This is a genomic window from Streptomyces sp. NBC_00986 (assembly GCF_045162565.1).
Lineage (GTDB): Bacteria > Actinomycetota > Actinomycetes > Streptomycetales > Streptomycetaceae > Streptomyces.
This window is the reverse complement of the sequence record NZ_CP108733.1, coordinates 6,824,946-6,940,288: the sequence shown is the minus strand read 5'-3', so window position 1 is coordinate 6,940,288 and position 115,343 is coordinate 6,824,946. Positions and strand designations below refer to the sequence as shown.

Genomic DNA, 115,343 nt, shown 5'->3' with positions numbered 1-115,343 from the left:
CTTCATGCCGACGGTCCGCGAGGACGTGGCGTTCGGCCCGGCGGCGGCCGGGATGAAGGGCGCCGAGCTGGAGCAACGGGTGCGTACGGCACTGGAGTCGGTGGGGATGGCGGAGTTCGCGGACCGTCCCCCGCACCACCTGTCGTTCGGGCAGAGGCGGCGAGTCGCGGTCGCAACAGTCCTGGCGATGGAACCGGAGATCCTCGTCCTCGACGAGCCCTCCTCCAACCTCGACCCCGCCTCCCGCCGCGAACTGGCCGACATCCTGCGGTCGTTGGACGTCACGGTCCTCATGGTCACGCACGACCTGCCGTACGCACTGGAGTTGTGCCCGCGCGCGCTGATCCTCAGCGAGGGCGTGATCGCGGCGGACGGGAAGACCGGCGAACTCCTCGGCGACGACGCGTTGATGCGGGCGCATCGCCTGGAGTTGCCCTTCGGGTTCGACCCGCGGTCCGTGACAATGGGCGCGTGACGAACGAGGGTCCCGAGGACCACACTGCGGCCGGGTCGCTGCTCCTCGACGAGCAGTTGTGCTTCGCGCTGTACGCGGCCCAGCGGGCGCTGACGGCCGCGTACCGCCCCCTCCTGGAAGAGCTGGAGCTGACCTACCCGCAGTACCTCGTCCTCCTCGTCCTGTGGGAGCGCGGCGAGACCCCGATCAAGGACCTCGCGACCGCCCTCCACCTCGACTACGGCACGCTGTCCCCGCTCCTGAAGCGCCTGGAGTCGGCGGGTCTCGTCCACCGGGAGCGCGCGGCACACGACGAGCGCTCGGTGCTGGTCGCGTGCACGGAGCGCGGTACGGCGCTCAGGGAACGTGCGACCCGCGTGCCCGGCGCGCTGCTCGCGGCGACGGAGCTGGAGATGCCCGAGGTCGTACGCATGCGGACGGAGCTGTGGCGGCTGGCGGAGCGCGCCGAGGCGGCGGCGGACCGGGCCCGCTGACCCGCTGACCTCGGGTTACCGGCGGTCCTCACCCCCTGCCGACCGGAGCCGGCCTACTCGCGAGTATCTTGTGCACGATGTAATTGCGCGCTCTCGTGTTTCCGTCCCCGGGGGAGGTCCCGCCATGACCGACGACACCGCTGGCACCGCCGACACCGCTGTCGACACCCGCCCGACGAAGATCATGTACGTCGCCGAGGCCACCGCCCACGGCGGCCGGGACGGCTTCGTCAGCAGCCTGGACGGCCACCTCGCCCTCCAGGTCGCGATGCCCCCGGCGCTGGGCGGCGACGGCGACGGCACCAACCCCGAGCAGCTCTTCGCGGCCGGCTACAGCTCCTGCTTCCACAACGCGCTGGTCCTGGTCGGCCGTAGGGCGGGCTTCGACCTGACCGGTTCCACGGTCGCCGCGAAGGTCGGCATCGGCCCCAACAAGCAGCGCGGCTACGGCCTCGCGGTCGCCCTGAGCGTGTCCCTCCCGATCCTCGACCAGGACATCGCGGCGAAGCTGGTGGACGCGGCGCACGAGGTCTGCCCGTACTCGAACGCGACCCGCGGGAACATCGACGTCACGATCCTGCTTGGTTGAAAGAGGAGAGCGGTACGGCGGAACGCCGGAACATCGGGACGAGGAGCACGGGCGTGAACGTGAACGGCGTGGTGGCCGAGGGCTTCGAGCCGGTCAGGGATGCGTTCGTGGGGAACTTCGAGGCGCGCGGCGACCGGGGCGCGGCCGTGACGGTGTACCGGCACGGGCACCGGGTCGTGGACCTCTGGGCGGGCACGAAGGACGTGGACGGCACCGCTCCCTGGGAGCACGGCACGGCCCAGATCGTCCGCTCGGCGACGAAGGGCGTTGCAGCCGCCGCGCTGCTCCTGCTGGCGCAGCGCGGGGAGCTGGACCTGGACGCTCCGGTGGGCGAGTACTGGCCGGAGTACAAGGCGGCAGGCAAGGAACGCACCCTCGTCCGGCACCTGCTCGCGCACCGCGCGGGCGTGCCGGTACTGGACCGCCCGCTGACCCCGGAGCAGGCCGCCGACCCGGTGCTCAGTGCTACGGCGGTGGCGGCGCAGGCGCCGGTGTGGGAGCCGGGCACGGACCACGGGTACCACGCGCAGACGTACAGCTGGCTGACCGGCGAACTCGTCCGCCGGGTGACGGGCCGGACGATCGGCGAGTGGATCGCGGACGAGATCGCGGGTCCGGTCGGGGCGGACCTGTGGGTGGGCCTGCCGGCGGCCGAGACGGCCCGGGTGGGCCGGGTGGCACAGGTGGAGACCCCGGCAGCGGCGGACCCGGGCGTCCTCCGCACCCGCCCCAAGCGCTCGGTCTCCGAGGCGTACGCGAACCCCGACTCCCTCACCCGACGCGCGTTCGGGGCGATCACGCCGATGCCGGACGAGAACGACCCGGCGTACCGGGCGGCCGAACTCCCCGCGTCGAACGGCATCGCGACGGCGGACGGACTGGCCCGTGTCTACGCGTCGCTGATCGGCGAACTGGACGGCGGGGTACGGCTGTTCACCCCCGAGACGGCCGAGCTGGCCCGCACGGAACACTCCTCGGGCCCCGACCGCGTCCTCGTGATCAACACCCGTTTCGGCCTGGGCTACATGCTGCACAGCGGCGCGTCCCCGCTCCTGTCGGACGGCTCCTTCGGCCACCCGGGCCGAGGTGGCGCGCTGGGCTTCGCCGACCCGGAGTCGGGCATCGCGTTCGGGTATGTGACGAATTCGTTCCGCAAGAGCGTGACGGCTGATCCACGGGCGCAGGCGCTGGTCAGGGCGGTGCGCACCGCCCTGTCGTAGCGCACTGGTACGGCTACGGCTGTCGGCGCCACGGCCGGTGTTCACAGCCATGGGGCAACAATGGGATATGCGCTGCTGTCTCTCCGCTCCCCTCGCGGCTCTCGCCGCGCTCCCCACTCCCTACGACGTCCTGCGCTCCGGCACGCTCCTCGCCCCGGCGCTGCTGCGTGCCGCCCGCGTTCGTCCCGCGCGCGGCGGATACCGCCAACTGGCCGCCGTCCACCTGGAGTTGGTCACCCTCACCGAGGACAGCGCCATCATCACCTGGCACACCCGAACCCCGGGCACCGACGACGGCCTCGGCCACCTGCTCCCCGCGGTCACGGAGGGCGAGGTCGTCTACGGCACCCACCCGGCCCACCTCAACCGCATCGCCGCCGAGGACCGGCCCACCGCGCACCACCACGTGGAGCTGACCGGCCTCGAACCCGGGCAGACGTACTACTACCGGGCTCGCTCACGGGGCGTGACCGCCGTGCCGACGCCGTTGCAGCACGTGCGCGGGAACGCCGTCGGCACCTCGCGGCACGGCCTCGGCTCCCTGACCGGCACGTACTCCTTCACCACGCCCCAGCCCCCGCCCGGCAGGCACCTGTTGTCCATCGCCCTCTGCAACGACCTGCACCTCGGTGAGACCACCGCGGGCCGCATGGCGGGCTTCCCCCTGCTGCGCGGGGTGTCGCAGGCGGTGGGCCTCGCCGCCTATCCGGAGATCATGACCCGGGCGCTGGTCGAGGAGGCCAAGCGGCGGGGGGCGGACGTCCTGCTCGCCGCCGGGGACATCTCGGCGGGCGGGTCGCCGCGGGACCTGGCCGAGGCCAGACGCATCCTGGACGGCTTCGGCACGCTCGGCCGGGACTACCTCGTCGTACGCGGCAACCACGACCGTGCGGGGAGCTCCGCCGACACGTTCCGGGAGGGGTTCCGTGAAGGCTTCGGCGGCGACGGGCCCGGTTACTTCGCCCACGATCTCGGCGGGCTGCGGATCATCGGGCTCGACACGTATGCCAAGGCCGGCAACGGGGGTGACGCGGGTGGGCTCGGCGAGGAGCAGTTGTCCTGGTTCCGGGGCCGGCTCAGGGACGAACCGGACCGGCCGACCGTCGTCTTCGGCCACCATCCGCTGACGGTACGGGACTCTGTGTTCCCGGTGACGCGGGGCCAGCAACTGGACCGCCGGCAGGCTCGGGCGATCGTTGACGCGTACGCCTCGGCGCCGGGGGTTTTTCTGCACCACGCGGGCCATACCCACCGGAACAAACGGACCCTCCTGGTCCGCGCCCCGCACGTGGTCCAGCAGGAGGTGACCGCCGCGAAGGACTATCCCGGCGGTTTCCTGCTCCTGCGCGTGCACTCCGGGGGTTACGCCCTCAATCACTACAAGGCCGGCGGTATCGAGGCGCGTGAGTGGGGGGAGCGGTCGCGGCGGGTGGCTGGGGGGTTGTGGCCGCACCATGCGCTTGGGCGGGCGGCCACGGACCGGAACAGCGTTCGGGCCCACGACCTGTCCGGTGTCGGGTCGCTGGGGGTGTCTGTTGCCTGAGTGATGGGTCGTCGGTTGGGTGCTACGCCGTTCGGGCTGGGCGCGCCCACGTGGCGGAGCCGCATATCGATACGGCCCCGCGCCCCTAAAGAAGGCCCTGCGGGCCCTCCTTCAGGGGCGGGTGTCAGCCGTCGTTCTCGGGGGACGGGAGGTATGCGCCGGGGACGTCGTTCGGGGTGTAGATCTTGCTGTCGCCGGGGTACGGCTTGGTCCAGTTGTGGGTCTGGTACCAGGTGTAGCGGTTCATTTGGGTGGGGTTGGCGTAGTCCGGTACGGCGTTCGGGCCGGTCAGGCGTTGGTGGGACGCCCAGGTCTTCCACTGGGCCGCGAGTGTCTTCTCGGCCGCCGGGACCGAGACCGTCGTCGGTGCCGCGGCCGCCTTGGTGTCCTGGGCCGCCGGGGTGTCCGAGCCGCAGGACGGCTGTGGGCTCACGCCGAGGGTCAGCGAGGTGCGGTTGGGGACCGCCGTGAACGGGGTGTTGTCGGCCTTCTTCGTGAACGCCCCGTACATCGGGGTGGCCGCGCTGTCGAGCTGGTTCATCGGGTGGATCCCGAGGATCTGCTCGACGGTGCGCACCATGGTGATCTGTGAGTAGTAGTGGTTGTCGACCGTGCCGTGGTTGGCGTAGGGACTGATGACCTGGACCGGGGCGCGGTGGCCGTCGACGTGGTCGAGGCCGGCCTGGGAGTCGTCCTCGACGACGAAGATCGCCGAGTCCTTCCAGTACTTGCTGTGGGTGATCCGGTCGACCATCCGGCCGACGGCGAGGTCGTTGTCGGCGACCTCGGCGGCGGCGTTGGCGGGGCCGCCGGTGTGGTCGTTGGAGAACCAGAACATGTTCAGGTTCGCCGGGCCGTTCTTCTCGAAGTCCTGTTGCCAGATCTGCTCTTTGTAGATGTCCGGGACGTCGAGGTCGAACAGCGGGAAGCCCTGTACCGACACGTCGTTGAGGGAGGGGATCGCCGACCCCGTCTTGATCGGGTAGGCGGTTCCGGCCCCCGTCGCGGCCATGTTCTTGCTGTCGCAGTACAGGTTCTGCCAGTTCGCGCCGGCCGGCTTGGTCTCCAGGGACTGGAACTCGCCGAAGTCCTTGACGGTCTTCCCGGCCGCCTGCGCGCCGGTCCAGATGAAGCCGGACTTCTGGTGGCCCAGCACGTCGTTCTCGGTGTCGTAGCTGCGCGTGTACTCGCCGGCCGAGGACTCGGTGTACTCCGGGTTGTCCGACTGCATCAGCCAGTTGTGGCCCTCAGCGGAGTTGGTGCCGATGTCGTAGAAGTTGTCGTACAGCCCGAACTGCTCTGCCAGCGCGTGCTGGTTGGGCGTCACGTTCTCGCCGAACTGGGTGAGCGAGGCGTCGCCGTTGCCCTGCGGGAGGTCGCCGTAGACCTGGTCGTAGGTGCGGTTCTCCTTGACGAGCAGGAAGACGTGCTTGATCGTCGAGGGGTCGCCGATGCGCGCCGGGACCGGGACGGCCTTCGCGTGGCTCCTGCCCTTGGCCGTGGTGACGGAGCCGGGCGTCCAGCCGTTCTGCTTGAAGACCTTGGCGGTCTGGGACCTGATGGTGAGGTCGCTCGGCAGGGTGAACTGGGTGAGGCTCGACGTCGTGTCGTGGGTGTTGTGGCCGGCGGCGTCGGGGCGGAGCGCGTCGACGCCACGGGTGTTGGCGACGACCACCTGCTTGCCGATGGCCGTGATTCCCGAGGGGAAGTAGTCGGTGGGGAGCAGGCCGACGTAGCGGGCGGGCTGCTGCGGAGCGGTGTAGCGGTAGACGGCGACCGCGTTGGCGCGGCCGAGCGTGACCAGCAGCCGGCCGTCGTCGGTGAGCGTCACCGCGTTCGGCTCGTAGCCGACGGACGCCTCGGGCCACGGCTGGGTGGCGATCGTCTGGACGGCCCTGTCCTTGCGGGTGTCGATGACCGACACGCTGTTGTCGGCGGTGTTGGTGACGAACACCGCGCCGTTCTTCGCGTACACGGCGGTCGGGTGCAGTCCTACGTCGATGGTTCCTACGGCGGCGGAGGGGTCGGCCGTGTTGATGACGCTGACCGTGCCGGTGGTGCTGGCGCCGGTCTTCGGGTTGGCGACCACGTCCGTGCCGTAGGAGTTGATGGTGGTGTCGCCGGTCTTCGCCGGGCGGCCGCCCTCGTTGCTGACGTAGAGCTTGCCGCCGACCAGGGCGATGCCGCGCGGGGCGTTGCCAACTGCCCAGCTCTGCTTGACGGTTCCGGTCGCCGCGTCGATGGCGACCACCTTGTTCTGGCCGTTGACCGCGGAGTACACGGTGGAGCCGTCGGCCGAGAACACGGCCGCGCCGACGAGGGCCTGCTTGGTGCCGTCGGCCGCGATCGGGACGGCCGTGGGGGCGGAGAGGGTGCCGTCCGCGGCGACGGTGAACCTGGTGTAGCCGTTCGCCTGCCCCAGCCACAGCTGTTTGCCGTCGGGCGAGTAGGTCGGGCCTTCCTGGCCGACGGCGGCGGTGCTGATCCGCAGGTCGTCCGCCGCGTTGGTACCGATCTTCTGCTTCACCTGACCGGTAGTCAGGTCCATGACCACCAGGGAGGCGTCGCCGTCTGTGACCGAGGCCGCGAGACGGGTGCCGTCCGGGCTGACCGTCGACGACATGATCTTGCCGTCGTTGATGACGGTGCGGCTGCCGTACGGCTTGATGTACTGGTCGCTGGAGATGACCTGACCGTTGGCGGTGGTCTGACCTACCTGCTGGGTGCCGAACTGATAGGTGGAGGCGACCGCGGTGCCCGTGACGCCGAGGGCGACCGCGATGCCGGCCGTCACGAGCAGTGCCCGGCGGCCGACATGTCTGCCGAAGAGGTTGACCTGGTTTTTCTCGTTGATCCGACGCCGGCGGGTTACCTGCACGGAACTGTTCCCTTCAGTGGGTGTCGAGCAGGTCGACGTTGCCGTCGAACTGCCAGAGCGGGTTCGGGGTGTCCCCGGTCGAAGTCCGCACCAGGAAGTAGCCGTTGACTTCCTTCGGCCCGTCACCGTCGGCCACGTACCGCCCGTCCGGACCGATGTCGAGCTGGTAGATCGCCGTCCCCGTGACCGCGACCCCGGGGAGATGCCAGCTCACGACGCAGCGCCAGTCGTTGCCCGCGCCTTCCTGGGCGGCCTGGCCGTCGCTCTTGGTGCAGGCCGCCGAGGTCCGCAACTGCGCCTCGGTGACGGCGGGCCGGTGCAGCTGCTCGGTCTGCATGCGGTACAGGTGGGCGAAGGCCGTGGCGAGCGACCGCTGGACCTTGTCCTGCTCGATCCCGGACCCCGTCGAGGGAGTGGCCACGGCGACCACTCCGACGGTGAGGGCGGTCAGCGCGGCCAACGGCAGCACGGCGCCGGTGAGGGCACGGCGCCCGGACCCGTCGTAGGCCGGATTGGTGAAGTCCCGCCGTACGAACAGCAGAAGGGCCAGTACGGTCGCCAGCGCGGCCCACACCAGACTGACCGCGACGCCGATGAACAGCGGGGCGAGCTGCGCCGGGCCGGTGAACAGACCGTTCCACGAGATGAAGGCATAGCCGGGCAGCGCGAGGCGTACGGCCACCGGCAGCGGCAGCATCTGGGCGACCTGCATCGCGAGCGCGACCAGCGGAGGCAGCAGCAGCCCCATCGGGGACCGCCCCAGCGCGACCGATCCGAGGAGTCCGATCGCGGCGAGGGCCAGGGTCGGGGCGAGCGCGCAGAGCCACGCGAGCAGCACCCGGCCGGCGGCGTCCCCCGGCGCCAGCAGGTGTCCGTCGAGACCGACCAACGGCCGGTCGCCGACCGCCAGCAGCCCGCCGACCACGCTGGAACAGACCAGCCCCGCCACCAGCAGCAGGATCACGGTGAGGCTGGCCAGCGACTTCGCCAGGAAGATCCGCCGGGGCGAGCGGACCGCCACCAGCAGATGACGCCAGGTGCCGAGCCGGTCCTCGGAGGCGAACACGTCACCGGCGACCACCGAGGTCAGCAGCGGCAGCGCCCAGATTCCCGCGAAACCCAGCACCACCAGCGGTCCGGCCCACCCCGTGGCGAGCATCCAGCGGCCGAAGAGCGTGTCGGAGGGCAGCGTGCTCTGCTGGCTCACCCCCGCGACGAAGAGCGCCGGCGCGATCCAGCAGGCCAGGACCACCAGCCGGATCCGCCACTGCGAGACGAGCTTGACCAGTTCGAAACGGTAGGCGCGCGAGACCGGGACACGGCGGGCGACGACGGGTCCGGTGACGGTGACGGGGGTGGTGGTCGCGGTCATCCGCCGTTCTCCCGTTGCTCGGTGAGGGCGAGGAACGCGGCCTCAAGTGGTGAGACGACAGGGGCGAGTTCGCGCACCGCGACACCCGACCGCACGAGCCCGGCGACCAGTTCGTCGAGGGCGGGCACCAGGCCGCGTACGACGACCACCTCGCTGTCCTGCGGTGCCCCGGCGCCGTCGACGATCCGTATCCCGGCCGTGCCGTCGGCCTGCCGCCGTGCTGCGTCCGGATCGGAGGTCCGCAGCCGGTAGTCGAGTTCACGGTTCTCGGCGGCCAGCTTGTTCAGCGGCCCGGAGAAGACCACCCGCCCGGTGTCGAGAATGGTGACCTCGGCGCACAACGCCTCCAGGTCGTCCATGTGATGACTGGAGAGCACGACACTCGTGCCGTCCGCGGCGAGCCGGGTGAGGACCCGGTGGACGTGTCTCTTGCCCGCCGGATCAAGGCCGTTGGCGGGTTCGTCGAGCACGAGCAGCCGGGGTCTGGTGAGCAGGGCGGCGGCGAGCCCGAGCCGCTGGCGCATACCGAGGGAGAAGCCGCGGGTCCTGTCGTCGGCGACATCGGTGAGCCCGACCTGGTCGAGCACGTCGTCGATGCCCGCCGTCCGCACGTCCTCGCCCCGGAGCCCGGCCAGCGCGGCGAGGTTCTGCCGAGCGGTGAGCGACGGATACAGACCGGGCGCGTCCACGAATCCGGCGACACCGTCCGGCACGGCGAGCGCACGCTCCACCGGCGTGCCCAGGATGTCCAGCCGACCGCCGTCGGGGACGGCCAGCCCCAGCAGAAGGCCGAGCAGTGTCGTCTTCCCGGCGCCGTTCGGTCCGACCAGGCCGTGGATCTGACCCTGTGTCACATCCAGGTCGACGCTGTCGAGTGCGACGACCTCGCCGAAGCACCTGGTGATCCCGCTGGCCCGGACCGCGTGGAGTGCGTCCATGAGGCCCCTTCTCTTCCTGAATCCTCAGGGACCTTAGGGACAACACACATCCCGGACACAGGTGGTTGACTGAACACCCAGGGAACGGATCGTCAAACCGACGGCAAGCCAGGTAAACGAACAGTCTGCACAGGCCCGGTCAACCCGCCCGCAGCATCAGCCCGATACCGGCGACGAGGAGAGCGGCGGCGGCGATACGCGGGGCCCCGAAGCGTTCCTTGAAGAAGACCGCTCCGATGGCCGCGCCGACGATGATCGACGACTCGCGCAAGGCTGCGATGGGGGCGAGGTCCGCACGGGTCTGGGCCCACAGGACGAGGCCGTACGCCAACACGGACAGGGCTGCGCCGAGGAAGCCGACGGAGACGAACGGCCGCAGAGCGGGGACGAGTTGACGGCCTCGCAGATACAGCGCGTACGCGGGGATCATCCACCCCTGGACGGCCATCAACAAGGCGATGTACCCGAGCGAGGAGCCCGAGGCGCGTACGCCGAGCCCGTCGACCACGGTGTACGCGGCGATGGACAGACCCGTCGCCAACGCGGCGCCGATCGCCGCCCAGTTGGGCCGGTGCCCGCGCATGCCCCACAGGGCGACACCGGTCAGCCCCGCGCAGGACAGCGCGATACCGGCGGTGGCCCACCCGTTGGGCACCTCGTGCGCGAAGACGGCGGCGAGGACGGTGACGACGAGGGGTGCGGTACCTCGGGCGATGGGATAGGCCTGCCCGAAGTCACCGAGCCGGAACGACTTCATCAGCAGCAGGTAGTACGCGAGATGGATGAGCGCGGAGGCACCGAGATACGGCCACGCCCCGGCCGCGGGAAACGCCGTGAACGGCACGAGCGCCAGGCCGATGACCATCCCACCGCCCGCGATGAGCGTGAACCCGACCAGCTTGTCCGTGATGCGGTGTGCGAGGGCGTTCCAGCAGGCGTGGGTGACTGCGGCGAGCAGGACAGCGGCGGCGACCTCCGGGGTCACGAGGACTGCTCGCGCACATCCACCAGGGTGGCACCGGCGTACGCGACAAGCTCCTTGGGCTCCATGGGGAACACGGCATGCGGATTGCCTGCGGCGGCCCAGACGACGTCATGCGCGAGCAGCGACCGATCGGCGAGCACACGAGTCTTCGTACGGTGCCCAAAGGGCGGCACGCCCCCGATGGCATACCCGGTCGTCTCCCGTACGACGTCCACCTTGGCCCGGGTGACCTTCTCGACGCCGAGTTCCTGCCGGACGAGTTCCAGGTCCACTCTCGATGCCCCGTCCATCAGCACCAGTACCGGAACCCCGTCCGCCGCGAAGATCAACGACTTGCAGATCTCACTCAACTCGCACCCGATCGCGGCGGCGGCCTCGGCTGCGGTACGGGTGGCGTCCGGGAAGCGCCGAGTACGAGCGACCAGCTCCCCGAGCCCCAACTCCCTTAGCGCTTCGGCGAATCGGGGGTTGGCGCCGGAGTTGTCGTCTTCGGTGTTGTTCGTGGTCATGGGGGCACGGTAGCGGCGGGTGTACTGGGCCTGCGACTGAGTTCTGAACGTTGGGCCACTCGCTTCTTGGCCAGTGTCGGGCTTCCACGGCCCGCGTAAAGGGCGCTCCCTGCGGTCGCGTCGGCTGCGCCGATTCCGCTGCGCTCCACCCTTGACTCGGTCCGCTCCAGCCCGTTTCAGAAGCGAGCGAGCGGCCCTGAGGAACGGGTGGCCAGGTGGGAATCCCCTTGCCTGAACCGTGTCGCCGGCCGGTGTTGAGGGGCGCGCTCGCGCCTCGCCAGCACGCCACCTCGGCTCAGCGGCCAACCCCCGGCGGGGGGTTACTGAAAGCCGGGGGCAAATCTAACCACCATCACAGGCTTCGACCGGTTAGAAAATACCCCAGCCTGCGGAGAAGGCAGGGTCGGCAGCAAGCTGGCAACGGAGCCTGGGAGGTGGGTGGGTGGGTGGGTAGGTGGGTCGGGAAAGTGTGACACTTCCGCCGAAACTGTCACACTTCTGCGGACCGGGTACCCCCGGGGGGGGAAGCCACCCACTCACCGTTGGCCGCTGAGCCGACCCGGCGTGCTGGCGAGACGCGAGCGCGCCCCCTCGCACCGGCCCAGTACGCAGTACAGGCAAGGGGATCCCTACCTGGCCACCCATCCCTCGGGGCCGCCCGCTCGCTTCTCAAACGGGCTGGAGTGCACCGAGTCAAGGGTGGAGCGAAGCGGAATCGCCGCAGGCGACGCGTAGCGCCCTTTACTCGGGGCGCGGAAGCCCGACACTGGCCAAGAAGCGGGCGGCCCGACGTTCACTTCGAAACGTACGTGACGAACTCGCCCCAAACGGGAGCGGAGAGAGCGAGCTGCGCACCCGGCTCGTTCTTCGAGTCACGGATGCGGATCACCGTGGGGGTAGTAGCCACCTCAACGCAGTCGCCGGATTCATTGCTGCTGCTGTAGCTGCTCTTGAACCAGTGGAGTTGCGAGGTGCTCATAGTGCTCCCAGCGCTTGCTCGATGAAGGCCAGCGACTCTCTCGGCGTGAGAGCCTGGGCCCGCATCATCCCATAGCGCAGTTCAAGGACCCGAAGATCCCTGGGGTTTGAGACCGGGCGACCGCTGAACGCTCCGTCGGACCGTCCGATCGCTGTGCCGTCGCCGAACTTCAGCACCTCGATCAGGCCGTTCATGCCGGCGTGCTCCTCACAATCGGTAGGCATGACTTGAAGGGCGACGTTCCGCAACCTCCCTACCTCCAGCAGGTGTTCGAGCTGTCGACGCAGCACCGCCCTGCCACCGATCGGGCGCTCCAGTGTCACCTGTTCCTGAATGAAGCAGAGTGCGGGTTCGGGCAACCGGTCGAAGACGGACTTCCGGGCAATACGGGCGGCCACGTCCCGATCCACCACATCCTGGGGGTAGGGAGGCTGCCGAATGTCGAACAACGCCTGCATGTACTCGGGCGTTTGCAGCAGCCCATGGATGTTGTGGTTGCTGTAGAGGAGCATCTCGACCGCCCGGTCTTCCATCTCCTTCAGCTCCCGCACCTTCTTCGGGTACCGGGCTTTCCGCATCTCCTCCATGAACGCCCTCAAGTGCCCTTGGGCGTTCAGTAGTTGATCCACCCTGTCCAGAAACTCCGGCCTCGGAATCCGCACCCCGCGCTCGATCTTCCGGATCATGTCCTCGCCGTAGCCCATCGCCTCGGCGAGTTCGGCCACCCGCATTCCCGCTGCCTCCCGGAAAACCCTGAGCATCCGACCGACCGCCTGCACCAACGGCTCGATCTCGTCCCCCGGTTCGACATCCCAACCGGCCTCGTCCTCAACCTCGTTCATGCCCCACCTCCATCGCGCTTCCGTACCCGTACAACCTCCGAGACTGTCGAGACAACGCGGGACAAAGCCGAGACAGTAACGCTACGCACCGATGCCATCACTCACCCAGGGAAGCAAAACCCGCCACGCTGAGTGACATGAATCAAGAAATCGCCGCCCCTCCCCATTTCACCGTCCTGCTGTCCGCCACCCCCAGAGGCACACGTCTCGCCCGGCTCCTCGCCACAGAGCAACTCCGCGCCTGGGGGCTCCCGTTGGACCGAGCCGCTCAGATCGTCGCCGAGTTGGCGGCCAACGCCGCGACCCATGGACGGGTCACGGGACGCGACTTCCGGCTGACCCTGTACGTCGTCGCCGGAACCCTCCGTATCGAGGTGTCGGACACGCGCGGCGACCGGCTGCCCCGGCTTCAACAGGCGGACCCGTATGGCGAATCGGGACGGGGGCTGCTTCTCGTGGACGCCCTGGCCGACCGTTGGGGTGTCACCCCGGGCCCGCGCCCGCGCAAGACGGTCTGGGCCGAGGTGAAGACGTGAGTGAGGTTCAGCCCCCGAGTACGACGTCCTTCGTCTCTTCGACTCCCGCCGTACGGCCCGGCGCCGTGTGGTACTTCCAGTACAGGTTCGTGTGGGCGATGACCTGTTCCGGCGGCGGTGCACCCCACTTGCTCAGGTCCGACGTGGTGTGGGCGTCGCCGACGAGTGTCACGTCGTAGCCGCGTACGAACGCGCCGTGGAGCGTGGAGCGGATGCACGCGTCGGTGGACGCGCCCGCCATCACCAGGCGGCCGACCTGGGCGGCTGCCAACACCTCTTCCAGGGAGGTGTCCTCGAAGGAGTCGGGGTAGTGCTTGGGCACCAGGGGCTCCCCGTCCCAGAGATGCAGCTCGGGGACGTACTCCCAGTCCTTGCTGCCTACCGTCACGTTCTCGTCGGAGTGCTGGACCCAGACGACCTGGACGCCTTCCTCACGAGCCCTGTCGACGAGCGTGGCGATGTTGGCGACGACCGCGTCACGCTCGTACGCGTCGGCCACTACTCCGACCTGGACGTCGATCACGAGGAGTGCGGTGTTGGGGCGTTCTGCGAGTGTGGTCATGCTCAACACGCTAGTCCCGCCCCCTGACATCGGCTCGGTTCAGAGCGGTTCAGAGCGGTTCAGAGCGGTTCACAGGGGGCTGAAACTCGGCTTCACCGGTCCTGTCTCTCCCAGCTCCACCAGTTCCGCCAGGTCCTCCGGCTCCAGGAACTCCAGTTCCTCTGGGCCGAGTTCGTCGTGCGGGTCCAGGTTCCGCAGGTGTTCGACGAAGCCGAGGACGAACGCCGTGAATGTGCCCTCGAAGACCTCTGGTTCCGTTCCGTGGCTGTGGGTGACGATCTTCCAGTGGTCCGGGTCCGGGGCGCAGGGCCAGAAGAAGTGCTCATTGCCGGAGTGGTCGTAGCCCCAGGAGAGCAGGCCGCCGGGTTCGGGGTGGAAGGGGAACGGGTGGAAGTCCGGGCTGCGGCGTCGGCTCTCGGCGAATCTTTCGTGGATCTGCCGCATTCTGTCCAGGAGCGGGCCGGCGCCCCGGGGGTGGAAGACCACGAGTTCGTCGCAGATCACACCCGTGCCGTAGATGTCGAGGAACGTCTTGAAGTCGGTGGGCAGTGTCGAGGCGACGTACGCCTCGGTCTCGGTCCAGTCGTCGGCCGACGGCCGCCGTGTCACCGTCGACGGGCCGAGCAGCCGCACCAGGTCATCCAGTGCTGTCACGGCCGTAACCCTGTCACTGACGCGATCTGCCGCGCCACCCGAACTCGGTGACGCGGCAGATCAGTTGCCCGGTGCCTCAGTGCCTCGCGGCAGCCGCCTCAGGCCCGGACCAACTCCCGGTCCTCGTCGGGGTCCGAGTCCTTGGCGTCCAGCTCGCGCAGGCCCTCGCCCTCGACGTCCACGTTCGGCAGGATCCGGTCCAGCCACTTCGGCAGCCACCACGCCCGCTTGCCGAGCAGTGCCAGTACCGCCGGGACGATCGCCATGCGGACCACGAACGCGTCGAAGAAGACGGCGACCGCCAGGCCGAAGCCGATCATCTTGACCATGGACTCGCTGGAGGTGATGAAGCCGGCGAAGACGGCCATCATGATGACCGCCGCAGCCGTGACGACCCGGGCACCGTGCTTGAACCCGGTGACGACGGCCTGGCTGGGCTTCTCTCCATGGACGTACGCCTCGCGCATCCGGGTCACGAGGAACACCTCGTAGTCCATCGCCAGGCCGAAGACCACGCCCACCAGGAAGATCGGCATCATCGACATGATCGGACCGGTCTCCTCCACGCCGATCAGGCCCGACAGCCAGCCCCACTGGAAGACGGCGACGACCGCGCCGAGCGAGGCGAGCACGCTGAGCAGGAAGCCGAGGGCCGCCTTCAGCGGGACCAGGATCGAGCGGAAGACCACGATCAGGAGCAGGAAGGCGAGGCCGACCACCAGGGCCAGGTAGGGGATCAGGGCGTCGTTGAGCTTCTGCGAGAAGTCGATGTTCATCGCCGTGGTTCCGGTGACGAGCACCTGCGCGTCCGTGTCCGCCTTGATGCCGGCGCCCTCGTCACGGATGGAGTGCACCAGGTCCTCGGTGGTGACCGACGACGGTTTGGAGTCGGGCACGACGGTGATCGTCGCGGTGTCGCCGGCCTTGTTGAACATGGCCGGACTGACCGAGACCACGTCGTCGAGGGTCTTGATCTTGTCGGTCACCGTGGTGGCGGCGGCCTTGGGCGCGTCGCTGTTCTTGGCGTCCACGACGATCATCAGCGGGCCGTTGAAGCCGGGGCCGAAGCCCTCCGCGAGGAGGTCGTAGGCCCGTCGCTGGGTGGTGGACGTCGGCTGTGAGCTGTCGTCGGGCAGACCCAGCTGGAGCTGGCTGGCCGGCAGCGCGATCGCGCCGAGGCCGAGCACGCTGAGGATCAGGACGGCGGCGGGACGCCGTACGACGAAGCTCGCCCAGCGGGTGCCCATGTTCGGCCTGGCCGCCTTGGCCGCTTCCTTGGCGCTGCCGCCACCCAGCCACTTGGCCTTCTCGCCGGTGGGCTTGATCCTGCGGCCCGCGTAGCCGAGCAGCGCCGGGATCATGGTCAGTGCGATGAACACCGCCACCACGACCGTGCCCGCCGCCGCGACACCCATCTTGGTCAGCATCGGCACGTTGACGACCGCGAGACCGGCCAGCGCGATGACGACCGTGAGACCGGCGAAGACCACCGCCGAACCCGCGGTGCCGACGGCCCGGCCGGCCGCGTCCTCGCGTTCGCGGCCCTCGGCCAGCTCGGCCCGGTAGCGGGACACGATGAACAGCGCGTAGTCGATGCCGACGGCGAGCCCGATCATCATCGCCAGCGTCGAGGTCGTCGATCCCAGGTCCAGCGTCTTCGCCAGGACCGTGATCGTCGAGACGCCGATCCCCACCCCGATGATCGCCGTCAGCAGCGGCAGGCCGGCCGAGACCAGCGAGCCCAGGGTGATGAGGAGGACGACGGCGGCCAGGGCGACACCGATGATCTCGCCGACGCCCATCTCGGCCGCGGCCTGGAGCGCGTCACCGCCGACGTCGACGGTCAGCCCGGTGGCCCGGGCCTCGGACGCGGTGTCCTCCAGGGCGTCCTTGCTGGAGTCCTTGAGTTCCATGCCGGCGACGTCGTACTTCACCGAGGTGTAGGCGACCGTCCCGTCCTTGCTCACGGCGTTCGTGGTGAACGGGTCGGAGACGGAGACGACTTCGGAGCCGTCGGCCAGCTCCTTCACCGTCTTCTCGACGGTCGCCTTGTTGCCGGCGTCGGTCATCTTCTCGCCGCTCGGCGCCTTGAAGACGACCCGCGCGGTGGCCCCGTCCGAACTGGAGCCGGGGAAGCGCTGGTCCAGCAGGTCGAAGGCCTTCTGGGCCTCGGTCCCGGGTATGGAGAAGGAGGTGGAGCCCGCTGCGGGCGCGTTGGCCGCGCCGACTCCCGCGAGGGTCAGCAGCGCGATCCATAGAAGGGCGACGTAGTGCCGTCGCCTGAAGGCGAGCCGGCCGACTTTGTAGAGGAACGTGGCCACGAGGGCGTACTCCCGGTCAGGTCGTGGGGTTCTTCGGGGCAGGGGTGATCGACCGGTTGGGGACACGGTTGATCTGCCCGACGACGTGAGCGGTTACGTCAGGTGGGCGTGCTGTGGGTTGTGTGCGGGGTTTCTCAGGTGGTGGGTACTGGTGCGCCCAGTGCGGGGAGCACCACGGCGTCGATGTACGACAGCAGGAAGGCCTGGGTGGGCGGCTGCTCGTCGATCATGGTGCGGGCGGCGAACCCGCCGATCATCATGTGCACGATGTACTCGATCGCCGGGTTGTCGGCACGGACCTCACCCCGGTCGATCGCCCGCTGGAGCATCGTCTTGAACTCCGCCATCTCGGGTTCGACGAGGTGTTCCCGGAATGCCTGGAGGAGGTCCGGGCTGCCGTGCATCGCCATGGCCAGGCCCCGCATGAGCGCGGAGTTCTGCTCCATCTCGCAGTCGTCCGACCGCATCGTGAGGGCGTGGAAGTCGCCCCTGAGCGAACCGGTGTCGACGGCGGCGGCCGATGCGCCCGGCTTGTTGTGCCGCACCGCTTTGGCCACCAGCTCGGCCTTGCCGCCCCACTGGCGGTAGAGCGTCGCCTTGCTGGACCGGGTGCGGGCCGCCACGGCGTCCATGGTGAGGGCGTCGTAGCCGACCTCCCGGAGCAGGTCGAGCACGGCCGCGTACAACTCGGCCTCACGCTCGGGCGTGATGCGACTGCGACGCGCCGTTGCGACTTCAGTCATGCCACTCACCTCTCCGGATCCGAACGACACGGTTTCGTACCTGCTTCGTACGTCATGAATGTAGCGCACTCACCAAAGAAACGAAACCGTTTCGTACGTGTGCTGGGTCACGGCGCCGACCGCTTCACCGCCACGCCGGTGTTTTTTCATAAGTTGCTCCGGTCCGTCCCGCGGAAAAGCATAGGGAGGTGAGCTATCTGCGCCTGCCGCACCTCAGTGGCGACCTCCTGAGCTTCGTGGCCGAGGACGACCTCTGGCTGGCCCCTCTCGACGGCAGGGGCCGCGCCTGGCGGCTCACCGTCGACCGTACGAAGGTCGGTCACCCCCGTTTCTCACCCGACGGCCGCCACATCGCGTACACGAGCTGGCGCAGCCTGGTGCCGGAGATCCATCTCGCGCCGGTCGAGGGCGGCCCGGGCCGCAGACTCACCTACTGGGGCAGCGCCGACACCCAGGTCTGCGGCTGGACCCCGGACGGCGACATCCTCGCGGTGGCCTCGCACGGGGAGCCGTTCTCCTACTTCACCTGGGCCCACAAGGTCCCCACCGACGGCGACCCCGGCGGCCGGCTCCCCTGGGGCCCGGTCTCCGACATCCAGCTCGCCGACGTCGACGGCGAACGCCGGACCCTGCTCCTGACCGGCACCCCGCCGCACGAACCCGCCGCCTGGAAGCGCTACCGCGGCGGCGCGATGGGCCGCCTCTGGCTGCACGGCCGCCGCCTGCTCGCCGACCTCGAGGGCCATCTGCACTCCCCCATGTTCGTCGACGGCCGCATCGCCTTCCTCTCCGACCACGAGGGCATCGGCAACCTCTACTCCTGTTCCTACGACGGCTCCGACCTGCGCCGCCACACCGATCACGACGCCTTCTACGCCCGGCACGCGGCCGGCGACGGCACCCGGGTCGTGTACCAGTGCGCCGGCGACCTGTGGATCGTCGACGACCTGTCGGCGGCCTCGGTCCCGCGCAAGCTGGACGTGCAGTTGAGCGGGCCGCGCGCGGGCCGCCGTACGTACCAGGTCCCCGCCGCCCAGCACGTGGACGGCATCTCGGTCGACGACACGGGCCGCGCGAGCGCCGTCGTCGTACGCGGCAGCCTGTACTGGCTCACCCACCGCGACGGCCCCGCCCGCACCATCACCGACACCCCGGGCGTACGGGTCCGCCTCCCCGAGATGCTCGGCTCGGGCGGGCAGGTCGCCTACGTCACGGACGCGGACGGCGAGGACGCGATCGAGATCGCCTACCTCCCCCGCGCCTCCGGCGAACGCGAGCCACGCCGACTCGCCTCCGGCGAGGTGGGCCGTGTACTGGAGCTGGTGTCGGACACGGCGGGCGAGCGTCTCGCGATCGCGGCCCACGACGGACGACTGCTCCTGCTGGACGCCACGGAGGACTCCAACGGCGAGGTGACGGAGCTCATTTGCTCGATCAACGGGCCGGTACGGGACCTGGCCTTCTCCCCCGACGGCAGCTGGCTGACCTGGTCCCACCCGGGCATCGGCCGCTCGCTCCGCCAGATCAAGATGGCGCGCATAAAGGACCGTTTGATCGTCGACGTCACCAACGGCCGCTTCGAGGACGAGAATCCGGTCTTCACACGGGACGGCCGCTACCTCGCCTTCCTCTCCTGGCGCGGCTTCGACCCGGTCTACGACGTCCACACCGGCGACCTGTCCTTCCCGCTCGGCTGCCGCCCCTACCTCGTCCCCCTCTCCTCGGCCACGCCCTCCCCCTTCGCGCTGACCCCGGAGGGCCGCCCGGCCGCCGGTGGTCTGGACGCGGCGGAGGACGACGAGGGCGCGGACGGCGCGGTGACGGTTGAGGTGGAAGGACTGGAGAGCAGGGTCACCCCCTTCCCGGTCTCGGCCTCCAAGTACTCGGCGCTGTACCCGGTTTCGGGCGGCGGCCTGGTCTGGCTGCGCTGGCCGATCTCGGGCGCGCTCGGCGAGACCTTCGCCAACCCGGACGACACCAGCGGCCGCCCGACCCTCGAGTACTTCAACATCAGCAAGGCGAAGAAGTCCGAACTCGTGGAGCACCTGGACTGGTTCGCGGTGAGCGGCGACGGCACCCGGCTGGTCGTGGTCGACGAGGACGAACTACGAGCGGTCCCCTCCACCGAGTCCGGCGACAGCGACTCCACGGTCTGGATCGACCTCCGCCGCATCCTCCACGAGGTGGACCCGCCCGCCGAGTGGCGCCAGTCGTACGAGGAGGCGGGCCGCCTGATCCGCGCGTACTACTGGGATCCACAGATGTGCGGCATCGACTGGACCGGGGTCCTTGACCAGTACCGCCCGCTGGTCGAACGAGTCGCATCCCCGGACGACTTCGCGGACCTACTCCGTGAAGTCCTGGGCGAGTTGGGCACGTCCCACGCCTACGTCACCGCGTCCCGCCGCAACGAGGGCCCGCCCCACTACCAGCGCCGCCAGGGCCTGCTGGGTGCCAACTTCGTACGCAGGGAGGGTGGTTGGACGGTGGCCCGCATCCTCCCCGGCGAGTCCTCGGACTCCAAGGCCCGCTCCCCCCTGGCCGGCACCGGCATCCGAGAGGGCGCGATCCTGACCCACGTGGACGGCCGCCCGGTGGACGAACTCACGGGCCCGTACCCCCTGTTGGCAGGCGCGGGCGGCACAACGGTCGAGCTGACCTTCACCCCGGCGGAGGGCGAGGGCAGGGCCCGCCGAGTAGCCGTGGTCCCCCTCATCGACGAACGCCCCCTCCGCTACCAGGACTGGGTGGCCAAACGCCGGGCCGTCGTACGGGAGTTGAGCGGCGGCCACTGCGGCTACCTGCACATCCCCGACATGGGCGGCTCCGGCTGGGCCCAGTTCAACCGCGACCTGCGCCTGGAGGTGTCCCGCCCGGCCCTCATCGTCGACGTACGCGGCAACGCGGGCGGCCACATCAGCGAGCTGGTGGTCGAGAAACTCACGCGCACGATCCTCGGCTGGGACCTGACCCGCAACGCCCAACCGGTGTCGTACGCGTCAAATGCCCCCAGGGGCCCGGTGGTCGCCCTGGCCGACGAGGCGACATCCTCGGACGGCGACATGATCACGGCGGCCTTCAAACTCCTCAAACTCGGCCCGGTGGTGGGCCAACGAACCTGGGGCGGAGTCGTCGGCATGACCGGCCGCCACCAACTCGGCGACGGCACGGTGATCACGGTCCCGATGAACGCCGCCTGGTTCGACGCGTACGGCTGGTCCGTGGAAAACAGGGGCGTAACCCCGGACTTGGAGATCCTCCGCACCCCACTGGACTGGGCAGAGGGGCGCCACGCCCAACTGGACGACGCGATCAAGCTGGCCCTGGACCTCCTGGCCATCCACCCGGCGGCAACCCCGCCGGACTACAGCGCGGTACCGGACCGCTCAAGGCCGAAACTCCCCCCACGTTCTTGAGAGGGGAAGGGGGCCGACTCCCGTTCTTTCAGGGCCGCGAGGCTGTGCCTAAGTGCAACTCCGCCACGCTCTCGAGACAGGCAAGGCCAACTCCCCAAGGGGCGCGGGGAACTGCGCGACCAGCCCCCACCGACCCGCACCCAACAACGAAACGTGGGGCGCCCCCAAAACACAGGGCGCCCCACGCAACCAGACCTCAACTACACGTCGTAGTCCTGGTCCATCTCCCGGTCCATACGCTCCCGCGCACCCTGCCCCGTACGCTCAACGTCCTCGTCCCGCTGCTGACCCCGGTCCCGCGCCTGGTCCTTGCCCTGGTCCATACGGTCCTTGGCCTTGTCCGCGAGGTCCTTGGCCTTGTCCTGGAACTGGTCCTTCATACCCATGTGGGTTCACTCCCGTACTGATGGGGGGATTCGTGGGCCCCTCGGTGGGGCCTCGACCAGATTCACACGCCAGGACAAACCCCGCATTTCGATCAGTCACCCTCCGTGACACGCGCCGTAGCCCGAGCCGCTTCGTCCGCCGCCCCACCCGCACCCACAAGCCCCGACCGCATCCCGTCCAGCCGAGACCCGAACCGCCGCATCTCCCGCTGCCCCACAGACCCGATGACCCCCGGCAGATACCCCCGCACCCCCTGCATCCCCCGCAACCACCACTGCCCGTACACATGACTGGACCGCCGCTCGATCCCTGCGACGATCCGATCAACCGCCGGCCCGAGCGGATACGTCTTGTTCGACGGCCAGGGCAACCGCTGCCTCAACTCCCGCATGACCGCGTCCTGATCGGCGCCCCGCACCATGTCCGTATCGGTCCACGACAGATACCCGACCCCGACCCGCACCCCCTTGTAACCGACCTCGGCCCGCAAGCTGTGCGCGTACGCCTCGACACCCGACTTGGACGCGCAGTACGCGGACATCATCGGTGCGGGCGTCATCGCGGCCAGCGAGGCGATCTGCAGCAGATACCCCCGGCTCTCCATCAGCACGGGCAGAAACGCCCGCGCGGTCACCGCGGACCCGATCAGGTTCACCTCGATCACCCGCCGCCAGGCGACCGGATCGGAGTCGAGAAACGGCCCACCGCTGGCGACACCCGCGTTGGCGACGACGATGTCGACCTTCCCGAACCGCTCCTTGACCTCGGCCGCGACCCGGGCCATCGCCTCGTGGTCCGTCACGTCGGCGTACCAGTGATCACTGTCGGTGTGCAGCCGTTCGGAGACCTGCTTCAGCGCGTCCGGTTCCAGCCCGACGAGCGCCAACTTGGCACCGCGCGCGGAGAGTTTGCGGGCGAGCAACTCACCGACCCCTCGCGCGGCCCCGGTCACGACCGCGACCTGCCCTTCCAGGCTGACCCTGCTGCTCATGCGCCCTCCTCAACCTGATCGAACTCCACGTACACAGCGACCAGTTCACGAATCTTCGCGCCGACCAGCTCCGGCGCCTCGACGGGCGTCATATGACCGAGCCCGGGAAGTTCAGTGATCCCGACACAGTTGGGCAGCGCGGCGACCAGCGCCCGCGCATGCACCGGCGGCGTCATCCGGTCCGCCGTCCCGACGACGACGGCCGTCGGCACCGCCAACTCCCGTACTCCGTCGTCGAGATCGAGCGAATCGAGCACCCGGGACCACGCGTACCGCACGGCCCGCGGGCACGCGTGCACGATCCGCGCACACGCCTCGACCATGTGCGGGGCCGAACCGGGGCCCATCGTCCCGTACTTGAGGATCCGCCGCGCGGTCGGCGTGACCGGCCCGAGCGGCGCCCGCGTCCCCAGTATCTTCCGGGTCAGCCGGGTCCGCATCCGCCCGGCCCGCAACGGCACCACGAGCGACTCGTCGACCAGCCGCGAACTCCCCGTACTGCACAGCAGTACGGCCACCGCGTGCTCCCGGAACCGCGCCCGCCCGGCCGCCGCCAGCACGGCCATCCCGCCCATGGAGTGCCCGGCGATCACGACCTTCTCCTCGGGCGCGAGCGTCTCCTCCAGTACGGCTTCCAGATCGTCGGCGAGCGCGTCGGTACTGTGCGCGACGGCCACCGGACTGCGCCCGTGCCCCCGCTGGTCGTAGGCGATGACGCGGTGATCGGCGGACAGGTCCCGTATCTGCGCGGCCCAGAAGGCCGTGGAGCAGGTCCAGCCGTGTGCGAGGACAACGGCGGGCGCGTCCTCGCGGCCGTGCACCTCGACGTGCAGCCGGGAGCCGTCGGCCGAGGTGACGGTGAGTTCACGGGCGGGGACGGGCGGGGCGTACGGCCCGGACGAGACGTGCATAAGACGGCTCACGCGCTCGCCACCTCCGACTGCTCGGTCTTTTTGTTGACCCGCGCTCGCACGACCTCGTACTCCGTGAGGTCGACTCGCCTGGTGGCCTTGCGGAATTCGGCCGTGGTCCCGGGCCAGATGGTGGTGTTGCGGCCGGAGGCGTCCATGTACCAGCTGGTACAGCCGCCCGTGTTCCACACCGTGCGCTTCATACGGTCCTGCACGCGCCGGTTCCACGCGCTCACCGCGCCCGGCCGCGCGTCGAGGGCGACGCGGCCGCCCAGGACGTCCAACTGCCGTATGTAGTCGGCGAGATAGTTCAGCTGGGACTCGATGATGAAGATCATGGAGGAGGTCCCGAGGCCGGTGTTGGGCCCGATGATGGTGATCCAGTTCGGGAAGCCGGCCGCGGAGGTCCCCCGCAGCGCCTGCATTCCGCCCTGCCACGCCTCGGCCAGCGTGCGCCCGTCCGCGCCGACGACCCGTTGGGCGATCGGCATGTCCGTGACGTGGAAGCCCGTACCGAAGACGATCGCGTCGACCTCGGCCGTGGTGCCGTCGGCCGCGACGACCGTCGAACCGCGGACCTCGCTCAACCCGCTTGCCACGACGTCCACGTTGGGCTGGGCGAGGGCGGGATAGTAGGTGCGGGAGAGCAGGATCCGCTTGCAGCCGATGCGGTAGTCGGGGGTGAGTTTGGCCCGCAGCGCCGGGTCCTTGATGGCGCGGGCCATGTTCTTCTTGGCCAACTGCTCAACTAGGACAAGCTCGTTGGGGCGCTTGGTGAACGCCGTGGTCTGCAACTCCCTTATGCCCCAAAGGAGTCCGCGCCGGGCCTGGGTGGTGAACGGCAGCGCGCGATGCAGGGCGCGTTCGGCGCCGCTGATGGGGCGGTCGACGCGGGGCATCACCCAGGGCGGGGTGCGCTGGAAGAGGGTGAGGCGCCGCACGTCGGGCTGGATCGCCGGCACGATCTGGATCGCGGAGGCACCGGTGCCGACCATGGCGACGCGCTTGCCGCGCAGGTCGTAGTCGTGGTCCCAGCGGGCCGAGTGGAAGACCTTGCCGGGGAAGGAGTCGAGCCCCGGGATGTCCGGGATCTTGGGGTCGGACAGCGGCCCGGTGGCGGAGACGACAAGGTCGGCGGAGTAGGAACCGCCGGTGGTCTCGATGTCCCACCGCAGCCGCTCCGCGTCCCAAGTCATCATCTTGACCTCGGAGTTGAAGCGGATGTGCGGCCGGATCCCGAAGACGTCCGCGACGTTCTCCAAGTACGCGCGGATGTGCTCCTGCCCGGAGAAGGTGCGCGGCCAGTCGGCGTTCGGCGCGAAGGAGAACGAGTACAGATGGGACGGTACGTCGCAGGCGCAGCCGGGATAGCTGTTGTCCCGCCAGGTCCCGCCCACGCTGTCGGCGCGCTCCAGGACGACGAAGTCGGTGACACCCTCGCGCCGCAGCCGCACCGCGGCCCCCAGCCCGCCGAACCCGGACCCGATCACCGCCACCCGCACATGCTCGTGTTCGGTCATCCCGTGCCCTTCTCTACGACCCACTCGACCGCGCCAGTGAACACTGGCGCAATCGGAGCGTAGGGCAGCTTCTTACTCATGGGTAGGGGTCGGGGCAAGGAAAGTTACCGGGGGTACGACGTAGGGTGCGGGCGTGGCGGAGAAGGCAGAACAGGCGGAACAGGCGGAGAAGCGCGAGTACCGCATGGAGGAACTGGCCGACGAGGCCGGCATCACGATGCGCACCCTGCGCTTCTACCGCGAGCGCAAACTCATCCACCCGCCACGCCGGGAAGGCCGTATCGCCTGGTACGACGAGACGCACCTGGCCCGTCTGCGCACGATCTCGGCGCTGCTGGAACGCGGCCACACCCTCAACGGCATCGCGGAACTGGCCGAGGCCTTCGACCACGGCCGCAACGTGGGCGAGTTGCTCGGCCTCGGCGCCCCCACCGAGGAGACGCCGGTACGGCTCACCCCGGAGGCCCTCGCCGACTACTTCGGCGACCAGGCGACCCCGGAGAACTTCGCCGCCTCACTCGAACTCGGCTACCTCGGCACCGACGGCGGCGAGATCGTCCACATCAGCCGCCGCCTCCTCGACGTCACGGCCGCGCTGGTCCGCGAGGGCATCCCCCTCGCCGACGTCCTCGCCGCGGGCCGCCGCGTCCGCGAACACACGGACGCCCTCGCCGAACTCTTCACCGGCCTGGTCATCACGGAGGGCCGCACGGCAGAGGACCTGCAACGGCTGCGCCCGCTGGCGAAGAGCGTCGTAGAGGCGGAGTTGTCGATGGCGATGGACCGCCGACTGCAGGCGGGCGGCGACCGGGGACCTCAGGGGTCGTAGACCACCGCCGGGGACCCCAGGGGTCATAGACCACCGCCAGGGACCCCAGGGGTCGTAGACGAACGTCACCGACCACAAAGGTCGCAGAGCAACGCCACGACCTCAGAGGTCGTAGGCCAACGTCAGCGACCTCTGAGGTTGTAGACCAACGTGTCAGTGACCTCGGAGGTCGTAGACCAACGTCAGTGACCTCAGAGGTCGTAGACCAACGTCAGTGACCTCAGAGGTCGTAGACCAACGTCAGTGACCTCAGAGGTCGTAGACCAACATCAGTGACCTCAGAGGTCGTAGACCACCGTCACGGGCGCGTGGTCCGACCAGCGCTCGTCGTGCGTGGCCGCGCGCTCGACGTATCCCTTGACCGCCTTCGCGGCGAGGCCCGGCGTCGAGACGTGGTAGTCGATGCGCCATCCGCTGTCGTTGTCGAACGCCCGCCCGCGGTAGGACCACCAGGAGTACGGTCCCTCGACGTCCGGATGCAGGCCGCGCACGACATCGACATACGCCCCGTCCTCCGCGTCGAAGACCTGGCTGAGCCATGCCCTCTCCTCGGGCAGGAAGCCGGAGTTCTTCTGGTTGGCGCGCCAGTTCTTGAGGTCGGCGGGCTGGTGGGCGATGTTCCAGTCACCGCAGACGACGACCTCGCGCCCGTCGGCGGCGGCCCGCTCACGCAACCCCTTCAGATAGGCCAGGAACTCGCCCATGAAGCGCGCCTTCTCGTCCTGCCGCTCGGTGCCGACCTCACCGGAGGGCAGATAGAGGCTGGCGACGGTGACACCGGGCAGGTCGGCCTCGACGTAGCGGCCGCTCCCGTCGAACTCGGCCGATCCGAAGCCCACTTGGACCCGGTCCGGCTCGCGGCGGGTGTAGAGGGAGACGCCCGCGCGGCCCTTGGCGGCGGCCGGGGCGTGCACGACGTGCCAGCCCTCGGGGGCGCGGACGTGCTCCGGCAACTGCTCCGGCTCGGCCCGCACCTCCTGCAGACAGAGCACATCGGCGGAGGTCTCCGCGAGCCATTCCACGAAGCCCTTCTTCGCGGCGGCCCGCAGTCCGTTCACATTGGCAGAGGTCACAGTGAGCACTCGCGCACAATACCGGCACACTGGACGGAGTCCGGATCCGCCCTGCGCGGACCCTCACGGACCGGCACAGAGCCCCGCATACCCTCCCTACGCACAGAAGTACGATATTTGGCATGAACATACGCCCCGTCCCGTTCGACCACCCCGACGCCGTCAAGCTGAACGACCAGGTCCAGGAGGAGTACCACGTCCGCTACGGCGACGGCGGGGACGCCACGGTCCTGGACCCGTCGGACTTCACCCCGCCGAACGGCGTGTACCTCATCGCGTACGACGAGCACGACGACCCCGTCGCCACCGGCGGCTGGCGGTCCCAGGACGCCAACGGCGAGGGCAACGAGGACGGCGACGCCGAACTCAAGCGCATGTACGTGATCGAACAGGCCCGCGGCCTGGGCCTCGCCCGCCGCATGCTGGCCGCCCTGGAGGAGAACGCCCGCACGGCCGGCCGCACCCGCATGGTCCTGGAAACCGGCACCAAGCAGCCGGAGGCCATCGCCCTCTACACGTCCAGCGGCTACGAGCCCTGCGTGAAGTTCGGCTATTACCGCTCCTACGATGAGAGCCGGTGCTTCGCGAAGGGGCTGTGAAACCTCGCGACCCCCTCGTCGGTGTCGCTCAGGGCCGGTGGTCCGCGGAGTGACTCACCGGGATATCTCGGCCGTGGAACCGTAGGAGCGGAAGGACACCCGAGCATCCAGATCGAGGCTGTTCGCGCCGGCCGGGGACGGTATCCGGAGCACCCTGTCGAGCACCGGCCCCAGTCGGCCGCAGCCGGAGGTCCTCGGCGCCGCAAACCGATCGTCCGCCACCCCGAAGGCAACGACCAGCGGATCCTGTGACACGACGGTCGACGCCTCGGTCTCCTTGAGCACCAGCCGTATCGGATCCGCATCGGTACCGATGGAGCACCCGGACGGCACCGCGGGCCCCGAGAGCCGGAACGTCAGGTCCAGCTCTCCGCGCCGCTCGTCGTTCGACTGGAAGTCGAAATAGCCCGCGTACCGGGGCGTGATCGTCAGCGACGCGCCCCGGACCCGCACAGGAACAGCCGTCATCCCGCCGAAGACCTGGTGGAATTCGCCGTTCACAGTGCCCTCGGCGAAGGTGATCGCCATGGCCGCCTTGCCGAGCGACTGATCTATACGGCCGAGGGTCAGATGCCCGACGGCAGTCATCGCCTCGCACCGCCAGGCCGCGGGATCGGCACCTTCAGGAAGCGCGGAGAGGGCCGGACAGGCACCGAAGTCGGCGCCCCGTGCAGTGGCCGTAGCACCAGCCGCATGGGCCGGCCCCGCCGCGACGCCCGCCCCCAGAGTCAGAGCGGCCAGCGACACGACAAGACGTCGAACCAGGCGGGCTGTGCGAGCGACACGAAGCATGGCGACCTCCGAATGAAGCGTCGAGTGGATCAAGTTGAAGGGGATCGAAGGGGGCTTGAAGGAGCGGCTGCCTCCCACCATCAGGATTGCAGATTTTTCTCTGCATAGAAAGGCCTGCAGAGAAAAATCTGCAGAGGATCGGCTGTAGGCTACAGCCGTGAGCAAATCGCAGGAGCCCCCCGAGCCGAGCCCCGAGCCGGAACCGGCCCCCGAACCAGGCGACGCCCGCCGCACGGTCAGCGATCCGGCAGCCCTCAAGGCACTCGCCCATCCCCTGCGCCTGCGGATCCTGCGTCACCTCGGCATCCACGGACCGGCGACCTCGACGACCCTCGCCGCCGCCCTCGGCGAGAACACCGGCACCCTGAGCTACCACCTGCGCCGACTGGAGCAGGGCGGGTTCATCGAGGACACCCCGGACCGTCCCGGCGGACGCGAGCGCTGGTGGCAAGCGGTGCGCGGGCTGGACGTGCGCAGGCCCGCGCAGGACGAGATGACGGACGGCGAGCGTGCCGTCGCGAGCACGCTCGACCGGATGAGGATGGAAGAGGACGTCGAACTCGCCCGCCGGTTCATGGAGGAGCAGGCGAACTCGAAGGGGTGGATGCGCGGCTCACGGAGCCTCAGCCATCTCACCGAGGAAGAACTCGGCGCCTTCCACGACGCCTACCTGGACCTCCTGGCCCGCTTCTCCCACGGCCCGGAGGACGCATCGCCCGGGGCCCGCGCCGTCCATCTACGGTGGTTCGCCCTCCCCGCGGACTGAACCCGGGTCGGCCCGAGCCGACCGCCGGAGAGCCGGCCAGAGCAGACCCCAGAAACGACAAAAGTCCCACCAATCATGAAGATTGGTGGGACTTCGTCAACTACCCCTGAGCCAGCTCAAGAACAGTCATTGCGGTGGACCTGTGGGGATTTGAACCCCAGACCCCCTCGATGCGAACGAGGTGCGCTACCAGACTGCGCCACAGGCCCTTGCAACGAGTGAAACTCTAGCATCCCCGTCAGGGTGCTTGGAAATCCGTTCCCTGCCTGGTCACTCGTTGGCCGCGCGGGGCCGTTCGCCGTCCTCGTACTGGTCGAACAGGGGCGTGCGGCCCCGCTCGCGGGCGCGCCGGGCGGAGGCGGCGCGGCGCGCGTCGGTGCGGCCGTCCGGCGTCGACCTGTCGTCCGACGGGTCCTCCGCGTCCTCGTCCCGGGCGTCCTGGTTGTCCCTGGCATCGCGGTCGTCCCGCGCCACGGACTGCGCCTCCTGCTCCGGTGCCACGGAGCTGGAGCGGGCCGAACTCCACGCGTCCGGCGCCCCGAGGTCCACGTCGGACGTGGCACGCGGGGCGACCGGCGCGGTGACGTACGTCGGAAGCGGTACCGGTACCGGGTCCCAGCTGTCGCCCTGGCCCGGCCGGCGCTGCCGCTCGCGCTGCTGGTCGACCCACTCGGCGTGGTCGGTCTGCTCGACGAGGGCGCGACGGTCGGCGGCGAGTGCGGACAGCCCGGGGTCCGTCTCCGGTGCCGGGCCCTCCTCGGCGTCGTCGATCCCGGCGTCCACGGACGCGCGCCTGCGCGGCTGACGCTCCCTCAGTCGCTGCGCGGCGACCTCGGCCCGGCGCCGGTCCATCTGGTAGGCGAAGCGGCGGCGTTCCTGGGTGCGGAGATAGGCGATGTACCCGCTGAGCAGTACCGCCGGTACGCCGGGCGCCCAGAGCAGGGCGAGCCCGCCGACCGCCGCGACGATCGCGCCGAGCGTGAAGGCGAGGAAGAGCATCACGGTGGTCCGTCTGCGGCGCGCGAGCACCTTCACCCGCCGGGCGCGCGCTGCCGCGGCCTCCTCGGCGGGGCTGCGCCGCGCGACCGGGACCCGCTTGCGCGCAGGCGCGGAGGCGGGTGCGGGCTTGGGTGACTGGGCCGGCACCGAGGCCTGCTGGGGTACCGGCTTGGACGCCTGCTCACGCGCCGGTTCGCGGACCGGCTCACGCTCGGGTTCACGCGCCGCCCCACGCTCCGGTTCTCGCGCCGCTTCCGGCCGTTCCTGGCTCTGCTGCCGGACGGGCGCGTGCACCTGGGGACGGGCCGGGGGCATGGCGAAGGCCCGGACGTCCACCGAGTCGGTGACGGCGTCCGGCACGACGGCGCTGGGCTCCTCCTCCTCGGTGGAGCGCGCCCGCAGGTCCTTGGCGTACCGGCGCTCCATTCCCGCCCGTCCGGACAGCAGCCGGATGGCGGTGCTGAAGCGTTCCGTCGGACGGGCCTCGTTCAGCTCGTCCTGCCTACGGAGCCACATCGGCACCAAGTAGGCGGCCCAGGCCCCGACAATGACTGCGTAGATGAGGCCGCTGCTGCTCACGCCTCACACGGTAGAGGGGTTTGCGTGAGGCCATCTGCCAATTGAGCCGGTGTGTCGCACGATCTGGCTGATATTTCGAGCTTTTTTTGTGACCGATGCGATCAACAGGCCGCCGAGTTGGCGAATTCATTGCCCCAAGACGGTCATCCGTCGATCACTTTCGAACACGTATTCCATTTCCGGGCTCCCGGGACTTCCCGCCTCTACGCCTGACTCCACGCCTCCGGGGTTATGCGGGATTGTCGTGCGGGGTGCTCCGGGAGCGTGCCCGCTGCCAGCGGGCCAGCAACCCCTCGGGCACCTCTTCCGCGGTGAGCGCGAAGACGAGGTGGTCGCGCCAGGCGCCGTCGATGTGGAGATAACGGGGTCTGAGCCCCTCCTCACGGAATCCGAGTTTCTCGACGACCCGGCGGCTGGGGCCGTTCTCCGGGCGAATACAGACCTCGATGCGGTGCAGTCCCACGGCACGGAAACAGTGGTCGACGACGAGTGCCACCGATGTCGGCATCACTCCGCGGCCGGCCACCGACTCGTCCACCCAGTAGCCGACGTGGCCCGAGCACATCGAGCCCCAGGTGATCCCGGCGACCGTCAACTGCCCGACCAGGCGCCCCTGGTATTCGATGACGAACGGCAGCATCCGGCCCGAGTTCGCCTCGGAGCGGAGATGCCGGACCATCTGCCGGTACGTCGGCCGGTGCGCGATCGGCCCGCTGGGGGTGGGCGGCGGAATCGTCGCCTCCCAGGGGCGCAGCCAGTCCCGGTTGCGCCGGTTGACATCGCGCCAGGCCCGCTGGTCGCGCAGCTTTATCGGCCTCAGGACGATGTCGCCGTCCACCAGCACGGCAGGCCAGGATGGGCTGTTCAGCTCGCACCCCCACTGGTGTCGGCGGGTCTGGTGTGATCGCCGCCTCGGATCTGGTCGACGGCGTGCGCCAGCAGGGGCTCGAGGACGGCGAGGCCGTCCCTCACCCCGCCGGTGGACCCCGGCAGGTTGACGATCAGTGTGTACCCGGCGACTCCGGCCAGGCCCCGGGAGAGCGCCGAAGTCGGCACCTTCTCCCGTCCGAACGCCCGGATGGCCTCGGCGATGCCCGGCACCTCGTAGTCGATGACCGCGCGGGTCGCCTCGGGCGTGCGGTCGGTGGGCGAGACGCCGGTGCCGCCGGTGGTGACGACGGCGTCGTAACCGGCTTCTACGGCGGCCCGCAGCGCGGCCTCCACCGGGTCGCCGTCGGGGACCACCTGCGGCCCTTCGACCGTGAAGCCGAAGCCCTTCAGGCCGTCGGCGATCAACGGGCCGCCCTTGTCTTCGTAGACGCCGGAGGCGGCACGGTTGGAGGCCGTGACCACCAGGGCGCGGTAGGACGCGGGCAGGGTGCTGTCGGGCGTCATGTCCGGCTCCAGTCGCCCGACTTGCCGCCCGTCTTCTCCTCCACGCGCACGTCCGTGATGACCGCTCCCTTGTCGACCGCCTTGACCATGTCGATCACGGTGAGCGCCGCGACGGAGACCGCGGTGAGGGCCTCCATCTCGACGCCCGTGCGGTCCGTCGTCTTCACGGTGGCCCGGATCCGTACGGCGTCGTCCGCGACCGACAGATCCAGTTTCACACCCGACACCGACAGCGGGTGGCAGAGCGGGATGAGGTCCGGGGTGCGTTTGGCGCCCATGATCCCGGCGATGCGCGCGGTGGCCAGGGCGTCGCCCTTGGGGACGCCCTCGCCGCGGAGCAGTTCGACCACGCGGGGCGAGACGAGGACGCGTCCGCTGGCGGTGGCGGTGCGCGCGGTCACGTCCTTACCGGACACGTCGACCATCCGGGCGGCGCCCGCGTCGTCGATGTGCGTCAGTCGGTCGTGCGCAGGGGGTCCGGGGGTGCTCCCTCGGAAAGGCTCAGTCATGCTGTGTGGCGCTCCCGGTCCGGGCGTGTTGTGCGCGACACGGTACCGCCAACCAGCACTGCTCAGCCGAGCAGGACCACTTCGACCTCGGTGCCGGGCTCCACGGACTCGACGTCCTCGGGGACGACGATCAGCGCGTCGGCGAGCGCGAGGGCCGCGACCAGGTGTGATCCGGCGCCCCCTACGGGGGTCACCTCGCCGTCGGCGTACCTCCCGCGCAGGAACTGTCTGCGCCCCTTCGGGGAGGTCAGCGCCTTGTCCGTGGTGAGAGTGGCCCGGGTCCTCGGGCGGTGGACGTCGTCCAGGCCCATCAGGGCGCGGATCGCGGGCCGGACGAACAGCTCGAAGGAGACGTACGACGACACCGGGTTGCCGGGAAGGGCCAGCAGCGGGATGTGGTCGGGGCCGATGGAGCCGAAGCCCTGGGGTTTGCCGGGCTGCATGGCGAGCTTGCGGAAGTCGATCCCGGCGCCCTCCTCATCCTCGTCGCCCACGGAGGACAGGGCTTCCTTGACGACGTCGTACGCCCCGACGCTGACGCCGCCGGTGGTGACCAGGAGGTCGGCGCGGACGAGTTGGTCCTCGATGGTGTCGCGGAGGGTCTCGGCGTCGTCGGCGACGGCGCCGACCCGGTAGGCGATGGCTCCGGCGTCGCGGGCGGCGGCGGTGAGGGCGAAGCTGTTGGAGTCGTAGATCTGGCCGTCGCCCAACTGCTCGTCGGGCTGGACGAGTTCGCTGCCGGTGGACATGACGACCACGCGCGGGCGTGGGCGCACGCGGACCGTGCCGCGGCCGATCGCGGCGAGCAGGGCGATCTGCGGCGGGCCGAGGACGGTGCCGGCGTCCAGGGCGCGGTCGCCCGCCTTCACGTCGCTGCCCTTCGCGCGTACGTGCGCGCGTGCCTCGGCCGAGCGGTACACGTGCACGTGCCCGGTGGCCGCCTCGGGGGCCTGGCTGCGGGCCCGCATGCCGGTGACCGGGCCGTCGCCGAGCCCTCCGTCGGTCCACTCCACGGGGACGACGGCCTCGGCGCCGGGCGGGAGCGGGGCGCCGGTCATGATGCGGGCGGTCTCCCCCGGGCCCACGTGGAGCGGCTCGGCCTGGCCCGCCGCGACGTCGCCGACGACCGTCAGGACAGCCGGGAACTCCTCGCTAGCGCCCGCGACATCCGTGACCCGCACCGCGTACCCGTCCATCGAGCTGTTGTCGAAGGGCGGGAGCGAGACCGGCACCGTGATGTCCTCGACCAGGACGCAGCCCTGGGCGTCGAGCAGTTGCAGCTCGATGGGTTCCAGGGGGCGGACGGTCGCGAGGATGTCCTCCAGGTGCTCGTCCACCGTCCAGAGGTGGTCGGGCCCTGCGGTGCGGGTCGCGGCGGTGCTCAACGTTGCTACATCTCCTCGGCTACATAACTGCGAAGCCAGGCCCGGAAGTCCGGTCCCAGGTCTTCACGTTCGCACGCGAGTCTGACAATGGCACGCAGATAGTCGCCCCGGTCGCCGGTGTCATAGCGGCGTCCCTTGAAGACGACGCCGTGCACGGGGCCGCCGACCTTCTCGTCGGTGGCCAACTGCTGGAGGGCGTCGGTGAGTTGGATCTCGCCGCCGCGGCCGGGCTCGGTCTTGCGCAGTATGTCGAAGATGTGGGGGTCGAGGACGTAGCGGCCGATGATCGCGTAGTTCGACGGGGCGTCGGCCGCGTCCGGCTTCTCGACCAGGCCGGTCACCTTGACGACGTCGTCGTCCGCGGTGGCCTCCACGGCCGCGCAACCGTAGAGGTGGATCTGCTCCGGGGCGACCTCCATGAGGGCGACGACGCTGCCTCCGTGCTGCTCCTGGACCTCGACCATGCGCGCGAGGAGGGGGTCACGGGGGTCGATGAGGTCATCCCCGAGGAGGACGGCGAAGGGCTCGTGGCCGACGTGCGGGGCGGCGCACAGGACGGCGTGGCCGAGGCCCTTGGGGTCGCCCTGGCGGACGTAGTGCATGGTCGCGAGGTCGCTGGACTCCTGGACCTTGGCGAGCCGGCTCGCGTCACCCTTCTTCTGGAGGGCGGATTCGAGCTCGTAGTTGCGGTCGAAGTGGTCCTCGAGGGGGCGCTTGTTGCGTCCGGTGATCATGAGGACGTCGTCGAGCCCAGCCGACGCGGCCTCTTCGACCACGTACTGGATCGCGGGCTTGTCCACGACCGGCAGCATCTCCTTGGGAGTTGCCTTCGTGGCCGGCAGGAACCTGGTGCCGAGACCGGCTGCGGGGATGACAGCCTTGCTGATCCTGGGGTGCGACTGAGTCATGCCCGAACCTTATCCGGTGCCTTTGTGCAGAATCTGTGGCTCCGGTTAAAACGCTCTCATATGAGCACATTAGGAAGGGTACGGGTGGGACCTGTGCGGGACCCAGGACATGAAGCCGAGCCTGACAAGCGAATGTTGCGACGAGAGTTCCTCACGGTGAGGAACAGGTTGACGGCCGATGACGTGCGGGCGACCGGCGTCGCGCTTGCCCATCGCGCCCTGGAACTGCCCGAGTTGACGCACGCGCGCACAGTGGCGGCGTACGTCTCCGTCGGGAGCGAACCCGGAACACTCGCGCTCCTGGACGCACTCCGCGCGCGGGACATCGACGTCCTGCTCCCGGCACTCCTCCCGGACAACGACCTGGACTGGGGTGCCTACGACGGCGAGGACTCGCTCTCGCGGGTCCGACACGGCGGAAAGATGGCCCTGTTGGAGCCGTCCGGCGAGCGGCTCGGCCCGGACGCCGTGACCGCCGCCGACGTCGTCCTGCTGCCCGGTCTGGCGGTCGACGGGCGCGGGATGCGCCTGGGGCGCGGCGGGGGGTCGTACGACCGTGTGCTGGCGCGACTGGAGCGGGCGGGTGTCCATCCCGCGCTGGTGGTGCTGCTGTACGACTCCGAGGTCGTCGAGCACGTGCCTACGGAGGCGCACGACCGGCCGGTGTGGGCGGTGGTGACGCCGTCGGGTGTGCGGCGGTTCGCGGGGAACTGAACGGGAACCGAAATGGCCCTCCACGCGTGCGTGGAGGGCCATTTCAGGTTGTTCGGTTGTTCAACGAGTCACGGCTTCAGCACCAGGGTGTCGCTCGTGCTGCCGTCGACCGCCTTGGACGAGAACGACCAGGGCAGCAGTTCACCGTTGACCCACTTGCTGGTCTGGTCGGTGTAGTGCGCGCTGTAGGCATGTCCGGAGGCTCCGGTGAGGTTGATCCACTTGGACTTGTCGAAGTCGTCCAGGTTGACCACCATGCGCATCGACGGCACCCAGACGACTCCGTAGCCGCCGGCCGCGTTCCAGCCCGTCGCGTTGACCGTGGCCTCGCCGCCGCTGAGCTTCCAGGGACCGCGGTTGAGGGCGTACTGGACGATGGCGGGGCCTTCGATGCCCAGGGTCTGGTTCTTCAGGAACAGGCGGTGCAGCCGGCCCCAGCTCCAGGTGTCGATGTCCTTGCCGAGCTTCGCGGTCAGCTCCCAGCGGGCGTCGATCATGGCGCGCTTGAACAGCTGGTTCATGTTGCTCGCCCCCGGGCGGTTGCCCGACTCGGGGGTCTTCCACCAGGCGTTGGTGGGGTCGTCCATGAGCTTGCGGACGACCTCGAACCACCGGTCGCCGCCGTCCGGTTGGGCCTCGTCGGCGTCACGCTCGCCGCACTCGCGCACCTTCTTGTTGTCCTCGTCGGCGGGACCGGTGGTGTCGACCGGCGAGACGTACAGGCACTGGCCCTCGACCCGCAGCTCCTTGGGCAGCTTGTTGCCGAAGGCCAGCTTGAGGATGTTGCGCCAGACCGAGTTGAAGTAGGCGGCGGCCGCCGAGTCGGCGTCCTGGGTGTAGTCCCAGCCCTCCAGGAGCTTCTGCGCCTCGCGCACGTCGGCGTCGGGCTCGTCGATCTTCAGCAGCTTGGGCACGAGCAGCTTGGCGATCTCACTGCTGTCGTCGAGCTGCATCTGCCGCATGTCGTCGGTGGAGATCTTGCCGCCGCCGTCGATCTTCGACTGGATCAGATCGGTGATGCGCTGGCTGCGGGTGCCGTAGCCCCAGTCCGTGGTGAGGGTGTACGGGTACTTGTCCTTGTCGATCACGGCCTGGTTGGCGGTGACGATGTAGCCGCGTTTCGGGTTGTACTCGTACGGCAGGGCGGCCTGCGGGATGTAGCCGGTCCAGTCGTACTTGGAGTCCCAGCCGGGCACGGGCAGCGAGCCGTCGCCCTTCCCGCGCGTGGGGATCCTGCCGGGCAGCGTGTAGCCGATGTTGTTCTTGGTGTCGGCGTAGACGAGGTTCTGCGAGGGCACGTCGAACTTCGCGGACGCGGAGCGGAACTCGCTCCAGTCGGACGCCTTGTCGATGGCGAAGACGGCGTCCATGGTGGTGCCCGGGTCCTCTGCGGTCCAGCGCAGGGCGATGCCGTAGCCGTCCCCTCTGTCGGGGGCCGCGGTGTCGACGGTGGCCTTCTTGCCGACCTTCACGAGTTCGTCGTTGCGGTCGGACAGCAGCGGGCCGTTGTTGGTCTCCCGGACGACGATCTTCTTGGAGGCGCCGCCGGCGACCTTGATGGTCTCCGTGCGGGTCGTGAAGGGCTTCGTCGTGCCGTCGTACAGGTAGCCGTCGCCGGAGAGCTTCTCCAGGTAGAGGTCGGTGACGTCGACCCCGGAGTTGGTCATGCCCCAGGCGATGTCCTGGTTGTGACCGATGACGACGCCGGGCATTCCCGCGAAGGTGTAGCCGCTGACGTCGTACTGGCACGTGCTGGAGATCGCGCGGCAGTGCAGGCCCATCTGGTACCAGACGGACGGCAGCGAGGCTTCCAGGTGAGGGTCGTTGGCCAGGAGAGGCTTGCCGGTGATGGTGTTCTTCCCGGCGACGACCCAGGAGTTGGAGCCGATGCCCTGGCCGTTCACGCCGACGGCCGTCGGGAGGTCGTCCAGGACGTCCGAGAGGCCCGCCAGCTGGCTCGTGAGGGCCGAACCGGACGAGGACGACGACGAGCCCGTCGTGCCGGTCGTGGACGTGCTGGAGGAGCTGTCGCCGCCGTCGAAGGTCTTGGTGTACTCGTCGTACTCGCCCTCGGTGACGATCGGCTGGTTGCGGCTGTACGGATACTCCGGGTACAGGTCCGCGATCTGCTGGGGGCCGAGGCGGCTGGTCATCAGGGCGCGGTCGATCTCGTCCTTCATGTTGCCGCGCAGGTCCCAGGCCATCGCCTTGAGCCACGCGACCGAGTCGACCGGGGTCCACTTCTGGGGCTTGTAGTCGTTCTTGAAGCCGAGGGCCGCGTACTCCAGGGAGATGTCCTTGCCGTCCTTGCCCTGGAGATAGGCGTTGACTCCCTTGGCGTACGCCTGGAGGTACTTCTTCGTGGAGGCCGACAGCTTGGTGTCGTACTCCTTCTGAGCCACCCGGTCCCAGCCCAGGGTGCGCAGGAACTCGTCGTTCTTGACCTGGCTCTTGCCGAACATCTCGGACAGCCGCCCGGCGGTCATGTGCCGGCGCACGTCCATCTCGTAGAACCGGTCCTGCGCCTGGACGTAGCCCTGCGCCATGAACAGGTCCGCGTCGGAGGACGCGTAGATCTGCGGGATGCCGTAGCTGTCGCGCTTGACGTCGACGGGCCCGGAGAGGCCGTCGAGCGTGATCGAGCCCGTGGTCTGCGGGAGGGAGGCCCGGACCGTGCTGATCGACCAGTACGCGCCGTAGGCGATGCCCCCGATGATGGCCATTACCAGAACAAGCACCAGTAGACGGGCTTTGCGCCCCTTTTTCCTGCCGGACTTGCCGGGCTTATGACCCGATGAGGCGGTGGTGTTGGGGGGCATCGCTGTCCTTGCTGTCCTAACGCGAGCGGCAGGGCGGGCTGTGCTTTTGACTGAGCGCTGGAGCAACCATAGGCGCAGGGTCCCGAGCGACTTGACGCGGAGTCGGGTACCGGCGCGGACGGGCGTTCGATCTTGCCTCGCGAAGTGTCAAGAAAGCGTCAAGAGTTAGGTAAGGTAACGAAGTACTTGGATGCATGGCGCCGCAGCCTCGCGTCCCCTGTACATGTGCTGCCGCTCTGTAAGCGCGTCAGCCGAGGAAGGGAAGGCCACTGACTGTCCACCACCTCGACCAGCTGCTGCTCGTCTGCTCGCTCGTCCTGCTCGTCGCCGTCGCGGCGGTCCGGATCTCCTCGCGCAGCGGGCTCCCCAGCCTGCTCGTGTACCTGGGGATCGGCGTCGCCATGGGCCAGGACGGCGTCGGCGACATCCACTTCGACAACGCCGAGCTGACCCAGGTCATCGGGTACGCGGCCCTGGTCGTGATCCTGGCCGAGGGCGGCCTCGGCACGAAGTGGAAAGAGGTCAGGCCGGTCCTGTCGTCCGCCGCCACACTGGCGCTGGCGGGGGTCGCGGTGAGCGTCGGTGTCACGGCTGCGGGCGCGCACTATCTGGTCGGTCTGGACTGGCGGCAGGCGTTCATCATCGGGGCGGTGGTGTCCTCGACGGACGCGGCGGCGGTCTTCTCCGTGCTGCGCCGCATCCCCCTCCCCGCGCGCGTGACGGGCACACTGGAGGCCGAGTCGGGCTTCAACGACGCCCCGGTGGTCATCCTGGTCGTCGCCTTCTCCACGGCCGGCCCGGTCGAGCACTGGTACATGCTGGTGGGCGAGATAGCCCTGGAGCTGGCCATCGGCGCGGCCATGGGCATCGCGGTGGGCTGGCTCGGCTCCTGGGGGATGCGGCATGTGGCGCTGCCCGCCTCCGGTCTCTACCCGATCGCCGTCATGGCGATCGCCGTCACCGCGTACGCGGCGGGCGCCCTGGCGCACGGCAGCGGCTTCCTGGCGGTCTACCTCGCCTCGATGGTGCTCGGCAACGCCAAGCTGCCCCACTGGCCCGCCACCCGCGGTTTCGCCGAGGGGCTCGGCTGGATCGCGCAGATCGGCATGTTCGTCCTGCTCGGCCTGCTGGTCACCCCGCACGAGCTGGGGGACGACGTCTGGCCCGCGCTCCTCATCGGCCTGGTGCTGACGATGGTGGCCCGGCCGCTCAGCGTGGTGGTGAGCCTCACACCGTTCCGGGTGCCCTGGCAGGAGCAGACCCTCATGTCCTGGGCCGGGCTGCGCGGCGCCGTGCCCATCATCCTGGCGACGATCCCCATGGTGAACGGCGTCGAAGGCAGCCGCCGCATCTTCAACATCGTCTTCGTCCTGGTCGTCGTCTACACCCTGGTCCAGGGGCCGACGCTGCCCTGGCTGGCCCGCAAGCTGCGGCTCGGCGAGGGCCCGGAGGCCGCCGACCTCGGCATCGAATCGGCGCCCCTGGAGCGGCTGCGCGGACATCTGCTGTCCGTCGCGATCCCCGAGGAGTCGAAGATGCACGGCGTCGAGGTCAACGAACTGAGGCTGCCGGCCGGGGCCGCGGTCACCCTCGTCGTACGCGACGGAAAATCGTTTGTCCCGCTGCCCTCGACGGTCCTGCGGCGCGGCGACGAACTCCTCGTGGTCGCCACGGACCCCGTCCGGGACGCGGCCGAACATCGGCTGCGCGCGGTGGGCCACGGCGGCAAGCTGGCGGGGTGGCTGGGCACGGACACCACCGGCGCCGGTCGTTAAGGGCATGTTTCGTAGGTTCACACGTTCACCAATCACAGGTGAACGCGCGCGTGGTGCCCGTTTTCACAGGCCCAGCAGGCCTGATCACCTGTACGATGAAGGCACATTCTGATCGAACCAACTCTGCCTGAAGCAGTGCTGGCGCGACCGTATGGCGGCCGAATCCCTCTCCGCGTGGGCACCGGTATCTACCGCAGTTCCGCGCAAGAGGACAGTGCTCGGCGACCTCCGCACGGGGCGCGCCACCAGGTGGCAGAAAGGCACGGGCCGTGGCATCCACGGTCACCTCCGGGACGGGATCCCGTCCCGGATACGGGCAGCTGCTGCGCACGCGCGGCGCCTGGACGTTCCTGCTCCCCGGCTTCGCGGCACGCCAGCCGTTCGCGATGCTCACCATCTCCATCGTGCTGCTCGTGCAGCACACCACCGGCTCCTACGGCGCGGCGGGCGCCGCCGCGGCCGTCACCGGCGTCTCCATGGCCCTGTTCGCGCCCTACAGCGGGCGCCTGGCCGACCGCCACGGACAGCGGGCCGTCCTGCTCCCCGGCGTCCTGGTGCACACCCTGTCGGGCCTCACGTTCACGGCCCTCGCACTCGGCCACGCGCCCCTGTGGGCGCTGTTCGTGGCGGCCGTGCCGACCGGCGCCTCGGTGCCGCAGATCGGGCCCATGGTGCGTGCCCGCTGGGGTGTGAAGCTCCAGGACTCCCCGCTGCTGAGCACAGCGGCCGCCTTCGAGTCCGTCACGGACGAACTGACCTTCGTCTTCGGCCCGTTGCTGGCGACCGCCCTGTGCACCGCCGTGACCCCGGCCGCCGGCCTGATCACCGAGGCGGGCCTCACCGTGATCGGCGGTCTGCTGTTCGCCGCCCAGAAGAGCACCCAGCCCAAGGTGGCGCTCATCGGGCACGCACGCGTGGAGCACGTTTCCGCACTGGGCATCCCCGGGGTGCGCGTGCTGATCGTGACCTTCCTGGGCATCGGTTCCGTCTTCGGCGGCATGCAGGTATCCCTGGCCGCCTTCACCGAGTCGATCGGCGAACCCGGCCTGAACGGCGTCCTGTACGGCACGTTCGCCGCCGGCAACATGCTCTCCGGGCTCGTCTGCGGTGCCGTCGCCTGGAAGGTCGCCCCGCAGCGCCGTCTCCTGGTCGGCTACGCGGCGCTCGCACTGACCGCGTCCGCCCTGTGGACCGCGCACTCGGTGCTGCTCCTGGCCGCCCTCGGTCTCCTGGTCGGCATGTGCATCGCGCCCGCCCTGATCACCGGCTACACGCTGGTCGAGGGGCTCGTCCCGGCCGGCGCCCGCACCGAGGCCTTCACCTGGCTGACCGGCGCGGTCGCCCTCGGCCAGGCCGCCGCCGTCACGGTCGCCGGACAGCTGGAGGACCGCCTGTGGGGCGGCGCCGGTTTCCTGGTGCCGATGGTCGGCACCCTGCTCGCCCTGGGGACCCTGCTGGCCCTGCGCTCACGCCTCGCGACCCGGCCCCACAGCCGCACCGTGGCACGTGGCGTCGGTCACCGCGTACCGGTGGCAGTGGACTGATCCCCGGGAATACGTCACTATGGACGCTCGTTAGCACTCATTGAGTGAGAGTGCCAGGAGGAAGACAACAGTGCCGACCTACCAGTATCAGTGCACCGAGTGCGGCGAGGGCCTCGAGGCGGTGCAGAAGTTCACCGACGACGCCCTGACCGAGTGCCCCAATTGCGGCGGCCGCCTGAAGAAGGTGTACTCCGCGGTCGGCATTGTCTTCAAGGGCTCCGGTTTCTACCGGAACGACAGCCGCGGCTCGTCGTCGAGCAGCTCGCCGGCCACCCCGAAGCCGTCGACGTCCTCGGACTCGAAGCCGTCCACCCCTTCGACCTCGTCCTCGGACTCGAAGTCGAAGTCGTCGAGTTCGGGCTCCTCGTCCAGCAACAGCTCAGCCGCGTAGGACTCTTCACCGCGGGACCCTGTCGTCCACGACGACGGGGTCCTCGGCGTTTCCGGAGCACCCCCCTGTGCCCTCCCGGCGGCGGCTAGGGTGCTGGCCATGGCGAACGCAGAGATCGGCGTGATCGGTGGCTCCGGGTTCTACTCGTTCCTCGACGACGTGACCGAGATCCAGGTGGACACCCCCTACGGACCGCCCAGCGACTCCCTCTTCCTCGGCGAGATCGCCGGCCGACGGGTCGCGTTCCTGCCGCGGCACGGGCGCGGCCACCATCTTCCGCCGCACCGCATCAACTACCGGGCCAACCTCTGGGCGCTGCGCTCCGTCGGCGTGCGCCAGGTCCTCGGCCCGTGCGCGGTGGGCGGCCTGCGCCCAGAGTACGGGCCGGGCACGCTGCTGGTGCCGGACCAGCTGGTGGACCGTACGAAGTCCCGGACGGGCACGTACTTCGACGGGCTCCCGCTGCCCGGCGGCGCGGTGCCGAACGTGGTGCACGTGTCCCTGGCCGACCCCTACTGCCCGACCGGCCGGGCGGCCTCGCTGAAGGCGGCGCGCGGTCGGGACTGGGAACCGGTGGACGGCGGCACGCTCGTGGTGATCGAAGGCCCGCGCTTCTCGACCCGCGCCGAGTCGTTGTGGCACCAGGCGCAGGGCTGGTCGGTGGTCGGCATGACCGGTCACCCCGAGGCGGCGCTCGCGCGTGAACTGGAGCTCTGCTACTCCTCGTTGACCCTCGTCACCGACCTCGACGCGGGCGCCGAGACCGGCGAGGGCGTCTCCCACGACGAGGTGCTGCGGGTGTTCGCGGCCAACGTGGACCGGCTGCGGGGCGTGCTGTTCGACACGGTGGCCGCGCTGCCGGGGACCGGGGCGCGGGACTGCCTGTGCGCGAACGCGCTGGGCGGGATGGACCCGGGCTTCGTGCTGCCGTAGCGGCCTCGGCTGGGGATACGGAGAGGGGCCGGGATACGGAACTTCCCGTTCGGGTGAGGGAGTTGTCCACAACCGGCGGGTAGCACACGGGCTCCGGCAGGCATCGGCGCGAGGCCTCATCGTGGGGACCGCAAGCCGATCCCTCGTCGCAGGTGGTGGTCCCCCATGTCCCTCTCCCCTCCCTCCTTCCCCTCCTTCACGGGCCCGTCGGGTACGGATTCCTTCCCGCGCCCGTTGGGCACCGACGCTCCGCCCACGTGCGAGGTGCCGCACTTCGCACCGGTGCGGGTGCGCGGCGGTCGCTGTCAACTGCGCCGGTTGCTACGGCACCGGCGGCGGGCCGTGGCCGCGGGGCTCGCGCTGACCGCCGCCGCGCTCGTGGCGGCGGGGCCGCGTGACGCGACGGAGGCACGGCACAGCGAGCGGCCTCGCGGGCATCCGGTGGTCGATCCGGTACGGCAGCGCCGGGCGGTCGAGTGGGTGTCGGCGCCGGTGCGGATCGCCGACGCCGGTACGGTCCGGCTGCTGCGGGCCGGTGACCGGATCGATGTGATCGCCGCAGAGGAGTCGGCGACGGGCGGTGACGCTCACGTGGTCGCGCGCGGGGCGCGGGTGACGAAGGTGCCTGAGCCGCTCGAAGTCGCGGACGGCGGCGGGGCGTTGGTGGTGCTGTCGGTGCCACGCTCCACGGCGGCGCGGCTGGCCGGCGCGAGCGCCACGACGCGGCTGGCGGTGACGATGTGCTGATCGGCCGATGGGTCTCGGGGCTGGTCCGTGGGGTGAACCGTGCCTTTCGACTTCTCGGCGACTTGCTGTCAAGTCCCTCGTTCGAGTTACTGAATTGGACAGGGCGGCCGGGCCTTGACGTAGGTTGCGGAGCTGTCGGTTCCACCCCCTGCGCGTGCGAGAAGAGGCTCCGAGTTGAGCGAGAAGAAGAAGGACCCGGGCGTCTGGCAGGGCTTCAAGGCCTTCCTGATGCGCGGGAACGTCGTCGATCTGGCAGTCGCGGTCGTCATCGGCGCCGCCTTCACGAACATCGTCAACTCGGTGGTGAAGGGGATCATCAACCCGCTCGTCGGGGCGATCGGCACACAGAACCTGGACACCTACAGCTCGTGCCTGAGCAGCAGTTGCTCGGGCGACAAGGGCATCCAGCTGATGTGGGGTTCCGTCCTGGGAGCCGCCCTCAGCTTCGTGATCACCGCGGCGGTCGTCTACTTCCTGATGGTCCTGCCGATGTCGAAGTACCTGGCCCGGGCGGAGGCCCAGCGCAAGGCCAAGGAGGGCACGCAGGAGGTCATGGAGATCACCGAGCTGGAGGTCCTCAAGGAGATCCGCGACGCGCTGGTCGCGCAGCGCGGCGAGGGGCACCGGGAGCCGTAGCCGACGACGCTGAGGCGACCGGCGGTTCAGACCTGGCCGACGGCTCAGATGTGGTGGGGCGGCTTCTCGTCGAGGAAGCGCTTCAGATCGGCAGCGCTGTCGCCCTCGGGCCGCTCGCCCCACCCGCGGTCCGTGTCGTCCGAGGACGGCCGGCTCAGCGGGTCGTCGAAGACCAGCGCGGGCTTCGGATCGCGCGGCTCGGGGGCGGGAGCGGTACTCATGCCTCCAGGGTACGGCCCCCGGCGGACGTTATCTGCTGTGCTTGGCCCCATGACGTCCGAGACTCACAGTCCCCAGCGCCCCCTACGACCCCTGCGCCCGCTCACCGCCCGGGGCCGGGACGAGTCGCACCGGGTCGCCTCGCCGCTGGAGCTGTTCTTCGACCTGTGTTTCGTGGTGGCCATCGCACAGGCGGGCGTCCAGCTGGCGCACGCCGTAGCGGAGGGGCATGCGGGCGAGGGCGTCCTGAACTACGCGATGCAGTTCTTCTCGATCTGGTGGGCCTGGATGAACTTCTCCTGGTTCGCCTCGGCCTACGACAACGACGACGTGCTGTACCGGGTCGTCACCCTGGTGCAGATCGCCGGCGTCCTGGTCCTCGCGGCCGGGGTCTCGCGGGCCTTCGACCAGCACGACTACGTGGTCGTCTGGCTCGGCTACCTGATCATGCGGCTGGCGATGGCCGCGCAGTGGCTGCGAGCGGCGCGGTCGGCCCGGGGCCCGGAGCGCACGATGGCCCTGCGGTATGCGGGTGGCGTACTCCTGTGCCTGGTCGGCTGGCTGGGGCTGGTGGTCCTGCCGGAGCACGCTCGGGTGTGGGTGTTCCTGGTGATGGTGATCGCGGAACTGTGCGTGCCGCTCTACGCGGAGAAGGACTTCACGACGCCCTGGCATCCGCACCACATCTCCGAGCGGTACGGGCTGTTCACGATCATCGTGCTGGGCGAGACGATCGCGGCGGCGACGGTCGCCGTGAAGTCGGGGGTGGACGAGCACGACGCGCTGGGCGAGCTGATGCCCATCGCGGCCGGCGGATTGCTGATCGTGTTCGCCGCCTGGTGGATCTACTTCGTGGTACCGATCCACGGGCACCTTCGCTCCAACCAGCAGGCGTTCCTGTGGGGTTACGGCCACTACCTGATCTTCGCCTCGGCGGCCACGATCGGCGCGGGCCTCGAGGTGGCGGTCACACAGGCGGTCGGCAAGGCCCACATCTCCACACTGGCGGCCTCCGCGGCGGTGACCCTGCCGACTGCCCTGTACCTGCTCAGCGTCTGGGCGCTCCACGCCCGCCACTACAAGGTGGGCATCACCCAGCAACTGGTGCTCCCCGTGGCCGCGTTGCTGGTGATCTGCTGCACGTTCCTGGGACAGTGGGCGGTGCTGGCGGCCGGGCTGGTGTCGGCGCTGACAGTAGCGGTCGGGGTGACACTGACGGCGCGGACGGCTGCCGCCGAGGAGAGCGGGACCGAGACAACGGCGACGGCGGGCTGACGGCCACTGGATCGGCTGGGCACGCCGGGCGGACGGGCACGGCAACGGCCACGCGCGCCGGGTCGGCCGCCCCCGCACCGCCCACACGCGCTCGGGCCCCCGCCGTCGGCTCAGCCAAGCACGCCGGCCCAACTGCCCCGGACCAGCGGCGTGTACTGAGTCGGGCCGCCCCCGGATCAACCAAGCCTGTTGGGCCGACCGGCACGGCAACGCCCATACATGCTGGGCGGCCGACCGTGCTCCGAACCACCGCGTCCGCCACCCCCACCGGGCCGACCGGGCCGGCCGCCACCGAAACAGTCGACGAAGCTCAGTCGACGGCTACCGGAACAGGGGCCCAAGGCGGGCTGACTATCCCCGGATCACCGGTGCGCAGCGCGGCGACGGTCCCCGAATCGGTACGGAGCTGGGCGAGACTGATCCCCATGACAGTTGACGCGTTGACTGATGTGGCCGGGGTGCGGGTGGGGCATGCGACGCGGTCGGGGGACGGTTGGCTGACCGGGACCACCGTCGTGCTCGCGCCGGAGGGCGGGGCGGTGGCCGCCGTGGATGTGCGGGGCGGCGGACCCGGCACCAAGGAGACCGACGCGCTCGATCCGCGGAACCTGGTGCAACGGGTGGACGCGATCGTGCTGACCGGTGGCAGTGCGTACGGGCTCGACGCCGCGTCCGGGGTGATGGCGTGGCTGGAGGAGCAGGGGCGCGGGGTCCGGGTCGGCGTCGATCCGTCGCACGTCGTACCCGTAGTACCTGCGGCCTGTGTCTTCGACCTGGGGCGGGGCGGTGCCTTCCGGGCCAGGCCGGACGCGGCCACCGGACGAACGGCGGTCGAGGCCGCCGCGATCAGCGGGCCCGGGGTGCGGGTGCGCGAGGGGTGTGTGGGCGCCGGTACGGGGGCTGCGGTCGGGCCGTTGAAGGGCGGGATCGGGACCGCGAGCCTTCTGCTGGAGTCGGGGATCACGGTGGCGGCGCTGGTGGTGGCCAACGCGGCGGGTTCGGCGACGGACCCCGAAACGGGCGTGCTGTACGGGGAGTTGTTCCGGGGGCGGGTGGAGTATCCCGAGCCGCACGTCCACGAGGCCGCGCGGCAACGCCTCGCCGAGGCCGCCGCGAAGAACGCGCCTCCCCCACTGAACACCACGCTCGCGGTGGTAGCCACGGACGCCGAACTCACCAAAGCCCAGGCGCAGAAGCTGGCCGGCACGGCGCACGACGGCATCGCGCGCGCCGTACGCCCGGTGCATCTCCTGAACGACGGCGACACGGTCTTCACACTCGCCACCGGGACCCGCCCACTCGACGCAGAGAACCCCCTCGCCCTCAACGCCGTCCTCGCGGCCGGCGCGGAGGTCGTGACCCGCGCGATCGTGCGCGCGGTACGCGCCGCCGAGCCGGTGGACGGACCGGGCGGGACATGGCCGTCGTACGAGGAGCTGTACGGAAGACGGTAGGCACCCACGTTCACACCTGCGGCGACAGGCACGCGGGTCCGCCGCCCCGGTCACCTCTGGAGGCGTGGGCCATTTCTAACCAGTGAAAGCCGCCGAGCCAGTTAGTTTTACCCACAGCCTCCAGCAACCCCCACCCACAGTTGGCCGCTGAGCCGACCCGGCGTGCAGGCGAGACGCGACCGCAGGGAGCGCCCTTCACTCGGGCCGTGGAAGCTCGACACCGACCAAGAAGCGAGTGGCCCACCCCAGCCCCCTCCCCTCCCCCCCCCGCCCCGCCCCGCATATGTCCCGGTTCTGTCACCGGACGGAGTCCATGAGGAACGCAGGGAACCCGTACAGCCACGCGCCCCCTCTTTGTCCACGCATCGCAGCGGATCACGCATCACGCATCACGTACACCACACGAACCTGGAGCAGCCAGTGACAACGCCGGACATAGCAGCGCGGCGCGTACTGGGGGCCATCGCCGCCCTGGTGGTCGGCACCCTCACCCTCAGCGCGTGTGGTGGCAACGCCAGCGCGGACGCCAACACCGACAACAAGGGCGGCAGCAACACGACCGCCAAGACGTCCACCGCGAAGATCACCATCTCCGCCAAGGACGGCGCGACGAACGCGTCCATCAACTCCACCGGCGTACAGGTCAGCGACGGCACGTTGACCGACGTGAAGATGACGGTCTCCGGGTCGGGGGAGTCCGTGGACGGCGCGATCTCCGCGAACGGCGCGAGCTGGAAGCCCAAGGAGCAGTTGGAGCGCGGGACCAAGTACCAGATATCGGCGACCGCGAAGGACTCCAGCGGTAAGACCGCCGCCGCCAACTCCATCTTCACCACCGTCACTTCGAGCAACAGCTTCATCGGGACGTACACCCCGGACAACGGGACGACGGTCGGTGTCGGGATGCCGGTGTCGTTCAACTTCGACAAGGTGATCAGCGACAAGAAGGCCGTGCAGTCGCACATCACGGTCACGTCGAGCAGCGGACAGCAGGTCGTGGGTCACTGGTTCGGCACGCAGCGGCTCGACTTCCGGCCGCAGGACTACTGGAAGGCCGGCTCCAAGGTCACGATGAAGATCGACCTGGACGGCGTGCAGGGCGCGAACGGCGTCTACGGCGTACAGAAGAAGACCGTGAGCTTCACCATCGGCCGCTCGCAGGTCTCCACGGTCGACGTCAACACGCAGACCATGACGGTCGTACGGGACGGCCAGACCCTCAAGTCGCTGCCGATCTCGTCCGGCAGCCCCGAACACACCACGTACAACGGGCAGATGGTGATCTCCGAGAAGTTCACCCAGACCCGGATGAACAGCCAGACGGTCGGTCTGGGCGGGGAGTACGACATCCCGGACGTGCCGCACGCGATGCGTCTGACCTCGTCGGGGACGTTCATCCACGGCAACTACTGGTACAACAAGTCCAATCCGCCCTTCGGCCAGACGGGCACCAGCCACGGCTGTGTCGGGCTCGCGGACGTACAGGGCGCGCAGGGCGCGACGAACGCCGCCTGGTTCTACGACAACTCGCTCATCGGGGACGTCGTGATCGTGAAGAACTCCCCCGACAAGACGGTCGCCCCGGACAACGGGCTCAACGGCTGGAACATGGCGTGGAGCGAGTGGACCGCCGGAAGTGCCGCCTGACCGGCGGGTTTTGACGGAACTTCGGGCCGCGCGGGAACATCTCGCGCGGCCCGCGCGTTTTCCGGGCAGACGTTTTCTCGGTTCACAGACATGATGTCCGACCGAGGGGCTACGGTATGCACCCACAAGGTGACATGCAGCAACGCCGGGAGAAGCCTTGAGCGTTCCGTACGACACGGCAGCGTACGAACAACCCGAGTCGCCCGAGTCTCCGCAAGAGCATCTCGCGCGACTCCTCGGCCGTGCCCTGAACTCCTTCGAGCTGCCGGACGAGACGATAGGGCGTCTCGACTGCGCGCTGGCGCACGACAGTTCGCTGCACTCCGCGCACCACAGCGCCGGCCTGCACCGGGAGACGTACCGGCACACGTGGCTGCTCGCCGACGGTTCGGCGCTCACCCTGTGGGAGCTCGTCCACAACACCGTGCTGGGCCGCGAGACCCAGCACGAGGTGTATGTCGACGAGGAGGAGCTGCGCACCGCGACCGTGCGGCTGCCGCTGCCGCCGGACACCCCGGACTTCGAACTGCCGGTGCTGGTGCAGCTGTCGCCGATCCCGGAGCCCCGGCACACGTATCTGGCGGACGACTCCGCGGACCACGCGCGCCGTTTATTGCGCCGGGCGGAGAACGTGGACCGGCCGGACGACGAGACGGCCGCGCTGCTGGAGACGGCGTTCGCGCACCAGATCACGCAGGCCTTCGGCCGCCCGTTCCGAGCGGGCCGTGCCGCGCTGTGCTTCTCGCTCTACGAGCACGCGTTCCTGCTGCAGGACGGCGCGGAGATCTCCCTGTGGGAGGTCGAGCACACGGCGACACCGGACGGCCGTCACATGTGCGAGGTGTACGTCAGCGAGGACGCGGCGCGGGACGCGATGGAGCGGCGGGCGGCGCAGGTCTCCTGACCGGGGTGAACGGGGAAGGCTTCAACGCCCGTCGCTGAGCTGTCGTACGAGACCCGCGAAGGCGTCCCGCTCCGCCGGGGTCAGTTCGACGGACTCCACGTGGGGAGCGGTGTGGCGTTGGTTCGGGAGGCCGTGGAGCGGGTGGGCCGCGTGCCACGTGGTGGGCTCGACGAGCGAGCGGCGCAGGACGCGCGTCAGGCCGAACACCCAGGCGACGGTCGCCAGGGCGAGAACGGCCACACCGGTCAGCTGGAGGATCGAGACGTGCTCAGGCATGCGTTCCAGTAGACACCACGGTCCGGGACCGTGGTCCCGGACCGTGACGTATCTCGCAGTTGCCGTGAACACCTCACAGCTGCCCAAAAGAGGCCGGACGGAGGCCGGAAAGACCCTAGGCGGCGACCGGCTGCTTCGTGTCCGCCGCAGGGGCGGCCATGTCCTCCGGTGCTCCGGGGACCGTGCTGCCGGCGGCCGGCTTGCGCATGCCCTTCAGTACGACGACCAGGGCCGCCGTGACGCACATGCCGACCGCGATGGCGATCAGGTAGAGGAACGCGTGGCCGATCAGCGGGACCACGAAGATGCCGCCGTGCGGGGCCCGCAGGGTCGCGCCGAACGCCATCGACAGGGAACCGGTGATCGCGCCGCCCACCATCGCGGACGGGATGACCCGCAGCGGGTCGGCCGCCGCGAACGGGATCGCGCCCTCGGAGATGAAGGAGGCGCCCAGGACCCAGGCGGCCTTGCCGTTCTCGCGCTCGGTCTCGGTGAAGAGCTTGCCGCGCACGGTCGTCGCCAGGGCCATCGCCAGCGGCGGGACCATGCCGGCCGCCATCACCGCGGCCATGATCTTCATCGCCGAGTCACTCGGGTTGGAGACCGCGATGCCCGCCGTGGCGAAGGTGTACGCGACCTTGTTGACCGGGCCGCCGAGGTCGAAGCACATCATCAGGCCGAGCAGGGCACCCAGCAGGATCGCGTTCGAGCCGCTGAGGCCGTTCAGCCAGTCGGTCATGCCCTTCTGCGCCGAGGCGATCGGCTTCCCGATGACCACGAACATCAGGAACCCGACGATCGCCGTGGAGATCAGCGGGATCACCACCACCGGCATGATCCCGCGCACCGCCTTGGGGATCTTCACCTTCTGGATCGCCAGCACCACACCACCGGCGATCAGACCGGCGGCCAGACCGCCGAGGAAGCCCGCGTTGATGGTGGAGGCGATCATGCCGCCGACGAAGCCGGGCACCAGACCGGGCCGGTCCGCCATGCCGTAGGCGATGTAACCCGCCAGGACCGGGACCAGGAAGCCGAAGGCGACGCCGCCGATCTGGAACATCAGCGCGGCCCAGCTGTCGGTCTGCGTCCACACGAAGTGCTGCATGACCGAGGGCGCGGACTTGATCTCGTAGCCGCCGATCGCGAAGCCGAGGGCGATCAGCAGACCGCCCGCCGCGACGAACGGGACCATGTAACTGACGCCGGACATCAGCCACTTGCGGAGCATGGAGCCGTAGCCCTCGCCCGCCTCGCCGCCGCGCTCGACCGGGGTCGGCGCGGATCCGCCGGTGACCTCGCCGCGCTCCGCCTTGCCGCGGACCTCGCTGATCAGCTCGGCGGGACGGTTGATGCCCGCCTTCACGCCGACGTCGACGGTCGGCTTCCCGGCGAAGCGCTCCTTCTCCCGTACGGGCACGTCGTGGGCGAAGATCACGGCGTCCGCCGCCGCGATCACCGCCGGGTCGAGCCGGGTGAAACCGGCCGAACCCTGCGGCTCCACGACGAGTTCGACACCGGCGTCACGGCCCGCGTTCTCCAGCGCCTCGGCCGCCATGTAGGTGTGCGCGATACCGGTGGGGCAGGAGGTGACGGCGACGATACGGAACGGCTGCGCGCCGGCGCCGGTGTCCGCGGCCGCCGCAGCAGCCGTAGCAGCCGTAGCAGCCGTAGCAGCCGGGGAACCGTCGGCCGGGGAACTGCCCGCCGCGGCGCCGGCGGAGGCCGCCACCGGCGTCGCGGCGGAGCTTTCGGGAGTGCTCGGCGCGGGAGTGCTCGGCGCCGGGGTCTCGTCGCCGCGGATCAGGGCCGCCGCGCTCTCCGCGTCGCCGACCGCGCGCAGGGCGGAGGTGAACTCGGCGTTCATGAGCTGGCGGGCCAGGGCGGAGAGGATCGTCAGGTGGGCGTCGTCGGCCCCGGCGGGCGCGGCGATCAGGAAGATCAGGTCGGCGGGGCCGTCCGGGGCGCCGAAGTCGACGCCGTCGGCGCTGCGGCCGAAGGCGAGCGACGGCTCGGTGACGTACTCGCTGCGGCAGTGCGGAATGCCGATGCCGCCGTCCAGGCCGGTCGGCATCTGCGCCTCGCGGGCGGCCACGTCGGCGAGGAAGCCCTCCAGGTCGGTGACCCGGCCCTGGGCGACCATGCGCTCGGCGAGGGCACGTGCCGCCGCCTCTTTGGTATCGGCGGACAGGTCGAGGTCGACCAGGTCCGCGGTGATCATCTCGCTCATCGCGGGCTCCTTCGCACGCGTATCGCCCGGGGACTGCCGTGGGCGGGGGTGGGGACGGGGACGGGGGTACTGCGGGACTGCCGGAAGGGGGCGGCGGTTAACGGGGAGCGGGGACGGACGGTCGTAGCGACCATGAGCGCGTTCATGTCACCGGCTCCGTCAGGACGCGGTCCACCGGGACGTCCGCCGTGACCGTGACCGCGGCCGGGTCGAGGTCGGCCGGGGTGGGCATCACGCTGCCGGGGAGCTGGACGGCGGCGGCGCCGTGGGCGACGGCCGAGGCAAGGGCTTCGGGGCCGTGGCCGCCGGCGATCAGGAAGCCGGCCAGCGAGGAGTCCCCCGCACCGACATTGCTGCGTACGACGTCGACGCGCGCGCTGCCGTACCAGGCACCGGAGCCGTCCACGAGCAGTTGCCCGTCCGCGCCGAGGCTGGCGAGGACGGCACCCGCGCCCAACTCCCGTAGTTCTTCAGCCGCTTTGACCGCGTCGCCGACGGTGGCGAGGGGGCGGGAGACGGCCTCCGCGAGCTCCTCGGCGTTGGGCTTGACGACGTCGGGGCGTTCGCGCAGGGCCTCGATGAGCGCGGGGCCGGAGGTGTCGAGGGCGATACGGACGCCGACGGCGTGCGCGCGGGCGACCAACTCGGCGTACCAGGACGGCGCGAGGCCGCGCGGAAGGCTTCCGCAGCAGGCGATCCAGTCGGCGTCACGGGACTGCTGCCTGACCGTCTCCAGGAGCAACTCCTGTTCGGCGGCGGTCAGTTCGGGGCCGGGGGCGTTGATCTTCGTCAGGACGCCGTCCGCCTCGGCGAGGGCGATGTTCGAGCGGGTGGCCCCGGCGACCGGGACCGGCGCGACCTCGATGCCCTGCGCGTCGAGCAGGTCCGCGACCAGCGCGCCCGGCGCTCCGCCCAGCGGCAGGACGGCGACCGTACGGCGGCCCGCGGCGGCGACCGCGCGGGAGACGTTGACGCCCTTGCCGCCCGGGTCCATGCGCTCGCCGGTGGCCCGTATGACCTCACCGCGGTCCAGCGAGGGGACCTCGTAGGTGCGGTCGAGGGACGGGTTCGGGGTGACGGTGAGGATCATGCGCGCACTACTTCCATGCCGCCGCGCTCCATGGCGGTGGCGTCTTCTGGGCTCAGCCCGCTGTCGGTGATCAGCAGGTCCACGTCGCTCAGGGCGCCGAAGCGGGCGAAGTGCTCCTGGCCGTGCTTGGCGGAGTCGGCGAGCAGCACCACGCGGCGGGCGGCGGTCATCGCCGCGCGCTTGACCGCGGCCTCGGCGAGGTCGGGCGTGGTCAGCCCGTGCCCGGCGGAGAAACCGTTGGCCGCGACGAACACGACGTCGGCGCGGATCTCGCCGTACGCCCGCAGCGCCCAGGCGTCGACGGCGGCGCGGGTACGGTGCCGCACGCGCCCCCCGACGAGGTGGAGCTGCATGCCCGGGTGGTCCGCGAGGCGGGCCGCGATGGGCAGGGAGTGCGTGACGACGGTGAGCTCGGCCTCCAGCGGGATGATGCCCGCGAGGCGGGCGATCGTCGTACCGGCGTCGAGGATCACCGTGCCCTGCATCGGCAGCTCGGCGAGGGCCGCCTTGGCGATCCGGTCCTTCTCGTCGGCCGCCGTCGACTCGCGCTCGGCGAGGTCCGGCTCGAAGTCCAGCCGCCCGGCGGGTATGGCACCGCCGTGCACCCGGCGGACGAGTCCCGCGCGGTCGAGGGCCTTCAGGTCCCGGCGGATCGTCTCCGCCGTGACCTGGAACTCCTCGGCCAGCGATACGACGTCCACCCGGCCGCCGTCACGGGCCAGCCGGAGGATCTCCTGCTGCCGCTCCGGTGCGTACATGTCCGTTCGCCTCCGACCTTTGCCCGAACTTGTGGTTTCGCTCGGAGGCTACGCCCGGATTTCCGGAAAGTAAACAGGTTCGGGCATGAGGTGGACATGAACGGGCAGAGGGATCATTTTGGGAGGGCTGCTTGCGGTGTGCAGTCCGCGGTCAGCTGTGGCGCAGGTCCTTGATCCTCTTCTGGGCGGCGAGGATGGCGCGCACCAGTTCACCCCGGGCGGCCTCCTGGCGCATGGCGAGGGTGAGTTGGGCACGGTGGTACGGGACGGTGATGCGCGTGACGGGACCGGGCTCGGGCAGGGCGGTGGCGACATAGCCCCGCACGCACTCGACCACCTTCGTCAGTTCGAGGCGGACGGCCTCGGTGTGGTCGGTGATGCCCTCGATCATGTTCCCGATCGAGGAGATCTCCGCGAAGTCGTCGGCGGCGCAGGGCTTCCGGGTGAGGCCGCACTGGGCCTTGTAGAGGTCGCCGAGCCATTCGGCCGGCTTGTCGAAGTCGGTGTTCGTCTCGTCCTTGCGGCGGATCTTCCGCGTCCAGGCGAAGAACTGCCTCTGGTGCCGGTGGGACAACCCGGCGAAGAGACCCATGACGAGGGCAGAGGTGGCGGTCAGGAGGAGGGTGCCGGCACTGGTGCCGATCGCCAGCGTGGTGGTGCTGGTCATCATGCGGTGATCCGTTCGGGGGCGGAGCGTGAGCGGCAGAGGGACCGGGGTGCCGGAGTGGGGGGTCCGGTACGCCGGGCGGTGTCAGTTCCCGGCGGCGAGGTGGCGCAGCGCGTCGACGTCGTGCACGACGAACCGGCGGTACCGGGCTTCGATGATCCCGTGGTAGCGCAGGGTCCGGATCGCGTTCTCGGTGGTGGAGACGGCGAGTTGGAGGGCCGCGGCCAGGTCCTTCTGCCCCGGACCGATGATGTTGGTGGAGCTCGCCCTCGGGCCGGGGGAACCCACGGTGTCGGCCAGGTGCGCCAGCAGCCTGCTGACGCGCTCCAGGGGTGGCCGGGTGGCCATGGTGTAGACGAGTTCGTCGCTGCGGTTGCGGTCTTCGAGGCTGCGCAGGAGGGCGAGTCGGATATCGGGCCACTTGCTCAGCAGGGCGTTGAAGTAGCGGGCACGGCAGGGGATGGCCACGGTCTCGGCCAGACACTTGGTGAGGACGGCGGAGCCGGAGGTCACGAGCTTGGCCTCGCCGACCAGCTGTCCGCGACCCCGGAACCGCGTGACGGCGGGGACATGCTCCCCCTCGCCGAGCGGGAAGCGGTCCTGGCGTACGACACCGTCCCAGATGATGTAGACGTTCCCGTCGTCCGGCCCGATCGGCAGGTGCTCGTCCCGCGCGAAGCTGCGGCTGCGCAGGCCGGCCTCCACCAGAGCGCGCCAGTCCTCCGTGTCCAGGCACCGCAGGAAGCTTCCCCGGGGCTTGCTCTCGTGCCCCCGGAGAAGGTCGACCGGCCGGGCGGTGTCGTCGGTCGCGAGCATCCTCACTCGCCGGCTCCAAATGCCGCGGCGGCGCGTGTCCCGGCGCACGCGCCATGAAGCGCGCGGTGGTGACGATGTGTCACGGTACGCATTGGGGTCCGAGTCCCTTTCTCTGTTCTGTTGAAGCTCTGCGACCCCGCCGGTCAGCGGGGTCACGGGTGACGGGTCCGGCCTCCCTCTCCGGGAGGTGCGGCAACGCCCGGGTGGTGAGGCCGGGGGAAACAGTTGAGCGAGACAGAACGGTACCGCTCGTTGCAAGAGAAGAGCCAGTCGCGATCCCAAAGGTACCGCGACGAATAGTGATCATGACTCGAAACCCCTCACAGCGGGGCTTCATCACAGAAGATCACACGTAATCCGGACGGAAAAGTGACCACCAATTTCACAATTACCAAACCGGTTATCCCCGCAGTCCGCACCCTCTCAGAGGCATGTCGGGACGCTTCTCCGGTGAGCGACATATGACGCCCACACGAACCGGCGGCAAAGACGAGAGGCCCTGGGGCACCACCCCCAGGACCTCCCGGAAAGGCCCGGACCCGTCAGGGATCAGACCGCTGCCCAGTAAACACCACGACCCGCCCCAGGGTCACTCCCCATCGGGCGACAAGGCCGCTCTGCCGCCGGATGGCCAGCCCGAACCGCCGCCCCGGGGCTGTCACCGACAGCACACTCTCCCGCACACGCCGTCGGGACACCTCGCCCGGCCGCGCGCTTTATCCCTTTTGCAGACATGAGGGCGGGACCGCCCCCATGCCCACCGAGGTATGACAGCACCTTCAAATGACAGCCATCGATCAAGACCAAACATATTCCGCCAACACGCCCCCACCTGACCGGCGATCCGATCGACCGGCGACGCACCCAAAGAATTAACCGACCGACGCCTCGGCAATTCATTTCCGAGAGGCAGTTCGATCCGAAAAGAAATACAGCGAATCCGCACAGGAAACATATCTCCGTAGGGAAATCCGGGGTTCACTGCAGCACATGAAAAAATATCGACTAATGGACAAGGACATCATTACCCGGTCCCGCTCCACCCCGCCCTTCCCATCACCATCTCCCACTCCGTCAATTTTCCTGCAGGACAGGCGAGTTGGCTGCACGTACCGCCACGAGGGTGGAGCGTTCACTCCGTAAGCGACCCTTGCACTACGCGGCGTTACGTTCGACGCCGTCCACGCCGTCAGACCTGCCCGGCGTACGCCTCCCCCCGCGCACCGGCGTACGCCATCGTCCGACGGTTTGCGTCGAGCGCCCCGCCCCCGTACTGCCTCGGGGCGGGGCGCTGTCGTACGACATCTCGCGCTTCGGTGGGCGGGGTCAACTCCCGCTCGGCTCAACCTCCTTGGCCGCCTGACCGGTGACCTGCCCCGCCGCCCGCCCCGGCAGCGCGAACATCAGCAGGAAGATCACGCCCATCACGGCAGCCACCCAACCCAGCGCGTTCTGGAAGGCGTTGACGAACGCGGGACCCACCTGGGCCGGGGTCAGCCGGTCGCCGATCGAGCCGAAGAAGACCACCGACACCAAGCCCAGCCCCAGCGCATTGCCCATCTGCTGAACGGTGTTGATGAGTCCGGACGCCGAACCCGCGTGCTCGCGCGGCACTTCGGAGAGGATCGTGTCGGTCAGCGGGGCGAAGATCAGGCCCATGCCGGCGCCCATCACGACGAGCGGGAGCGCCATCTGCCAGGAGGCGATGGCCAGTTGGTACCGGTCCGCCTCCCAGAGGTAGAGCAGCACGCCCGCGACCATCACCAGCGCGCCGGTCTGCAGCACATTGCGTCCACCGAGCCGCGGCACCAGCTTCTGCACGGACATCCCGGCCGCCACCGAGACCGCGATCGAGAACGGTACGCCGGTCAGCCCCGCCCGCAGCGGGCTCCAGCCCAGCCCGATCTGCATGTACAGCGTCCAGACCAGGAAGAAGATGCCGAGTCCGATCCCGAAGACCGTCTGTACGGCGATGCCCGCCGCGAAGCTCTTCACCTCGAACAGCGACAGCTCGACGAGCGGCGAACCGTCCCGCGCGGCCTTCCGCTTCTCGTACGCCACCAGCCCGGCGAAGACCCCGATCGAGCCGGACATCGACACGAACCCCCAGGCGGGCCAGCCCAGTTCGTCGCCCCGGGTGAGCGGATAGAGCAGCATCAGCAGGCCGAGGGTGACCAGGGTGACGCCGACGAGGTCCAGCTTCAGGGCGCGCGGCGCCTTGGACTCCGTGATGAAGCGGGTGCCGAGAATCAGGCCCGCGATACCGACCGGCAGGTTGATCAGGAAGATCGGGCGCCACTCAAGACCGAAGAGGTTCCACTCGGTGAGCAGCGCGCCGAGCAACGGACCCGAGACCGCGCCCAGGCCGACGATCGCGCCGAACAGCCCGAACACCTTGCCCCGCTCGTGCGCCGGGAAGGTCGCGTGCACGATCGACAGCACCTGCGGCACCATCATCGCCGCCATCCCGCCCTGGAGGATGCGCGAGGCGACCAGCATCTCCGGGTTCGCGGCGAAGCCGCACAGCGCGGAGGCGAGCGTGAAGCCGCCGATGCCGACGAGGAACAGCCGCTTGCGGCCGTGGATGTCACCCAGCCGCCCGCCGGTGATCAGCCCGGCGGCGAAGGCGAGCGCGTAACCGGCCGTTATCCACTGGATCTGGCTGAAGGAGGCGCCCGCGTCCCGCTGGATCGACGGGATCGCGACATTGACGATCGTGACGTCGACGAGGTCCATGAAGGCCGCGGTCATCACGATCGCGAGGGCGAACCAGCGCCGCCGGTCACCCGCGCCGGCCACGGGGGCCTCGGGGGCTGGGCTGTCCACAAGGGTTTCGGTGGAGGTCATGGCTCGAAGCTATGACCTCATTAGGTCAGATCGTGTCCTAGTTCTACGGCATCCTCGAATCCATGACGACGACGGAGAGCTCATGACTACGACGGAGGGCTCATGACGACGGACACCCCGGCCCGGCTCCTCCAGCTCCTCTCGCTCCTCCAGACGCCCCGTGAGTGGCCCGGCGGCGAGCTGGCCGACCGGCTCGGGGTGTCCCGGCGCACGGTCCGGCGGGACATCGACCGGCTCCGCGAACTCGGCTATCCCGTGCAGGCGACGCTCGGCTCCGACGGCGGCTACCGGCTCGTCGCGGGCAAGGCGATGCCCCCGCTGGTGCTGGACGACGAGGAGGCGGTGGCGATCGCGGTCGGCCTGCGCGCGGGCGCCGGGCACGCGCTGGAGGGCGTGGACGAGGCCTCCGTACGGGCACTGGCGAAGCTGGAACAGGTACTGCCTTCGCGACTGCGGCACCGGGTCGCCACCCTCCAGGCCGCCACGACCCCGCTGACCAGTGGCGACGGCGCGAGCATCGCCCCCGAGACGCTGACCGTGATCGCCTCGACGATCGCCGGCCAGGAACGGCTGCGCTTCGCCTACCGCGCCAAGGACGGCACCGAGTCCCGCCGCCGGACGGAGCCGTACCGCCTCGTCTCGACCGGCCGACGCTGGTATCTCGTCGCCTACGACCTCGACCGCGAGGACTGGCGGACGTTCCGGGTCGACCGGGTGAGCCAACCCTTCGCCACCGGGGCCCGGTTCACCCCGCGCGAGCTGCCGACCGGAAGCGCCGCGGAGTATCTACGGCAGTCCATGCAGCGGCGTCAGGAGACCTACGAGTACGCCGTCACCTTCGCCGCCCCCGCCGAGGTCGTCGCGGCCCGCATCCCGGCCTGGCTCGGCACCCCGGAGCCGCTCGACGAGCACAGTTGCCGCCTGCGAGCCACGACCGGCGACGCGGTGGACTGGCTGGCCGTACGGCTGGCCATGCTGGGGTACGGGTTCACGGTGCACGAGCCGGAGGAACTGGTGCGGCAGGTAAGGGAGTTGGGGGAACGGCTGAGCCGGGCGGGGAGTGCGGCCGAGCCGCAGGCCTGAGCCTCGGAGGGTGTGTGAGCGGAGCTCACCCCGTGCCCGGCCCTGCGCCCCGTCCCGTCCCCAGCTCCCCCCAGGGAAAGTCCCGCAACGCCCGCAGATTCCGCAGCGCCAGCTCCACCGGCCCCGCCACCGCACTCGCACCGGCACTCGCACCCCCTTGCCCCTCCCCGCACGCCCACCCCTCAACAGCCGTACGCACGGCGGCACTTGCCACGGCGGCGGCGAAGCGCACCTCGGGGGACAGCACGGACGGAGCCGGATCGACGTCGGTGTCTTCGCCCTTGGCGAGGCGTTCCGCGAGGATCTCGCCCAGGGTGCGTTCCGAGGCCTGGTAGACCTCCGCCCAGACCCGGCGCAGGGCAGGGCTGGATTCGGCCATGCCGATCAACGTGCGCACCCAGGTCCAGGAGTTGACGGAGACGCCCACCCCGGGAGTCAGCGTGTGGCGGATCCCGTGTTCCAGGGCCTCCGGTACCGACAGTGCGGCCGGGGCCGCGCGGACCGCCTCCACCCAGCGCTGGGCGCCGGCCGCGTAGAGCGGGGCGACGGCCTCTTCCTTGGTGGCGAAGTAGCGGTAGAAGGTGCGGGGGGCGATGCCCGCGCTCTGGGCGATGTCCTCGGCGCGGGTGGCCCGCAGCCCGTGTCTCACGAAGAGTCCGGCAGCGGCCCGGGCGATCTCCATCCGGGTCTCGGCCTTGCGCCGCTCGGTCAGCGAGAGCGGTGCGGAGGGGGCAGAGGGGCCGGAGGGGGAACCAGGGCCGGAATCCGGTGCTGGGGTGGGGCTGCTCACACCGGCAGGCTATGCCGCTGTGGCACAATCTGCCATTCGGCGGGCCACCCCGGAGTTCAGGTACGGGGTGCCCCGCCGTCCCGGTGTGCCGACGCCCCGACCGCCCCGCAGACGAGAAGAACCGGGCCCCGACGCCTGGGGGGACAGGCGCCGAAGCCCGGTTCGGGAGAGTCCCGGCGCCGGGGGGGGGTGGTGCGTCGGGACTTGGCTCAGAGGATCTCGGGGCACCGCCCCGGACCCCAACTCATGGGCCCTGAAGTGTTGTTCCCCGGGCCCAGCAGCTTGAAGCGGCGTTACACAGCCATGTTCGCGCGGCCTCCCGCCACCCCGCGTACGCGGTCCGGCGCGCACCTCGTTCGTACGCGCCCCCGCGTCCACCGGGCCGGGCCGGAGGCCGGAGACTCACGCCCCCGGCACGGCTCCCGCCGCGCTCACGACCGCTCAGGCCGCCGCGTCGAAGCCGGTCTGGCTGGCCAGCTTCTTCAGTTCCAGCAGTGCGTGCTTCTCGATCTGGCGGATGCGCTCGCGCGTCAGGCCGTGCTCCTTGCCGACCTCGGTGAGCGTGCGCTCCCGGCCGTCCTCCATGCCGTACCGCATCTTGATGATGGAGGCCGTGCGCTGGTCGAGGCGGCCGATCAGGTCGTCCAGTTCCTCGCTGCGCAGCAGGGTCATGACGGACTGCTCGGGCGAGACCGCGGAGGTGTCCTCCAGGAGGTCACCGAACTGGGTGTCTCCGTCGTCGTCCACCGACATGTTCAGCGAGACCGGGTCACGGGCCCAGTCCAGGACGTTCGTCACGCGCTCCGGGGTGGTGTCCAACTCGGCCGCGATCTCCGCGTGTTCGGGCTCCCGCCCGTTCTTGCGGTTGAACTCGCGCTGCACCCGGCGGATCCGGCCCAGCTCCTCCACGAGGTGGACGGGCAGGCGGATGGTCCGGGACTGGTCGGCGATGGAGCGGGTGATGGCCTGGCGGATCCACCAGGTCGCGTACGTCGAGAACTTGAAGCCCTTGCGGTAGTCGAACTTCTCGACCGCGCGCACCAGGCCCGCGTTGCCCTCCTGGATCAGGTCGAGGAGGGGCAGGCCGCTACGGGGGTAACGGCGGGCCACGGCCACGACCAGGCGGAGGTTGGAACGGATGAAGACGTCCTTGGCACGCTCCCCCTCGGCGACCAGGGCCTCCAGCTCGGCGTGGGAGGCGTCCGCCTGGGACTTCTCCTCGCCCTCGAGGACCTGGCGCGCGAACACGCCCGCTTCGATGGTCTGTGAAAGCTCGACTTCCTTGGCGGCGTCGAGCAGCGGTGTGCGCGCGATTTCGTCGAGATACATGCCGACCAGGTCGCGGTCGGCGATCTCGCCGCCATGGGCGCGAACACTGCGCGCCACGCCGGAGGTCTCGCCGGAGGCGGACTTACGACGGGCGACGGCACGGGTTGCCATGCGTGCTCCCTTGCGAATGGGGGTCCCCCCAGGCCCTTTGGCACTGGGGGAGGGTCAGCAGGTGTTCGTCCGATGCTGTGGCACTTGTCCGGTGACTCTTCTCGTGTGCCCTGCATCTGATGGAAACAACGACTGGAATCCGGACAGAATTCCCAACCCGCTCCCCTATTTTTCTGATCTTGCAGTACCCTGTCCGGCCACAAGGGGGTAACGATGCTGTCGGAACATACAGAGGTGCAGGTCAGGCCGGGAGTCGAGAGCGACCTCGACGCCCTCACGGACATCTACAACCACTACGTACGCGAGACCCCGATCACCTTCGACACGGTCCCCTTCACGCCGGAGGAGCGTCGCTCTTGGCTGCTCTCCCACCCTGAAGACGGGCCATACCGCCTGAAGGTTGCCGTGGACGGGACCTTCCAAGGAAACTCACAGCGAATCCTCGGCTACGCCACATCCAGCCCCTACCGGGCGAAGCCCGCCTATTCGACCTCGGTCGAGGTCACGATCTACCTCGCGCCCGACGCGGGCGGCCGGGGCATCGGCACGCTGCTCTACAAAGCCCTGTTCGAGGCCCTGGCGGACGAGGACGTGCACCGGGCGTACGCGGGCATCGCACAACCCAACGAAGCGTCCACGCGGCTGCATGAACGCTTCGGGTTCCGGTACGTCGGCACCTACCGGGAGGTGGGCCGCAAGTTCGGCCGCTACTGGGACGTCGCCTGGCACGAGAAGGACCTGTAAAGCCTCAGCCGAACTGCACCGACCGCTTCGCCATCCCCATCCAGAACCCGTCGATCACGGACGGGTTGAAGGACTCCCGCGCGTCCAGGTCACCGCCCGCCTCCGCCGCGCCCAGGGTGACGAACAGCGGGGCGAAGTGCTCGGTGCGCGGATGGGCGTAGCGCCCGGCCGGGGCCTTGTGGAGGAAGTCCAGCAGGCCGTCCCAGTCGCGGGACTCCAGCGCGCGCTTCCCCCAGTCGTCGAACTCGGAGGACCAGGTGGGCACTCCCCCGCCGGTGTGGCGCAGTGCGGCGAGGTTGTGGGTGAAGAAGCCGGAGCCGACGATCAGGACGCCCTCGTCGCGCAGCGGGGCGAGCTTGCGGCCGATGTCCATCAGCTTCGCCGGGTCGAGGGTCGGCATCGAGACCTGGAGGACCGGGATGTCGGCGGCCGGGAACATCTCGACGAGCGGGACGTACGCCCCGTGGTCGAGGCCACGGCCCGGGACGTCCTGCACCGGGATGCCCGGGGCACGCAGCAACTTCCGTACGGACTCGGCGAGTTCGGGGGCGCCCGGGGCGTCGTAGCGGACCTGGTAGTAGTGCTCGGGGAAGCCCCAGAAGTCGTAGACCAGGGGGACCGGGTCGACCGCGCCGAGGGCGAGGGGGGCCTCCTCCCAGTGGGCGGAGACCATGAGGATCGCCTTGGGGCGCGGGAGGTCGGCGGACCAGGCGGCGAGTTCGCCGGGCCAGATCGGGTCGTCCGCGAGGGGCGGGGCGCCGTGGCTGAGATAGAGGGCGGGCATGCGCTCCGGTGCGGCGGTGGACATGACGGTCACTCCCCAGGTTCGGACTGTGTGCTCGACTGGATGCTTGAACTCTCAAACTTCCTCCAGCAGAGCTTACGCCCCGTTTGTTTAACCTTCAAGGAGAGCTCTCGTACAGTGGAGTGCATGAACACGGCACCCGCACCCGCTGACGAGACGGCACCCTCCGACGAACCCCGCTGGCTCACCGCCGAGGAGCAGCGCGTCTGGCGTTTCTACATGCACGCCAGCACCCTGCTGGAGGACCATCTGGACCGCCAGCTCCAGCGCGACGCGGGCATGCCGCACATCTACTACGGCCTGCTCGTGCAGCTCGCCGAGGCCCCGCGCCGCCGGCTGCGGATGACCGAGCTGGCCATGAACGCGAAGATCACCCGCTCCCGCCTCTCGCACGCGATCGCGCGCCTGGAGAAGAACGGCTGGGTGCGCCGCGAGGACTGTCCCTCCGACAAGCGCGGCCAGTTCGCGGTGCTGACCGACGAGGGCTACGGCGTGCTCAGCCGGACCGCGCCGGGCCATGTGACCGCCGTACGGCAGGCGTTGTTCGAGCGGCTGACGCCGGAACAGCAGAAGTCCCTCGGCGAGATCATGGAGATCGTCGCCGAGGGACTTCAGCCGAACGAAGCGGGTGCGGATCTGCCCTGGCTCCGCTGAGCCGCTCAACTCAACGGAGAACCAGGGCAGTTCCTGGGAGTCGTACCTACGGGGCGTCCCCTTCCCCGTAGGCACGGATGGTGCGAAGGGGGTACGACCGGCCGGGCGTCGTCAGTGGGCGACGACCGGGATCTTGAACTCGTCCTCGATGTCGTCACCGGAGGCGACCGGGTCGGAACCCTGCTTGCCGGCGTTGACGAGGACCGAGACGATGACCGCGGCCGTCACCAGCATGCCGACGGCGAACCAGATGGCGTTGGTGTAGCCGTGCACCTGGCCCTGCAGCGCGACGAGCTGCTGCTGGGTCTTGGAGGTGCCCGCGCCGGCGATGTGGTCCTTGATGTACGCGGTCGTCGCGGACGCGGCGATCGTGTTCAGCAGGGCCGTACCGATGGCGCCGCCCACCTGCTGCGAGGTGTTGACCATCGCGGAGGCGACACCCGCGTCCCGGGGCTCGACGCCCAGGGTGGCCAGGGACATGGCCGGCATGAACGCCGTACCCATGCCGAGACCGAGCAGCAGCATCGCGGGCAGGATGATCGAGGCGTACGACGAGCCGATCTCCAGCTGGGTCATCAGGAGCATGCCGACCGCGGCGACCAGGAAGCCGGGGCCCATCAGCAGACGGGCCGGCAGGCGGGTCATCAGCCGGGTGCCGATCTGGGTCGAGCCGACCATCATGCCGACGATCATCGGCATGAAGGCGAAGCCGGTCTTGATGGGCGAGAAGCCCTTCACGACCTGCAGGTAGTAGGTGAGGAAGAGGAACGTGCCGAACATCGCGATGATGGCGATGCCGAGCGAGAGGTAGATACCGCCGCGGTTGCGGTCGGTGATCACGCGCAGCGGCAGCAGCGGGGCCTTGACCTTGGACTCGACGATCACGAACGAGACCAGCAGGACGGCCGACGCGATGAAGAGCGCGATGGTGGAGGAGTCGCCCCAGCCGTTGGACTCGGCGCGGGTGAAGCCGTAGACGAGCGAGACCAGACCGAGGGTCGACAGGAGCACGCCCGGGATGTCGAGCGGGTTGCGGTTGCGGCCGCCCGCCGGCTCGCGGATGACGAAGTACGCGCCGAGCGCGGCGACGATCGCGAACGGGATGTTCACGAAGAACGTCCAGCGCCAGTCCAGGTACTCGGTCAGCACACCGCCGAGGATGAAGCCGACGGCGCCGCCGCCACCGGCGATCGCGCCGTAGATGCCGAACGCCTTGGCGCGTTCCTTGGCGTCCGTGAACATCACGGCGAGCAGGGAGAGCGCGGCGGGCGCGAGCAGGGCACCGAACGCGCCCTGGAGGGCACGGGCGCCGAACATCATGGCGCCGGTGGTGGCGACACCGCCGAGCGCGGACGCGGCGGCGAAGCCGGTCAGACCGACGACGAAGGCGCGCTTGCGGCCCCACAGGTCGGCTATACGGCCGCCGAAGAGCAGCAGACCACCGAAGGCGAGGGCATAGGCCGTGACGACCCACTGCCGGTTGCCGTCGGAGATGCCCAGGTCGGTCTGGGCGGACGGGAGGGCGATGTTCACGATGGTCGCGTCGAGCACGACCATCAGCTGGGCGAGCGCGATGAACGCGAGCGCCTTCCAGCGGTTGGAATGGGCTTCGTGCTCGGCCTCGGAGGCCTTGTCGAGAGCGCCTGGGGCGCTTCGAGCAGTTTCAGACATGGTGGTACCCACTTCGGGACTTCGTGACGGAAAAATACGGAAGAAGGACGTGGTCGGGGACGGCTCGTCTACGTCGACGAGAGCCGGAAAGCTTGTTGTTGAGACTGGCGTGACGCTCTGAACTGATCGGTCAGGGCTGCCGGAGATCCTCCATCGTCGCGGCCGTGCCGGGCAGGACCGAGCGGGCCGGGGCCCGGAGTCCGTCCAGGAACAGCTGCAGGTGTCGGTGTACGAAGCGGTCGGCGCTGAGGCAACCGGTGCCGGCCGGGGGCCGGCTGAGCTGGGCCACGGCGACCATCAGGTCACCGACTCCCACGTCGGACCGGAGCTGCCCGGCCCTCCTGGCCCGTTCCATGACCTCGTCGATGAGCTCCTCGACCCGCTCGCGGGCGGCTTCCAGGTCCGGGTGGAACTGGTCGAAGGTGCTGGAGATCATCGGGCACAGCGCGCTGATCCGCTCGTCCGCGGAGACGTGCACGAAGCGCTCCAGAGCGGCGAAGGCGTCGCCGGTCTCGTTGAGCGCCTGCTCGGCGGCCTCCGCCGTACGGTCCATGACCGAGACCACGACCTCGCGAACGAGGGCGTCACGGTCCGGGAAGTTGCGGTAAAGCGTGGCGTTGCCGACGCCGGCCCGGCGGGCGATCTCGTCGAGCGGCACATCGGGGCCGAACTCGACGAACATCTCGCGGGCGGCGGTGACGATCCGCTCCCGGTTGCGCAAAGCGTCGGCGCGCGGCCGGGTCACCTTTCGCTGTACGGGGGTCGCGGTCGTCACGGCTTGCTCCTGAAGGTCTTGGACTGCTGAGGCGATCCGGGGACCGAATCCCCGTTTCGCTCGGACACATGGCTAAACGGGGAGACGCTCCCCGGTTATTTCCACCTCCGCGATTGTTCTGATGTGACCTGAGTCACATTCGCCGGGATCCCGGTTTGGATCTCCGCCCGGCACTCCCGCGGACCTGCCCATTCGGCCCCCTACCAGCGAGAAACACACGGTCGGTCTCCTCCAGCGCGCGCCCTCGCGGCACACGACACAGGGTGATCGAAAGGGTGCAGCCGGAGACCGGCGGCTGCCGTTGGCGCGAAGGGTCCCTGCATGCAGCCCAGCCGTCGGATACGCCCGCGCCGCGTGGCCGCCCTCGCGTCCGTGACCGTCCTGACCCTCGCGGTCAGCACCTCGGCCGGTACCGGACACCTCACCCCGGGCGCCATGACGGCGGCGGGCCCGGTCGCGCTCGCCCGCACCTCCGCACTCGGCTCCTGCATGATCAACGGCCCCCTCGACGTCCAGATGTCCGAGGGCATCCCCACCCCGGGCGGCTACTCCCGCTCCACCGGCACGGTCCACGCCCTGACCCTGATGGTCGACTTCTCCGACGCCCCCGGCGAGGGCACCGCCATGGACCGGTACCGCGAGTTCTTCCCCAAGACCCAGGAGTGGTTCGCCACCAGCTCCTACGGCCGCCTCGACTACCGCCCCGAGACCCCGGTCACCCACTGGCTCCGCATGCCCAAGCCCTTCAGGTCCTACGGCATAGAGCGCGGCGCGCCCTTCGACCCCGGGTACCGGCAACTCGTCCAGGACATCGTGGCCGCGGCGGACCCGACGGTGGACTTCCGGCAGTACGACCTCCTGAACGTCCTGGTCACCCCGAACGCGGGCCCCTCCGCCCTGGACACGGTCCTGTCGGTGACGTTCGCCGGCAACACGGAGGCCCCGGTCGCGGACGGCGTCCCGGTCTCCAACGCGTCCTTCGTCTACTCCCGCCAGGACGACGGCTCCGGCTCGTACTCCCAGACCGGCTACCGCGTCCTCCCCCACGAGAACGGCCATGTCTTCGGCCTGCCCGACCTCTACACCCAGGAGGGCGGGGGCGCGGTCGGCCACTGGGACATCATGAGCGAGGACTGGGGCGCCGACAACGACTTCCTCGGCTGGCACAAGTGGAAACTCGGCTGGCTGGACCCCTCCCAGGTCAACTGCGCGATGCGCAGGGGCACTTCGGAGTACACCCTGGCCCCGCTGGAACGCCCGGGCACGGACGGCACCCGCCTGGTCTTCGTCCCGCTCACCCGCCGCACGGGCTACGCCCTGGAGCTGCGCACCCGCGAGGGCAACGACGAGGCGGTGTGCCGCCCCGGCATCCTCATCTACAAGGTCGAAGCGGACGTGGACACGGGGATGGGCCCGGTGAAGGTCTACGACGCCCACCGGGACAGCGGCGGCTGCACCCGGAGCCCGAACGTGCAGGCCGAGCTGTCGGACGCGCCGTTCACCGCGGGCGAGAGCTTCAACGACCCGACGCGGGGGATCCGGATCGCGGTGACGGGGGCGGACACGGCGGGGAACTACCGGGTGACGGTGACACGGCGGCGGTAGAGCGGTAGGGGGTGGAGGTGCGGGGTGCGGGCAGGTGGGCGGGCGCGGTTCAGTGGATGGAGCACGGCTCTCCTAAAGCCGGTGTCGCTGGTTCGGCAACGGTGAGCGCACGGGACTGCCCTGGGGCGTCGGCGCAGGCCCGCCGGAGATGGCGTGCACCGGGCGCCCGGCGCCGTTGAGCCCCCGCCGGTGAAGGTGTCGGGCACGGGCCTGCCGTAGGACAGGACTGTCGCGGCGGTGCAGGCGCGGCGACCGGACCCGCCTCGGAGCCGTCGGTGACCAGGGCGTCGGGCGCGGGCTTACCGTAGGGCTGCCGAGATCGCCGTACCGGAGAATCGATGCCCACTGACGCCGCTGACCTCACGCTGGTCGACCCTGCCGTTGCCGTGCCCGCCGAGGCGGTCGCGCCGTTGATCCGGGGGGTCGCGGTGGTGCGTCAACTGACCGAGGCGGGTGGGGTGTTGAGCCTCAGCGGGCTCGAACGGGCCACCGGGCTCGCGCGTTCCACGGTCGACCGGATCACCGCGACGCTCGCGCGCATGGGCTACGTCCGTCTCGACGGCCGGGACGCGGTTCTCACCCCTCGGGTGATGGAACTGGGCAACGCCTATCTCGCCGCCCTGCGCCTGCCCTCCGTCCTGGACGCCCGCGCGGACGCCCTCGCCGACGAGCTGGACGAGTCGGTGTCGCTGGCGGTGGGCGACCGGGACGGCATCCGCTTCATCCACCAGGCCACCCGCCGCCGTGCGATGTCCCTCAGCTTCCGCATCGGCGACCTGCTCCCGGCCGAACGCACCGCGCCAGGACCGCTGTTCGCGACGGAGTGGACCGACCTGGAGTGGCGGCGCTGGCGGGAGCGGCGGGCGGCGGACCCAAGGGACGAGGGCTTCCCGGCCGTTCCCGAACGGGCGTCGCCGGGGCCCGACTTCGAGCGGTGGACCGTACAAGTGCGGCAGGACGGCTGGGCGTTGGACGACCAGTTGATCGAACCGGGGCTGGTGGCGGTGTCCGTGCCCGTGCGGGACCCGCGTACCGGCGGGATCGCGTGCGTGGCGAGCGTGGTGAGCCACACGAGCCGGCACACGGCGGACGACCTGCGCGACTCCCTTCTGCCCAGGCTGCGTTCGGCGGTGCGGACGATGGAGGAGGACCTGGCGGAGGACCTGCGCGAGGCTCCGCGGGGCGAGTCCGTCGCCGCCCCCTCCGGGCTCGCGACCTGGACGGGAGCGTCCAAGCAGGAGCTCGGCCGGGAGTTCGTCGAGTCCCTGGCCCGCGGTCTGACGGTCCTGACGGCGTTCGGCGAAGGCCGTGCCGAACTGACCCTCACGGAGGTCGCCCAGGCGACGGGCCTGGCGCGGGCGACGGCCCGCAGGGCCCTGATCACGTACGAACACCTGGGCCTGGTGGCTCCGTCCGGCGACCGCCGTTTCGCCCTCACACCCCGGGTCCTGTCCCTCGGCTTCCCGCCCCTCTCCCGTACGACCCTCCCCGACCTGGCGCTCCCCCACCTCACCGCCCTCGCCTCCCGCATCCACGAGTCGGCGTCCCTCGCGATCCTCGTCGGCGACGAGATCCAGTACACGGCCCGGGTCGCCACGAGCCGGGTGATGAGCGTGAACATCGCGGTGGGTACGCGGTTCCCGGCGTACGCGACGGCACTGGGCCGGGTGCTGCTGGCCGACGCCCCGCCGAGGGAACTCGAGCTGCGCCCCCTGACCCCCCGCACGCTGACCGACCCGGCGGCGCTGGCCGCGGCGCTGGAGACGGTCCGTACGCAGGGATACGCCCTGGTCGACGAGGAGTTGGAGGCGGGGCTGCGCTCGATCGCCGTACCGGTCCGCGACCGTACGGGCCGGGTGGTGGCCGCGCTGAACACGGCCACCCATGTGACCGGCCGCACGGTCGCGGAGTACGTCCGGGACGTCCTGCCCGAGCTGACGGCGACGGCGGGCGCCATCGAGGCGGACCTACGGGTGGCGGGCCGCTTCACCAGGGTGTCGGCGACCTGACCCCGGGCGGTTCACTCAGGACGAGCTGACCGGCGCCTCACCCGTCTTGTCCGTGACGCCAACTCCCAGGAGAGCGGCGTCGGTTGTACCGAGGTAGACGAGACTGGACGAGTCGAAGACCCAGGCGTAGCCCTTCGGGGCGCCCTTGAAGGTGAGGCCGACGCCCTCGCGCCCCGAGGCGTCCTTGACGTGGTCGACGACACTCACCCCCGGCAGCTCGGCGGTGGCACGGTAGATCGCGGCGCTGAGGTCGGGGAGCAGGGTGGCCTCGTCGATGACGGCGCCTAGGTTCTCGACCACAACTTCCGTGCGGCGGACCGCCGTTACGTTCCCGGCGTCGGCGGAGAACTTCTTCAGCAGCGCGTCGGGGTCGGTGGGCAGGGCCTGGAGCTGCCGGAAGGTCAGGTATCCGGTTCCCTTCATGTCCATGGCCATCTTCTGGGAGGGGTCGGCGAGCGCCACGCCCTTCCGCAGACCGTCCCGCCTACCGTCCACGGAATTCCACTGCTCCTGCTGGACGGCCCCGTTGTAGGCCTTCGGCGTGAAGGTCCCCTTGTGCCGGGCGAGTTCCTCGGCGCTGCTGAAGTCGACGCCCAACTCGGCCGCCGATCCCTGGGACTTGGTGTAGATGAACTGGTCGTCGCGGGCCGTGACCGCCGGCCGGTCGGCCGCCGCCAGGGCGATCCGGCCCAGCAGTTGGGTGGCCTTCCGATGGTCGGCGGCGGTGACGCCCGCGGCGGTCGTACCGCGCTTGCCGTCCTGCGCACTGCCGACTGCCACCACGCCCAGGCCCACGACGGCGGCCAGGGCCAGCGGCGCGGCGACGAGAACGAGGCGCCGGCGGGCGGGGGACGGACGTGAGGTGGTCGTCGTGGCGGACTGCTCGTGGGTGGACTGCTCACGGGTGGACTCGTGCTCGCGGGTGATGTGCTGCATCAGGTGTTCCCTCAGTACGCGGTGGCGGTCCTGAGCGAGCACCGGACGGCCCGGCGCGGGCAGCAACTCGGCCAACTCGTGGTGGTCGAGCGGCTGATCGCGTCGTAGCGGGTTGGTGTTCATCGCTTCGTCTCCTGCGTGGACCGAGCCGCCCGGTGGCGGCTATCCGGTGACTGTCCGGCCGCGGCCGGGCGTTGCACTCCGCTGTTCAACGTGGCGCTCTCGCGCCGGAGTTCGAGTTCGGTGAGCTTGCGCAGGCGTTTTCTCGCGCGCGAGAGCCGGGCCCGTACGGTGCCGACGGCCACGCCTAGGGCCTCGGCGGCGGTGGCGGCGTCCAGGCCCTCCCACACGCAGAGCGTGAACACCTCGCGCTCGCCGCGCCGCATCGTGCTCAACGCCCGCTGCGCGGCGGCCAGTTCCTCGCTGTCGGCCAGGCGCCGGGTGACCTCGTCGGCGAAGTCCGGCACGGGGTCGGGCGGCGGAATCCTGGAGAGCGCGGCCTGATGCCTGCGCGCCGCCCGGGCGGTGTTGCGCGTGACGTTCGTCGCGATCCCCAGCAGCCACGGGCGCAGACTGTCGTCACCGGGAAGCACGCGCTCGCGCAGCCGCCACGCCTCCAGGAAGGTCAGCGACACGATGTCGTCGGCCGTGCCCCAGTTGCCGGTCATCCGGACGGCGTGCCGGTGGACCACTCCGGCGTGCTCGTCGAAGAGGTGCCTGAACGCGTCCGGATCCCCGGCTCGCACACGGGCACGCAGTGAGTTCTCCACACCCTTCCCTGTCCGCCGCCGGGACCGCGCTGCGGTGACCCGCGTCACATCTTGACCCGCATCGGCCCTGCACAGCCTCTGGGATGCCGGGAGAGGTGCGGCGCGGGTCGCTCGAACTCCCGCTGCCCTGCGGACAGTTCCAGGCATGAGGCACGCTCCCACGGCTGCCGGGGCTGGGGTTCGCCGGAGGGCGTGCGGGCGCGGGCCGGGGTGCGGGCGCGGATCGGCTCCAGGGGCAACAGGGCCCATCCCGGCAACCCGCGTCCGCCCACATCGGCTACCCTGTCCTTGGCCAGTAGTCGGTACGCCACGTCGTCCGCTCCCGCAGCGGCGCAGGGGATGTGACACCGGCACTGACCAGCGGGTTTGTCTCGCCTTCGTAGCTCAGGGGATAGAGCACGGCTCTCCTAAAGCCGGTGTCGCAGGTTCGAATCCTGCCGAGGGCACAGCGCGGTGCTTGTTCACGCGATGCTTGTTCAGAGGCCCTTCCGTCCAGTGGACGGGAGGGCCTCTGGTGTCTCCGCGGCGTCCCGGCAGATGTCCGGCGGACATGTCTGCGTCTCGCCGACCGGCGATGACCTGGAGTCGACTTTCCGCCGTCCGATCCCGGCGCGACCGGCCGGGCCGATTACCCGGCGACACACGGCGGCTGCAGGGGCCGTAGCGGGAACCGGTCGTTCACGGACGCCAGGTCCAGCGGATTCAGGCCGCCGCGACCAGGGTGCCGAGCCAGACCGCCTGTTCGTCCCGGGAGAGCGTGACGCCGAACGCCGCTCGGTTCGGTGAGCCGCACTCCTTCCCGGTGGCTTTGTCCAGTACGAACATGCCACCCGGACCGGCATCAACCGGCGGCTCGGTTTCAGGCGGCGTGCGGGATGAAGGCGACGCGGGAGTCACCCTCGTCGATGGCAAGGTTCAGCGTTCCGTCCAGAGCCTTGGCCAGGCGTCGCAGCAGCGGGAGAGCGGGCGCAGTGTCGCCGCCCTCCATTCGGGACACCTGGGGCTGCGTCATCCCGGCCCGCTCGGCCAGTTCGGCCTGGGAGAGTCCGAGCTCGATCCGACGGTCGTAGACCGCCTGCCCGAGATCCCCAGCCAGCCGCGCGTCGACGTACTCCTGGTCGTACTCCACCGTCCCACCCGCGAGCTGCCGGGTCCGGCGTGTCCTCCACGTGCTGTGATTCATCAGTTCTCCTTGCCCCGGTCGTAGGTGTGCTCGGCGCGGCCGTGCTCCGTCTCGCAGACCTTCTGTGCCTGATGCGCGCGCTCGCCTTCCGCAGCCTGACGCATCCTCGTTTTACGGAACACCGTCAACAGAACAATCCGCTGCCCGGAAGCGAGCCGGTACGGGATGCGCACGGCCCCACCGTCCAGCTCGAAGCGCAGCTCACGCAGCTTGCCACCCAGGTGACGCGAGTACGGCTCCCCACCGTCGTTGGCTCGTCCAAGAGACGGTCCGTCTTGTCCTCCACCCGCCGGTAGAGGCGGAACGGGAGCAACTCAAGCCAGTCCCGAACCTCGGGCCTCCTCGGCCTGTACCACTCGAAGCGCTGATCCAGCACCTGGCCTGCGGCTAGGGAACCCTCGCCGTATCCACGTCCTCCGTCGCCCCCTCGCCCTCCGCCAGCGCCCGGTTCCGCCGCACCGACGACCAGAACGACCAGCCGATCAGCACGACGCCCACCAGCCCCGTGATGACCTCGTTGATCTGGTACTGGATGGTGACCATCAGGATCACGGCCAGGGCGCCGATCGCGTAGTGGGCGCCGTGCTCCAGGTAGACGTAGTCGTCGAGCGTGCCCTGGCGGACCAGGTAGACCGTCAGCGAGCGGACGTACATCGCGCCGATGCCCAGGCCGAGGGCCATGAGGACGATGTCGTTGGTGATGGCGAACGCGCCGATCACGCCGTCGAAGGAGAAGGACGCGTCCAGGACTTCCAGGTACAGGAACATGAAGAAGGCTGCCTGGCCGGCCAGGACGACCGCCGAGCGGTCGCTCTCGCGCTCCCGTTCCTCCTCCGCCTCCAGGCGGTCCTCGAAGAAGCCCGAGAGGCCGCCGACGATCATGTAGGTGATCAGGCCGGCGATGCCGGAGATCAGGACCGTCTGGGCCTTGTCCGCGTGGGCCCCGCCGTGCTGGTGGGCGTGGGCCGCGAAGGTCATCGAGGTGATCAGGAGGACGATCAGGGCGATGCAGACCGACAGCATGTCGACCTTGCCGAGCTTGGCGAGCGGGCGTTCCAGCCAGCCCAGCCACTTGATGTCGCGGTCCTCGAAGATGAAGTCGAGGAAGATCATCAGCAGGAACATGCCGCCGAAGGCCGCGATCGCCGGGTGGGCGTCGGTGACCAGCTGTTCGTAGCGGTCCTTGTCGGTCAAGGCCAGGTTGACCGCCTCAAAAGGATTCTTCTTCGCCGTGACCGCGACGATCACCACCGGGAACGCCAGCCGCATGCCGAAGACCGCGATCAGGACGCCGACCGTGAGGAAGATCCTCTGCCAGAAGGCCGACATCTTCTTCAGGATCCCGGCGTTGACCACCGCGTTGTCGAAGGACAGCGAGATCTCCAGCACGGCGAGGATCGCGATGACGCCGAACGCCGTCCAGCCGCCGTACCAGACTCCCAGGGCCAGGCCGAGCGCGGTGACCGCGAACGACCAGCGGAAGGTCTTCAGAAGCACGGGTTGCCCCTTCCTGTTGTCGCGCGGTCGCCCGCGGGCCGGGCATCAACAGCCCCGACCATCATCGGCGTTGTCTACCACGACCGCCTGTCGTACAGGTGACGGGGCCGGCCCGGAGAGCGCGGAAGGGACCCCGACCTCACCGGTCCAGGGCCCCGAGCCGACGTGTTGCCGCATCGTCACTTCCTCGGCGACACCTTGCCCGTCGTACGCAGCGTGCCCACCGTCTTGAGGAGGCGGTCCGCCGGGTCGCGCAGGGACTGGTGGGCCAGGACCGTGTTGCGCAGGCCGCGGACCGGGCGGCGCCACAGGCGGTGGGCCGCCGCGACCGGGTGGGGTCGGGTGGCGAAGCCCTCGCCGACGCGCAGCTCGCGGGTCTTGAGCCAGTCCTTCCACTCCTTGTCGCCGCGCCCCAGGTCCATCAGGCGTACGCCGTGCCGGCCCGCCTCCTCGGCCATCCGCAGATGCATGATCAACCCCGGTGAGTAGTACCGGAGTTCGGGGTCGTACGCCGTGAACCAGGCGGCGAACAGCGTGCGGGACGTCGGGCCGAAGTGGGCCGCCACGGGGCGGTCACCGGCGTAGAGGACCGACAGGATGCCGGTGAAGTGTTCCTCGCGGACGCGGAACAGGTGGTCCACCAGGTCCACGATCCACGGGCGCGCGAAGCGGTCCATGCGGCCGGTCCTGCGGTACTGGGCCGACTTCCAGCGCATCAGCGTGTGCAGCACCTCGGGGTCGCGCTCGTCGTAGACGAACCGCATCTCGCCGAGGTCGCGGCCGAGGCGGCGTTCCTTCTTCAGGGTCGTCTTGGCGATGCCCGGGTACGCGCCGCGCAGCCACTCGGGGTAGGGGATCTCGCCGTCGCCGTCCTTGAGATCGATCACCGGGGACGCGAAGGTGCCGGTGACGTAGCGGCCGAACGGCTGTTGCTCCTCGACGAGATGGTCGAACTCGAAGACCGACAGGCCGCAGGCCCGCAGGAGTTGCTGGACGTCCCAGGTGACACCGGGCCGGTGCACCAGGGCCTGGCAGTCGGAGAGGCCGAGGCCGATGGCCCGGCCGACGCCGACGGGGTTGCGCTCGTACGGGAAGAAGCCGACCGGCTCGCCGCCCTCGTGCAGAACCGCCACCTGCGCGCCGCCGCGGTGGCGGCCGACGCCGTCCGCGAACTCCGGTGCCAGGAAAGGGTTCGCGTAGTCCGGCGACTCGTCCATCGCCTTGTGCCAGGCCTGCCGGAGCGTGGTACCGAGCTCCTCCGGTCTGTGGATCGTGATGTCCGCCTTGCCGGCGGATCGCATGGATCGCATGGGCGACCGTCCCCCCACATTTCCCCCACGACGCGTCGTCCGCGCCCTGCCTACGTATCCCAAGGTACGACGAGACACGAACAGTTCGGCAGGGCCCAAACGTCGCGAAACAGTACGGACGCTGTCAAGAATGCCCGTGCTCACGGAAAAGCACGGATCACCCTCCCCCGGTACAGCCGCCCCGGAACGTCGGTGAACCGCAGGTCCAGGCCGACCCCGTCACGCTCCGCGTGCAGGTGGAGGTGCGGCTCGGTGGTGTTGCCGGAATTGCCCGTCTCTCCCAGGAGTTGACCCACGCGCACCACGTCTCCCTGGCTCACCGTCAGTGAACCGGCCCGCAGATGGGCCAGTTTGACGATCTCCCGCCCGGTGTCGATGAACACGTGGTTCCCGTAAGCGGGTTGGTAACGGGCACGCCCGCCCGGCCGCGTGTCCTGGTCCTCGAACCCGTCCGTCGCGGAGACCACCCGCCCGTCGCACGGGGCCCGTACGGCCCGCCCGTAGGCGGCGAACGCGGTCGGTTCACGGTCACGGCGCGTACGGGTGCCATACCGCCCCAGCCCCACCAGGTCGACCGCACCCCGCTGTTCGGGCACCCGGGCGTGATGATTGAGCGGCCGCCCGCCGCCCTGCACGACGTACCACTCCCCCTCCAGCGGAAACCGCAGCGGCCGGGACAGGGGCGCGCGCCAAGTATGCGTCCGCGCGACGGCGACCAGCACGACGAGCGCCACCAGCACTACGACCCCGCCCACGAGCCCCGACACCCCGTCCCCCGAAGGCAGTCCGGGCAGCCGGGCCGCGGAGCCGAGGGCGGCTACGGCGACTCCCGCCTCGACCGTACGACGCGGGAGGCGCGGTTGCTGGGCGGGGGCGCCGATGCCTTCGGCGAGGACGTAGCAGGCCGCGAGGATCGCCAGGTCGGCGAACCAGGCGGTGCGGTCGCGGGCCGTCCAGAGGGTGATGACGTTCCAGAGGGCGAGGGCGATGATCAACAGGCCTTGGGGCAGGCGGAGTCGGCGGGGTGAGGATGACTCGGGCTGGACTGTCTCCACGGAAACCTCACGGTGGGACGCGCGTTGACAAGGGCCGAGGAGGGGATGGGGGGCTGAGGTCGTGTGCGGGGAGCCGGTGGGTGGGGGCTGGTCGCGCAGTTCCCCGCGCCCCTGGGGGTTTGGGGTGGGCGGGGTGGGAGCCTGTGCCGGGGCTGCCGTGAGGAACTCCAACAGGGCGGCGGCCTCGGGGCGTTGGGGCGGGGACGGCTCAAGGGTCAACGGGGTCCCTCCGCGTACCTGACGATGCGATCACCGGCGTAGAGAAGACGACAGGACGCCCGGCACGGTTCTCACCCGCCCCGCCGGACGCCCCAACACCCCGCCCTCTCAGGCCGTTTGCACCTCCGGTACCTCCCCCTGAACCTGTCGGCCCAGCACCGCCAGCACCACCGTCACCCCGACCGATGCAACGGCCATCAGGGTCATCGCCGTTGCCGGGGAGGTGAGTTGGGCGACCGTGCCCGCGAGGGCCGCGCCGATGCCCTGCATGGAGAGCATGCCTGCGGAGCGCAACCCCAGGGCATGGCCCGCGAGTTCACCGGGGGTGAGTTCCATCAGGCGTTCCTGGAGGACGAGGCTCGCGCCGTAGCCGATGGAGGCTGCGCAGACCGCGATCGCCGACCAGGGCATGCCCGGGCGGAGGACGAAGAACAGGTACGGGGTGGCCAGGAGGAGGCGGAGGGGGATGTCCAGCCGGGCGCGCAGGGTGCGCGGGACGAAGCGGCCCAGGGTCAGGTCGCCCACGAACATGCCCAGGGCCGCGCTCGCGAACAGGACACCGGCGGAACCGGAGTCGTAGGAGACGTAGAGGGATTCGCAGCCGACGATCAGGCCGTTGGGGACCCACATGCCCAGGTAGGTGAGGCGGCGGGGGCGGGAGGACCACAGGAGGGCGTTCGTGCGCCAGGTCGCGGCGATGGACGGGCGGCCCGCCGCGCGGGGTGGGCGGGCCGTCAGGCCGAGGCGGAGGACCAGGGCCGTCGTCGCGTACAGCGCCGCCGCGAGCAGGAGACAGACCCTTGGGGAGAGCAGGGCCAGCAATGCTCCGCCTGTCGCGAAGCCTGTCACCTGCATCAGGCCCGAGGCCATGTTGAAGACCGAACGGCCCAGCAGGTAGCCGTTCTTGGGCAGGATCTCGTTCAGCAGGCCGCCGCTCACCCCGCCGCCCAGCGAGGCGATCAGGCCCTGGAGGAACACGATGCCGAAGATCGCGCCGACCGGCAGACCGGGGAGTGCCAGCAGGGCCGTACAGACGGCGAAGGCGGTGTTGATGCCGGTCAGGGTGACCCTCGGGGGCAGGCGATCCGCGCCCGAGAGGAAGAAGGTCGCGCCGAGCATCTGGGCGAGCTGTGGGCCGAACATGCTCACGGCCGACAGTAAGGGGGACTCCGTCGCCTTGTAGACGAGGGTGGCGAGCGCCAGGCCGCTGATCGTGAGGGCCGCGTTCTGGGCGGCGAAGGAGAAGAAGAACGGGGTGTACTCGGGGGTGCGGAAGAGCTCGCGGTAGCTGCGCATCCGGGGAGTCTGCGGGGGCGGGCGCGGGGGTCCTATTCTTTCGCGCGGACGCGAAACACGGGGGTGGGCGAATGGGGTTGTGGCAGCTCAACGCGGACACCCTCGCGCGGAGCCGGTTCGTGCTGTCGTCGTTCGCGGAGACCTTCGCCGCGCTGAAACTGCTGCACGCGGGGGTGGGCGCGCACCCCGGTGAGCAGGTGTGGCTGCGGGACCATCTGCCGGAGTACCAGGGGCTGTCGGCGGCCGACCCCGTCACCGGAGCGCTGGTACGGGCCGCGCTCGGGCGGTCCTGGATCGCCGACTTCTTCTGCCCGACCCAGACGGACCGGGAGTCGTTCGCCGAGACCGTCGCCCGGGTGCGGGAGACCCGGCCCGAGGCCGCGCGGGACAACCTCCGCGTCTCGCTCGCCGGGCCGCTCCCCGCCGCCCTGGAACGCGACGATCTGCCCGAGCGGGCCGCCGGCCTCCTGGAGTACGTCTGGGAGGAGACCGTGCGGCCGTACTGGGCGCGGCGACGGCGGGTCCTGGAGGCCGATGTGGTCGCCCGGACCGCACAGGTGAGCCAGGGCGGCTGGGCGGCCGTGCTGGACGCTCTGCAGCCGGGGCGGACGCGCTGGCTCGGGGAGAGCCGGCTGCAGATCAACCTGCACGCGAATCCGCCGCGGGAGATCTCCGGCGCGGAGCTGCTCCTCATGCCCGTCACGCCGAAGAGCGGGTGGGTGTCGTGGGAGGCGCCGGACCGGTACGCCATCGTGTACCCGTGCGCGGGCGTCCTCGCCGACCATGGCGGGCGGCCGGTGCCCGCGAGCCTGGGGGCGCTGCTGGGTCCCTCACGGGCGGCTGTGCTGATGCTGCTCGGGTCACCGATGAGTACCAGCCAGCTGACCGCCGTGACCGGGCAGGCGCTGGGCTCGGTGGGGCGGCATCTGCGGGTGCTGCTGGACGCGGGTCTCGTGGAGCGGCGGCGGGCGGGGCGGTCGGTGCTGTACTCGCGGACGGCGGCGGGGGAGGTCGTGGTGAAGGCGGCGGGGCATTAGGCGGCCGGGGCTGGGCTGTGGGCGGCCGCTGGCCTGTAAGTACTGGGGTCCCTGGGCCCGTGGGGAGAACGACATTTACCGGAGTTAGCATCCGGTTATGACGACTACAGAGAACACGGGTCCCCTCGGTGTCGAGATCGGGTCGCTCAAGGGCGGCTCGGCGGACCTCTCGCAGTACGCGGGCAAGGCCGTCCTCGTGGTGAACGTGGCCTCCAAGTGCGGGCTGACCCCCCAGTACACGGGCCTCGAGCGGCTCCAGGAGCGGTACGCGGCGCAGGGCTTCACCGTGCTGGGCGTGCCCTGCAACCAGTTCCTCGGGCAGGAGCCCGGCAGCGCCGAGGAGATCGCCGAGTTCTGCTCGGCGACGTACGGCGTGACCTTCCCACTGACCGAGAAGGTCGAGGTCAACGGGGACGACCGGCACGAGCTGTACGACCGCCTCGTCGGCTTCGCGGACGGCGAGGGCCACACCGGTGACATCCGCTGGAACTTCGAGAAGTTCCTGATCGGCCGCGACGGCACGGTCGTCGCCCGCTTCTCCCCGCAGACCGAGCCGGAGTCGGCGGAGGTCGTGGCGGCGGTGGAGACGGCCGTCGCCTAGGACAGTCGTAGCCAGATGTTGACCTTGCCCCTGGGGCAGGGCTGAGCGTCCTTGTCGCCGGGCGGACAGAAACCGCCCGGTGACGGAGGATGGCTGAGGTGGACGACGAACTGCTGACCATCGGCGCGTTCGCGGCGCGGGCGCGGCTTTCGGCCAAGGCGCTGCGGCTGTACGACCGGCTCGGGCTGCTGGCGCCGTCGCGCGTCGACGAGGTCAGCGGCTACCGCTACTACCGCGCCGACCAGGTCGAGCGGGCCCGACTCGTGGCGCTGCTACGGCAGTTGGACATGCCGCTGGCCCGGATCGCGTCGGTGGTGGAGGCCGACGGGCCGGACGCGGCCGAACTCCTCGCCGCGTACTGGACGGACGTCGAGACCCGGATCGCCGGGCAGCGCACGCTCGCCGAGTACCTCCGTGCACGACTGTCGGGGAGGAGCTCCGAGATGTACGGAACGTTCGTGGTCGAGACGGTCGAGGTACCGGAACAGGTACTGATCACCGAGACCCGGCACACCCTCGCGGACGAGTTGCCGGCCTGGATCGGCGCGTCCCTGGGGCGACTTGAGGCCGCGGCGGAGGAGTGCGGGGGCGTGAGCGCCGCGCCGTTCGTCGTCTACCACGCCGAGGTGTCCATGGAGAGCGACGGCCCGGCCGAGGCCTGTGTACCGGTCGCGGACGAGGCGGCCGCGCGGGCGTGGGCGGCACGGCAGGGGCGGGCCCGGCAGACGGCGGTCCGGGTGGAGCCGGCGCGGACGCTGGCGTACGCCCGGATCACCAAGGCGCAGGTGGCGCATCCGCAGATCCTGGCCGCGTTCGAGGCGGTGGAGCAGTGGGTCGCCGGGCGGGGGCTGCGGTACGCCGGGCCGTGCCGCGAGGTGTACTTCGCGGACTGGGAGGCGGCGGGGCCGGGGGATCCGGTGTGCGATGTGGCGTTTCCGGTGGAGTGACGCGGCGCCGGCAGACGTGTCGCGGGCACAAGCCGAGCCCTCTCGGCCAGGACGGCGGGCCAGTCGAGAGGGCTCTTCTGAAGTGCTTGTACTGCGTGAACTGCGTTTACCGCTTGCACTGCCTGTACTGCATGTCGTGCATGAACTGCACTGTGCTGCTTATGGAGTTGTGAAAGGTGAACCAGCCGCATCAGTGAAGGTCGTGCGCCCCCCGCGCGACATCTGCCACGAAGGCGTTCCACGAGTCCGCGGGGAAGGCCAGCGCCGGACCCCCGTCGACCTTGGAGTCCCGTACGGCCATGGCCGCGAGAACCGGTGACTTGACCTCGACGCACGCACCGTTCCCGGTGGAGTACGAGGACTTGGTCCACATGTCCGTGGCGCCCTGACGAATTGCCATTTTTGCTCCGGTTATGCCAGTTGATGAGTTGCTGTCACCGCGCGTCACGTCCGACCACGAACGCATCGGACGTACAACACGGTTTGCGCCAAAGCCTGTTGCTCGATGGCGTGATCGACGCTACTCGCCAACATCGGCGGGCGAAGCGGCCATTCACTCGACCGGGTGGCATATACCCCTGGTGCTTCCATCCCGACCGGCGGAAGGTGTAGTCTGCGGCACCTTCCGCCAACGGGGCCCCTCAGCGCGCGTATTCCTTCGCGATGTCCGCGATGAACTGACGGGACTGGTCCACGTTCAGGGCCTGCGCCCTCAAGTGCTCATACATCACGCTGTACTTCTGGACGTCGTTCGCCTTCTCCAGGTACAGGTCGCTGGTGACGCCCTCGATGTAGACGACGCTGGAGTCCGCCGCGTCGGGGAACTCCAGGATCGCGTACTGCCCGTTGAGCCCCGGATGGGCGCCCATGTCGAACGGGATCACCTGCACGGTCACGTGCGGCAGCTGGGACTGCTCGACGAGATGCTCCAACTGGTCCCGCATCAAAGAGCGGTTGCCGACCACCCGGCGCACCGCGGACTCGTCCATCACGGTCCACAGCCGCAGCGGGTTCTCCGGCGCGGAGATCCGTTCCTGCCGGCGCAGCCGCACCTGGACCCGCTTCTCGACATCGGCCAGCGCGGTCTCGGGCAACGCCCCGGTGATGAGCGCCTCGGCGTACTGCCGGGTCTGCAACAGCCCCGGGACGACCTGGGGATCGTAGACGCGCAGGCTCGCCGCGTCCGTCTCCAGCCCGATGTAGACGCTGTACGGGATGTCGCCGAAGGAGTGCCACCAGCCTTGCTGGCGGGAGTCCTTGGCCATCTGCATGAGTGAGTCGACGATGCGGACGTCCTCGACCTCGTAGACCCCGCACAGGTCGCGGACGTCGCGCTGGCTGATGCTGCGGCGTCCGTTCTCCAGTCGGCTGATCTTCGACTGCGACACCAGCAACCGCTCGGCGACTTCTTCTGCCGTCATGCCCTTGAGCTCCCGGAGTCGACGCAACTCCTGGCCCAACCGGCGTCTCCTGACGGTGGGATTGACACTTGACGCCACGGGAACGTGCACCTCCGGCTGCATGCCTCTACTTGCCACTGCTTACTGCTGTGCTCACTGCTGCGTACTGCTCACTGCTTGCCACGTACAGACCACTTTGCGTATCTGCTGTTGAGCAGACTGCCACCAAGGTGGTTTCTACCGCTGGGAAACGGTGGATATGCGGCAGGTACGAGCCAGGTTCGGGTTGCCCGAGGCGTCCGCGAAGGCGTCCGTAGATGCGGCCGAGCGGGGTGGAGAGACGTTACGTCTACTCCACCCCGCTCGGACCAGCGGCTCCCGAACCGGGTCTTGGGGACTGCGGTGCGGCGTGTACTGCGGTCGTGCGGTGGTGCGTCGGTACCGGTCGTGCGGTGTACCTCCGCGGTGCCGGCGTGTGCCGTGGGACTGCGGCTCAGTGAGCCACGGCGCGCGCCATGCTGCCGCGGTGCGGCTGCATCGGAACACCACGAGCCGGTTCCGGTGGCCTTGATCCGGGCGCGGCCTGACGGCCGGCCGGGGCCGGGCTACGGCGTGGCTGTGCCGCCACTCCGTTCTGGACGTCCATCACGGCGTGCGCCACGAGTCCGCCCATGGGGTCGTGCCTGATCAGGTCCCGCAGCCGGGAGCGGGACGAACGTCCCTCGTTACCCGGATACAGGTGTTTGCCCAGACCGACCGCGTGCGCCAGTGCGGCGAGCGCGGCTGTCCGCGGGTCCGGTGGCACACCGGTGCGGATCGCGGAATCGAGTCGGCCCCTGATCTCGCGGCTGATCTCGTTGTCCGTCGCTTGATAGCGAGTCGTCGGCAGCACCCCGCACATCTGTCCCGCCACGGCATGCACCATGCCGCACCGCTCCAGATGCGAGAGGTAGGTCTGGCGAAGTCCCAGTCGGGGCCCGCCAATCCAGTTCACTGCACGTACAGGAGCGCCACGCCTTCGCAGCAACTCCAACGCGCAGTCCAAAGTCGGATCTCCGGTCGGCCGTGGTACCACCACGGCGATACGATCCCCGTCTGGGGCTATCCGTCCGGCCAGCGCCAGCTCCACTAGCTGTGCTCCGGCCAGACCGAGGTCGAGCGACTGCGGCTGTGCAGTGGTACCCGTGGCCGGGTCCAATGCCAGCAGCAGAAGCTCTTCCGGAAGTGTTCTGCGGCTCCTGCCCATCCATGCCTCCCCGCGTGGATGAATGACAGGGTGACCCCTCTCACATTGGTCTGTCGAGGGTGCGTGACCGCTTCGTAGTGGAACCGGTAGGTATGTCGTTCTCGTCTACCGGTGGGGTTAAGCCCGCACACAGGACACTGGTACATGGTTCGGACAACGGTGTTGATGCGCTGTCCGGACTGCGGGTAAGAGAATTTCCAGCTGACATCCAGCTGGCTTCCAGCTGATTTTGTGGCTGTTTTTGTAGCTAACTCGGTTATCTCGGTCGGTTCGGTTGACGCACGCGGCGCGTGCGGCGCATGGAGGAGGCATCGGTGGCGGGCGAGTCCCCCGACAGGTCGAAGAAGCGCGAGTCGTCGGCAGAACCGACGCCGGGGAGCGCGAGTCCGGTTCCTGAGGCCAGGGGCGAACGCGATCCCCGGTTGGCGGTGGCCCGCGAGGACGCGGCACCGTCGTCGTCCACGGGGCAGCGCGGCGGCGTGGACACGGCGACGAAGATCTTCTCGATCCGGGAGCTGCGGGAGGAGACGGAGACCGGCGGGTCCGCTGACGCGGCCGACCCCTCCGGGGACACCGATACGCAGAACCCTTCCGCCAAGGGCGGGTCGAGCGGGTCGGGTGGATCGGGCGGCTCCGAGGGCGATGCGCGGTTGCGTGCGGCCGTGGCGGCCTGGGTGTCGTCGGGCTCGGAGGGCGAGAGGCCGACCGGCACCGAGGACGCGGAGGACGCGGAGAAGTCGGCCGGGGGCGAGACGGCTGACGTGTCTGACGCGTCGGAGGACGACGCCGCCGCTACGGTCGAGGGTCCCGAGGACGCGGAGGACGCGGAGGACGCGGAGGACGCGGAGAAGTCGGCCGGGGGCGAGACGGCTGACGTGTCTGACGCGTCGGAGGACGACGCCGCCGCTACGGTCGAGGGTCCCGAGGACGCGGAGGACGCCGCTACGGTCGAGGGTCCCGAGGACGCGGAGACGCCCGCTGGAGCCCCGGAGACGGAGGACGCCGAGGACGCGGGGGAAGCTTCCGTCGCGGACGCCTCCAAGGGCGCTGAGACCGCCCAGGAGACCGACGCGGGCGAGCGGGCCGAGGGTGCGGGTGCCGGGGTGACTGGTGACCCCGGGGACGCTGAACCCGCCGAGGACGCCGAGGCACGCGATGCGGCTGACGCCGGGGGCGAGTCCGCCGGCGACGACGACGTGACCGAGGGTGAGCGGGGCGCTGACGCTGAGGACGACGCCGACACCGACCCCGAGGACGCTTCCGAGGCGGACGGGACTCCCACGTCCACGGAAGCCGACGCGGCCGACGAGGCCGACGCGGATGCTGACGCGCGCCCGGATGCCAGCGCCGACGAGCCCGCCTCCGAGGCGGACAAGGCTCCCGCGTACTCGCCGGCCAGCGAAGCCGGTGCGGATGCTGACGCTCGCCCGGAGAACCCCGACCCCGCCACGGGCGATGCCCCCAAGGTGAGCGAGACCGCTGAAGCCGGGTCCGCGGAAGCCGAGGTGGACGAGGCGTCCGCCGGCACCACCCCGGAGCCCGCCGACGGCAAGACGTCCCCCCGAGCGACCGGAGCGAAGCCGGACGGCCGCCCGGAGTCCACCGAAGGCGGCGCGTTCACCGACGCAACCGGACCGGAGACCGACACCCGTCCGGAGTCCGCCGAAGGCAAGACGCCCACCGACGCGACGCCCCCGAAGACCGACAGCCACTCGGAAGCCGCCGAAGGCGACAAGGCCCCGGACCCCCGGACCACCGCCATGGGCACCGGCACCGGCACCGGCACCGGCACCGGCACGGACACGGGCACCGACACCGCCCCCAAGGACGCCTCCCCCGCCGCTCCCCCCTCCGACGCACAACCGAAAGCCGCCGACGACGAGCCCGCCCCCAAGGGGCCACCCGCACCCGACGACGAGACCCGCACGGGCGGTGCGGGTGGGAACACCAAGACGGCCGAAGGCGAAGCCGAGGCCGTCGATCACCCCACCGCCGTCTTCAAGGCCCCACGACCGCCCAAGCCCGCGGTGGACCAGCCGACCACCATGCTCAAGGCCCCCAAGGCCCCAACCGCCCCGAAAACCCCCGAGACCCCCGCCGAGCGCACCAGCAAGTTCGTCGCCCTCAAGCCCCTCGACGAACCCCGCACGCCCCGCAGGGACACCCCCCGCCCGGACGCCACCCGCCCCGTCCCCCAGGTCGGCCCGGAACACACCACCCAGCAACCGCTCCCCCCGAAGCCCCCGCTGGACCTCCTCGCCGAACTGACCAACACCCCGCCGCCCCCGGAAACCCCGGTCCGCACAGCGATCCGCAGGGTCAAGATCTGGACCCCGCTGGTCATCCTCCTGGCGATCATCTTTGCAGTAGTACAGGCCGTACGCCCGCTACCGACCCCCTCTCTCGCCCTCACCGCCGACGACTCGTACACCTTCGCCGGCAGCAAGGCGAATCTCCCGTGGCCCAGCGAGGGCCAGGGCTGGATGGACGTCAACGGCATCGGCACGATGGGCAACTTCGGCAAGCAGACCCCGGTGGCCATCGGCTCGGTCGCGAAGGCGATGACCGCGTACATCGTCCTCAAGGACCACCCGCTGAAGGCGGGCACCGAGGGCGAGAAGATCACCGTCGACGCGACCGCCGAGAAGGAGGGCGGCTACGACAAGGACGGCGAGTCCACGCTCAACACCGTGAAGGCCGGCGACGTCCTCACCGAGAAGCAGGCCCTCTCGGCGATCATGATCCCGTCGGCGAACAACATCGCGCGCCTGCTGGCCCGTTGGGACGCGGGCTCCGAGGCGGCGTTCATCAAGAAGATGAACGACACCGCGAAGTCACTGGGGATGACGAACACGACCTACACCGACGCGTCCGGTCTCAAGGAGACGACCGTCTCCTCCGCCGAGGACCAGGTGAAGCTGGGCAACCAACTGGTCAAGATCCAGGCGCTGATGGACATCACCAAGCTGCCGAGCTGGGTCGACCCGTCCGGTCACAAGTGGACCAACTACAACCGCCTGGTGCCGTACAACAACTCCCTCGGCATCAAGACCGGCACCACCACCGCGGCCGGCGGCAACCTGCTCTTCGCCGCCACCAAGGAGGTCGGCGGTGAGACGGCCGTCGTCGTCGGCGCGATCCTCGGCCAGCACACCGCGCCGATCATCGACACCGTGAACGCGGTCAGCAAGACGGCGATGCTCGCGGCGCAGGACGCGATGACCTCGGCGAAGATCCTGAAGAAGGGGACCGTGGTCGGGTACGTCGACGACCAGCTCGGCGGTCACACCCCGGTCGTCGTCACCAAGGACGTCGCGGCGGTCGGCTGGGCGGGCCTGAAGGTGAAGCTGTCCTTCGCCCCCGACGCCGTACCGCACACCGCGAAGGCCGGCACCAAGGTGGGCACGCTCACCGTGGGCGACGGTTCGAGCGGTGCCGTCAAGGTGCCGGTCGCCCTCCAGAAGGACCTCGCGGAACCGGCCTTGACGTCCAAGCTGACCCGCCTCGGCTGACCCACGAGGCGCCGCACGTCACCGCGCACGTCACCGCGTCCCGTCGGCGGGCCCCCACCCGGGAGCCCGTCGGCGGGGTGCGTGCTAGCGTCGCGAATCGGGGCACGTCGCCGGTCGAGCGGGACGCGGCGTCGAACAGGCCGGGAACGGGACGGAACGCGGCCGGGAACAGAAGACGGGACACGGGGAGTGCCTTCAGGTGGCCACAGCGGAGCCGACACGTGCCGACGATGCCGATCCGGGCCCGGTGACCGGCCCGCGAATACGCGTGCCCGCGCACACCGCGACAGATGACGCGGCAACCGGCGCCCCTCACACGGACGACGGCGGAACCCGTGCGGGCGGCACACGCCTGACGCGGTTCGTCGACCGTCTCCGCGCCCCCTTCCTCCGCCACCCGGTGATCGGCTTCACGCTTCTCTCCGGTGTCCTCCACGTCGTCTGGTTCTTCACGTTCGCGAACAGTGGCGGCGACCTCGCGGCGCAGGACGCCTGGGCGGAGTTCGTCGGCCGCCACCCGGACTCGGCGTACAACCTCGCCTGGTACGGCGGCATGCACCCGGTGTCGTACAGCGTGGTCTCGCCGTATCTGATGTCGGTCCTCGGTGTCCGTACGACGATGATGATCGCCGGGACGATCTCGGCGGGCCTGCTCACCATGATCCTGATCCGCAGCCGCTCGGTGAGGAACCCGCTGTGGGCCTCGCTCGCGGGCGTCTTCGCGCTGCTGTGCAACGCGGCGTCGGGCCGCGTGACGTACGGCCTCGGCCTGGTCTTCGGGCTCGGCGCGGTGGCCGTGGTCTTCTGCTGGCCCTACCGCTGGCGCTACAAACGCTGGGCGAAGGCCCTGTGCGCGGCCCCGCTGGCCGCGCTCGCGACGATGTCGTCGCCGGTGGCCGGGCTGTTCGTGGGCCTGGTCGCCGTAGCCCTCTTCCTGCAGAAGCGACGCCCGGGTGCATGGGCCCTCGGCCTCGCGCCCGCCGCCGTGGTGGCCGTATCCGCTTGGCTGTTCCCGTTCTCCGGCACGCAGCCGATGCTGTTCGGCTCGATGATCCTGCCGCTGGCGTCCGGGGTGATCGTCTACTTCCTGGTGCCGCGCGAGTGGACGACCGTACGGATCACGGCGGCCGTGTACAGCATCGGCGTCATCCTCGTCTGGCTGGTCAGTTCGCAGATCGGCTCGAACATAAGCCGACTGGCGATGCTGTTCGCGGGCGTGGCACTGATCGCCGCACTGCCCTTCGCGGTGCCGCGTTCCCGCAAGTGGTACGCGATCGCGCTGGCCTTCGTCGGCTTCAACGGCTGGATCGGCTTCAAGTCGATAGACGACGTCGTCAACACCGCCCCGGCCGCGTCCTGGTCGCACGAACTCGCGCCACTCGTCAACGAACTCCAGACGGTCGGCGCCGAGCGCGGCCGCGTCGAGGTCGTCCCGGCCGCGTCCCACATCGAGGCCTCCGCGCTCGCGCCCTACGTCAACCTGGCCCGCGGCTGGAACCGCCAGGCCGACATGGAGCGCAACCCCCTCTTCTACGACGACACCCTCAACTCGGCGAACTACCACGAGTGGCTCCAGCGCTGGGCCGTCCACTACGTCGTGCTGCCGAAGGACAAGCTGGACGGCGACGGCGGCGAGCGCGAACGGGCCCTGGTCCAGCGCGGGATGCCGTATCTGAAGCAGGTCTGGGGAGACACGAACTGGCAGCTGTTCCAGGTCACCGACCCGACACCGCTCGCCGAGCCGAACTCGGTCGTGGACCGGGCGGAGCAGGGCGAGTTGACCATCGAGGTGAAGAAGAAGGGGCGGATCCTCATCCGCATCCCGTACTCGCCGTGGCTGAGCATCGTCGACGCGAAGGGCAAGAGCCTCAAGCCCCCGCAGGAGACCGACGCGTCCAAGCACCGCGCCGAGGGCACGCCGAAGACGTACGACAACCTCAACGGCTGCCTGATGGAGACGGAGGAGGACTCGAAGGGCGACAAGTGGACGATGTTGCTGGCACCGAAGACGGGAACGTATCGGCTGGCGGCGCCGTACCAGTTGCCTCGGGGTACTCCGTGTCCGGATGAACTGAAGTAGTGGTCAGCGGAGTTGGTCCACGTACCTGTCCGTACCCGGCACCGTCGGGATGAAGGGTGCCACCAACTCCACGCGCCCCAGGCCGGATTCGGCCACCGGCGTTTCGAGATCCCCGAAGTGCTCCTCCCAGCACTCCCGGGGATCCGCCTCCAGGAACCACAGCAACGTGAGCCGGGTGTCGACCCCCTCGACCTGCTTGACGTAGGTCATGCGGTCGCCCGGCAGCGGGGTGGGCCGGAAGACGGTCACCATGGCGGCCGGTGATCCGGCGAGGCGCTTGGGGAGATGCCGGGAGCGGAGCCACTCCAGCAACTCGGCGCGCTGGTCCGCCGATTCACTGTCGACGACCTCCAACACCAGCCCGGCGTAAGGGTGGTCGAGGGCGTGGAAGTCCCTCGGTCCTGCCGCGCCGTCCCGGTACACGGTCGCCTCGTGGTCCTGGAACGCGGTGAAGACGTGCGTACGGTCCTGGTACACCCGCCCATCCCGGTTGAGCCGTTTGTTGATGCCGACGGTCCACTTCATGTGGTCGTCGTAGCGGCCCTCGGTGACCCAGTACGTGGAGAGGTAGCAGCCGGCGGTGACGGGCTCGGCGATGGCCGACTTCTCGGGCCTGCGCAGGAGTTGGAGGTCGCGGGTGGCGACCCAGCGGCGGCCCGAGTACATCCAGGGCATGGCCATCGCGCCCGCGTAGTAGTGGTCGTCCTCGTACCAGCGGTTGTAGGCGTACTCGTGGCCGGGACGCGGTTCGACCATGGTGATCAGCGCATGCCCCGGCCGGACTCCGTACGGTCCTACGGCGGCCAGTTCGGCGTACACGTCGCTCCGGGTTTCCTCGCTCACGTCGCTCCCCTTCCGTCCTCCGCCGGTCGCCCATACTCTGACGCCCCGTCAGATAAACCGCCAGACCCCGGGAGGGATCGGATGTCGCTGCTCGCGGGCAAGACCGTCGTCGTCTCGGGGGTCGGGGCCGGACTCGGCCACCAGGTCGCCGCAGCCGTCGTACGGGACGGAGGCAACGCCGTGCTCGGCGCGCGCACGGAGGCGAATCTCGCCAAGTCGGCCGCCGAGATCGATCCGGACGGCACGCACACGGCGTACCGGGCGACGGACATCACGGACGAGGCGCAGTGCGAAGCGCTGGTGGCGGTGGCGCGGGAGCGGTTCGGGCGGGTCGACGCGGTGGTCCAAGTGGCCGCATGGGACAGCTACTTCGGCGGGGTCGAGGACGCGGACTTCGCGACCTGGCAGTCGGTGATCGACGTGAATCTGCTGGGGACGCTGAAGATGACGCGGGCCTGCCTGCCGGCACTGAAGGAGGTGGGCGGCGGCTCGGTCGTGTTCATCGGGACACAGTCGGCCGTAGCCGCGCCCTCGCAGGTGCGGCAGGCGGCGTACGCGGCGTCGAAGGGGGCGCTGACGAGCGCGATGTACTCGCTGGCACGGGAGTTGGGGCCGTACCGGATCCGGGTGAACACCGTGCTGCCGGGGTGGATGTGGGGGCCGCCGGTGGAGGCGTACGTGCAGTTCACCGCGCACACGGAGAAGGTGCCGGAGGCGGAGGTGCTGAAGCGGCTGTCCGACCGGATGGCGTTGCCCGAGCTGGCGACGGACGGGGATGTGGCGGACGCGGCGGTGTTCCTGGCGTCGGACCGGGCGCGGGCGATCACGGGACAGTCGTTGCTGGTCAACGCCGGTGAGCTGATGCGATGAGTTCACATAGCTGAACTCGGAACATCAATCCGAACGATTTTACTCCCCCTTGACCGCACGCTTACTTGTCGTGCTCACGCGCGACCGCCCACGATGAGCCCCGGGCTGAACCGGCTCAATCGTGGGAGGGCGCATATGAACGGGCTCGACTGGGCCGTGCTCATCGGCTATTTCGGCGTGATGGTGGCGATCGGCGTGTGGTCGCACAAGCGCGTCGACAACGTGAGCGACTTCTTCACGGCCGGCGGGAAGATGCCGTGGTGGCTGTCCGGCATCTCGCACCACATGTCGGGCTACAGCGCGGTGATGTTCACCGGCTACGCGGGCATCGCCTATACGTACGGCGTCACGTCGTTCATCACGTGGTCGTTCCCGATCGCGCTGGGCATCGCCATCGGCTCCAAGCTGTTCGCGCCGCGCATCAACCGGCTGCGCTCACGGCTCCATGTGGCGTCCCCGCTCGAGTACTTGAAGAACCGCTACAACCTCAAGACCCAACAGGCGCTCGCCTGGTCCGGCATGCTCCTGAAGATCGTGGACGTGGCGGCCAAGTGGGCGGCGATCGCGACCCTGTTGTCGGTGTTCACAGGTGTGTCCCTGAACCAGGGCATCCTCATCACCGGCGCGATCACGGCGGTCTACTGCACGATCGGCGGCCTCTGGGCGGACGCGCTGACCGAACTCGGCCAGTTCATCATCCAGTTGCTGGCCGGCGTGTCCATGTTCGTGGCCGTCGTCCTGAAGTTGCACGACAAGGGCATCGGCTTCCTCGGCGCCTGGGACGAACCAGCCCTCCAGGGCCACGGCAAACCGCTGGTCGGCCCCTACGGCACGGTCTTCCTCCTCGCGTTCCTCTTCATCAAGCTCTTCGAGTACAACGGCGGCATGCTCAACCAGGCCCAGCGCTACATGGCCACCAAGAGCCCCTACGAGGCCGAGCGTTCGGCCCGGCTGTCGGCGGCACTGTGGCTCATCTGGCCGACGGTCCTCTTCTTCCCCATGTGGATGTCCCCGCTCCTGGTCCACGCGCAGAAGCCGGACGGCTCCGACTCCTACGGCCTGATGACCGAACAGCTGCTGCCACACGGCCTGTTGGGCCTGGTGGTCGTCGGCTTCTTCTCCCACACGATGGCGATGTGCTCCTCCGACGCCAACGCGATCGCGGCCGTCTTCACCCGGGACGTGGCGCCGGTCGTATCGGCCAAGGCCCGTGCGTGGGACGACCGTTCGGGGCTCATCGCGGCCCGCGTGACGACGGTCGTCTTCCTCGGCCTGTCGATGTCGGTGGCGACCCAGATCAACTCGCCCACGTTCAAGGACATCATCACGGTCGTCATCAAGTGGGTCGCCGGCCTGATGGGCCCGATCGCGATCCCGATGATGCTGGGTCTGCTCCGCCCGTTCCGCAAGTCCGGCCCTACGGCGGCGCTGACGAGCTGGGCGGCGGGCCTGTTCGCCTTCTGGCTGGTCAACTACCCGATCAACTGGGAGGTGGACGGCGGAGTCCCGCTCCAGTACCAGGTGTCGATACCGCTGGCGGTCTCCCTCGTCCTCTACATCCTCATCGGCTATGTGAAGCCCGAGGACACCCCGGAGCGGGACGCGCTGATCGAGAAGATCAACGGGGGCGGGGACGACGACGGAGAGGCGGCGGCGGTGGCGGTACCGGCGCAGGCGGGTGCGGGCGACGACGTGGTGGGCAGCCAGTCGTAGCTACGGCTACGCGCCTCTGGGATATCTGGCGATCCACCCCGGGGCGGACCCGGCGGGCCCGTGCAACGCGGGCCCCTGGGTCATCTCCACCGCGAAGTCATCGGCCAGCACAAGCAAGGTGGGACGGCCCTCCAGCTCGGCCAGCCAGGCCGGCGGGAGGGCCGTCTCGCCGTGCAACGCACCGAGCAGGCCACCGGTGAGCGCGCCCGCAGTCCCGGAGGGCCCACCCTGGTTCACGGCCAGACACAGCCCGTGCCGTACGTCCTCGCCGACGAGCGCGCAGTAGACAGCCCCCGCGAGCGCCCCGTCAGCGTTCCCCTCCCCCACGAGTTCCTCGACCCGCGCGGGGGTGGGCATGCCCTGCCGTACGGCGCCGAGGGCGCGCTGAAGTGCGACGGAGACGGGTTGATGCCCGGGTCTAGCTGCCAGCAGGCCAAGCGCCCGTTGCACGGCGGCATCGAGACTCTCACCGCGGGCAAGCCCATGCACGATGACGGCGTAAGCACCGGCAGACAGATACCCGACTGGATGCCCATGGGTCTGAGCGGCACACTCCACGGCGAGCTGCATCACAAGCTGCGGCTCCCACCCCACAAGCAACCCAAAAGGCGCGGACCGAGCGGCGGCTTCCCCTCCCACCTCACCGGGATTCTTGGGAGCGTCAAGCGTGCCCATCCGCTCATCGCCAAACCCCAACAAACAGGCCCGAGTTGGGTCGCGCCGAGCATAAAGCCACTCTTCCCGCGCGAGCCACCCGTCATCCTTACGACGCTCATCGGGCCCCCAATCATGCTGGGTCGCGGCCCACCGCAAATAGGCCCGATGCAGATCGGTAGGCGGATGCCAGGCCCCGGTATCGCGCCGCACCTGAGCACGGATCAGCCCATCGACGGTAAACAGACTGAGCTGCGTGAGATGAGTGACGGCCCCCCGCCGCCCGTACCCGAAGACGAGATCTACGACGCCCTCCGCACCGTAGGCCTCCCGGATCTCATCACCCGCCAACAGATCCACAGGCGCACCGAGCGCGTCCCCCACGGCGGCCCCGAGCAGTGTCCCCCGCACCCGACTACGGAAATCCTGCTGCTCGACCCGACCCCAGACGGCCGCGGTTGCCGTACTCACCAAGGCCTCCTCGGGCTCCGTCCATACGTACGAGTCAGTTCAGCACTGTAATCGAACGGGGACGGTGGGTTGAGGGGGTGGATCGGTATACGCGGAGTTGAACCCGCCTGTGTTGGAGACATGACCGTCGGGCCACTCGCTTCTTGGCCAGTGTCGGCCTTCCACGGCCCGAGTAAAGGGCGCTCCCTGCGGTCGCGTCGGCTACGCCGATTCCGCTCCGCTCCACCCTTGACTAGGGCCGCTCCAGCCCGTTTCAGAAGCGAGCGAGCGGCCCGAAAAGACGGGTGGCCAGGTAGGAACACCCTTGCCTGAACTGCCTTGCCGGGCGGTATGGAGGGGCGCGCCAGCGTCTCGCCAGCACGCCCCCTCGGCTCAGCGGCCAACCCTGGTCGGGTGGTCCCCAGCCTCCAGAGGGTGCAGGGCCGAGGGCCGGGGTGGGGTGGGGTGGGGTGGGGCTGGAAAGTGTGACACTTCCGCTTCAACTGTCACACTTCTACGGACCAGGTGCCCCGGGAGGGGCGGTTGGCAAGCGGAAGTCACCACCCGCGCCATCACCCAGGCCATCGCCCGGGCCGTCGCCCAGAACCGGCAGCCGGGAAGCCCCCACCGGCCGACAGCCGCCGAGCCGAACCGGCATGCAGCCGAGACGCCAGCGCGCCACCCCGACCCCGACCCCGACCCCTCCGGAAGCCGGGGCCCTTTCTAACCAGCCAAAGGGCATGACAGTGGTTAGATTTACCTACAGCCTCCAGCAACCACCCACCCACCCACCCCCGATCCACCCACCCCCGCCCACTCCCCCATCCACCGTTGGCCGCTGAGCCGAGGGGGCGTGCTGGCGAGGCGGCAGCGCGCACCCTCGCACCCTCGCACCCCACCGGCCGGTAGCCGCTAAGCCCGCCCGGCGTGCCGGCGAGACGCGAACGCGTCCCCTCCGCACCGGCCCGCAACGCAGTACAGGCAAGGGGATTCCTACCTGGGCCACCCATCCCTCCGGGATGACGTCCCGCGTGATGGTGTAGGCGATCACGTTGCGGGTGTGCGCGGGCGGGTGCCCGGGGCGTGCATCCGGTGACGGCTTCCGCTCCCTGCGCATAGGGCAGGCCACCGTGCAAATCTCCCTGGTGAACGGCCAGTTCAACCCGGGAGGTGCCCGATGGCCTTGTCCCAGTCTGACCTACAACGCCTGCTGGAGTCACTACGCACGGCGGACGGGATCGAACTCGTCCGCAACGTCGCCGAGCGGATGCTTCAGGAACTGATCGAGGCCGAACTCAGCGGCCGGATCGGTGCCCAGTGGAACGAGCATGCCGAGACCCGCACCGCTTTCCGCAACGGCCACCGGGACAAGACCCTGGCCACTCAGGCCGGCGATCTGGACCTGGGCATCCCGAAATTGCGCAGTGGCAGCTTCTTTCCCAGCCTGCTGGAGCGGCGCCGCCGGATCGACCAGGCGCTCTACGCGGTGATCATGGAGGCATACGTGCACGGAGTGTCCACTCGTTCGGTCGATGACCTGGTCAAGGCGCTCGGCGCGGACAGCGGCATCTCAAAGAGCGAGGTCTCACGGATCTGCGGCGACCTGGACGAACAGCTCGCGGTCTTCCGCAACCGGCCGCTGGATCACAGCCGGTTCCCCTACCTCTATCTGGACGCCACCTACTGCAAGGCCCGCGTGAACCACCGGATCGTCTCGCAGGCCGTGGTCATCGCCACCGGGATCAGCGAGGACGGCGGCCGCGAGGTGCTGGGCGTGATGGTCGGCGACAGCGAGAGCGAGGCGTTCTGGAGCGAGTTCCTGCGCTCCCTGCGCGAACGCGGCCTGGGCGGGGTCCGTCTGGTCATCTCCGACAGCCACAGCGGTCTGGTGGCCGGGATCCGCAAGGTCATGCTCGGCGCCGCCTGGCAGCGTTGTCGTGTCCATTTTCTGAGGAATGTGTTCTCGGTGATCCCGAAGGGGTCCGGCGAGATGGTCGCGGCGACGATCCGCACCATCTTCATCCAGCCCACCGCGGATGCCGTCCATCATCAGCTCGACGCGGTGGCGGACATGCTCGGGCAGCAGTTCCCCAAGGTCAAACAGATGTTGCTGGAGGCCAAGGAGGACCTGACCGCCTTCGCCGCTTTTCCCATCTCCCACTGGAAGAAGATCCAGTCGTCGAACCCCCTGGAGCGGATCAACCGCGAGATCAAGCGCCGGACCGACGTCGTGCAGGTCTTCCCGAATCCGGCCGCACTCGAACGACTGGTCACCGCCGTGCTCAGCGAGATGCACGACGAGTGGATCGCCTTCCCCCGCCGCTACCTCTCCGAAGCCAGCATGGCCGCCATCTACGCCGATGAACACGCCGACCACGCCACCCGCGAGCTCCCCAACACCCCGAACGCTACGGACGGTTGATCGCCTACACCATGAGGCGGGACGCCATCCCCTCCGGGCCGCCCGCTCGCTTCTGAAACGGGATTGCGGGAGACGAGTCAAGGGTGAAGCGCAGCGGAATCGGCGCAGCCGACGCGACCGCAGGGAGCGCCCTTTACTCGGCTCCCGCAATCCCGACACTGACCAAGAAGCGGGCGGCCCACCCGTCACTTCACAACGTACGCAAGTGGCAACTCACGGCGGTGGGAAGGAAACTGCCATGACCACCCCCACCTCGCGCACCGCAACCACCCTCGCCGCCACCCTCCTCACCGCCACCGCCGCCCTCTACATCACCCTCGTCGCCTTCGGGAACATCACCGACTTCGGGACCAACCAGCAGTTCGTGCGGCATGTGTTGGCCATGGATACGACGTTCAAGGACGACGATCTGATGTGGCGGGCGGTCAGCAGTAAAGGGCTGCAGGACGCGGCTTATGTGGTGATCATCGTGTGGGAGACCCTTGCCGCTCTCGTGCTCAGCTATGGGACCTGGTTGTGGGTTCGGCGTGATGACGAGCGGGCGCGGCGGTTCTCCACGTACGGGCTGCTCATGCTCATGGTGTTGTTCGGGGCCGGGTTCATCGCCGTCGGGGGTGAGTGGTTCGCGATGTGGCAGTCGAAGGACTGGAACGGGCTGGAGGCCGCGACCCGGGTGTTCCTGTTGAGCGGGGTCGTGCTGGTCGTCGTGCAGCTCACGGAGGGCCGGACGGCGACTACTTGACCACGATCACCTTCGTGCTCGTCGTTCCGAATGCCCACAGTGCCGCGCCATCGGCCTTGCCCATGCGGACGCCGCCCGTCTCCTTGCCCGCCGCCGGCGGGGGCGAGGAACCGTCCACCGCGTTGGAGAAGGCGATGTTGAGACCGGACTTGGTGGCGAAGTAGACGATGTTCTCGATCTGCACGCCGTCGGAGCCCGTCGTGGCGTCCTTGCGGACGGACACCGTGTACCTGCCCGGATCCGGGCTCACCGTGCCCGGCCAGACAGCGAACGTACGGCCCGCCTTGTCGCTCGCGTCGACCAGCCAGACCCGTTTCTGGCCGACGGCGTAGACGATGCGCCGCCCGGTACCGGAGGAGGCCGGTACCGCGGCGGCCGTCGCGTGCGGCTTCGGGGACGTGGAGGCGTGCGCGGACGCCGAGGCGCTCGGGCGGGCGGCGGACGCCTTCGGGTGCGGGCCCTTGTTGGCCTGGACGGCCAGGACCGTGACCGCGGCGATCGCTCCCACCGTCAGACCGGTCACCCAGACCTTGGAGGCAGGCACGGGCACGCATCTCCTCAGCTACTCACAGCCCCCACATCCCGATCGAACAGGGGTCGGATCATCGTACCGGCCCCCCATCCCGACGCCTGACCTCTCCGCCCGCGCCCGCCCCTCAGTCCAGCACCGGCAACAGCTCCGGCAGATGCCCGTCCGAGACGGAAGCGGTCCGCTGTCGTTCCTCCGTCACCTCGCCGTAGAGGGTGGTGCGCGGTCGCGCCGGCCGGCCCGCCAGTTCCGCTACGGCGACCAGGTCCCGTACCGACTTGTACGAGCCGTACGACGAACCCGCCATCCGCGAGATCGTCTCCTCCATCAGCGTGCCGCCGAGGTCGTTCGCCCCGGAGCGCAGCATCTCCGCCGCGCCCTCCGAACCCAGCTTCACCCAGCTCGTCTGGATGTTGGGGATGTGCGGGTGGAGGAGCAGCCTCGCCATCGCCACCACCGCCCTGTTGTCCCGCATCGTCGGTCCCGGGCGAGCGATCCCCGCCAAGTACACCGGCGCGTTGGTGTGGATGAACGGCAGCGTCACGAACTCCGTGAAACCGCCCGTGCGTTGCTGGATGGAGGCCAGGGTGCGGAGGTGGCCCAGCCAGTGGCGTGGCTGGTCGACGTGACCGTACATCATTGTCGACGACGAACGGATGCCCAACTCGTGTGCCGTCGTGACTACTTCGATCCATGTCGCCGTCGGCAGCTTGCCCTTCGTCAGGACCCAGCGGACCTCGTCGTCGAGGATCTCCGCCGCCGTGCCGGGGATGGTGTCGAGGCCCGCCTCCTTCGCCGCCGTCAGCCACTCACGGATGGAGAGGCCCGTGCGCGTCGCGCCGTTCACCACCTCCATGGGGGAGAACGCGTGGACGTGCATACCGGGGACGCGTTCCTTCACCGCCTTCGCGATGTCGAAGTACGCCGTGCCGGGCAGGTCGGGGTGGATGCCGCCCTGCATGCAGACCTCAACTGCCCCGACCTCCCAGGCCTGTTGGGCCCGGTCCGCCACCTGGTCCAGGGAGAGCGTGTACGCGTCCGCGTCCGTACGGCGCTGCGCGAAGGCACAGAAACGGCAGCCCGTATAGCAGACGTTGGTGAAGTTGATGTTCCGCGTGACGATGTACGTCACCTCGTCGCCGACCACCGACTTCCGCACGTCGTCCGCGATCCGCGTCAACGCGTCCAGCGCCGGACCGTCCGCGTGCAGCAGCGCGAGCGCCTCCGCGTCGGTGAGGCGGGTGGGGTCGTCGGCCGCCGTCGCGAGGGCCTGCCGTACGTCCGTGTCGATGCGCTCGGGGACCATGCCGGGCGCGGCCGCCTCGCGCAGGGCGCCCCAGTCGCCGTAGACCTCGTCGAAGTCGTCACGGCGGTCGGACGTGCGGCCCTCCGTGTCGATCGTCGTGTGGAGGTCCGTGCGGCCGGATGACACGAAGGCCTCCTCCGGTTCCTGCCACGCGTGGCCCTCGACCACCGCGTCCTCGCGGGCGAGTCCCGTCTCCGGGTCCGCCAGTGCCCGTACGTGCGGCAACAGGCGCGGGTCCAGCCAGGGTTCGCCGCGGCCCACGAACTCCGGGTACACGCAGAGGCGTTCGCGGAGTTCGAAGCCCGCCTCAGCCGACTGTTCCCGGAGCAACTCGATCTGGGGCCACGGGCGTTCGGGGTTCACGTGGTCGATGGTGAGAGGGGAGACCCCGCCCCAGTCGTCGATGCCCGCGCCGATCAGGCGCTTGTACTCCGAGTCGACGAGGTTGGGGGGTGCTTGGATGCAGGCCGACGGGCCCATGATGTGGCGGGCCACCGCGACCGTCGCCACCAGCTCGTCCAGTTCCGCGTCCGGCATGCCGCGCATCGCCGTGTCCGGCTTGGCACGGAAGTTCTGGATGATCAGTTCCTGGATGCCGTGGTAGGAGCGGGAGATCTTGCGGAGCGCGAACAGGGAGTCCGCGCGCTCCTCGTACGTCTCGCCGATGCCGATCAGGATGCCGGACGTGAAGGGGACCGAGGACCGGCCCGCGTCCTCCAGGACGCGCAGGCGTACCGCGGGCTCCTTGTCCGGGGAGCCGTAGTGCGGGCCGCCGGGTTCCGACCAGAGCCGGGTCGCGGTCGTCTCCAGCATCATGCCCATGGACGGGGCGACGGGCTTGAGTCGCTGGAAGTCCGTCCACGTCATGACACCCGGGTTGAGGTGAGGGAGCAGGCCCGTCTCCTCCAGGATGCGGATGGAGATGGCGCGGACGTACGCGATCGTGTCGTCGTAGCCGTGCGCGTCGAGCCACTCGCGCGCCTCCGGCCAGCGGTCCTCGGGCTTGTCGCCGAGGGTGATCAGGGCTTCCTTGCAACCGAGTTCGGCACCGCGGCGGGCGATGTCGAGAACCTCGTCGGGGGACATGAACATCCCGTGGCCGGCGCGGCGGAGCTTGCCGGGGACCGTGACGAACGTGCAGTAGTGGCACTTGTCGCGGCAGAGGCGGGTGAGGGGGATGAAGACGCTCTTCGAGTACGTGATCACGCCGGGGCGGCCGGCCGTCGCCAGGCCCGCGTCGCGCACCCGGGCGGCGGACGCGGTGAGGTCGTCGAGGGCTTCGCCGCGCGCCTGGAGCAGCACCGCCGCTTCCGTGACGTCGAGGGCCACGCCGTCACGGGCGCGTTTGAGGGCGCGACGCATGGAGTTCTCGGTCGGGCCGGTTCCGGAGCTCGCGGGAGTCGTCATCCTTCGAGCATACGATCGGCCTGATCAGGCCAAAGAGGGACGCCCAATTCATCCCGCAGCGCAGATCGTTACACGGTGTGACTGGCCGCGGGAGCACTCCGCCCTCCCCATGCCGACTCCGGTTTCCCGACACCCGCCGATTCCCTGTCCTTGCACGGGAGTTCACAGCCGACTATCAGAGTCGTACGGGTCACCTCCGCACCATCCCTGTCACTCACGCCACCCCGGGAGCAGCAGCATGTGCGATGACGATCACGGAAACGGCACCACCAGACGTGCACTGATCGTGACGGGCGCCACCGCCGCGCTTACGTTGGGAAGTGTGACCTTCGCAAGCGGAGCGGCAACCCCTGCAAGTGGCGCCCAGGAGACGCGGACGGTACGGGGCACGCTCCCGACCGGTTCGCCCGACTACGTGTACGTGCCCGTCGAGGTCCCCACGGGGGTCGCCGAGATCAAGGTGGCCTACACGTACGACAGGCCGTCCGTCCCGGCCGGCACCCAGGGCAACGCCCTCGACATCGGCATCTTCGACCAGCACGGCACGGACCTGGGCGGCCGGGGTTTCCGGGGCTGGTCGGGCGGGGCCCGCACGGAGTTCTTCATCCGCGTGGACGACGCGACCCCCGGCTACCTCCCCGGCCCGGTGCGCGCCGGCACCTGGCACGTCGCCCTGGGCCCGTACACCGTCTCCCCGCAGGGACTGTCGTACGAGCTCACGATCACGCTCACCTACGGCGAACCGGGTGTCGCCCCGCGGCCGGTGTACCCGCCGGAGCGGGCGAAGGGGCGCGGGCGGGCCTGGTACCGGGGTGACTGCCACCTGCACTCCTGGTACTCGGACGGGCGCCGCACCCCGGCCGAGATCGCGGCGCTGGCGCGGGCGGCGGGCCTGGACTTCATCAACACGTCGGACCACAACACCCAGTCCTCGCACCCCCATTGGGCCACGGAGGCGGGCGACGACCTGCTGATCATGCTGGGGGAGGAAGTCACCACGCGTAACGGTCACGTGGTCGCCCTCGGCACCGAACCCGGCACGTTCATCGACTGGCGGTACCGGGCCCGCGACAACCGCTTCGGAAAGTACGCCCGCGAGATCCGCCGCGCCGGCGGCCTGGTCGTCCCCGCCCACCCGCACGCCACCTGCATCGGCTGCGCCTGGAAGTTCGGCTTCGGCGAGGCGGACGCGGTCGAGGTGTGGAACGGCCCCTACACGCCGGACGACGAGATCGCCCTGGCCTCCTGGGACGCGACCCTCGTGGCCTCCGTACGGGAGAACCGGGAGTGGCTCCCGGCGATGGGCAACAGCGACGCCCATCGCGACCCCGACGCGATCGGCCTGCCCCAAACCGTCGTGCTGGCCGAGGACTTGACGCGGGAGGCGATCCAGGACGGCATCCGCGCGGGCCACTCCTATGTCGCCGAGTCCAAGAACCTCTCCCTCACCTTCAGCGCGTCCGGCGGCCGGGCCCAACACGCGGGAATCGGCGAGCGGTTGAGGGTCGACGCGGACACCCCGGTCACGGTACGGCTGGAGGTCGCCGGCGCCCCGCGCTGCACCGTCCGTTTCGTGACCGACCAGGGGGTGCTGTTCACCAGCGATCCGCTGCCGGTGGGTGGGGCGGGGGTGGTCGAGTGGGGTACGACGGCGGCCTACGCGGCGTACGTACGGGCCGAGTTGAGGCATGAGGTAGCGGCGGGAACGGTACCGGGGGCGCTGGCGGCGTTCACCAATCCGATCTTCCTGGGCGCCGCCGGAGGGTGAACCGGGCGTTAAACCGGGCGGTTTGGCGGGAATGCCTGCGTACGGGCGTTCGGGCTGTTTCACTGGGCGTCCGGGCGGGGGGAGAGAAACAGCTGATGAGAACACCATGGGCTCGGCGCCGGGACGAGCGCTACAGGCGGGAGTACTGGGAGCAGCAGACGGGCCACAAGGACTGGGGCGACGACCGGATCGGGGTGGCGCTGGACGGCCTGGATCTCTACACCCACGATGCCCTCAACCTCCGGCGCCTGTCGGCCGTCCCCCCGGGCGTCGAACTGAACGTGACGGAGCTCACCGAGGCCTGGGACAGAGTGGGCCACGCAGGGCACAGCCACATCCACGACACCCTGGGCCTGTTCGAGCACCTCCAGCTCGCGGGTCTCATGCGCATCAGGAAGACCGACGACGGCAAGCGCTGGCTGACCGTCCCGCAGGGACTGCACGAGCGCCTGAAGTCGCGCTGGTCGGCGGAGGAAGCGGCCGACTGGCACTCACAACTCGCGCACAACGCCCTCGCCCTGCTGAAAAAGCCCGGTGACCCGTGGCGGACGCTGCCCGCCGGCGCCGGGTACTGGTGGCGGCATCTGGTCTGGCATCTGCAGCACTTCGACCCGGATCAGGCCGCCGTACTCGTGGCTTCCCAAGGTTGGCAGATCGACAAGATCCAGCGGTTCGGAGCGCAGAGCCTGCTGGCCGATCTGGCCGTGGTCGACTCCCCGGAGGCCAGGGCCACCGCCGCGGTGATCAACGAGGTCATGGGCGGCGCGGAGCCCGGCTCCGGGCTGGATCCCGGGAAGCGGACCGAGCTGCTGCGAGCCCTGGGCCTTGGGCAACCCACCTCCGGCGGGCAGCGCGGTGCCCAGCCTCGGCCGACGGTCCACGCGGTGCTGCGACTGCCGTCGTCTCCATGGGACTTCGCCCTGTCACCGGACGCCACCTGGCTGGTGGTGGTCGGACGCAAGGGGGTCATCCACGTGTACGACCTGGAGACCCAGGCCCTGCGACGGGTGATCCACGGCCCGTCCGACACGGTCCACCACTGTGGAGTCTCTCCGGACGGCAGTTTCATCATGACCAGCACCGTGGGTGAGAAGGCACAGGCCTGGGACGCTGTCAGCGGCGAGGAGAAGCTCCCCTTCAAGGTCGGCACCGTGGGTGAGTCCGTGCACGGTCCGGACGGCATGTGGGTTGCCTACAACACCTTCACCGGCAGCTTCGTCGACCCGCTGACCAACGAACGCCGGGGAACGAAGCCCACAGAACAGGGGATGTCGCATCTGGCGCTCGCTGCCGACGGATCAACCCTGGCCGCCCGTGGCCGCAGCACTCAGATCCTGCTCTGGGACCCGCGTTCCGGCCGACTGCTCGCGGAGTTGCCCACCCAGCCGCAGGGAGTCCACCGGCTCGGTCTGGCCCAGGACGCCTCATGGATCGCGATCGGCGACGTGAGCAGCCTCCGGATTCTTGAACTGCCCACCCATCGCGAGCGCTTCACGCTGAAGCAGAGCGGTATACGTTTCGCCACCACCGAGAACTGGCTGGCCGTCCCTCGCCGTAAACATGTGCAGATCCGGTCGACCAGCACCGGTGAGCTCCTGCGCACCCTTGAGGACCACTCGGACGACGTTCTCGACTGCCGTATGTCGTCCGACCGAAAACACCTGATCACCCACGACCGCGGCGGCACCTTCATCGTGTGGGACGCGGCAACCATCGTTCCCTAGCGGGCACCCGGTCCAGGTTCTCAGCGGGCATTCGGTCCATCGCCATCGCCATCGCTCAGATCCACGACCACGGCCGCGTGGTCGGTCGGCCACACCCCGTCGACCGGCCCGTCCCCCGCCCGCCGTACGCCCCGCACATGGCCCGGCGCGCCCTTCCCGGTCGGCTCGACGAAGACGTAGTCGATGCGGACGCTCGGCCCGAACGTGCCCGCGACGTAGGGATTCGCGAGGTCCCAGGTGGCCGAGGGCGTCCCCGGTTCGGCGAAGTCCCAGGCATCGATGAGGACTTGACCACCCACGGCCGGCGCGGTCCGGTACCCCCCGAACAACCGCACCTCGTCCGAGTCCGGCCAGGCGTTGAAGTCGCCGGTGACAACGGCCGGGAAGGGCCCGTCACCACGGTGGGCGGCGACGAACTCGGCGAGCGCGGTGACCTGTTGGCACCGTACGGCCGAGGCGTCGGTGGCGGAGGAGAGGTGGGCGGTGAAGAAGGGGATGCGGTACCCCGGCGCGTCCAGCCCCGCGTAGAGCGCGAGCCGACCGCCGTCTCCATCGCCCGGCGGCAGCGGCAGTACGGCCCGCTCGGCGACGGGCCAGCGGCTGAGGACGGCGTTGCCGATGCCGACGGTGGGGTCGCCGAGCCGCCGCTGCCAGAACCCCGGATCGTGAGAAGCTCCCCAGGTCCAGTGCATGCCGAGTTCCCCGGCGAGCCACGCGGCGAGGTTCTCACCGCTGGAGCCATCGGTACCACCGGTGTCCCACACCTCCTGCAACCCGACGACATCGGGCCGCAGTTCACGCAACACGGCGAGAATCGCCTTCTGCCGGGCCTCCCAGGGCCCGTACCGCCACCACAGGTTCCACGTCACGACGCGCACGGCACCATTGAAGTCCACGCCCCCGGCCCACCAACAGGAGATCAGCAAACCGATGCCCACATCGAATCCCGAGGCCAAGTACCGCAGCATCAGCCGGATCCAACGCGTGCTGAACTCTGTCACCCGCCACCTCCCCACCCAGACCGTCCTGGAGACCACCGGCCGGGTCTCCGGCCAACCGCGCCGCACCCCGCTCGGCGGCCGCCGCGTCGGCGACACGTTCTGGCTGGTATCGGAGTTCGGCGAACTCTCCCAGTACGTCCGCAACATCAAGGCGAACCCGAAGGTCCGGGTCCGCATCATGGGCCGCTGGCACACCGGCACGGCCCACCTCCTCCCCGACGACGACCCCCAGGCTCGCCTGCGCACGCTGCCCCGCTTCAACAGCGCGGCGGTGAAGGCGATGGGGGCGAGCCTGCTGACGGTGCGGGTGGATCTGAGGGACTGAGCCCGCCTAGCCTGCACACATGTGGAGAGACACCGCCCAACAGGCCTGCTCGGAGACCAAGTTCGACGTCCCCGTCGATGCTCCGGCCCTCCGCGCGGCGGAGCTGCGGCTCGGTCGGCGGCTCCCCGCCGCGCTCGCGGACCTGCTCCAGGAGACGAACGGCATCCGCGGCCCCTACGGACTCGCCACCGTCTGGCCCCTGAAACGGATCGTCACGGACAACCTGCACTTCTGGTCGGACCCGATGTTCGCCGACCTCTACATGCCGTTCGAGCCGCTGCTGTTCTTCGGTGACAACGGCGGCGGCGACCAGTTCGCGTTCGTGCGCGTCCCCGACGGGCGGCCCGACGTCTTCGTATGGGAGCACGAGGACGACAGCCGCCGGTGGGTGGCCCGGGACCTGCGGGACTACGTCGGCCGATCGCTCACATCCGAGGGCGACGACTGGTACCAGTAGCCGGCTCGGAGAACGTCACCCCGGCCACACGATCGCCTGCACCTCGCTGTACGCATGCAGCGCGTACGACCCCACGTCCCGCCCGACCCCGCTCTTCTTGAACCCCCCGAACGGCGCCTCCATATTGCGCCCCACGGTGTTGACCCCGACCCCGCCGGCCCGCAGCAGTCGTGCCACCCGGAACGCCCGGGCCACGTCCCCCGACCACACATAGTCGATGAGGCCGTAGTCGCTGTCGTTGGCGAGGGCGATCCCTTCCTCCTCGGAGTCGAAGGGGACGACCACGACGACCGGCCCGAAGATCTCCTCACGGACGACCCGCATCTCGGCGGTGCAATCGGCGAGGACGGTGGGCGCGACGAGGAACCCCGGCCCGTCGGACGGCCGTTCGCCGCCCGCGACGACCACCGCCCCTTCCTTCCGGCCCAGTTCGACGTACGACTCGACGCGCTCCCGGTGTGCCGCCGAGATCACCGGCCCGACGACCGTGTCCGGCGAGCGCGGGTCACCGACCTTCAACCGGCCCGCGTAGGCGGCCAGTTGCTCAACCAACCGGTCGTACACCCCACGCTGCGCCAGCACCCGAGTCGGCGCCGTACAGATCTGCCCGCTGTAGAAGGAAAAGGTCGTCCCGATCCCGGACACGGCAGACGCAAGGTCCGCATCGTCGAAGACAACAGCCGCCCCCTTCCCGCCCAGCTCCATCAACTGCCGCTTCATGCCCCGCCCGCAGACCTCGGCGATCCGCTGCCCGACAGCCGTGGAACCGGTGAAGCTGACCATGTCGACGTCACCGGACTCGACCGCGGCCTCCCCCACCTCCACCGACTGCCCGTTGACGACGTTCACGACCCCACGCGGCACCCCGGCCGCCTCCAGCGCCTCGGCCATGCGGTAGACGGACAGCGGGTCCTGCGGCGCCGGCTTCACGACGACCGTGTTACCCATGGCGAGAGCGGGGGCGATCTTGCCGGCGGGGTTGGCCCAGGGGTTGTTGTACGACGTGATGCAGGCGACGACACCCACCGGCTGCCGCACGGCGATCGCGCCCATGACAGCCGCCCGCCCGAACGGTCCCGCCTCGTTGACCTGCGGCACGATCGCCCACTCGGCCGGCTCCACGGTCGCGTAGCGCCGAAACCGGGCCGCCGCGACGCCCACTTGCATGGCGCGCGCGGTCCCGGTCGTGGCTCCGGTCTCCGCCTGGGCGAGTTCGGCGTACGGCACGAGCCCGCCGCGGATGATGTCCGCCGCCCGCCCGAGAATCGCCGCCCGCTCCTCGGCCGGCGTACGCGACCACGCCCCGAACGCCTCCCGGGCAGCGGCGGCAGCGGCGAACACCTGCTCCCGCGAGGCCTCCGGCGCCCATCCCACGGCCTCCTCGGTAGCCGGATCGACCACGGCGTAGTACCCACCGTCGGGCTCGACCCACTCCCCCCCGACGAACAACCGCTGCCCGTCGGCGACTTGAGAACCAACTTCGGAACTCACTTCGTGCTCACCGTCCTGGTGTCCCGCCCCGACCGCAGCACCCGCCCCGGCACGTTCCCGCTCACCACGTCGTCCCGGATGGCCTCGACTCCGTTGACCCACACGGCCGTTATGCCGATCGCCTTGGAGTCCAGACGCGGACTGTCGCCCGGCAAGTCGTGCACCAGGGTGGCCTTGCCGGCGTCGATCCGCTCCGGGTCGAAGAGCACCAGATCCGCATGCCACCCCTCCCGCACCTGCCCACGCTCCCGCAGCCCGAACAACCGGGCCGGATCATCGGTGAGCATCTTCACGGCCTGCTCCAGCCCCACCAACTTCCGCCCCCGCACACAGTCCCCGATGAACCGGGTCGTGTACGGCGCCCCGCACATCCGGTCCAGATGCGCCCCCGCATCGGACCCACCGAGCAGCACGTCCTCGTGCTGCCAGGTCTCGGCACGCAGCGCCCAGGAGGCGGGGTCATTGTCGGAGGGCATGGGCCACAACACCGTCCGCAGCTCGTCAGCCGCGCAGATCTCGACGAGACACTCAAAGGGCTCCTGCCCACGCTCGGCGGCGATGTCCTTGACCACCCGCCCGGTGAGCCCCTCATTGGCCGCGCTGTACGTGTCCCCGATCACATACCGCCCGAAGTTCGCGAGCCGCCGGAAGACGCCCGCCTCCTTGCTGTTGGCGCTCCGCAGCATCTCAACGCGTACGTCCGGCTCCCGCAGCTTGGCGATCCGCTCGGGCACGGGCAGGCTCAGGATCGGCCCCCACCCGGGTATCAGGTTGAGCGCGCAGAAGGTGCCGAGGGACATGTTCATCGGCGTGAGGATCGGCATGGTCAGGGCGACGACCCGGCCCCCGGCCTTCCGCGCCCGCTCACTCGCGAACAACTGCCGGGGCACACGCTCGGGCACGGCGGCGTCGATGGTCAGCACGTTCCAGTTCAACGGCCGCCCGGCCGCCGCGCTCATCTCGACGAACAGATCGATCTCCGCATCACTGAACTGATCCAGACATCCGGCGACGATCGCCTCGATCTGCGTCCCCTCGTGCTCCCCAACTGCCCTGGACAGCGCGATGAGTTCGGCGGGCAACGCATGCCGGGAGGCAACGGGCTTCCCGTCCCCGTCGGAGTGAGTACTGGACTGCGTCGTGGAGAACCCCCACGCCCCCGCATCCATCGCCTCATGGAACAACCGCAACATCTCACCGAGTTGCTCGTCACTCGGCTGCCCGCCGACAGCCTCCGCCCCCATCACATACCGCCGCAGCGCACAATGCCCCACCATGAACCCGGCGTTGACGGCGATCCGCCCTTCGAGCGCGTCCAGGTACTCCCCGAACCCACGCCAGCTCCAGGGCGCCCCCTCCTCCAGCGCGACCAGCGACATCCCCTCGACCTTGGACATCATCCGCCGCGTGTAGTCGGCGTCCTCCGGCATCAGCGGCGCGAGCGTGAACCCACAGTTCCCGGCGGCGACGGTAGTCACCCCGTGATTGAGGGAGGGCGTCGCATACGGATCCCAGAAGAGCTGAGCGTCGTAGTGGGTATGCGGGTCGACAAACCCCGGCGCGAGCACAAGCCCGCTCGCGTCCTCCGACGTCCGGCACTCCTCAACCACCGTACCGATGACGGCGATACGCCCGTCCCTTATACCGACGTCGGCGACAAACCCGGCCGCCCCCGTCCCATCAACGACGGTGACACCTTTGATGACGTGATCGAGCACGAGCCTTGCCTCCTCAAGCATGCGATGCGCTGACCGACCTGCTTTTAGGGGCGCGGGGAACTGCGCGACCAGCCACAACGCACCCGCGCCCCGCAGCGAAACCTCAGGCCGTCTCCCGGAACCGCGTGGTCCGATGCACAGGATCCGTGTCGATCTTCGGAACCACGTGCTCCCCGATCAACCGAATCGTCTGCAACGTCTCCTCCTTCGGCACCCCCACCGGCAACCCGAAGCTCAACTGATCCGCCCCGGCCTGCTCCCACCGCTTGCACTGCGTGAGCACCTCATCCGGATCCCCACAGATCAACAGCTCCTCCTCCACGAGGAGTTCGACAAACTCCGGCGTGTACTCGGGCAGCGTCTCCGGCCACACCGGGAACCCCTCAGGCCGAGGAAACGTGTCGTGGTACCGGAACACCAGCGAGGGCAGATAGTGCAGCCCCCCACTCGTGGCGATCCGGATCGCCTCGTCATGCGTCGGCGCACAGATCGCCGTCGTGGTCACCATGACGTTGTCGTTGACGAACGCCCCGACCGGCTCGGCGTTCACGATCGCCGTCTTGTACTGCTCCAGCACCCACTCCATGTCGGACACCTTCTGGATGCTGAACCCGAGGACGCCAAGACCCTTGCGCGCGGCCATGGCGTACGAGGGAGGCGACCCGGCGGCGTACCACATCGCGGGGTGCGCCTTCCCGTACGGCTTGGGAAGGATCTTCCGCGGCGGCAGCTGCCAGTGCTTGCCCTGGAAGCCGACGTACTCGTCCTGGAGCCACATCTTGGGGAACTCGGCGATGGTCTCTTCCCAGATCTCCTTGGTGTAGTTCATGTCGGTCACCCCCGGAATGAACCCGAGGATCTCGTGCGACCCGGCACCCCGCCCGCTCCCGAACTCGAAGCGGTTGCCGGTGAGATGGTCGAGCATCGCGACCTTCTCGGCGACCTTCACCGGGTGGTTGACCTGGGCGAGGGGGTTGAAGATGCCCGACCCGAGGTGGATGCGTTCGGTGGCGTGGGCGAGGTAGCCGAGGAAGACGTCGTTGGCCGAGAGGTGCGAGTACTCCTCCAGGAAGTGGTGCTCGGACGCCCAGGCGTACTTGAAGCCGGACTTGTCCGCCTGGATGACGTACTCGGTCTCCTCCATCAGCGCCTTGTGCTCGGCCAGCGGGTCCGTCTCGGCGCGCTTGCCCACGTATCCCTGTACAAAGAGCCCGAATTCCACGGAGGTTCACCGTCCCAGTCCAGATGGTTCCTATGAGTGCTACGACTTTCTGACGCTGCGTCAGATTCGTCAATAGATGACGCCTCGTCAGATGGCGCCGGATGACGTCAGATGACGCTGACCCCGGCCAGCCAGCCCCCGTCGATCACGAACGGCTGCCCGGTGATGTACGACGAGTCGTCCGACGTCAGGAACAGCGCGAGCCGCGCCACCTCGTCGGCCCGCCCGATTCGGCCCAGCGGCACGAGCTTGCGGTACAGCTCGTCCAGCGCCCGGGTCATCTCCTCCGGGTCCGCGTCCGGGTCGAGCCGCGCCGGGTTGGACATCGCGGTGTCCACGGCCCCGGGGCAGACGGCGTTGACCCGGATCCGCCGGCTCGCCAGCTCCAGCGCGGCCACCCGGGTGAGCCCGAGGATCGCGTGCTTGGTGGCGGTGTAGGTCCCGACCGCCGCCATCCCCGTGACCGCCGTGTACGAGGCCGTGTTGACGATCGTGCCGCCGTCCTCCATCGCCGACGCCACGGTCTTGATCCCCAGGAAGCAGCCCACCTGGTTGACCCGCACGACCTGCATGAACTCCTCGAGCGGCGTGTCCACAAGGGAGTTGAACCGCAGGATCCCCGCGTTGTTGACCAGCCCGTCGATCCGCCCGTACACCTCCTTGGCGGCCCGCACAGCGGCACCCCAGTCAGCTTCCTCACCGACATCGAGATGGACATAGGACGCGGACGCGCCCAACTCCTTGGCCAGCGCCTCCCCTTGCTCGTCCAGCACATCCGCTACGACGACCTTCGCCCCCTCGGCCGCGAACAGCCGCGCCTCCTGCTCCCCCTGCCCGCGCGCCGCCCCGGTGACGATGACGACACGCCCGTCCAGCTTGCCCATGCGGGCCTCCTCGGGATCGGTGGATGCGGGGCATCGTAGCGCCGTATCTGACGAAGCGTCAGATGCAGAGGGAGACCTTGCACAAGCACACTTGAAGTGACCGCGGAGTAGGGACATTTGACTCTGTCCATACCTCTGCTTGGCTTCAAGAATGCCGGGTATGGCAAAGCGGAGATTGCGCAACAGGAAAGTCAGGTACGTGGCGATCGGCGCGGCACTCGCCACCGGCGGGGTGGTCGTCGCACTGCTGCCGTCGGCGAACGCGGCCGACGCGAAGACGCCGGACCAGATCATGACCATGTGCGAGAGGTCCGCGGTGGTCAATGGCGAACAGCGGTCCGTGGAGGATTTCGGCGGCGCCTTCGCGGACGGTTTCCAGGCCGACAACTGCGACTACGTGGAGACGGACTTCGAGACCTTCGACGGGCCCACCGAAAAGGCGTCCATCGACTTCCCCAACTGCGAGCCGAACGCCACCGATCCGGCCAAGGTATCCATCACCTGGTCGTCGACCGCGGCCCAGGGACAGGGCAAGTACGTCTCCACCCAACAGGGCGCCGCGGGCGGCCTCTTCGGATTCCTGAGCGGGTCCTGGAGCAAGCACAAGGGCACCCTCGACATGACCGTGAAGTCGGCGACGGCCGGTGACACGGAGGCGCGGGACGTACCGGTCGGCAAGGTGCTCCACATGGAGTTCACGCCCAAGTTGCAGCGCATGACCGGCGAATGGCGGGTGCGTATCGACGCCCGGGAGCAGACCACCGTCCTGCCGGCCAGCCCGGAGCAGAACTTCGTGGCGCCGGACGTCGTCGAGGGACCCGTCATCCTGCCGGGTGCGGCGGGTGCTCCCGGTGTCGTGGACGGCACCTCGAAGGCGGTCCTGGAGGACTGCTGAGCCCCGCCGCCTTCAGGAACCCGCAGCTCAACTCCCCTACACCTCACAGGAGATACCCATGTCCCGGAACGGCCGCACGAGAAGTCACCGGAGCAAGAAGAAGCGCATCACCCTCGCCCTGGCTCCCGTCGCGGCGCTCGCGGTGATCGTCCCGCTGATGAACCAGGCGAACGCCGCCACCCCGTCCGAAGTGAGCGCCGACTGCTCCGCGGACTCCGACAAGCTGGCCGACTGCCAGTTCGTGGACGTGCAGTTCAAGGCGAACAGCCTCGGGCCCAATGAACGCGTCTCCCCGGTGTCCGACAACTGCGGTTCCACGAGCACCGCGTCGAAGACCTTCAACGTGAGTACGTCGGTGACGAGAACCCTTCAGGTGGAGGAGGGAACCGTCACCGAGGCCGGGACGAAACTCGGGAACTCGCTCTTCGAGATCGGTCTGGAATTCAGCACGTCGACCATCAACATCACGCGCGACGACAAGACGACCACCCTCGCGTTCAACCGGACGGACACCGTGCAGGCGGACAGCACCGCCTTCTTCATGTGGTCCGCCAAGCGCACCGATGTCAGCGGGTTCCTGAAGGCGACCTACAAAGAGGCGCAAGACGGTCAGACGGTGTTCTTCGCGCCGAGCGAGGGCGCGGCGACCGTGCACGTCTTCTATCCGCAGATCCTGAACAACGGAACGCCCGACGGGCGCCTTTGGCTGCGGAATGTGAAATGCGAGACGACCGCGGCCGACGCCGTCCCGAATTCCACGAAGGCCCTCCAGTCCGAGGAGGCCGGATTCGGTCAGGGCGGCGCCAATGTCACCGATGTGGAAATACCGCTGACGGAGGTCCCGGCACCCTGATCCCGGGAAAGGGAATCCGGCCGGGGCTCCCCGGTGGTTCTCAGGTGCGAAGCACGGGCGTGGCTCCCAGCCAGCGCAGGACCGCGTCCGTGCCGCTCCTGGCGTCCAACTTGGCATAGATGTTGCTGAGGTTGTTGCGCACGGTCTTCTCGCTCAGCCGTAATCGCTGCCCGATCTGCTGCGCGCCCAGGCCGGTCGACAGCAGCTCCATGATCTGCTGCTCACGCGGCGAGAGCAGGGCGCGCAGCCGCTCCATCGTCTCGTCGCTCGCGGTCATCCGCCGGGCCCCCTCGCGCAGGGCGTCGCATGCCGACGGAGAGAGGTAGGTGTGGCCGACGGTGGCCGCCACCATCGCCGAGGACATCATCTCGGGGCAGTGGTCACCCTCGACCAGATAGCCCGCTCCGGCCCGGAACACCTCGACCACCGCTTCGGTGTCCCGGCGCGGACTGACCACGACCGCCGGGACACTCCGGGTGCGGAGAACCTCCAGCAGCCCGGGAAAGGACACGGCCGGGTCCTCGCAGTGCAGCACGACGACGTCCGCCGTGGTCTCCGCCAACTCGGGGTAGGGCGGGGGGACATGCACCACACGGTCCACGTACGGATCGTCCGGTGCCGGCCAGTTCTCGTGCGGCCAGGTGACCCCGGCGGAGGCCACGGCTACTACGAGTCGCTCGGAGGATCGCACTTCGGGGGTCCTTCCACCGGAGCCAGAACGTCCGTACGTCTGTACATACGCGGCTCGGCGTAACCGTGTTCAAACAGGCCGTGATCAGAGTCGTGATCAGAGCAGCGGCCCCACCTCGGTCCCGAACTCGCTTATCTGGTCGGTGAGTTCGGCCCGCTCGCGGCAGCGGAACCGCACCTGGATCTGGTCCACGCCCATCGCGCCGTAGGCACGGAGGGACTCCGCGAGGACCTCGGGCGTCCCGGTGAGCGTGCGCCGCCCGACCTCCCACCCCGGTTCACCGACGTACAGCGGCTCGGTGATCGCACCGAACACGAACGGCCCCTGGACGGACGCCTCTTCGCGCAGTCGCCGTATCCGCTCGATCTGCGCGGGCAGCTTGTCGCGCGGGTCGCCCTGCGGCAGCCAGCCGTCCGCCTTGAGCGCGGCCCGGCGTACGGCGGCGGGGGACGACCCGCCGACCCAGAGGGGGACGTGTTCCTGCGCGGGCCGGGGCCGCTGCCCGAGCCCCTCGAAGTCGTACAACTTGCCGTGGTGCTCGGGGAATTCGTCCGGACCGAGCGCGGCACGCAACGCGTCGATCGACTCGTCGAGGACGGGCCCCCGGCGCTCGAAGTCGACGCCCAGCGCCTCGAACTCCTCCCGCACGTGCCCGGCGCCGACCCCGAGGATCAGCCGGCCCCCGCTGAGATGGTCGAGGGTGGCGTACTGCTTGGCGGTGAGCAGCGGGTGTCGTAGGCCTACGACCGCTACGTGGCTGAGGAGTTGGACGCGCTGGGTGACGCCCGCGAGGTAGGAGAGGGTGGCGACGGGGTCGTACCAGATCGTGCTCATGGCGGTGGCGAGGCGGCGCGGGACGCCGACGTGGTCGCAGCCGGCGATGTAGGCGAAGCCCGAACGGTCGGCGGCCCGCGCGATCTCGACGAGGTCGGCGGGCCCCGCGTCGGCCTCCCAGGGCTCGGCGTAGATGGTGCTCTGCGACTGGACGGGGAGTTGCATCCCGTAGGCGAGGACGGTCACTTGGGGCCCTCCCACAGTCCGTCCGGCGTCAGGCCCAGCAGTTCGATCGCGTTGCCCCGCACGATCCGTTCGACCGCGTCCGGTGCCAGGTGGCCCATCTGTGCCTCGCCGACCTCGCGCGACTTGGGCCAAGTGGAGTCGGAGTGGGGGTAGTCGGTCTCGTAGAGGACGTTCCCGACGCCGATCGAGTCGAGGTTCTTGAGGCCGAACGCGTCGTCGAAGAAGCAGCCGTAGACGTGCTCGGTGAAGAGTTCGGACGGCGGGCGGTGGACCTTGTCGGCGACGCCGCCCCAGGCGCGGTTCTCCTCCCAGACCACGTCGGCACGCTCCAGGATGTAGGGGATCCAGCCGATCTGGCCCTCGGCGTACATGACCTTGAGGTCCGGGAAGCGTTCGAACTTGCCGCTCATGAGCCAATCCACCATGGAATAGCAGCAGTTGGCGAAGGTGATCGTGGAGCCGACGGCGGGCGGCGCGTCCGCCGAGGTCGACGGCATCCGGCTGCTGGAGCCGATGTGCATCGCGATGACCGTGCCGGTCTCGGCGCAGGCGGCGAGGAACGGGTCCCAGTCGTCGGTGTGGATGGAGGGCAGGCCGAGGTGCGGGGGTATCTCGGAGAAGGCGACGGCACGGGTGCCGCGGGCCGCGTTGCGGCGGACCTCCGCGGCGGCCAACTCCGGGTCCCACAAGGGGATGAGGGGGAGTGGTATCAGGCGGCCGTGCGCGTCCGGGCCGCACCACTCCTCCACCATCCAGTCGTTGTAGGCGCGAACGCACAGCAGCCCGAGTTCGCGGTCGGCGGCCTCGGTGAACGTCTGGCCGCAGAAGCGGGGGAAGGTGGGGAAACACAGGGCGGACTGGACGTGGTTGACGTCCATGTCGGCGAGCCGGGACGGGACGTCGTACGACCCCGGACGCATCTGCTCGTAAGTGATGACTTCGAGCTTGATCTCGTCCCTGCTGTAGCCGACGGCGGTGTCGAGGCGGGTGAGGGGGCGGTGCAGATCCTCGTACACCCACCAGTCGCCGATGGGGCCGTCGTCGCCGGGCTCGCCCATCACGGGCTTGAACCGGCCGCCGAGGAACGTCATTTCCTTCAGTGGCGCGCGGACGATGCGAGGGCCGGTGTCCAGGTACTTCTTGGGCAGCCGGTGCTGCCAGACGTCGGCGGGCTCCACGGTGTGGTCGTCGACGGAGATGATCAGCGGGAGGGTGGCCGGGTCGGTTTCCTGGGGGTTCTGGGTGTCCATGGCGCTCACGGTAGCGCCGATCT

101 protein-coding genes, 2 tRNA genes and 1 pseudogene (1 of these 104 only partly in view) are annotated in these 115,343 nt (G+C 69.6%); 42 read left to right on the top strand and 62 right to left on the bottom strand.

Annotated elements, in window-relative coordinates:
* From OG504_RS31110 to OG504_RS31090, 5 genes are all read left to right on the top strand, one after another.
* Positions 1–475 carry the 3' portion of an energy-coupling factor ABC transporter ATP-binding protein gene (locus OG504_RS31110; RefSeq protein ID WP_405992769.1) on the top strand. It extends 287 nt beyond the left edge of the window, so only the last 475 of its 762 coding nucleotides appear in the window; its start codon lies off the left edge, out of view; it ends in the stop codon at positions 473–475.
* Positions 472–948 (top strand): MarR family winged helix-turn-helix transcriptional regulator, encoded by a 477-nt coding sequence (locus OG504_RS31105; protein ID WP_405992768.1) that lies wholly within the window; start codon positions 472–474, stop codon positions 946–948. Before OG504_RS31110 ends, OG504_RS31105 begins: the two co-directional genes overlap by 4 nt.
* A gap of 124 nt (positions 949–1,072) precedes the next feature.
* Positions 1,073–1,537: an organic hydroperoxide resistance protein gene (locus OG504_RS31100; RefSeq protein WP_405992767.1), complete on the top strand. Its 465-nt coding sequence runs from the start codon at positions 1,073–1,075 to the stop codon at positions 1,535–1,537.
* Positions 1,538–1,590: 53 nt separating this feature from the next.
* On the top strand, positions 1,591–2,757 hold the full coding sequence (locus OG504_RS31095; protein WP_405992766.1) for a serine hydrolase domain-containing protein: 1,167 nt from the start codon (positions 1,591–1,593) through the stop codon (positions 2,755–2,757).
* A gap of 67 nt (positions 2,758–2,824) precedes the next feature.
* Positions 2,825–4,300 (top strand): metallophosphoesterase, encoded by a 1,476-nt coding sequence (locus OG504_RS31090; protein ID WP_405996470.1) that lies wholly within the window; start codon positions 2,825–2,827, stop codon positions 4,298–4,300.
* Between the two features lie 124 nt (positions 4,301–4,424).
* Here the strand turns inward: OG504_RS31090 and OG504_RS31085 are convergent, their stop codons facing one another.
* The 7 genes from OG504_RS31085 to OG504_RS31055 all read right to left on the bottom strand — a co-directional run bounded on the left by OG504_RS31085 (position 4,425) and on the right by OG504_RS31055 (position 12,803).
* A complete protein-coding gene (locus OG504_RS31085; protein WP_405992765.1) occupies positions 4,425–7,178 on the bottom strand; it encodes an alkaline phosphatase family protein in 2,754 nt (917 codons plus the stop codon).
* 13 nt (positions 7,179–7,191) lie between these two features.
* Positions 7,192–8,550 (bottom strand): ABC transporter permease, encoded by a 1,359-nt coding sequence (locus OG504_RS31080; protein ID WP_405992764.1) that lies wholly within the window; start codon positions 8,548–8,550, stop codon positions 7,192–7,194.
* Entirely contained in the window at positions 8,547–9,488 is a 942-nt protein-coding gene (locus tag OG504_RS31075; RefSeq protein WP_405992763.1) for an ABC transporter ATP-binding protein, read from the bottom strand. Before OG504_RS31075 ends, OG504_RS31080 begins: the two co-directional genes overlap by 4 nt.
* 139 nt (positions 9,489–9,627) lie before the next feature.
* A complete protein-coding gene (locus OG504_RS31070; protein WP_405992762.1) occupies positions 9,628–10,473 on the bottom strand; it encodes an EamA family transporter in 846 nt (281 codons plus the stop codon).
* On the bottom strand, positions 10,470–10,982 hold the full coding sequence (locus tag OG504_RS31065; protein WP_405992761.1) for a YbaK/EbsC family protein: 513 nt from the start codon (positions 10,980–10,982) through the stop codon (positions 10,470–10,472). The genes OG504_RS31070 and OG504_RS31065 overlap by 4 nt, the downstream gene beginning before the upstream one ends.
* 793 nt (positions 10,983–11,775) lie before the next feature.
* Positions 11,776–11,961, bottom strand: a complete 186-nt coding sequence (locus OG504_RS31060) for a DUF397 domain-containing protein (RefSeq protein ID WP_405992760.1) — start codon at positions 11,959–11,961, stop codon at positions 11,776–11,778.
* Positions 11,958–12,803: a helix-turn-helix domain-containing protein gene (locus OG504_RS31055; RefSeq protein WP_405992759.1), complete on the bottom strand. Its 846-nt coding sequence runs from the start codon at positions 12,801–12,803 to the stop codon at positions 11,958–11,960. The genes OG504_RS31060 and OG504_RS31055 overlap by 4 nt, the downstream gene beginning before the upstream one ends.
* Positions 12,804–12,940: 137 nt before the next feature.
* Between OG504_RS31055 and OG504_RS31050 the strand changes: the two genes are divergently transcribed.
* Complete coding sequence (locus OG504_RS31050; RefSeq protein WP_405992758.1) at positions 12,941–13,339, top strand: ATP-binding protein; 399 nt, start codon at positions 12,941–12,943, stop codon at positions 13,337–13,339.
* Positions 13,340–13,346: 7 nt separating this feature from the next.
* On the opposite strand, the gene OG504_RS31045 is transcribed toward OG504_RS31050, so the two are convergent.
* The 4 genes from OG504_RS31045 to OG504_RS31030 form a co-directional block, all read right to left on the bottom strand.
* Positions 13,347–13,901, bottom strand: a complete 555-nt coding sequence (locus OG504_RS31045; protein WP_405992757.1) for an isochorismatase family protein — start codon at positions 13,899–13,901, stop codon at positions 13,347–13,349.
* Positions 13,902–13,970: 69 nt separating this feature from the next.
* On the bottom strand, positions 13,971–14,555 hold the full coding sequence (locus OG504_RS31040) for a hypothetical protein (protein WP_405992756.1): 585 nt from the start codon (positions 14,553–14,555) through the stop codon (positions 13,971–13,973).
* A 98-nt stretch (positions 14,556–14,653) separates the two neighbouring features.
* Positions 14,654–16,876: an MMPL family transporter gene (locus OG504_RS31035; RefSeq protein WP_405992755.1), complete on the bottom strand. Its 2,223-nt coding sequence runs from the start codon at positions 16,874–16,876 to the stop codon at positions 14,654–14,656.
* A 134-nt stretch (positions 16,877–17,010) separates the two neighbouring features.
* Positions 17,011–17,619, bottom strand: coding sequence for a TetR/AcrR family transcriptional regulator (locus OG504_RS31030; RefSeq protein ID WP_405992754.1), 609 nt, complete (start codon positions 17,617–17,619; stop codon positions 17,011–17,013).
* 188 nt (positions 17,620–17,807) lie between these two features.
* On the opposite strand from OG504_RS31030, the gene OG504_RS31025 reads away from it, so the two are divergent.
* Positions 17,808–21,035, top strand: coding sequence for a S41 family peptidase (locus OG504_RS31025; RefSeq protein WP_405992753.1), 3,228 nt, complete (start codon positions 17,808–17,810; stop codon positions 21,033–21,035).
* Between the two features lie 200 nt (positions 21,036–21,235).
* Here OG504_RS31025 and OG504_RS31020 read toward each other — a convergent pair whose 3' ends face one another.
* The 4 genes from OG504_RS31020 to OG504_RS31005 form a co-directional block, all read right to left on the bottom strand.
* Complete coding sequence (locus OG504_RS31020; RefSeq protein WP_405992752.1) at positions 21,236–21,421, bottom strand: hypothetical protein; 186 nt, start codon at positions 21,419–21,421, stop codon at positions 21,236–21,238.
* Positions 21,422–21,513: 92 nt separating this feature from the next.
* On the bottom strand, positions 21,514–22,413 hold the full coding sequence (locus OG504_RS31015) for an SDR family oxidoreductase (protein ID WP_405992751.1): 900 nt from the start codon (positions 22,411–22,413) through the stop codon (positions 21,514–21,516).
* Positions 22,410–23,336 (bottom strand): alpha/beta fold hydrolase, encoded by a 927-nt coding sequence (locus OG504_RS31010; protein ID WP_405992750.1) that lies wholly within the window; start codon positions 23,334–23,336, stop codon positions 22,410–22,412. Before OG504_RS31010 ends, OG504_RS31015 begins: the two co-directional genes overlap by 4 nt.
* Entirely contained in the window at positions 23,333–24,844 is a 1,512-nt protein-coding gene (locus OG504_RS31005; protein WP_405992749.1) for a flavin-containing monooxygenase, read from the bottom strand. Before OG504_RS31005 ends, OG504_RS31010 begins: the two co-directional genes overlap by 4 nt.
* A 184-nt stretch (positions 24,845–25,028) precedes the next feature.
* On the opposite strand from OG504_RS31005, the gene OG504_RS31000 reads away from it, so the two are divergent.
* The gene (locus OG504_RS31000) at positions 25,029–25,673 is read left to right on the top strand and encodes a MerR family transcriptional regulator (protein WP_405996469.1); all 645 of its coding nucleotides are present in this window, start codon (positions 25,029–25,031) and stop codon (positions 25,671–25,673) included.
* A 278-nt stretch (positions 25,674–25,951) separates the two neighbouring features.
* On the opposite strand, the gene OG504_RS30995 is transcribed toward OG504_RS31000, so the two are convergent.
* The gene (locus OG504_RS30995; protein ID WP_405992748.1) at positions 25,952–26,755 is read right to left on the bottom strand and encodes an exodeoxyribonuclease III; all 804 of its coding nucleotides are present in this window, start codon (positions 26,753–26,755) and stop codon (positions 25,952–25,954) included.
* 113 nt (positions 26,756–26,868) lie between these two features.
* Between OG504_RS30995 and OG504_RS30990 the strand changes: the two genes are divergently transcribed.
* Positions 26,869–27,345, top strand: a complete 477-nt coding sequence (locus OG504_RS30990) for a GNAT family N-acetyltransferase (protein ID WP_405992747.1) — start codon at positions 26,869–26,871, stop codon at positions 27,343–27,345.
* Between the two features lie 54 nt (positions 27,346–27,399).
* On the opposite strand, the gene OG504_RS30985 is transcribed toward OG504_RS30990, so the two are convergent.
* Positions 27,400–27,933 (bottom strand): hypothetical protein, encoded by a 534-nt coding sequence (locus OG504_RS30985; RefSeq protein WP_405992746.1) that lies wholly within the window; start codon positions 27,931–27,933, stop codon positions 27,400–27,402.
* 361 nt (positions 27,934–28,294) lie between these two features.
* Between OG504_RS30985 and OG504_RS30980 the strand changes: the two genes are divergently transcribed.
* Positions 28,295–28,903, top strand: a complete 609-nt coding sequence (locus tag OG504_RS30980) for an ArsR/SmtB family transcription factor (RefSeq protein ID WP_405992745.1) — start codon at positions 28,295–28,297, stop codon at positions 28,901–28,903.
* Positions 28,904–29,038: 135 nt separating this feature from the next.
* Here the strand turns inward: OG504_RS30980 and OG504_RS30975 are convergent.
* The 7 genes from OG504_RS30975 to galU form a co-directional block, all read right to left on the bottom strand.
* Positions 29,039–29,112 (bottom strand) — tRNA-Ala (locus OG504_RS30975).
* A gap of 61 nt (positions 29,113–29,173) precedes the next feature.
* Complete coding sequence (gene glpR, locus OG504_RS30970; RefSeq protein ID WP_405992744.1) at positions 29,174–30,481, bottom strand: gephyrin-like molybdotransferase receptor GlpR; 1,308 nt, start codon at positions 30,479–30,481, stop codon at positions 29,174–29,176.
* A 229-nt stretch (positions 30,482–30,710) separates the two neighbouring features.
* Entirely contained in the window at positions 30,711–31,325 is a 615-nt protein-coding gene (locus OG504_RS30965) for a GNAT family N-acetyltransferase (RefSeq protein ID WP_405992743.1), read from the bottom strand.
* Between the two features lie 20 nt (positions 31,326–31,345).
* A complete protein-coding gene (locus tag OG504_RS30960; RefSeq protein ID WP_405992742.1) occupies positions 31,346–31,876 on the bottom strand; it encodes a molybdenum cofactor biosynthesis protein B in 531 nt (176 codons plus the stop codon).
* On the bottom strand, positions 31,873–32,385 hold the full coding sequence (gene moaC, locus OG504_RS30955; RefSeq protein WP_365305676.1) for a cyclic pyranopterin monophosphate synthase MoaC: 513 nt from the start codon (positions 32,383–32,385) through the stop codon (positions 31,873–31,875). Before moaC ends, OG504_RS30960 begins: the two co-directional genes overlap by 4 nt.
* Before the next feature lie 62 nt (positions 32,386–32,447).
* Complete coding sequence (glp, locus tag OG504_RS30950; RefSeq protein ID WP_405992741.1) at positions 32,448–33,770, bottom strand: gephyrin-like molybdotransferase Glp; 1,323 nt, start codon at positions 33,768–33,770, stop codon at positions 32,448–32,450.
* 5 nt (positions 33,771–33,775) lie between these two features.
* Positions 33,776–34,678: a UTP--glucose-1-phosphate uridylyltransferase GalU gene (gene galU, locus OG504_RS30945; RefSeq protein WP_033285666.1), complete on the bottom strand. Its 903-nt coding sequence runs from the start codon at positions 34,676–34,678 to the stop codon at positions 33,776–33,778.
* A gap of 132 nt (positions 34,679–34,810) precedes the next feature.
* Here galU and OG504_RS30940 point away from each other — a divergent pair, with 132 nt between their 5' ends.
* A complete protein-coding gene (locus OG504_RS30940) occupies positions 34,811–35,392 on the top strand; it encodes a 5-formyltetrahydrofolate cyclo-ligase (protein WP_405992740.1) in 582 nt (193 codons plus the stop codon).
* A gap of 68 nt (positions 35,393–35,460) precedes the next feature.
* Here OG504_RS30940 and OG504_RS30935 read toward each other — a convergent pair whose 3' ends face one another.
* The gene (locus OG504_RS30935) at positions 35,461–38,211 is read right to left on the bottom strand and encodes a penicillin acylase family protein (RefSeq protein WP_405992739.1); all 2,751 of its coding nucleotides are present in this window, start codon (positions 38,209–38,211) and stop codon (positions 35,461–35,463) included.
* A 269-nt stretch (positions 38,212–38,480) separates the two neighbouring features.
* Between OG504_RS30935 and OG504_RS30930 the strand changes: the two genes are divergently transcribed.
* The 6 genes from OG504_RS30930 to mscL all read left to right on the top strand — a co-directional run bounded on the left by OG504_RS30930 (position 38,481) and on the right by mscL (position 44,237).
* Positions 38,481–39,986 (top strand): potassium/proton antiporter, encoded by a 1,506-nt coding sequence (locus OG504_RS30930; RefSeq protein WP_405996468.1) that lies wholly within the window; start codon positions 38,481–38,483, stop codon positions 39,984–39,986.
* 269 nt (positions 39,987–40,255) lie between these two features.
* Positions 40,256–41,530 carry an MFS transporter gene (locus OG504_RS30925; protein WP_405992738.1) on the top strand — a complete coding sequence of 425 codons (1,275 nt, stop codon included), beginning with the start codon at positions 40,256–40,258 and terminating at the stop codon, positions 41,528–41,530.
* A 70-nt stretch (positions 41,531–41,600) separates the two neighbouring features.
* Positions 41,601–41,921, top strand: a complete 321-nt coding sequence (locus tag OG504_RS30920) for an FmdB family zinc ribbon protein (protein ID WP_405992737.1) — start codon at positions 41,601–41,603, stop codon at positions 41,919–41,921.
* A 99-nt stretch (positions 41,922–42,020) separates the two neighbouring features.
* Entirely contained in the window at positions 42,021–42,854 is an 834-nt protein-coding gene (locus OG504_RS30915) for an S-methyl-5'-thioadenosine phosphorylase (RefSeq protein ID WP_405992736.1), read from the top strand.
* 165 nt (positions 42,855–43,019) lie between these two features.
* Positions 43,020–43,601, top strand: a complete 582-nt coding sequence (locus OG504_RS30910) for a hypothetical protein (RefSeq protein WP_405992735.1) — start codon at positions 43,020–43,022, stop codon at positions 43,599–43,601.
* Between the two features lie 174 nt (positions 43,602–43,775).
* Positions 43,776–44,237, top strand: a complete 462-nt coding sequence (gene mscL / locus OG504_RS30905; RefSeq protein ID WP_405992734.1) for a large conductance mechanosensitive channel protein MscL — start codon at positions 43,776–43,778, stop codon at positions 44,235–44,237.
* A gap of 44 nt (positions 44,238–44,281) precedes the next feature.
* Here mscL and OG504_RS30900 read toward each other — a convergent pair whose 3' ends face one another.
* Positions 44,282–44,458 carry a hypothetical protein gene (locus OG504_RS30900; protein ID WP_366496909.1) on the bottom strand — a complete coding sequence of 59 codons (177 nt, stop codon included), beginning with the start codon at positions 44,456–44,458 and terminating at the stop codon, positions 44,282–44,284.
* 49 nt (positions 44,459–44,507) lie between these two features.
* Here OG504_RS30900 and OG504_RS30895 point away from each other — a divergent pair, with 49 nt between their 5' ends.
* The 4 genes from OG504_RS30895 to OG504_RS30880 all read left to right on the top strand — a co-directional run bounded on the left by OG504_RS30895 (position 44,508) and on the right by OG504_RS30880 (position 49,736).
* Entirely contained in the window at positions 44,508–45,731 is a 1,224-nt protein-coding gene (locus tag OG504_RS30895; RefSeq protein WP_405992733.1) for a low temperature requirement protein A, read from the top strand.
* Between the two features lie 425 nt (positions 45,732–46,156).
* On the top strand, positions 46,157–47,185 hold the full coding sequence (locus OG504_RS30890) for a P1 family peptidase (RefSeq protein WP_405992732.1): 1,029 nt from the start codon (positions 46,157–46,159) through the stop codon (positions 47,183–47,185).
* 420 nt (positions 47,186–47,605) lie between these two features.
* Complete coding sequence (locus OG504_RS30885; RefSeq protein ID WP_405992731.1) at positions 47,606–48,832, top strand: Ig-like domain-containing protein; 1,227 nt, start codon at positions 47,606–47,608, stop codon at positions 48,830–48,832.
* Between the two features lie 157 nt (positions 48,833–48,989).
* A complete protein-coding gene (locus OG504_RS30880) occupies positions 48,990–49,736 on the top strand; it encodes a DUF6227 family protein (protein ID WP_405992730.1) in 747 nt (248 codons plus the stop codon).
* Between the two features lie 21 nt (positions 49,737–49,757).
* Here OG504_RS30880 and OG504_RS30875 read toward each other — a convergent pair whose 3' ends face one another.
* The 7 genes from OG504_RS30875 to OG504_RS30845 all read right to left on the bottom strand — a co-directional run bounded on the left by OG504_RS30875 (position 49,758) and on the right by OG504_RS30845 (position 58,420).
* A complete protein-coding gene (locus tag OG504_RS30875) occupies positions 49,758–50,012 on the bottom strand; it encodes a hypothetical protein (protein ID WP_393752188.1) in 255 nt (84 codons plus the stop codon).
* A 115-nt stretch (positions 50,013–50,127) separates the two neighbouring features.
* Entirely contained in the window at positions 50,128–52,242 is a 2,115-nt protein-coding gene (locus OG504_RS30870; protein ID WP_405992729.1) for a fructose-specific PTS transporter subunit EIIC, read from the bottom strand.
* Between the two features lie 142 nt (positions 52,243–52,384).
* The gene (gene pfkB / locus OG504_RS30865) at positions 52,385–53,332 is read right to left on the bottom strand and encodes a 1-phosphofructokinase (protein ID WP_393752192.1); all 948 of its coding nucleotides are present in this window, start codon (positions 53,330–53,332) and stop codon (positions 52,385–52,387) included.
* Positions 53,329–54,090, bottom strand: a complete 762-nt coding sequence (locus tag OG504_RS30860) for a DeoR/GlpR family DNA-binding transcription regulator (protein ID WP_393752194.1) — start codon at positions 54,088–54,090, stop codon at positions 53,329–53,331. Before OG504_RS30860 ends, pfkB begins: the two co-directional genes overlap by 4 nt.
* A gap of 151 nt (positions 54,091–54,241) precedes the next feature.
* On the bottom strand, positions 54,242–54,760 hold the full coding sequence (locus OG504_RS30855; protein WP_405992728.1) for a hypothetical protein: 519 nt from the start codon (positions 54,758–54,760) through the stop codon (positions 54,242–54,244).
* Positions 54,761–54,841: 81 nt separating this feature from the next.
* Positions 54,842–55,573 carry a Crp/Fnr family transcriptional regulator gene (locus OG504_RS30850; RefSeq protein WP_405996467.1) on the bottom strand — a complete coding sequence of 244 codons (732 nt, stop codon included), beginning with the start codon at positions 55,571–55,573 and terminating at the stop codon, positions 54,842–54,844.
* Between the two features lie 1,326 nt (positions 55,574–56,899).
* Positions 56,900–58,420, bottom strand: a complete 1,521-nt coding sequence (locus OG504_RS30845) for an MFS transporter (protein ID WP_405992727.1) — start codon at positions 58,418–58,420, stop codon at positions 56,900–56,902.
* Between the two features lie 102 nt (positions 58,421–58,522).
* Here OG504_RS30845 and OG504_RS30840 point away from each other — a divergent pair, with 102 nt between their 5' ends.
* Entirely contained in the window at positions 58,523–59,503 is a 981-nt protein-coding gene (locus OG504_RS30840) for a helix-turn-helix transcriptional regulator (RefSeq protein WP_405992726.1), read from the top strand.
* Positions 59,504–59,528: 25 nt separating this feature from the next.
* Here OG504_RS30840 and OG504_RS30835 read toward each other — a convergent pair whose 3' ends face one another.
* Positions 59,529–60,293, bottom strand: a complete 765-nt coding sequence (locus tag OG504_RS30835) for a TetR/AcrR family transcriptional regulator (protein ID WP_405992725.1) — start codon at positions 60,291–60,293, stop codon at positions 59,529–59,531.
* Positions 60,294–60,734: 441 nt separating this feature from the next.
* Positions 60,735–61,733 carry an RNA polymerase sigma factor RpoD/SigA gene (locus OG504_RS30830; RefSeq protein WP_405992724.1) on the bottom strand — a complete coding sequence of 333 codons (999 nt, stop codon included), beginning with the start codon at positions 61,731–61,733 and terminating at the stop codon, positions 60,735–60,737.
* 213 nt (positions 61,734–61,946) lie between these two features.
* Between OG504_RS30830 and OG504_RS30825 the strand changes: the two genes are divergently transcribed.
* A complete protein-coding gene (locus OG504_RS30825) occupies positions 61,947–62,477 on the top strand; it encodes a GNAT family N-acetyltransferase (RefSeq protein WP_405992723.1) in 531 nt (176 codons plus the stop codon).
* A gap of 4 nt (positions 62,478–62,481) precedes the next feature.
* On the opposite strand, the gene OG504_RS30820 is transcribed toward OG504_RS30825, so the two are convergent.
* Entirely contained in the window at positions 62,482–63,285 is an 804-nt protein-coding gene (locus OG504_RS30820; protein ID WP_405992722.1) for a dioxygenase, read from the bottom strand.
* A 123-nt stretch (positions 63,286–63,408) separates the two neighbouring features.
* Between OG504_RS30820 and OG504_RS30815 the strand changes: the two genes are divergently transcribed.
* Complete coding sequence (locus tag OG504_RS30815; RefSeq protein WP_033285689.1) at positions 63,409–63,936, top strand: MarR family winged helix-turn-helix transcriptional regulator; 528 nt, start codon at positions 63,409–63,411, stop codon at positions 63,934–63,936.
* 111 nt (positions 63,937–64,047) lie between these two features.
* On the opposite strand, the gene OG504_RS30810 is transcribed toward OG504_RS30815, so the two are convergent.
* Both OG504_RS30810 and OG504_RS30805 read right to left on the bottom strand, forming a co-directional pair.
* Positions 64,048–65,607 (bottom strand): MFS transporter, encoded by a 1,560-nt coding sequence (locus tag OG504_RS30810; RefSeq protein WP_405992721.1) that lies wholly within the window; start codon positions 65,605–65,607, stop codon positions 64,048–64,050.
* Positions 65,608–65,737: 130 nt separating this feature from the next.
* Entirely contained in the window at positions 65,738–66,382 is a 645-nt protein-coding gene (locus OG504_RS30805) for a TetR/AcrR family transcriptional regulator (protein WP_405992720.1), read from the bottom strand.
* Positions 66,383–66,703: 321 nt separating this feature from the next.
* On the opposite strand from OG504_RS30805, the gene OG504_RS30800 reads away from it, so the two are divergent.
* Together OG504_RS30800 and OG504_RS30795 are read left to right on the top strand one after the other, a co-directional pair.
* Positions 66,704–67,987, top strand: a complete 1,284-nt coding sequence (locus OG504_RS30800; protein ID WP_405992719.1) for a M6 family metalloprotease domain-containing protein — start codon at positions 66,704–66,706, stop codon at positions 67,985–67,987.
* Positions 67,988–68,325: 338 nt separating this feature from the next.
* On the top strand, positions 68,326–69,996 hold the full coding sequence (locus OG504_RS30795) for an IclR family transcriptional regulator C-terminal domain-containing protein (protein WP_405992718.1): 1,671 nt from the start codon (positions 68,326–68,328) through the stop codon (positions 69,994–69,996).
* Between the two features lie 15 nt (positions 69,997–70,011).
* Here the strand turns inward: OG504_RS30795 and OG504_RS30790 are convergent, their stop codons facing one another.
* Together OG504_RS30790 and OG504_RS30785 are read right to left on the bottom strand one after the other, a co-directional pair.
* Complete coding sequence (locus OG504_RS30790; RefSeq protein WP_405992717.1) at positions 70,012–71,055, bottom strand: CU044_5270 family protein; 1,044 nt, start codon at positions 71,053–71,055, stop codon at positions 70,012–70,014.
* Positions 71,052–71,702, bottom strand: a complete 651-nt coding sequence (locus OG504_RS30785) for an RNA polymerase sigma factor (protein WP_405992716.1) — start codon at positions 71,700–71,702, stop codon at positions 71,052–71,054. Before OG504_RS30785 ends, OG504_RS30790 begins: the two co-directional genes overlap by 4 nt.
* A gap of 373 nt (positions 71,703–72,075) precedes the next feature.
* Between OG504_RS30785 and OG504_RS30780 the strand changes: the two genes are divergently transcribed.
* Positions 72,076–72,148: transfer RNA gene (locus tag OG504_RS30780), tRNA-Arg, on the top strand.
* A 256-nt stretch (positions 72,149–72,404) separates the two neighbouring features.
* On the opposite strand, the gene OG504_RS30775 is transcribed toward OG504_RS30780, so the two are convergent.
* From OG504_RS30775 to OG504_RS30745, 7 genes and pseudogenes are all read right to left on the bottom strand, one after another.
* Positions 72,405–72,527 carry a hypothetical protein gene (locus OG504_RS30775; protein ID WP_405992715.1) on the bottom strand — a complete coding sequence of 41 codons (123 nt, stop codon included), beginning with the start codon at positions 72,525–72,527 and terminating at the stop codon, positions 72,405–72,407.
* Between the two features lie 34 nt (positions 72,528–72,561).
* Positions 72,562–72,885: a helix-turn-helix domain-containing protein gene (locus OG504_RS30770; RefSeq protein WP_405992714.1), complete on the bottom strand. Its 324-nt coding sequence runs from the start codon at positions 72,883–72,885 to the stop codon at positions 72,562–72,564.
* Positions 72,885–73,258 (bottom strand): annotated as a pseudogene (locus OG504_RS30765) (type II toxin-antitoxin system RelE/ParE family toxin). The gene OG504_RS30770 and the pseudogene OG504_RS30765 overlap by 1 nt, the downstream one beginning before the upstream one ends.
* A 14-nt stretch (positions 73,259–73,272) precedes the next feature.
* Complete coding sequence (locus tag OG504_RS30760) at positions 73,273–74,382, bottom strand: DUF475 domain-containing protein (RefSeq protein ID WP_405992713.1); 1,110 nt, start codon at positions 74,380–74,382, stop codon at positions 73,273–73,275.
* A 179-nt stretch (positions 74,383–74,561) separates the two neighbouring features.
* Positions 74,562–75,683 (bottom strand): GNAT family N-acetyltransferase, encoded by a 1,122-nt coding sequence (locus OG504_RS30755; protein ID WP_405996466.1) that lies wholly within the window; start codon positions 75,681–75,683, stop codon positions 74,562–74,564.
* Between the two features lie 149 nt (positions 75,684–75,832).
* Positions 75,833–76,747 carry a M23 family metallopeptidase gene (locus OG504_RS30750; protein WP_405992712.1) on the bottom strand — a complete coding sequence of 305 codons (915 nt, stop codon included), beginning with the start codon at positions 76,745–76,747 and terminating at the stop codon, positions 75,833–75,835.
* A gap of 327 nt (positions 76,748–77,074) precedes the next feature.
* Complete coding sequence (locus OG504_RS30745; RefSeq protein ID WP_405992711.1) at positions 77,075–78,262, bottom strand: MFS transporter; 1,188 nt, start codon at positions 78,260–78,262, stop codon at positions 77,075–77,077.
* 71 nt (positions 78,263–78,333) lie between these two features.
* Here OG504_RS30745 and OG504_RS30740 point away from each other — a divergent pair, with 71 nt between their 5' ends.
* The 3 genes from OG504_RS30740 to OG504_RS30730 all read left to right on the top strand — a co-directional run bounded on the left by OG504_RS30740 (position 78,334) and on the right by OG504_RS30730 (position 80,847).
* Entirely contained in the window at positions 78,334–79,299 is a 966-nt protein-coding gene (locus OG504_RS30740; RefSeq protein ID WP_405992710.1) for an ArsR/SmtB family transcription factor, read from the top strand.
* A gap of 97 nt (positions 79,300–79,396) precedes the next feature.
* Positions 79,397–79,900 carry a glutathione peroxidase gene (locus OG504_RS30735; protein ID WP_405992709.1) on the top strand — a complete coding sequence of 168 codons (504 nt, stop codon included), beginning with the start codon at positions 79,397–79,399 and terminating at the stop codon, positions 79,898–79,900.
* A gap of 89 nt (positions 79,901–79,989) precedes the next feature.
* Positions 79,990–80,847, top strand: a complete 858-nt coding sequence (locus OG504_RS30730; RefSeq protein ID WP_405992708.1) for a MerR family transcriptional regulator — start codon at positions 79,990–79,992, stop codon at positions 80,845–80,847.
* A 190-nt stretch (positions 80,848–81,037) separates the two neighbouring features.
* Here the strand turns inward: OG504_RS30730 and OG504_RS30725 are convergent, their stop codons facing one another.
* The 3 genes from OG504_RS30725 to OG504_RS30715 all read right to left on the bottom strand — a co-directional run bounded on the left by OG504_RS30725 (position 81,038) and on the right by OG504_RS30715 (position 83,493).
* Complete coding sequence (locus OG504_RS30725) at positions 81,038–81,247, bottom strand: DUF397 domain-containing protein (protein ID WP_405992707.1); 210 nt, start codon at positions 81,245–81,247, stop codon at positions 81,038–81,040.
* Between the two features lie 241 nt (positions 81,248–81,488).
* On the bottom strand, positions 81,489–82,346 hold the full coding sequence (locus OG504_RS30720; protein ID WP_033287311.1) for a helix-turn-helix transcriptional regulator: 858 nt from the start codon (positions 82,344–82,346) through the stop codon (positions 81,489–81,491).
* 394 nt (positions 82,347–82,740) lie between these two features.
* Positions 82,741–83,493: a GPP34 family phosphoprotein gene (locus tag OG504_RS30715; RefSeq protein WP_405992706.1), complete on the bottom strand. Its 753-nt coding sequence runs from the start codon at positions 83,491–83,493 to the stop codon at positions 82,741–82,743.
* Between the two features lie 314 nt (positions 83,494–83,807).
* Between OG504_RS30715 and OG504_RS30710 the strand changes: the two genes are divergently transcribed.
* Both OG504_RS30710 and OG504_RS30705 read left to right on the top strand, forming a co-directional pair.
* Positions 83,808–87,005, top strand: coding sequence for a D-alanyl-D-alanine carboxypeptidase (locus tag OG504_RS30710; RefSeq protein WP_405992705.1), 3,198 nt, complete (start codon positions 83,808–83,810; stop codon positions 87,003–87,005).
* Between the two features lie 199 nt (positions 87,006–87,204).
* The gene (locus OG504_RS30705) at positions 87,205–89,085 is read left to right on the top strand and encodes an MFS transporter (RefSeq protein ID WP_405992704.1); all 1,881 of its coding nucleotides are present in this window, start codon (positions 87,205–87,207) and stop codon (positions 89,083–89,085) included.
* Positions 89,086–89,088: 3 nt separating this feature from the next.
* Here OG504_RS30705 and OG504_RS30700 read toward each other — a convergent pair whose 3' ends face one another.
* Positions 89,089–89,928: a hypothetical protein gene (locus OG504_RS30700; protein WP_405992703.1), complete on the bottom strand. Its 840-nt coding sequence runs from the start codon at positions 89,926–89,928 to the stop codon at positions 89,089–89,091.
* An 81-nt stretch (positions 89,929–90,009) separates the two neighbouring features.
* Between OG504_RS30700 and OG504_RS30695 the strand changes: the two genes are divergently transcribed.
* Positions 90,010–90,798, top strand: coding sequence for an SDR family oxidoreductase (locus tag OG504_RS30695; RefSeq protein WP_405992702.1), 789 nt, complete (start codon positions 90,010–90,012; stop codon positions 90,796–90,798).
* A 135-nt stretch (positions 90,799–90,933) separates the two neighbouring features.
* Positions 90,934–92,511 carry a sodium:solute symporter family protein gene (locus OG504_RS30690; RefSeq protein WP_405992701.1) on the top strand — a complete coding sequence of 526 codons (1,578 nt, stop codon included), beginning with the start codon at positions 90,934–90,936 and terminating at the stop codon, positions 92,509–92,511.
* A gap of 6 nt (positions 92,512–92,517) precedes the next feature.
* Here the strand turns inward: OG504_RS30690 and OG504_RS30685 are convergent, their stop codons facing one another.
* Positions 92,518–93,639: an ADP-ribosylglycohydrolase family protein gene (locus tag OG504_RS30685; RefSeq protein ID WP_405992700.1), complete on the bottom strand. Its 1,122-nt coding sequence runs from the start codon at positions 93,637–93,639 to the stop codon at positions 92,518–92,520.
* A 1,153-nt stretch (positions 93,640–94,792) separates the two neighbouring features.
* Between OG504_RS30685 and OG504_RS30680 the strand changes: the two genes are divergently transcribed.
* Together OG504_RS30680 and OG504_RS30675 are read left to right on the top strand one after the other, a co-directional pair.
* Positions 94,793–96,037, top strand: coding sequence for an IS256 family transposase (locus OG504_RS30680; protein WP_405992699.1), 1,245 nt, complete (start codon positions 94,793–94,795; stop codon positions 96,035–96,037).
* Positions 96,038–96,275: 238 nt separating this feature from the next.
* Complete coding sequence (locus OG504_RS30675; RefSeq protein ID WP_405992698.1) at positions 96,276–96,779, top strand: DUF2165 domain-containing protein; 504 nt, start codon at positions 96,276–96,278, stop codon at positions 96,777–96,779.
* Here the strand turns inward: OG504_RS30675 and OG504_RS30670 are convergent.
* A complete protein-coding gene (locus tag OG504_RS30670; RefSeq protein WP_405992697.1) occupies positions 96,772–97,323 on the bottom strand; it encodes a hypothetical protein in 552 nt (183 codons plus the stop codon). The genes OG504_RS30675 and OG504_RS30670 overlap by 8 nt on opposite strands.
* A gap of 112 nt (positions 97,324–97,435) precedes the next feature.
* Positions 97,436–100,021 (bottom strand): bifunctional FO biosynthesis protein CofGH, encoded by a 2,586-nt coding sequence (locus tag OG504_RS30665; protein WP_405992696.1) that lies wholly within the window; start codon positions 100,019–100,021, stop codon positions 97,436–97,438.
* Positions 100,022–100,259: 238 nt separating this feature from the next.
* Here OG504_RS30665 and OG504_RS30660 point away from each other — a divergent pair, with 238 nt between their 5' ends.
* Together OG504_RS30660 and OG504_RS30655 are read left to right on the top strand one after the other, a co-directional pair.
* A complete protein-coding gene (locus OG504_RS30660; RefSeq protein WP_405992695.1) occupies positions 100,260–101,789 on the top strand; it encodes a CehA/McbA family metallohydrolase in 1,530 nt (509 codons plus the stop codon).
* A 95-nt stretch (positions 101,790–101,884) separates the two neighbouring features.
* Positions 101,885–103,513: a WD40 repeat domain-containing protein gene (locus OG504_RS30655; protein ID WP_405992694.1), complete on the top strand. Its 1,629-nt coding sequence runs from the start codon at positions 101,885–101,887 to the stop codon at positions 103,511–103,513.
* 20 nt (positions 103,514–103,533) lie between these two features.
* Here the strand turns inward: OG504_RS30655 and OG504_RS30650 are convergent, their stop codons facing one another.
* A complete protein-coding gene (locus tag OG504_RS30650; protein ID WP_405992693.1) occupies positions 103,534–104,391 on the bottom strand; it encodes an endonuclease/exonuclease/phosphatase family protein in 858 nt (285 codons plus the stop codon).
* Positions 104,392–104,443: 52 nt separating this feature from the next.
* On the opposite strand from OG504_RS30650, the gene OG504_RS30645 reads away from it, so the two are divergent.
* Both OG504_RS30645 and OG504_RS30640 read left to right on the top strand, forming a co-directional pair.
* Positions 104,444–104,839, top strand: coding sequence for a nitroreductase/quinone reductase family protein (locus tag OG504_RS30645; protein WP_405992692.1), 396 nt, complete (start codon positions 104,444–104,446; stop codon positions 104,837–104,839).
* 19 nt (positions 104,840–104,858) lie between these two features.
* Positions 104,859–105,296 carry an SMI1/KNR4 family protein gene (locus OG504_RS30640; RefSeq protein ID WP_405992691.1) on the top strand — a complete coding sequence of 146 codons (438 nt, stop codon included), beginning with the start codon at positions 104,859–104,861 and terminating at the stop codon, positions 105,294–105,296.
* A gap of 15 nt (positions 105,297–105,311) precedes the next feature.
* Here OG504_RS30640 and OG504_RS30635 read toward each other — a convergent pair whose 3' ends face one another.
* The 4 genes from OG504_RS30635 to OG504_RS30620 form a co-directional block, all read right to left on the bottom strand.
* Positions 105,312–106,787 carry an aldehyde dehydrogenase family protein gene (locus OG504_RS30635; RefSeq protein WP_405992690.1) on the bottom strand — a complete coding sequence of 492 codons (1,476 nt, stop codon included), beginning with the start codon at positions 106,785–106,787 and terminating at the stop codon, positions 105,312–105,314.
* Complete coding sequence (locus tag OG504_RS30630) at positions 106,784–108,505, bottom strand: amidohydrolase family protein (RefSeq protein WP_405992689.1); 1,722 nt, start codon at positions 108,503–108,505, stop codon at positions 106,784–106,786. The genes OG504_RS30635 and OG504_RS30630 overlap by 4 nt, the downstream gene beginning before the upstream one ends.
* 103 nt (positions 108,506–108,608) lie before the next feature.
* Entirely contained in the window at positions 108,609–109,727 is a 1,119-nt protein-coding gene (locus OG504_RS30625) for an LLM class flavin-dependent oxidoreductase (RefSeq protein ID WP_365606768.1), read from the bottom strand.
* 107 nt (positions 109,728–109,834) lie between these two features.
* Entirely contained in the window at positions 109,835–110,611 is a 777-nt protein-coding gene (locus OG504_RS30620; protein WP_405992688.1) for an SDR family NAD(P)-dependent oxidoreductase, read from the bottom strand.
* Between the two features lie 160 nt (positions 110,612–110,771).
* Between OG504_RS30620 and OG504_RS30615 the strand changes: the two genes are divergently transcribed.
* Together OG504_RS30615 and OG504_RS30610 are read left to right on the top strand one after the other, a co-directional pair.
* Positions 110,772–111,506, top strand: a complete 735-nt coding sequence (locus OG504_RS30615; RefSeq protein ID WP_405992687.1) for a hypothetical protein — start codon at positions 110,772–110,774, stop codon at positions 111,504–111,506.
* A gap of 58 nt (positions 111,507–111,564) precedes the next feature.
* Complete coding sequence (locus tag OG504_RS30610) at positions 111,565–112,359, top strand: hypothetical protein (RefSeq protein ID WP_405992686.1); 795 nt, start codon at positions 111,565–111,567, stop codon at positions 112,357–112,359.
* 40 nt (positions 112,360–112,399) lie between these two features.
* Here the strand turns inward: OG504_RS30610 and OG504_RS30605 are convergent, their stop codons facing one another.
* The 3 genes from OG504_RS30605 to OG504_RS30595 all read right to left on the bottom strand — a co-directional run bounded on the left by OG504_RS30605 (position 112,400) and on the right by OG504_RS30595 (position 115,320).
* Complete coding sequence (locus OG504_RS30605) at positions 112,400–113,050, bottom strand: response regulator transcription factor (RefSeq protein ID WP_405992685.1); 651 nt, start codon at positions 113,048–113,050, stop codon at positions 112,400–112,402.
* Positions 113,051–113,146: 96 nt separating this feature from the next.
* Complete coding sequence (locus tag OG504_RS30600; RefSeq protein ID WP_405996465.1) at positions 113,147–114,049, bottom strand: LLM class F420-dependent oxidoreductase; 903 nt, start codon at positions 114,047–114,049, stop codon at positions 113,147–113,149.
* Between the two features lie 17 nt (positions 114,050–114,066).
* Entirely contained in the window at positions 114,067–115,320 is a 1,254-nt protein-coding gene (locus OG504_RS30595) for an amidohydrolase family protein (RefSeq protein ID WP_405992684.1), read from the bottom strand.
* Positions 115,321–115,343: the final 23 nt, after the last annotated feature.

What these genes read in the sequence shown, in the direction of transcription:
- OG504_RS30810 (WP_405992721.1), bottom strand. Translation starts at nt 65,607, where the DNA reads ATGTCTGAAACTGCTCGAAGCGCCCCAGGCGCTCTCGACAAGGCCTCC.
- OG504_RS30890 (WP_405992732.1), top strand. Translation starts at nt 46,157, where the DNA reads ATGACAGTTGACGCGTTGACTGATGTGGCCGGGGTGCGGGTGGGGCAT.
- OG504_RS30800 (WP_405992719.1), top strand. Translation starts at nt 66,704, where the DNA reads ATGCAGCCCAGCCGTCGGATACGCCCGCGCCGCGTGGCCGCCCTCGCG.
- OG504_RS31100 (WP_405992767.1), top strand. Translation starts at nt 1,073, where the DNA reads ATGACCGACGACACCGCTGGCACCGCCGACACCGCTGTCGACACCCGC.
- OG504_RS30870 (WP_405992729.1), bottom strand. Translation starts at nt 52,242, where the DNA reads ATGAGCGAGATGATCACCGCGGACCTGGTCGACCTCGACCTGTCCGCC.
- OG504_RS31065 (WP_405992761.1), bottom strand. Translation starts at nt 10,982, where the DNA reads ATGACCACGAACAACACCGAAGACGACAACTCCGGCGCCAACCCCCGA.
- OG504_RS30770 (WP_405992714.1), bottom strand. Translation starts at nt 72,885, where the DNA reads ATGAATCACAGCACGTGGAGGACACGCCGGACCCGGCAGCTCGCGGGT.
- OG504_RS31045 (WP_405992757.1), bottom strand. Translation starts at nt 13,901, where the DNA reads ATGACCACACTCGCAGAACGCCCCAACACCGCACTCCTCGTGATCGAC.
- OG504_RS30990 (WP_405992747.1), top strand. Translation starts at nt 26,869, where the DNA reads ATGAACATACGCCCCGTCCCGTTCGACCACCCCGACGCCGTCAAGCTG.
- pfkB (WP_393752192.1), bottom strand. Translation starts at nt 53,332, where the DNA reads ATGATCCTCACCGTCACCCCGAACCCGTCCCTCGACCGCACCTACGAG.
- OG504_RS30620 (WP_405992688.1), bottom strand. Translation starts at nt 110,611, where the DNA reads ATGGGCAAGCTGGACGGGCGTGTCGTCATCGTCACCGGGGCGGCGCGC.
- OG504_RS30860 (WP_393752194.1), bottom strand. Translation starts at nt 54,090, where the DNA reads ATGTACGCACCGGAGCGGCAGCAGGAGATCCTCCGGCTGGCCCGTGAC.
- moaC (WP_365305676.1), bottom strand. Translation starts at nt 32,385, where the DNA reads ATGACTGAGCCTTTCCGAGGGAGCACCCCCGGACCCCCTGCGCACGAC.
- OG504_RS30725 (WP_405992707.1), bottom strand. Translation starts at nt 81,247, where the DNA reads ATGGCAATTCGTCAGGGCGCCACGGACATGTGGACCAAGTCCTCGTAC.
- OG504_RS31075 (WP_405992763.1), bottom strand. Translation starts at nt 9,488, where the DNA reads ATGGACGCACTCCACGCGGTCCGGGCCAGCGGGATCACCAGGTGCTTC.
- OG504_RS31055 (WP_405992759.1), bottom strand. Translation starts at nt 12,803, where the DNA reads ATGAACGAGGTTGAGGACGAGGCCGGTTGGGATGTCGAACCGGGGGAC.
- OG504_RS30935 (WP_405992739.1), bottom strand. Translation starts at nt 38,211, where the DNA reads ATGCCCCCCAACACCACCGCCTCATCGGGTCATAAGCCCGGCAAGTCC.
- OG504_RS31050 (WP_405992758.1), top strand. Translation starts at nt 12,941, where the DNA reads ATGAATCAAGAAATCGCCGCCCCTCCCCATTTCACCGTCCTGCTGTCC.
- OG504_RS31000 (WP_405996469.1), top strand. Translation starts at nt 25,029, where the DNA reads ATGGAGGAACTGGCCGACGAGGCCGGCATCACGATGCGCACCCTGCGC.
- OG504_RS30830 (WP_405992724.1), bottom strand. Translation starts at nt 61,733, where the DNA reads ATGGCAACCCGTGCCGTCGCCCGTCGTAAGTCCGCCTCCGGCGAGACC.
- OG504_RS30645 (WP_405992692.1), top strand. Translation starts at nt 104,444, where the DNA reads ATGCCCACATCGAATCCCGAGGCCAAGTACCGCAGCATCAGCCGGATC.
- OG504_RS30680 (WP_405992699.1), top strand. Translation starts at nt 94,793, where the DNA reads ATGGCCTTGTCCCAGTCTGACCTACAACGCCTGCTGGAGTCACTACGC.
- OG504_RS30825 (WP_405992723.1), top strand. Translation starts at nt 61,947, where the DNA reads ATGCTGTCGGAACATACAGAGGTGCAGGTCAGGCCGGGAGTCGAGAGC.
- OG504_RS30875 (WP_393752188.1), bottom strand. Translation starts at nt 50,012, where the DNA reads ATGCCTGAGCACGTCTCGATCCTCCAGCTGACCGGTGTGGCCGTTCTC.
- OG504_RS30820 (WP_405992722.1), bottom strand. Translation starts at nt 63,285, where the DNA reads ATGTCCACCGCCGCACCGGAGCGCATGCCCGCCCTCTATCTCAGCCAC.
- OG504_RS31030 (WP_405992754.1), bottom strand. Translation starts at nt 17,619, where the DNA reads ATGACTGAAGTCGCAACGGCGCGTCGCAGTCGCATCACGCCCGAGCGT.
- OG504_RS31080 (WP_405992764.1), bottom strand. Translation starts at nt 8,550, where the DNA reads ATGACCGCGACCACCACCCCCGTCACCGTCACCGGACCCGTCGTCGCC.
- OG504_RS30715 (WP_405992706.1), bottom strand. Translation starts at nt 83,493, where the DNA reads ATGGGCAGGAGCCGCAGAACACTTCCGGAAGAGCTTCTGCTGCTGGCA.
- OG504_RS30640 (WP_405992691.1), top strand. Translation starts at nt 104,859, where the DNA reads ATGTGGAGAGACACCGCCCAACAGGCCTGCTCGGAGACCAAGTTCGAC.
- OG504_RS30900 (WP_366496909.1), bottom strand. Translation starts at nt 44,458, where the DNA reads ATGAGTACCGCTCCCGCCCCCGAGCCGCGCGATCCGAAGCCCGCGCTG.
- OG504_RS30660 (WP_405992695.1), top strand. Translation starts at nt 100,260, where the DNA reads ATGTGCGATGACGATCACGGAAACGGCACCACCAGACGTGCACTGATC.
- OG504_RS31020 (WP_405992752.1), bottom strand. Translation starts at nt 21,421, where the DNA reads ATGGGTATGAAGGACCAGTTCCAGGACAAGGCCAAGGACCTCGCGGAC.
- OG504_RS30755 (WP_405996466.1), bottom strand. Translation starts at nt 75,683, where the DNA reads ATGCGATCCGCCGGCAAGGCGGACATCACGATCCACAGACCGGAGGAG.
- OG504_RS30845 (WP_405992727.1), bottom strand. Translation starts at nt 58,420, where the DNA reads ATGACCTCCACCGAAACCCTTGTGGACAGCCCAGCCCCCGAGGCCCCC.
- galU (WP_033285666.1), bottom strand. Translation starts at nt 34,678, where the DNA reads ATGACTCAGTCGCACCCCAGGATCAGCAAGGCTGTCATCCCCGCAGCC.
- OG504_RS30795 (WP_405992718.1), top strand. Translation starts at nt 68,326, where the DNA reads ATGCCCACTGACGCCGCTGACCTCACGCTGGTCGACCCTGCCGTTGCC.
- OG504_RS30940 (WP_405992740.1), top strand. Translation starts at nt 34,811, where the DNA reads ATGTTGCGACGAGAGTTCCTCACGGTGAGGAACAGGTTGACGGCCGAT.
- OG504_RS30790 (WP_405992717.1), bottom strand. Translation starts at nt 71,055, where the DNA reads ATGAACACCAACCCGCTACGACGCGATCAGCCGCTCGACCACCACGAG.
- OG504_RS30675 (WP_405992698.1), top strand. Translation starts at nt 96,276, where the DNA reads ATGACCACCCCCACCTCGCGCACCGCAACCACCCTCGCCGCCACCCTC.
- OG504_RS30745 (WP_405992711.1), bottom strand. Translation starts at nt 78,262, where the DNA reads ATGCGCAGCTACCGCGAGCTCTTCCGCACCCCCGAGTACACCCCGTTC.
- OG504_RS30985 (WP_405992746.1), bottom strand. Translation starts at nt 27,933, where the DNA reads ATGACTGCCGTCGGGCATCTGACCCTCGGCCGTATAGATCAGTCGCTC.
- OG504_RS30655 (WP_405992694.1), top strand. Translation starts at nt 101,885, where the DNA reads ATGAGAACACCATGGGCTCGGCGCCGGGACGAGCGCTACAGGCGGGAG.
- OG504_RS30740 (WP_405992710.1), top strand. Translation starts at nt 78,334, where the DNA reads ATGGGGTTGTGGCAGCTCAACGCGGACACCCTCGCGCGGAGCCGGTTC.
- OG504_RS30855 (WP_405992728.1), bottom strand. Translation starts at nt 54,760, where the DNA reads ATGATGACCAGCACCACCACGCTGGCGATCGGCACCAGTGCCGGCACC.
- OG504_RS30610 (WP_405992686.1), top strand. Translation starts at nt 111,565, where the DNA reads ATGTCCCGGAACGGCCGCACGAGAAGTCACCGGAGCAAGAAGAAGCGC.
- OG504_RS30850 (WP_405996467.1), bottom strand. Translation starts at nt 55,573, where the DNA reads ATGCTCGCGACCGACGACACCGCCCGGCCGGTCGACCTTCTCCGGGGG.
- OG504_RS31005 (WP_405992749.1), bottom strand. Translation starts at nt 24,844, where the DNA reads ATGACCGAACACGAGCATGTGCGGGTGGCGGTGATCGGGTCCGGGTTC.
- OG504_RS31090 (WP_405996470.1), top strand. Translation starts at nt 2,825, where the DNA reads ATGCGCTGCTGTCTCTCCGCTCCCCTCGCGGCTCTCGCCGCGCTCCCC.
- OG504_RS30695 (WP_405992702.1), top strand. Translation starts at nt 90,010, where the DNA reads ATGTCGCTGCTCGCGGGCAAGACCGTCGTCGTCTCGGGGGTCGGGGCC.
- OG504_RS30730 (WP_405992708.1), top strand. Translation starts at nt 79,990, where the DNA reads ATGGCTGAGGTGGACGACGAACTGCTGACCATCGGCGCGTTCGCGGCG.
- OG504_RS30600 (WP_405996465.1), bottom strand. Translation starts at nt 114,049, where the DNA reads ATGCAACTCCCCGTCCAGTCGCAGAGCACCATCTACGCCGAGCCCTGG.
- OG504_RS31060 (WP_405992760.1), bottom strand. Translation starts at nt 11,961, where the DNA reads ATGAGCACCTCGCAACTCCACTGGTTCAAGAGCAGCTACAGCAGCAGC.
- OG504_RS30915 (WP_405992736.1), top strand. Translation starts at nt 42,021, where the DNA reads ATGGCGAACGCAGAGATCGGCGTGATCGGTGGCTCCGGGTTCTACTCG.
- OG504_RS30910 (WP_405992735.1), top strand. Translation starts at nt 43,020, where the DNA reads ATGTCCCTCTCCCCTCCCTCCTTCCCCTCCTTCACGGGCCCGTCGGGT.
- OG504_RS30960 (WP_405992742.1), bottom strand. Translation starts at nt 31,876, where the DNA reads ATGACGCCCGACAGCACCCTGCCCGCGTCCTACCGCGCCCTGGTGGTC.
- OG504_RS30775 (WP_405992715.1), bottom strand. Translation starts at nt 72,527, where the DNA reads ATGTTCGTACTGGACAAAGCCACCGGGAAGGAGTGCGGCTCACCGAAC.
- OG504_RS30815 (WP_033285689.1), top strand. Translation starts at nt 63,409, where the DNA reads ATGAACACGGCACCCGCACCCGCTGACGAGACGGCACCCTCCGACGAA.
- OG504_RS30665 (WP_405992696.1), bottom strand. Translation starts at nt 100,021, where the DNA reads ATGACGACTCCCGCGAGCTCCGGAACCGGCCCGACCGAGAACTCCATG.
- OG504_RS30615 (WP_405992687.1), top strand. Translation starts at nt 110,772, where the DNA reads ATGGCAAAGCGGAGATTGCGCAACAGGAAAGTCAGGTACGTGGCGATC.
- OG504_RS31015 (WP_405992751.1), bottom strand. Translation starts at nt 22,413, where the DNA reads ATGAGCAGCAGGGTCAGCCTGGAAGGGCAGGTCGCGGTCGTGACCGGG.
- OG504_RS30735 (WP_405992709.1), top strand. Translation starts at nt 79,397, where the DNA reads ATGACGACTACAGAGAACACGGGTCCCCTCGGTGTCGAGATCGGGTCG.
- OG504_RS30595 (WP_405992684.1), bottom strand. Translation starts at nt 115,320, where the DNA reads ATGGACACCCAGAACCCCCAGGAAACCGACCCGGCCACCCTCCCGCTG.
- OG504_RS30840 (WP_405992726.1), top strand. Translation starts at nt 58,523, where the DNA reads ATGACGACGGACACCCCGGCCCGGCTCCTCCAGCTCCTCTCGCTCCTC.
- OG504_RS30895 (WP_405992733.1), top strand. Translation starts at nt 44,508, where the DNA reads ATGACGTCCGAGACTCACAGTCCCCAGCGCCCCCTACGACCCCTGCGC.
- OG504_RS30690 (WP_405992701.1), top strand. Translation starts at nt 90,934, where the DNA reads ATGAACGGGCTCGACTGGGCCGTGCTCATCGGCTATTTCGGCGTGATG.